This is a genomic window from Pseudomonas sp. M1 (genome assembly GCF_022760135.1).
Lineage (GTDB): Bacteria > Pseudomonadota > Gammaproteobacteria > Pseudomonadales > Pseudomonadaceae > Pseudomonas > Pseudomonas citronellolis.
On the sequence record NZ_CP094343.1, the window covers coordinates 4,369,824 to 4,483,798 of the forward strand.

Annotated in this window: 96 protein-coding genes and 1 pseudogene (1 of these 97 only partly in view); 39 read left to right on the forward strand and 58 right to left on the reverse strand. The window is 68.8% G+C overall.

Going from position 1 to position 113,975, the window contains the following annotated elements; all coding sequences use genetic code 11:
* The 5 genes from nudC to PM1_RS19125 all read right to left on the reverse strand — a co-directional run.
* Positions 1-231 carry the start of an NAD(+) diphosphatase gene (gene nudC / locus PM1_RS19105; protein ID WP_009619222.1) on the reverse strand. It extends 612 nt beyond the left edge of the window, so 231 of the gene's 843 nt are visible here — the first part of the coding sequence; it begins with the start codon at positions 229-231; its stop codon lies beyond the left edge, outside the window.
* Complete coding sequence (locus PM1_RS19110) at positions 231-1,910, reverse strand: hypothetical protein (protein ID WP_009619221.1); 1,680 nt, start codon at positions 1,908-1,910, stop codon at positions 231-233. Before PM1_RS19110 ends, nudC begins: the two co-directional genes overlap by 1 nt.
* 39 nt (positions 1,911-1,949) lie before the next feature.
* Positions 1,950-2,762 carry a crotonase/enoyl-CoA hydratase family protein gene (locus PM1_RS19115; RefSeq protein WP_009619220.1) on the reverse strand — a complete coding sequence of 271 codons (813 nt, stop codon included), beginning with the start codon at positions 2,760-2,762 and terminating at the stop codon, positions 1,950-1,952.
* A 137-nt stretch (positions 2,763-2,899) separates the two neighbouring features.
* A complete protein-coding gene (locus PM1_RS19120) occupies positions 2,900-4,252 on the reverse strand; it encodes an amino acid permease (protein ID WP_009619219.1) in 1,353 nt (450 codons plus the stop codon).
* 37 nt (positions 4,253-4,289) lie between these two features.
* Positions 4,290-6,557, reverse strand: coding sequence for an Orn/Lys/Arg family decarboxylase (locus PM1_RS19125; protein WP_009619217.1), 2,268 nt, complete (start codon positions 6,555-6,557; stop codon positions 4,290-4,292).
* A 397-nt stretch (positions 6,558-6,954) separates the two neighbouring features.
* Here PM1_RS19125 and PM1_RS19130 point away from each other — a divergent pair, with 397 nt between their 5' ends.
* Complete coding sequence (locus tag PM1_RS19130) at positions 6,955-7,710, forward strand: DeoR/GlpR family transcriptional regulator (RefSeq protein ID WP_009619214.1); 756 nt, start codon at positions 6,955-6,957, stop codon at positions 7,708-7,710.
* A 141-nt stretch (positions 7,711-7,851) separates the two neighbouring features.
* The gene (gene glpD, locus PM1_RS19135; protein ID WP_009619213.1) at positions 7,852-9,390 is read left to right on the forward strand and encodes a glycerol-3-phosphate dehydrogenase; all 1,539 of its coding nucleotides are present in this window, start codon (positions 7,852-7,854) and stop codon (positions 9,388-9,390) included.
* A 7-nt stretch (positions 9,391-9,397) separates the two neighbouring features.
* On the opposite strand, the gene PM1_RS19140 is transcribed toward glpD, so the two are convergent.
* Genes PM1_RS19140 through glnH form a run of 5 tightly spaced genes read right to left on the reverse strand, consistent with a single transcriptional unit; the run spans position 9,398 to position 13,502 of the window.
* A complete protein-coding gene (locus tag PM1_RS19140) occupies positions 9,398-10,300 on the reverse strand; it encodes a MurR/RpiR family transcriptional regulator (RefSeq protein ID WP_024128311.1) in 903 nt (300 codons plus the stop codon).
* Positions 10,300-11,355 (reverse strand): acyl-CoA--6-aminopenicillanic acid acyl-transferase, encoded by a 1,056-nt coding sequence (locus PM1_RS19145; RefSeq protein ID WP_043300065.1) that lies wholly within the window; start codon positions 11,353-11,355, stop codon positions 10,300-10,302. Before PM1_RS19145 ends, PM1_RS19140 begins: the two co-directional genes overlap by 1 nt.
* Before the next feature lie 10 nt (positions 11,356-11,365).
* A complete protein-coding gene (gene glnQ, locus PM1_RS19150) occupies positions 11,366-12,088 on the reverse strand; it encodes a glutamine ABC transporter ATP-binding protein GlnQ (protein ID WP_009619208.1) in 723 nt (240 codons plus the stop codon).
* Positions 12,085-12,741, reverse strand: coding sequence for a glutamine ABC transporter permease GlnP (glnP, locus tag PM1_RS19155; protein ID WP_009619207.1), 657 nt, complete (start codon positions 12,739-12,741; stop codon positions 12,085-12,087). The genes glnQ and glnP overlap by 4 nt, the downstream gene beginning before the upstream one ends.
* Before the next feature lie 17 nt (positions 12,742-12,758).
* A complete protein-coding gene (gene glnH / locus PM1_RS19160; RefSeq protein WP_009619206.1) occupies positions 12,759-13,502 on the reverse strand; it encodes a glutamine ABC transporter substrate-binding protein GlnH in 744 nt (247 codons plus the stop codon).
* 365 nt (positions 13,503-13,867) lie between these two features.
* On the opposite strand from glnH, the gene PM1_RS19165 reads away from it, so the two are divergent.
* Positions 13,868-15,196 carry an aspartate aminotransferase family protein gene (locus PM1_RS19165; RefSeq protein WP_009619205.1) on the forward strand — a complete coding sequence of 443 codons (1,329 nt, stop codon included), beginning with the start codon at positions 13,868-13,870 and terminating at the stop codon, positions 15,194-15,196.
* A gap of 9 nt (positions 15,197-15,205) precedes the next feature.
* Positions 15,206-15,769, forward strand: coding sequence for a carboxymuconolactone decarboxylase family protein (locus PM1_RS19170; RefSeq protein ID WP_009619204.1), 564 nt, complete (start codon positions 15,206-15,208; stop codon positions 15,767-15,769).
* 367 nt (positions 15,770-16,136) lie between these two features.
* Here PM1_RS19170 and PM1_RS19175 read toward each other — a convergent pair whose 3' ends face one another.
* From PM1_RS19175 to PM1_RS19205, 7 genes are all read right to left on the reverse strand, one after another.
* On the reverse strand, positions 16,137-17,216 hold the full coding sequence (locus PM1_RS19175; RefSeq protein ID WP_009619203.1) for a PAS domain-containing protein: 1,080 nt from the start codon (positions 17,214-17,216) through the stop codon (positions 16,137-16,139).
* 102 nt (positions 17,217-17,318) lie between these two features.
* Positions 17,319-18,023 carry a type 1 glutamine amidotransferase gene (locus PM1_RS19180; RefSeq protein WP_009619202.1) on the reverse strand — a complete coding sequence of 235 codons (705 nt, stop codon included), beginning with the start codon at positions 18,021-18,023 and terminating at the stop codon, positions 17,319-17,321.
* Positions 18,024-18,186: 163 nt separating this feature from the next.
* Positions 18,187-18,528 carry a ribonuclease E inhibitor RraB gene (locus PM1_RS19185; protein ID WP_009619201.1) on the reverse strand — a complete coding sequence of 114 codons (342 nt, stop codon included), beginning with the start codon at positions 18,526-18,528 and terminating at the stop codon, positions 18,187-18,189.
* A gap of 235 nt (positions 18,529-18,763) precedes the next feature.
* Positions 18,764-19,663, reverse strand: coding sequence for a DMT family transporter (locus PM1_RS19190; RefSeq protein WP_009619199.1), 900 nt, complete (start codon positions 19,661-19,663; stop codon positions 18,764-18,766).
* A gap of 106 nt (positions 19,664-19,769) precedes the next feature.
* The gene (locus tag PM1_RS19195) at positions 19,770-20,531 is read right to left on the reverse strand and encodes an SDR family oxidoreductase (RefSeq protein WP_009619197.1); all 762 of its coding nucleotides are present in this window, start codon (positions 20,529-20,531) and stop codon (positions 19,770-19,772) included.
* Positions 20,531-21,472 carry an alpha/beta hydrolase gene (locus tag PM1_RS19200; RefSeq protein WP_009619195.1) on the reverse strand — a complete coding sequence of 314 codons (942 nt, stop codon included), beginning with the start codon at positions 21,470-21,472 and terminating at the stop codon, positions 20,531-20,533. Before PM1_RS19200 ends, PM1_RS19195 begins: the two co-directional genes overlap by 1 nt.
* A complete protein-coding gene (locus tag PM1_RS19205; RefSeq protein ID WP_009619193.1) occupies positions 21,456-22,931 on the reverse strand; it encodes a flavin-containing monooxygenase in 1,476 nt (491 codons plus the stop codon). Before PM1_RS19205 ends, PM1_RS19200 begins: the two co-directional genes overlap by 17 nt.
* Positions 22,932-23,084: 153 nt before the next feature.
* Here PM1_RS19205 and PM1_RS19210 point away from each other — a divergent pair, with 153 nt between their 5' ends.
* Positions 23,085-24,092: an AraC family transcriptional regulator gene (locus PM1_RS19210; RefSeq protein ID WP_009619191.1), complete on the forward strand. Its 1,008-nt coding sequence runs from the start codon at positions 23,085-23,087 to the stop codon at positions 24,090-24,092.
* On the opposite strand, the gene PM1_RS19215 is transcribed toward PM1_RS19210, so the two are convergent.
* Positions 24,089-25,000: a LysR family transcriptional regulator gene (locus PM1_RS19215; protein ID WP_009619189.1), complete on the reverse strand. Its 912-nt coding sequence runs from the start codon at positions 24,998-25,000 to the stop codon at positions 24,089-24,091. The genes PM1_RS19210 and PM1_RS19215 overlap by 4 nt on opposite strands.
* A gap of 115 nt (positions 25,001-25,115) precedes the next feature.
* On the opposite strand from PM1_RS19215, the gene PM1_RS19220 reads away from it, so the two are divergent.
* Together PM1_RS19220 and PM1_RS19225 are read left to right on the forward strand one after the other, a co-directional pair.
* Complete coding sequence (locus PM1_RS19220) at positions 25,116-26,873, forward strand: amidohydrolase (RefSeq protein ID WP_009619180.1); 1,758 nt, start codon at positions 25,116-25,118, stop codon at positions 26,871-26,873.
* A 149-nt stretch (positions 26,874-27,022) separates the two neighbouring features.
* A complete protein-coding gene (locus PM1_RS19225; protein ID WP_009619178.1) occupies positions 27,023-27,766 on the forward strand; it encodes a TorF family putative porin in 744 nt (247 codons plus the stop codon).
* 391 nt (positions 27,767-28,157) lie between these two features.
* Here PM1_RS19225 and PM1_RS19230 read toward each other — a convergent pair whose 3' ends face one another.
* Together PM1_RS19230 and gstA are read right to left on the reverse strand one after the other, a co-directional pair.
* Complete coding sequence (locus PM1_RS19230) at positions 28,158-29,780, reverse strand: methyl-accepting chemotaxis protein (RefSeq protein ID WP_009619177.1); 1,623 nt, start codon at positions 29,778-29,780, stop codon at positions 28,158-28,160.
* 133 nt (positions 29,781-29,913) lie between these two features.
* Complete coding sequence (gstA, locus tag PM1_RS19235) at positions 29,914-30,534, reverse strand: glutathione transferase GstA (RefSeq protein ID WP_009619176.1); 621 nt, start codon at positions 30,532-30,534, stop codon at positions 29,914-29,916.
* Positions 30,535-30,657: 123 nt separating this feature from the next.
* On the opposite strand from gstA, the gene PM1_RS19240 reads away from it, so the two are divergent.
* Positions 30,658-30,996: a winged helix-turn-helix transcriptional regulator gene (locus tag PM1_RS19240; RefSeq protein ID WP_009619175.1), complete on the forward strand. Its 339-nt coding sequence runs from the start codon at positions 30,658-30,660 to the stop codon at positions 30,994-30,996.
* 34 nt (positions 30,997-31,030) lie between these two features.
* On the opposite strand, the gene PM1_RS19245 is transcribed toward PM1_RS19240, so the two are convergent.
* Positions 31,031-31,597 carry a DUF4124 domain-containing protein gene (locus PM1_RS19245; RefSeq protein ID WP_009619174.1) on the reverse strand — a complete coding sequence of 189 codons (567 nt, stop codon included), beginning with the start codon at positions 31,595-31,597 and terminating at the stop codon, positions 31,031-31,033.
* Positions 31,598-31,939: 342 nt separating this feature from the next.
* On the opposite strand from PM1_RS19245, the gene PM1_RS19250 reads away from it, so the two are divergent.
* On the forward strand, positions 31,940-32,476 hold the full coding sequence (locus PM1_RS19250; protein ID WP_009619173.1) for a C40 family peptidase: 537 nt from the start codon (positions 31,940-31,942) through the stop codon (positions 32,474-32,476).
* A gap of 349 nt (positions 32,477-32,825) precedes the next feature.
* Here the strand turns inward: PM1_RS19250 and PM1_RS19255 are convergent, their stop codons facing one another.
* Positions 32,826-33,881 (reverse strand): OmpA family protein, encoded by a 1,056-nt coding sequence (locus PM1_RS19255; RefSeq protein ID WP_009619172.1) that lies wholly within the window; start codon positions 33,879-33,881, stop codon positions 32,826-32,828.
* Positions 33,882-34,733: 852 nt separating this feature from the next.
* Here PM1_RS19255 and PM1_RS19260 point away from each other — a divergent pair.
* Positions 34,734-36,011: a response regulator transcription factor gene (locus PM1_RS19260; protein WP_009619170.1), complete on the forward strand. Its 1,278-nt coding sequence runs from the start codon at positions 34,734-34,736 to the stop codon at positions 36,009-36,011.
* Positions 36,012-36,038: 27 nt separating this feature from the next.
* Here PM1_RS19260 and PM1_RS19265 read toward each other — a convergent pair whose 3' ends face one another.
* The 6 genes from PM1_RS19265 to PM1_RS19290 all read right to left on the reverse strand — a co-directional run bounded on the left by PM1_RS19265 (position 36,039) and on the right by PM1_RS19290 (position 44,417).
* A complete protein-coding gene (locus PM1_RS19265) occupies positions 36,039-37,121 on the reverse strand; it encodes a M14 family metallopeptidase (protein WP_009619169.1) in 1,083 nt (360 codons plus the stop codon).
* A gap of 113 nt (positions 37,122-37,234) precedes the next feature.
* Positions 37,235-38,503 (reverse strand): MFS transporter, encoded by a 1,269-nt coding sequence (locus tag PM1_RS19270; RefSeq protein ID WP_009619168.1) that lies wholly within the window; start codon positions 38,501-38,503, stop codon positions 37,235-37,237.
* Positions 38,504-38,520: 17 nt separating this feature from the next.
* On the reverse strand, positions 38,521-39,708 hold the full coding sequence (locus PM1_RS19275; protein ID WP_009619167.1) for a M20 aminoacylase family protein: 1,188 nt from the start codon (positions 39,706-39,708) through the stop codon (positions 38,521-38,523).
* 98 nt (positions 39,709-39,806) lie between these two features.
* A complete protein-coding gene (locus PM1_RS19280) occupies positions 39,807-40,715 on the reverse strand; it encodes a LysR substrate-binding domain-containing protein (RefSeq protein ID WP_009619166.1) in 909 nt (302 codons plus the stop codon).
* A 460-nt stretch (positions 40,716-41,175) separates the two neighbouring features.
* Positions 41,176-42,534 (reverse strand): DUF1329 domain-containing protein, encoded by a 1,359-nt coding sequence (locus PM1_RS19285; RefSeq protein ID WP_009619165.1) that lies wholly within the window; start codon positions 42,532-42,534, stop codon positions 41,176-41,178.
* 20 nt (positions 42,535-42,554) lie between these two features.
* Positions 42,555-44,417, reverse strand: a complete 1,863-nt coding sequence (locus PM1_RS19290) for a DUF1302 domain-containing protein (RefSeq protein ID WP_009619164.1) — start codon at positions 44,415-44,417, stop codon at positions 42,555-42,557.
* Positions 44,418-44,689: 272 nt separating this feature from the next.
* Between PM1_RS19290 and PM1_RS19295 the strand changes: the two genes are divergently transcribed.
* From PM1_RS19295 to tal, 3 genes are all read left to right on the forward strand, one after another.
* Positions 44,690-46,012: a CapA family protein gene (locus PM1_RS19295; RefSeq protein WP_009619162.1), complete on the forward strand. Its 1,323-nt coding sequence runs from the start codon at positions 44,690-44,692 to the stop codon at positions 46,010-46,012.
* Positions 46,013-46,281: 269 nt separating this feature from the next.
* Positions 46,282-47,292, forward strand: coding sequence for a tRNA dihydrouridine(20/20a) synthase DusA (gene dusA / locus PM1_RS19300; protein WP_024128306.1), 1,011 nt, complete (start codon positions 46,282-46,284; stop codon positions 47,290-47,292).
* Positions 47,293-47,355: 63 nt separating this feature from the next.
* Positions 47,356-48,276 carry a transaldolase gene (gene tal, locus PM1_RS19305; RefSeq protein WP_009619159.1) on the forward strand — a complete coding sequence of 307 codons (921 nt, stop codon included), beginning with the start codon at positions 47,356-47,358 and terminating at the stop codon, positions 48,274-48,276.
* Between the two features lie 76 nt (positions 48,277-48,352).
* Here tal and rssC read toward each other — a convergent pair whose 3' ends face one another.
* From rssC to PM1_RS19320, 3 genes are all read right to left on the reverse strand, one after another.
* Positions 48,353-48,835: an anti-sigma factor antagonist RssC gene (gene rssC / locus PM1_RS19310; protein ID WP_009619158.1), complete on the reverse strand. Its 483-nt coding sequence runs from the start codon at positions 48,833-48,835 to the stop codon at positions 48,353-48,355.
* Entirely contained in the window at positions 48,832-50,016 is a 1,185-nt protein-coding gene (gene rssB, locus PM1_RS19315; protein WP_009619157.1) for a two-component system response regulator RssB, read from the reverse strand. The genes rssC and rssB overlap by 4 nt, the downstream gene beginning before the upstream one ends.
* 170 nt (positions 50,017-50,186) lie before the next feature.
* On the reverse strand, positions 50,187-50,891 hold the full coding sequence (locus PM1_RS19320) for an MlaA family lipoprotein (protein ID WP_009619156.1): 705 nt from the start codon (positions 50,889-50,891) through the stop codon (positions 50,187-50,189).
* 1,006 nt (positions 50,892-51,897) lie between these two features.
* Between PM1_RS19320 and PM1_RS19325 the strand changes: the two genes are divergently transcribed.
* The 3 genes from PM1_RS19325 to PM1_RS19335 all read left to right on the forward strand — a co-directional run bounded on the left by PM1_RS19325 (position 51,898) and on the right by PM1_RS19335 (position 53,566).
* A complete protein-coding gene (locus tag PM1_RS19325; protein ID WP_009619154.1) occupies positions 51,898-52,647 on the forward strand; it encodes a phosphatase in 750 nt (249 codons plus the stop codon).
* Positions 52,644-53,225, forward strand: a complete 582-nt coding sequence (locus PM1_RS19330) for a phosphonate degradation HD-domain oxygenase (protein WP_009619152.1) — start codon at positions 52,644-52,646, stop codon at positions 53,223-53,225. Before PM1_RS19325 ends, PM1_RS19330 begins: the two co-directional genes overlap by 4 nt.
* 77 nt (positions 53,226-53,302) lie before the next feature.
* A complete protein-coding gene (locus PM1_RS19335) occupies positions 53,303-53,566 on the forward strand; it encodes a DUF4404 family protein (protein WP_009619150.1) in 264 nt (87 codons plus the stop codon).
* A gap of 48 nt (positions 53,567-53,614) precedes the next feature.
* Here the strand turns inward: PM1_RS19335 and PM1_RS19340 are convergent, their stop codons facing one another.
* From PM1_RS19340 to PM1_RS19395, 12 genes are all read right to left on the reverse strand, one after another.
* Positions 53,615-54,865 (reverse strand): OprD family porin, encoded by a 1,251-nt coding sequence (locus PM1_RS19340; protein ID WP_009619148.1) that lies wholly within the window; start codon positions 54,863-54,865, stop codon positions 53,615-53,617.
* A 67-nt stretch (positions 54,866-54,932) separates the two neighbouring features.
* On the reverse strand, positions 54,933-55,916 hold the full coding sequence (locus PM1_RS19345; protein WP_009619146.1) for an NADH:ubiquinone reductase: 984 nt from the start codon (positions 55,914-55,916) through the stop codon (positions 54,933-54,935).
* Positions 55,917-55,929: 13 nt separating this feature from the next.
* On the reverse strand, positions 55,930-56,847 hold the full coding sequence (locus PM1_RS19350; RefSeq protein ID WP_009619144.1) for an SDR family NAD(P)-dependent oxidoreductase: 918 nt from the start codon (positions 56,845-56,847) through the stop codon (positions 55,930-55,932).
* A gap of 35 nt (positions 56,848-56,882) precedes the next feature.
* Complete coding sequence (locus tag PM1_RS19355; protein ID WP_009619142.1) at positions 56,883-58,028, reverse strand: acyl-CoA dehydrogenase family protein; 1,146 nt, start codon at positions 58,026-58,028, stop codon at positions 56,883-56,885.
* Positions 58,029-58,043: 15 nt separating this feature from the next.
* Positions 58,044-58,808, reverse strand: a complete 765-nt coding sequence (locus PM1_RS19360) for an enoyl-CoA hydratase/isomerase family protein (RefSeq protein ID WP_009619140.1) — start codon at positions 58,806-58,808, stop codon at positions 58,044-58,046.
* Positions 58,808-59,866, reverse strand: a complete 1,059-nt coding sequence (locus tag PM1_RS19365; protein WP_009619138.1) for an acyl-CoA dehydrogenase family protein — start codon at positions 59,864-59,866, stop codon at positions 58,808-58,810. The genes PM1_RS19360 and PM1_RS19365 overlap by 1 nt, the downstream gene beginning before the upstream one ends.
* Positions 59,863-60,306 (reverse strand): PaaI family thioesterase, encoded by a 444-nt coding sequence (locus tag PM1_RS19370; protein WP_024128305.1) that lies wholly within the window; start codon positions 60,304-60,306, stop codon positions 59,863-59,865. The genes PM1_RS19365 and PM1_RS19370 overlap by 4 nt, the downstream gene beginning before the upstream one ends.
* Before the next feature lie 37 nt (positions 60,307-60,343).
* Entirely contained in the window at positions 60,344-61,687 is a 1,344-nt protein-coding gene (locus PM1_RS19375; RefSeq protein ID WP_024128304.1) for an MFS transporter, read from the reverse strand.
* A gap of 51 nt (positions 61,688-61,738) precedes the next feature.
* Positions 61,739-62,605: a MaoC/PaaZ C-terminal domain-containing protein gene (locus tag PM1_RS19380; protein WP_009619133.1), complete on the reverse strand. Its 867-nt coding sequence runs from the start codon at positions 62,603-62,605 to the stop codon at positions 61,739-61,741.
* Entirely contained in the window at positions 62,589-64,736 is a 2,148-nt protein-coding gene (locus PM1_RS19385) for an acetate--CoA ligase family protein (RefSeq protein ID WP_009619132.1), read from the reverse strand. The genes PM1_RS19380 and PM1_RS19385 overlap by 17 nt, the downstream gene beginning before the upstream one ends.
* Positions 64,737-64,850: 114 nt before the next feature.
* A complete protein-coding gene (locus tag PM1_RS19390) occupies positions 64,851-66,002 on the reverse strand; it encodes a thiolase (protein ID WP_009619131.1) in 1,152 nt (383 codons plus the stop codon).
* Positions 65,999-66,385 carry a Zn-ribbon domain-containing OB-fold protein gene (locus PM1_RS19395; protein WP_009619130.1) on the reverse strand — a complete coding sequence of 129 codons (387 nt, stop codon included), beginning with the start codon at positions 66,383-66,385 and terminating at the stop codon, positions 65,999-66,001. The genes PM1_RS19390 and PM1_RS19395 overlap by 4 nt, the downstream gene beginning before the upstream one ends.
* Positions 66,386-66,529: 144 nt before the next feature.
* Here PM1_RS19395 and PM1_RS19400 point away from each other — a divergent pair, with 144 nt between their 5' ends.
* Complete coding sequence (locus PM1_RS19400; protein WP_009619128.1) at positions 66,530-67,339, forward strand: IclR family transcriptional regulator; 810 nt, start codon at positions 66,530-66,532, stop codon at positions 67,337-67,339.
* Positions 67,340-67,559: 220 nt separating this feature from the next.
* On the opposite strand, the gene queF is transcribed toward PM1_RS19400, so the two are convergent.
* Together queF and copI are read right to left on the reverse strand one after the other, a co-directional pair.
* Complete coding sequence (queF, locus tag PM1_RS19405; RefSeq protein WP_009619126.1) at positions 67,560-68,390, reverse strand: NADPH-dependent 7-cyano-7-deazaguanine reductase QueF; 831 nt, start codon at positions 68,388-68,390, stop codon at positions 67,560-67,562.
* Positions 68,391-68,928: 538 nt separating this feature from the next.
* Complete coding sequence (gene copI, locus PM1_RS19410; RefSeq protein ID WP_009619125.1) at positions 68,929-69,447, reverse strand: copper-resistant cuproprotein CopI; 519 nt, start codon at positions 69,445-69,447, stop codon at positions 68,929-68,931.
* Positions 69,448-69,597: 150 nt separating this feature from the next.
* Here copI and PM1_RS19415 point away from each other — a divergent pair, with 150 nt between their 5' ends.
* Positions 69,598-70,278, forward strand: coding sequence for a heavy metal response regulator transcription factor (locus PM1_RS19415; protein WP_009619123.1), 681 nt, complete (start codon positions 69,598-69,600; stop codon positions 70,276-70,278).
* Positions 70,275-71,612: a heavy metal sensor histidine kinase gene (locus PM1_RS19420; RefSeq protein ID WP_009619121.1), complete on the forward strand. Its 1,338-nt coding sequence runs from the start codon at positions 70,275-70,277 to the stop codon at positions 71,610-71,612. Before PM1_RS19415 ends, PM1_RS19420 begins: the two co-directional genes overlap by 4 nt.
* Before the next feature lie 187 nt (positions 71,613-71,799).
* On the opposite strand, the gene PM1_RS19425 is transcribed toward PM1_RS19420, so the two are convergent.
* Both PM1_RS19425 and ybaK read right to left on the reverse strand, forming a co-directional pair.
* Complete coding sequence (locus tag PM1_RS19425; RefSeq protein ID WP_009619120.1) at positions 71,800-72,585, reverse strand: PhzF family phenazine biosynthesis protein; 786 nt, start codon at positions 72,583-72,585, stop codon at positions 71,800-71,802.
* 93 nt (positions 72,586-72,678) lie between these two features.
* A complete protein-coding gene (gene ybaK, locus PM1_RS19430) occupies positions 72,679-73,149 on the reverse strand; it encodes a Cys-tRNA(Pro) deacylase (protein ID WP_009619119.1) in 471 nt (156 codons plus the stop codon).
* Positions 73,150-73,310: 161 nt separating this feature from the next.
* On the opposite strand from ybaK, the gene glpK reads away from it, so the two are divergent.
* Positions 73,311-74,822 (forward strand): glycerol kinase GlpK, encoded by a 1,512-nt coding sequence (gene glpK / locus PM1_RS19435; protein ID WP_024128303.1) that lies wholly within the window; start codon positions 73,311-73,313, stop codon positions 74,820-74,822.
* Positions 74,823-74,973: 151 nt separating this feature from the next.
* Here the strand turns inward: glpK and dnaQ are convergent, their stop codons facing one another.
* The 3 genes from dnaQ to PM1_RS19450 all read right to left on the reverse strand — a co-directional run bounded on the left by dnaQ (position 74,974) and on the right by PM1_RS19450 (position 77,048).
* Positions 74,974-75,717 carry a DNA polymerase III subunit epsilon gene (gene dnaQ, locus PM1_RS19440; RefSeq protein WP_009619117.1) on the reverse strand — a complete coding sequence of 248 codons (744 nt, stop codon included), beginning with the start codon at positions 75,715-75,717 and terminating at the stop codon, positions 74,974-74,976.
* Between the two features lie 56 nt (positions 75,718-75,773).
* Entirely contained in the window at positions 75,774-76,220 is a 447-nt protein-coding gene (gene rnhA, locus PM1_RS19445; protein WP_009619116.1) for a ribonuclease HI, read from the reverse strand.
* A 69-nt stretch (positions 76,221-76,289) separates the two neighbouring features.
* Positions 76,290-77,048 carry a class I SAM-dependent methyltransferase gene (locus PM1_RS19450; protein WP_009619115.1) on the reverse strand — a complete coding sequence of 253 codons (759 nt, stop codon included), beginning with the start codon at positions 77,046-77,048 and terminating at the stop codon, positions 76,290-76,292.
* A 125-nt stretch (positions 77,049-77,173) separates the two neighbouring features.
* Here PM1_RS19450 and gloB point away from each other — a divergent pair, with 125 nt between their 5' ends.
* From gloB to fabI, 7 genes are all read left to right on the forward strand, one after another.
* Positions 77,174-77,953: a hydroxyacylglutathione hydrolase gene (gene gloB / locus PM1_RS19455; protein WP_009619114.1), complete on the forward strand. Its 780-nt coding sequence runs from the start codon at positions 77,174-77,176 to the stop codon at positions 77,951-77,953.
* A gap of 79 nt (positions 77,954-78,032) precedes the next feature.
* Positions 78,033-79,637, forward strand: coding sequence for a LysM peptidoglycan-binding domain-containing protein (locus PM1_RS19460; protein WP_009619108.1), 1,605 nt, complete (start codon positions 78,033-78,035; stop codon positions 79,635-79,637).
* Positions 79,638-80,102: 465 nt separating this feature from the next.
* Positions 80,103-81,926, forward strand: coding sequence for an extracellular solute-binding protein (locus PM1_RS19465; protein WP_009619106.1), 1,824 nt, complete (start codon positions 80,103-80,105; stop codon positions 81,924-81,926).
* Entirely contained in the window at positions 81,926-83,011 is a 1,086-nt protein-coding gene (locus PM1_RS19470) for a microcin C ABC transporter permease YejB (RefSeq protein ID WP_009619104.1), read from the forward strand. Before PM1_RS19465 ends, PM1_RS19470 begins: the two co-directional genes overlap by 1 nt.
* A gap of 4 nt (positions 83,012-83,015) precedes the next feature.
* Positions 83,016-84,035 carry an ABC transporter permease gene (locus PM1_RS19475; RefSeq protein WP_009619102.1) on the forward strand — a complete coding sequence of 340 codons (1,020 nt, stop codon included), beginning with the start codon at positions 83,016-83,018 and terminating at the stop codon, positions 84,033-84,035.
* A 1-nt stretch (position 84,036) separates the two neighbouring features.
* Positions 84,037-85,662, forward strand: a complete 1,626-nt coding sequence (locus PM1_RS19480) for an ABC transporter ATP-binding protein (protein WP_009619100.1) — start codon at positions 84,037-84,039, stop codon at positions 85,660-85,662.
* Between the two features lie 20 nt (positions 85,663-85,682).
* Positions 85,683-86,480 (forward strand): enoyl-ACP reductase FabI, encoded by a 798-nt coding sequence (fabI, locus tag PM1_RS19485; protein WP_009619099.1) that lies wholly within the window; start codon positions 85,683-85,685, stop codon positions 86,478-86,480.
* 2,234 nt (positions 86,481-88,714) lie between these two features.
* Here the strand turns inward: fabI and PM1_RS19490 are convergent.
* Positions 88,715-90,438 (reverse strand): annotated as a pseudogene (locus PM1_RS19490) (DEAD/DEAH box helicase).
* A gap of 303 nt (positions 90,439-90,741) precedes the next feature.
* Here PM1_RS19490 and PM1_RS19495 point away from each other — a divergent pair.
* From PM1_RS19495 to PM1_RS19510, 3 genes are all read left to right on the forward strand, one after another.
* Complete coding sequence (locus PM1_RS19495) at positions 90,742-91,533, forward strand: crotonase/enoyl-CoA hydratase family protein (RefSeq protein WP_009619097.1); 792 nt, start codon at positions 90,742-90,744, stop codon at positions 91,531-91,533.
* 331 nt (positions 91,534-91,864) lie between these two features.
* Positions 91,865-93,220, forward strand: a complete 1,356-nt coding sequence (locus PM1_RS31140; protein ID WP_024128302.1) for a collagen-like triple helix repeat-containing protein — start codon at positions 91,865-91,867, stop codon at positions 93,218-93,220.
* A 79-nt stretch (positions 93,221-93,299) separates the two neighbouring features.
* Positions 93,300-94,958, forward strand: coding sequence for a ShlB/FhaC/HecB family hemolysin secretion/activation protein (locus PM1_RS19510; protein WP_009619095.1), 1,659 nt, complete (start codon positions 93,300-93,302; stop codon positions 94,956-94,958).
* A 15-nt stretch (positions 94,959-94,973) separates the two neighbouring features.
* On the opposite strand, the gene PM1_RS19515 is transcribed toward PM1_RS19510, so the two are convergent.
* Positions 94,974-95,720 (reverse strand): spermidine synthase, encoded by a 747-nt coding sequence (locus PM1_RS19515; protein ID WP_009619094.1) that lies wholly within the window; start codon positions 95,718-95,720, stop codon positions 94,974-94,976.
* 219 nt (positions 95,721-95,939) lie between these two features.
* Between PM1_RS19515 and PM1_RS19520 the strand changes: the two genes are divergently transcribed.
* Positions 95,940-97,286: a class II 3-deoxy-7-phosphoheptulonate synthase gene (locus PM1_RS19520; protein WP_009619093.1), complete on the forward strand. Its 1,347-nt coding sequence runs from the start codon at positions 95,940-95,942 to the stop codon at positions 97,284-97,286.
* A 36-nt stretch (positions 97,287-97,322) separates the two neighbouring features.
* Here PM1_RS19520 and PM1_RS19525 read toward each other — a convergent pair whose 3' ends face one another.
* On the reverse strand, positions 97,323-97,799 hold the full coding sequence (locus PM1_RS19525) for a DUF1289 domain-containing protein (protein WP_009619092.1): 477 nt from the start codon (positions 97,797-97,799) through the stop codon (positions 97,323-97,325).
* A 392-nt stretch (positions 97,800-98,191) separates the two neighbouring features.
* On the opposite strand from PM1_RS19525, the gene acnB reads away from it, so the two are divergent.
* From acnB to PM1_RS19550, 5 genes are all read left to right on the forward strand, one after another.
* Entirely contained in the window at positions 98,192-100,801 is a 2,610-nt protein-coding gene (gene acnB / locus PM1_RS19530) for a bifunctional aconitate hydratase 2/2-methylisocitrate dehydratase (RefSeq protein ID WP_009619091.1), read from the forward strand.
* Between the two features lie 371 nt (positions 100,802-101,172).
* On the forward strand, positions 101,173-101,388 hold the full coding sequence (locus tag PM1_RS19535; RefSeq protein WP_009619090.1) for a cysteine-rich CWC family protein: 216 nt from the start codon (positions 101,173-101,175) through the stop codon (positions 101,386-101,388).
* Positions 101,388-102,083 (forward strand): pseudouridine synthase, encoded by a 696-nt coding sequence (locus tag PM1_RS19540; RefSeq protein WP_009619089.1) that lies wholly within the window; start codon positions 101,388-101,390, stop codon positions 102,081-102,083. The genes PM1_RS19535 and PM1_RS19540 overlap by 1 nt, the downstream gene beginning before the upstream one ends.
* Before the next feature lie 83 nt (positions 102,084-102,166).
* The gene (locus PM1_RS19545) at positions 102,167-103,204 is read left to right on the forward strand and encodes a L,D-transpeptidase (protein ID WP_009619088.1); all 1,038 of its coding nucleotides are present in this window, start codon (positions 102,167-102,169) and stop codon (positions 103,202-103,204) included.
* 82 nt (positions 103,205-103,286) lie between these two features.
* Positions 103,287-104,027, forward strand: coding sequence for a murein L,D-transpeptidase catalytic domain family protein (locus tag PM1_RS19550; RefSeq protein WP_009619087.1), 741 nt, complete (start codon positions 103,287-103,289; stop codon positions 104,025-104,027).
* 614 nt (positions 104,028-104,641) lie between these two features.
* Here the strand turns inward: PM1_RS19550 and PM1_RS19555 are convergent.
* The 4 genes from PM1_RS19555 to PM1_RS19570 are packed head-to-tail and all read right to left on the reverse strand — an operon-like array spanning position 104,642 to position 109,433.
* Positions 104,642-105,523 (reverse strand): efflux RND transporter periplasmic adaptor subunit, encoded by an 882-nt coding sequence (locus PM1_RS19555; protein WP_009619086.1) that lies wholly within the window; start codon positions 105,521-105,523, stop codon positions 104,642-104,644.
* A 14-nt stretch (positions 105,524-105,537) separates the two neighbouring features.
* The gene (locus PM1_RS19560; RefSeq protein ID WP_024128300.1) at positions 105,538-105,738 is read right to left on the reverse strand and encodes a DUF1656 domain-containing protein; all 201 of its coding nucleotides are present in this window, start codon (positions 105,736-105,738) and stop codon (positions 105,538-105,540) included.
* A 4-nt stretch (positions 105,739-105,742) separates the two neighbouring features.
* On the reverse strand, positions 105,743-107,923 hold the full coding sequence (locus tag PM1_RS19565; protein WP_009619082.1) for an FUSC family protein: 2,181 nt from the start codon (positions 107,921-107,923) through the stop codon (positions 105,743-105,745).
* 1 nt (position 107,924) lies between these two features.
* Positions 107,925-109,433 (reverse strand): efflux transporter outer membrane subunit, encoded by a 1,509-nt coding sequence (locus PM1_RS19570; protein ID WP_009619080.1) that lies wholly within the window; start codon positions 109,431-109,433, stop codon positions 107,925-107,927.
* Between the two features lie 198 nt (positions 109,434-109,631).
* Between PM1_RS19570 and PM1_RS19575 the strand changes: the two genes are divergently transcribed.
* On the forward strand, positions 109,632-110,570 hold the full coding sequence (locus PM1_RS19575) for a LysR family transcriptional regulator (RefSeq protein WP_009619078.1): 939 nt from the start codon (positions 109,632-109,634) through the stop codon (positions 110,568-110,570).
* Between the two features lie 133 nt (positions 110,571-110,703).
* A complete protein-coding gene (locus PM1_RS19580; RefSeq protein WP_024128299.1) occupies positions 110,704-111,678 on the forward strand; it encodes a 2-hydroxyacid dehydrogenase in 975 nt (324 codons plus the stop codon).
* A 103-nt stretch (positions 111,679-111,781) separates the two neighbouring features.
* Here PM1_RS19580 and PM1_RS19585 read toward each other — a convergent pair whose 3' ends face one another.
* Positions 111,782-112,690 carry a DMT family transporter gene (locus tag PM1_RS19585; RefSeq protein WP_009619074.1) on the reverse strand — a complete coding sequence of 303 codons (909 nt, stop codon included), beginning with the start codon at positions 112,688-112,690 and terminating at the stop codon, positions 111,782-111,784.
* Positions 112,691-112,827: 137 nt separating this feature from the next.
* Between PM1_RS19585 and PM1_RS19590 the strand changes: the two genes are divergently transcribed.
* On the forward strand, positions 112,828-113,703 hold the full coding sequence (locus tag PM1_RS19590; RefSeq protein ID WP_009619073.1) for a helix-turn-helix domain-containing protein: 876 nt from the start codon (positions 112,828-112,830) through the stop codon (positions 113,701-113,703).
* Positions 113,704-113,975: the final 272 nt, after the last annotated feature.

The window sequence follows — 113,975 nt, forward strand, 5'->3', positions numbered from 1 at the left end:
GCAGCCCTCGACGCTGGCGGGAGACTCCAGCTCCAGCAGGTACACGGCATCGCCATCGAAGTGGCCGACGCCCTGCTCGGAGAGCACCGGCAGGTCCTGGCGCTTGAGCCAGTCACGGGGGAAGAGCACGCCATTGGCATCGCCGAGGAATTGCTGGCGATAGTGGGCCACGGCCCAACCACCCTTTTCCGCCGGGTCGAGCCAGGCGGACTCCCAACGTCCGGTACGCATCAGGCAGCCACCTCCAGGCCGAGGGCGCGCACGCTCTCGCTGGCCACGTCCAGCACGTCGGGCTGGCCTTCGGGACGCAGCACGGCGCCGCCCTCCAGGTAGTATTCGAGGCCGGTCAGGGCATCGGCCAGGGTTTCCAGCATCTGCTCGGACGGCATCTGCGTGGTTTCGATCATCTGCCGCTGGATGTAGTCGGCGCAAGCCCCGACCAGCCGGGCGGCGCGTTCCTGGCCGAGGAACCAGAGCCCGCCGCGCACGGCCTGCAGGCTGCCGGGGACGTTGGCCAGGTGCAGCTTGTCGCCGTTGGATTCCAGGTAGGCGGTGATCGCCCGCTTGGCCAGGGCCAGGCCGCCCTGGGCTTCATCGATGACCACGATGCGCGCCTCGGCCAGCTGGTGCACGGCGAAGGACTCGGCGGTGGGCTCGAGGTCGATGATGGCGGGGGCGGCCATGCGCTCGCCGCGTTCCAGGCTGCCGACCAGGCTTTCCACGTAGAGCAGCGCGTCGGCCAGGGCGTTCAGCGCCACCGGCGACTCCACCGCGCCCCTGACCACCCAGCCGGACACCACCGAGACCTGGCCCTGCAGCACGTTGGCCGCGGAGTTCAGGCCGACCATGCCGAGAGTCTTGGCCAGCTTGCCCAGCTGGGTGTGCAGGGTGCCCAGGGCATCGGCCGGGGACACGCCGCGCTCGATCAGGTCGAGCTGGTCCTTGACCGTGGTGAGTTCCTCGCGGATGGCCGCCGACAGCGAGCGCATCACCGCCTGGCCGGGACCGGACAGGCGCTGCGACTCGTCTTCCAGCAGGTGGTCGGTGAACGGCAGCGGCGCCAGGCCGAACACCTCGCGCAGCTCGCTGGCCCGCGGGCCGCGGGTGTCGGCCAGGGCTGTGAGGTAGAGCAGTTCCTTGAGCAGCTGGCGCGGCGCCTCGTAGTTGGCGTTGGCCAGCAGCTGCTTGAGTTCCCGATCCAGGCGCGAGAACAGCTGCTTGCGCGCCTTGCGCGGCAGCATCTGCGCATCCACCAGGGCTTCCAGGGCGCCCGCGCCTATCCAGCACAGGCGGCTGCGCTGGCCGTAGCCGAGCAGCGCGTCGAGGCGCGCCAGGGCGCGCCCCATCAGCTTGAGGCCGGAGTAATGGTCCTGTTCGCGCACCAGGGCGAGCAGGCCGACCTGGTACATGTGCCGCAGGCGGCGGACTTCCTGGGCGCGGTCGGCCACCGTGGGCACCGCGCGGGGCGCCGCCGGGCGCGGCAGGTCCAGGCGCGCGCTGAAGAAGAAGCTCTCCGGCAGCACCGGCTGGCCGGCGGCCAGGCGCACGTCGTTGATCGCCGGCAGCAGCAGCTCGGGGATTTCCTGGCGGTTGGCCTCCAGGTTCTCCAGGTAGCGGCGCAGCACGTACAGGGCATTGCCCAGAGCGGCCAGCTGGCCGTCGCGCTCCTCGCCGACACCGGTGGGGATGTCGGTGGCCAGCTGCAGGGCTTCCTGGGCCAGCAGCTCGGCGCCGGCCAGTTCGATCAGGTTGAGGGTGCCGCGGATCTGCGCCAGGCATTCGACCGCGTGTTGCAGCAGGCTGCCGTTCTGGCGCTCGGCGATGAATTGCTCGAGGTTCTGCTCGGCCTGCTCCATGGTGGCGAAGAGTTCATCGCGCACCAGACTGAGGGAGGTGGCTCCAGTGACCATCGGGCTAACGCGCCTCCTGCGCGAGGGAGTAATGGGGCATCAGTCGGCGAACTCCGGCTGCTGCTTGCTCATGTGGGCGGCCATGGCCTTCTGCAGGTCGGCCGATTGCAGCATGGCAGCGTTCCAGGTGGCGATGTATTCCAGGCCGTCCTCGACGCTGTGGTCGCGGGCGTAGCGGATCATCTCCTTGGTGCCGCGGATGGCGATCGGCGACTTGCCGGCGATCTGCCGCGCCAGCTCGAACACGCCGTCGAGCAGCGCCGCGCTGTCGGCGTAGCTGCGGTTGACCAGGCCGATGCGCATCGCCTCGGCGGCGTCGACCATGCGCCCGGTGTAGGCCAGCTCGCGCATGATGCCGTCGCCGATCAGCCGCGGCAGGCGCTGCAAGGTGCCGACGTCGGCGGCCATGCCCATGTCGATTTCCTTGATGGAGAACTGCGCGTCTTCGCTGCAGTAGCGCATGTCGCAGGCCGAGATCAGGTCGATGGCGCCGCCCAGGCAATAGCCCTGCACGGCGGCGAGCACCGGCTTGCTGCAGGCGTCGATGGCGTTGAACGAGGCCTGCAGTTCGAGAATCTTGCGGCGCAGGGCGCGGGCGTTGCGGCCGACGTCCTTGCCCAGCTGGCTGCCGGCCTGGGCCAGCAGCATCAGGTCGATGCCGGCGGAGAAATGCTTGCCGGCGCCGGAAATCACCACCACGCGGACTTCATCCGTTTCATCGGCCCAACGGAAGATATCGACGATCTCGCGCCAGAAATCGGCGTTCATCGCGTTGACTTTTTCCGGGCGATTGATGATCACATGCGCGATCTTGTCGGCCAGTTCGACGCGAAATGCTTTGTACTCGGTCACGGGGGAAACCCTCGGGAATGCCCTGCTCTGCTGTGCGCGGCAGTTCTTGTAGTGATGGCGTGCCACTATAACAAGGCAAGGGCAAAAGTCGATGCCGGCCTATGTGACACAGGGCACGCTCCAGCTGCGAACGGGCGCTAGTCGATTTCCGCCACCGGCAGGCCCTGCTGGCGGTTGCGCCATTGCCGCCAGGTGTACATCGGGATGCCCGCCATGAACACCAGGAAACCCCAGAAGATGGCCTGCTCACCGGTGCCGTAGAGGGCCCACAGCGAGTAGAGGAAGCCCAGCGAGCCGACGGCGATCAGCTGCGGCCGCGAGCGCGGCGAGAACTCGCTGGTGCGCACCGCCAGCAGTTGCAGCAGCGCCGCGGTGCAGAAGGCGTAGGGCACCACGCCGGTCATGGTGCCGAGCAGGATGATGACGTTGAACACGTCCACCAGGTCGCCCTGGCCGTCGATCAGCACCAGCACCGTCACCAGCAGCCCCGAGGCCCACAGGCCGTTGGCCGGGGCGCCGTGCTTGTTGAGCTTGCCGAGGGATTCGGGGAACAGCCCGTCGCGCGCCGGCGCCACCGGGATCTGCCCCTGCAGCAGCACCCAGCCGTTGAGCGCGCCGAGGCAGGCGATCACCGCGCCGGCGGCCACCAGGTAGTAGCCCCAGTCGCCCATCAGCACGCGCGCGGCGTCGGCGAAGGGCGAGGTCGACTTGGCCAGCACCTCCGGCGGCATCAAGCCCTGCACCGAGGTGATCGACAACACGTACACCCCGGCCGCGGCCAGGGTGCCGAACAGCGTGGCGCGCGGGATGGTGCGCTTGGGGTCGCGCACATCGTCGGCCGGCACCGTCGCCGACTCCAGGCCGATGAACGACCAGAGCGTCAGCGCCGCGGTGGTGGCGATGGCCTGGGCGTAGCCCATGTTCGGCAGTTGCTCGCGCGGCGGGATGGCCAGGTAGTCGGGGTTGAAGTGCAGCCAGCCGAGCACCCCGACCAGCAGCAGCGGGATCAGCTTGAGCGCGGTGAGCAGGTTCTGCACCACGGCGAAGGTGGCGATGCCGCGCAGGTTGATGAAAGTGCACAGCCAGATGGCGCCGATGGCGGTGGCCACCATCAGCAGCGGGTCGGCCAGCGCCGGGATGAACACCCGCAGGTAGCCCACCAGGGTCACGGCGATGGCGGCGTTGCCGATCCACGCGGCCTTCCAGTAGGTCCAGGCGCACAGGTAGCCGGCGAAGCTGCCGAAGCCCTCGCGGGTGTAGGCGTAGGGCCCGCCGGCGCCGGGGTTGAGCCGCGCCAGGCGGGCGAAGGTGAAGGCCAGCAGCACTGCGCCGGTGCTGGAGACCAGCCAGCCGAACAGGCTGAGCCCGCCATAGGCGGCGAGGCTGGAGGGCAGCAGGAAGACGCCCGAGCCGACCATGTTGCCGATCACCAGCGCGGTACAGCTCCAGAACCCCATGCTGCCTTTCTTGGCAGCCTCTCCCCCGCTCATCCTCGCTCCTTAGGTTCCGCCGCCCTGGACGACGGAATCAGCTGTCGGCATTTTCCACGATGCACTCAACTGTATAGCAGCGCCGGCCGTCCACGTCCTGCACCTGCAGGCCATGCACATCGGAATCGAAACCGGGGAAGTCGTGTTCGAAGGTCCGGGCGAAGGCCAGGTAGTCGAGGATCGAGCGCGTCGCCTCGGTGAAGCGCTCGCCCGGCATGATCAGCGGGATGCCCGGCGGGTAAGGCACCAGCATGACCGCGGCGATGCGCCCTTCGAGGCGCTCGATGGGCACCGCCTCGACCTCGCCGCGCACCAGTTGGGTGTAGGCATCGGCCGGGCGCAGCGCCAGTTCCGGCAGGATGGTGTACATGCGGCGCATGGCCTTGGCCGTGGCGTGCTCGCGGTAGCAGGCGTGCAACTGCTCGCAGAGGTCGCGCAGACCCATGCCGGCGTAGCGCGCCGGGGCGGCCTGGAGCACGCTGGGCAGGGCCTCGGATAGCGGCGCGTTGCCGTCGTAGCTGCGCTTGAACTCCAGCAGCTCGGTGACCAGGGTGCTCCACTTGCCCTTGGTCACGCCCATGGAGAACAGCACCAGGAAGGAGTACAGGCCGGTCTTCTCCACCACCAGGCCGCGCTCCCAGAGGAAGCGGCCGACCACCGCGGCGGGAATGCCGTGCTCTTCAAGGCGCCCGGCGGCGTTCAGGCCCGGGGTGGCCAGGGTGACCTTGATCGGGTCGAGCAGCACGTAGTCGTCTTCCACCTCGCCGAAGCCGTGCCACTCGGCGTCGGGCTCCAGCAGCCAGTCGCGGGTGCGCACCTCATCGGTGCCCTCCACCCCCGGCGGCTGCCACACGCAGAACCACCAGTCGCCGGCCGCCAGGTTCTGCTGCACGTTGGCCAGGGCGCGACGGAAGCTCAGGGCCTCGTCGAAGGTCTCCTGGATCAGCGAACGCCCGGCCGGGCCCTCCATCATCGCCGAGGCCACGTCCAGCGAGGCGATGATGCCGTACTGCGGCGAGGTGGAGATGTGCATCATGAAGGCTTCGTTGAAGCGCGCGCGGTCCAGGCGCCGCTTGCCGCCGTCCTGCACGTGGATCATCGAGGCCTGGCTGAAGGCCGCCAGCATCTTGTGGGTGGAATGCGTGGTGAACACCAGCGGGCCGTCCTCGCCGCGGCTGGTGGCCATGCCGTAGCGGCGGTCGTAGAACTCGTGGAAGGCGGCGTAGGCGTACCAGGCCTCGTCGAAGTGCAGCACCTCGACGCTGCCGTCCAGGGCCTGCTTGATCAGCTCGGCGTTGTAGCACAGGCCGTCGTAGGTGGAGTTGGTCACCACCGCCAGCCGCACCTTCGGCTCGCGGCCGCGGGCCAGGGGGTTGGCGGCGATCTTCGCGGCGATCGACTCGCGGCTGAACTCGGACAGCGGAATGGGCCCGATGATGCCCAGCTCGTTGCGCTCCGGGCACAGGTACAGCGGGATGGCGCCGGTCATGATGATCGAGTGCAGCACCGACTTGTGGCAGTTGCGGTCCACCAGCACCAGGTCGTCGCGGCTGACCATGGAGTGCCAGACGATCTTGTTCGCCGTGGAGGTGCCGTTGATCACGAAGAAGGTGTGGTCGGCGCCGAAATTGCGCGCGGCGCGGGCCTCGGCCTCAGCCAGCGGGCCGGTGTGGTCCAGCAGCGAGCCCAGTTCAGGCACCGATACCGAGAGGTCCGAGCGCAGGGTGTTCTCCCCGAAGAACTGGTGGAAGGCCTGCCCCACCGGGCTCTTGCGGTAGGCCACGCCGCCGCCGTGGCCGGGTGTGTGCCAGGAATAGTTGGACTGCGCGGTGTGCTCCACCAGGGCGCGGAAGAACGGCGGCAGCAGGCCCTCCAGGTACTTGCGCGCGGCCCGCGAGACCTGGCGGGCGAGGAAGGGCACGGTGTCTTCGAACAGGTAGAGGATGCCGCGCAGCTGGTGCAGGTCGGCCATGGACTCGGCCGGTGCGTTCTCGATGGTCATCTGCTCGCCGAGGGCGAAGATCGGCAACTGCGGCGCCCGCACCCGCGCCACGCGGATCAGCTCCACCACGTCCTGCAACAGGCGCTGGTTCTCCCCCGCCCCCTCGGCGGCGACCAGGATGCAGGCCAGGCCATGGTGGGTGGAGGCGACGATGCGCCCTTCGGTGGCGCTGGCGGTGGAAAGTATGCTGAAGCCGTCCAGCTCCAGTTCGCGGGCGATGCCGCGGACGCGGTCGCCGGCGACGGTGTCGGCCTTGATGTCGCGGTGGACGATGAGGATGGGGAATTTCAGATCTTTATACATTGTGAGCCCCGAATGCTGACGGAGGCTTTCCGTCGATCCCCTGCAGCGTATGGGCTTACATTCCGCAGGGGAATAGGGTCGGCTGTTGGCTATAAGAATAGGTCGCACGGGCGAAAGGCGGGGCTGGGGAGGTCGGCTTCAAGAGCGCCCTCTCGCCAGCGCGCGGAGGTCACCGACTGCGCCGAGGTGCTTTTCGTAGGATGGGTTGAGCCTGCGAAACCCATCGGGCCAGGGTGATGGGTATCGCTTCGCTCAACCCATCCTACGAGGAGACCTGCGCCCGCAGGAGCGGACTCCGTCCGCGATCGGATTCACCGGCGGCACGAACAGCCCCACATGACAGCCCCGCCCCACTCCGGCATCCTTGACCCTCCGCCCCGCCCCCACGAGAGCGCAGATGAACCTGCCCCCCCGACAGCAAGACATCCTCGACCTGGTCCGCGAACGCGGCTACCTTAGCATCGAGGAGCTGGCCCAGCAGTTCGCCGTCACCCCGCAGACCATCCGCCGCGACATCAACCAGCTCGCCGAGCGCAGCCTGCTGCGCCGCTACCATGGCGGCGCGGCCTGGGACTCGAGCATCGAGAACACCGCCTACAACACCCGCGCCGACCAGATGCGTGACGAGAAGCAGCGCATCGCCGAGGCGGTGGCGGCGCAGATTCCCGACGACGCCTCGCTGTTCATCAACATCGGCACCACCACCGAGGCCATCGCCCGCGCCCTGCTCGGGCATCGCCACCTGAAGATCATCACCAACAACCTGCACGTCGCCGCCACCCTCAGCGCCAAGGACGATTTCGAAGTGCTGGTGGCCGGCGGCACCGTGCGCGGCGACGGCGGCGTGGTCGGCCAGGCGGCGGTGGACTTCATCGAGCAGTTCCGCGCCGACTTCGCCCTGGTGGGCATCAGCGGCATCGACGACGACGGCAGCCTGCTGGACTTCGACTACCAGGAAGTGCGCGTCTCCCGCGCCATCATCGACAACGCCCGGCAGGTGTTCCTCGCCGCCGACTCCAGCAAGTTCGGGCGCAACGCCCTGGTGCGCCTGGGGCCGATCGGCCTGGTCGACCGCCTGTTCACCGACGCCGCGCCGCCGCCCGCCGTGGCGCGCCTGCTGGCCCAGCACAAGGTGCAGCTGGAGCTGGTCTGACGCGCTTTACGTTCGAATCCGAAAATCCCCGGTAAATCAGCCGAATGGCTGGACTTCAGCCTAGCCATTCGGCGCTCGCTCGCCTATTCTATTTTCGAATTCGAACGCATTCATGTTCATTTACAGCCAAGAGGACGCCCCATGAGCCATTCCCACAAGCGCTCCGCTCCCCTGGCTGAGGTCTACGACCTGGCGGTGGTCGGCGGCGGCATCAATGGCACGGGCATCGCGGCGGACGCCGCCGGGCGCGGCCTGCTCACCTTCCTTTGCGAACAGCACGACCTGGCCAGCCACACCTCCTCGGCCAGCAGCAAGCTGGTCCACGGCGGCCTGCGCTACCTGGAGCACGGCGAATTCCGCCTGGTGCGCGAGGCCCTGGCCGAGCGCGAAGTGCTGCTGGCCAAGGCGCCGCACATCGTTCACCCGCTGCGTTTCGTGCTGCCGCACCAGCCGCACCTGCGCCCGGCCTGGATGATCCGCACCGGGCTGTTCTTCTACGACCACCTGGGCCGGCGCGAGAAGCTGCCCGCCTCGCGCGCTCTGCGTTTCGGCGCCGACAGCCCGCTGCAGGAGCACCTGCGCCGCGGCTTCGAGTATGCCGACTGTTCCGTCGACGACGCCCGCCTGGTGGTGCTCAACGCCATGGCCGCCCGTGAGCGCGGCGCCCACGTGCACCCGCGCACCCGCTGCGTCAGCGCGCGGCGCAGCAAGGGCCTGTGGCACCTGCACCTGGAGCGCGACGACGGCAGCCTCTACTCGATCCGCGCCCGCGCCCTGGTCAACGCCGCCGGGCCCTGGGTGGCGCAGTTCCTCCGCGACGACCTGCGCCAGCGGCCGCCCTACGGCATCCGCCTGATCCAGGGCAGCCATCTGGTGGTGCCGCGGCTGTACGAGGGCGAGCAGGCGTACATCCTGCAGAACGAGGACCGCCGCATCGTCTTCGTCATCCCCTACCTGGAGCGCTTCACCCTGATCGGCACCACCGACCGCGAATACCTGGGCGACCCGGCGAAGGTGCAGATCAGCGACGAGGAAACCGGTTACCTGCTGGCGGTGGTCAACGCCCACTTCAAGCGCCAGCTGCATCGCGAAGACATCCTCTGGAGCTTCTCCGGGGTGCGCCCGCTGTGCGACGACGAGTCCGACGAGCCGTCCGCCGTCACCCGCGACTACACCCTGTCGCTGCAGGGCGCGCCGGGTGAGGCGCCGCTGCTGTCGGTGTTCGGCGGCAAACTGACCACCTACCGCAAGCTGGCCGAGGCCGCCCTGGCCGAGCTGGCACCGACCTTCCCGCGCCTGGGCCCGGCCTGGACCGCCGATGCCCCGCTGCCCGGCGGCGAAAACATGACCAGCCCCGAGGACCTGGCCGTCGAACTGCTGGCCAGGCACCCCTGGCTGTCGGCCGGCCTGGCGCGGCGCTGGGCCACCAGCTACGGCACGCGCAGCTGGCGCCTGCTCGACGGGGTGAAGGGCGAAACCGACCTGGGCGAACACCTGGGCGCCGGGCTCTACGCCCGCGAGGTGGACTACCTGTGCCGCGAGGAATGGGCCGAGAACGCCGATGACATCCTCTGGCGCCGCAGCAAGCTGGGGCTGTTCCTCGATGCCGCGCAGAAACTGCGCCTGGCCGAGTACCTGGCGCGAGAACATCCGCGCAAGGCCAGCGTGCAGGTAGCCTGAGGCGGGCTCAGAGCGAAGCGTTCAACTCGCTGATCAGCGCCTCGCGGTGCTTGAGCGAGGCCAGCGCACTCTCGCCCAGCCGTCCGGCCACTTCGCTGAGCAGCCCCTGGGCCAGGAGCATGAAGGCGCACATGCTGTTGCTGTAGAACAGGCTGTGGTTGGGCACGTAGAAGCTGTGCGCCGCCACCCGCGCCAACGGCGAACTCGAAGAATCGGTCAGGGCCACCACCTCGATGCCGTGGCGCGCCGCCACTTCGGCGGTGGCCAGCACGCTGGGCGTATAGGGGAAGCAACTGGCGACCACCAGCACGTCGCCGGCATCCAGTTGGGCGAGCGCATCGGCCACGCCCTGGCGGTTGGAGTCCAGCGCCGCCACATCGGGGCGCAGCATCCCCAGGCCGTAGGACATGAACAGCGCCAGCGAGGTGAACTGGCGCATGCCGTGGATGCGCACGCGGCGCGCGCCGGCCAGCAGTTCCACCACGCGGGCGAACGCTTCCGGCTCCACCTGCTCGATCAGGCTGGCGATGTTGGCGCTTTCCTGCCGGCCCAGGCGCGTCAGGCGCGACAGGGTGCTGTCGGCGGGGGTCAGCAGCAGGCGCGAGGCCTGGTCGCTGTAGAAGCTCTTGCCCTCGGTCAGCTCGCGGCGGAACACGTCCTGGAACTTGCTGAAGCCGCCATAGCCCAGGCGCTGGGCCAGCCGCGAGAGGGTCGAGGCATTGACCCCCAGCTGCTCGGCCAGCTCACTGATGGACGACACCGCGGTGCGCTGCGGCGCCTCGATCAGCGCCGTCAGCACGCGGCGCGAGCTGGCGCCCAGGGAGATGCCCGCCTCGCCGCGCTCGATGTCCTCCAGCAGTTGCTTGAGGGCTCCCAGGTTGTCGGGCAGGGCGGCGGGCGCTTGGCTCATCATGCAGGTCCAGGTTCGGGATCGGGGCGGACACTGCCCCGGGCCTCGACCTCGCGGGTGTCGGGCTGGCAGTGGACGCGCCATTCTACCGAGTTCGCCCCGATGCGGAACACGGCCGTGGCCAGGGTGTTCTCCTCGTCCGGGTCGTCCGCCGCGCGGCGGTACACCGGCAGTTCGGCATCCGCCGTGTCGCGCAGGATGGCCAGCGCTTGGCCCTCGTCCAGCAGCGCAGGCGCCCCGGCCAGCAAGGCACCGACGCGCTGCTGGCGGCTGCCGGAACTGCCGGTGATGCGCTGGCCGGCGGCGTCCAGGCCGGCATCCAGCAGGTGGTTGGAATGCCCCGCCGGGTGCTGGATTTCCCGCACCGCCACGCCGGTGGAACAGGCTTCGACGCTGAACAGCTGGCTCGCCCCCACCTGCCCCAGGGCATGGTGGAAGGCCCCGGCGCGCCCCGCCGTGGACAGCACGGCGACGGCCTGCGCCAGGCTGCCGGCATCCAGCACCGCCCGAGCCAGCACCTGGCGCGGCAGGCCCGCCGGGATGGCGCGCGGGCGGATGTTGTTGACCGTGCTGACCAGCCCGCGCTCGTTCACCGCGAAGGTATGGCCGGGGATCGAACCGGGGTAGACGAAGCTGGTGAAGCCCAGTCCCTGCTTGGGTTGCGCCTGGAGCAGGCCGCAGAAGCCGTCGAGCGAAGGCAGGCCGTCCTCGTTGTGAGCGATCAGCCAGCCGCCCTCGGCGGGGCCGAACACCGTGGTGCAGCCGTCGACGCTGGCATCCTGGACGAAATCGCCACGGCAGTTCCACAGGAAGACTTCTTCCAGCGGCAATTCCAGGCCGTCGGCCAGGCCGCGCAGCTCGTCCCAGATGCGCGGGAACTGCGCCTGGACCTGCGCCTGCATATGCTGCGCCGCGGCCGAGCCGGCCCGCGCCGCCAGGCTGCGCCACAGCGGCAGCGGGCGCAGGCGCTGATGCACCGCGTCGCGGCCGAAGCGGCCCAGGCCCAGGCCGATTTCGTAGGCGCTGCCGGCAAGGTTCAGGGGGCTCAGGCTCATGGGGCGACCTTCAGGCGACATGTTGCAGGAACTCCCGCAGGCGCGGGCTGGTGGGGTTGCCGATCAGGCTGGCGGGCTCGCCGTCCTCGGCGATGCGGCCCTTGTCGATGAAGATCAGCCGCGAGGCGACCTTGCGCGCGAAGTCGATCTCGTGGGTGACGATGACCATGGTCATGCCCTCCTCCGCCAGGTCCTTCATCACCTGCAGCACCTCGTGGCGCAGCTCCGGGTCCAGCGCCGAGGTCGGCTCGTCGAACAGCATCAGCTTGGGCTTCACCGCCAGGGCGCGGGCGATGGCCACACGCTGCTGCTGGCCGCCGGAGAGCTCCGAGGGGTAATGCCCGGCGCGCTCGGACAGGCCGACCTTGGCCAGCAGCTCGCGGGCCAGCGCCTCGGCCTCGGCCTTCTTCGCCCCGCGCACGCGGATCGGGCCGAAGGCCACGTTCTCCAGCGCGGTCATCTGCGGAAACAGGTGGAACTGCTGGAACACCATGCCCGCCTCCTGGCGGATCAGGCGCTCGTCCACCTTGGGGTCGTTGACCTCCATGCCGTCGACGAACAGCTCGCCGCCGGTGATCACCTCCAGCTTGTTGATGCAGCGCAGCAGTGTGGACTTGCCCGAGCCGGAGGGGCCGATGATCACCACCACCTCGCCGGAACCGATCTTCAGATTGATGTCGTGGAGCACCTCGGTCTGGCCGAAATGCTTGGAAACCCGCTTGAACTCGATCATAGGATCTTCAGCCTCGACTCCATGCGCCGCAGCACGTAACTCAATACCAGGGTGATGACCAGGTAGATCACCGCCACCGCCGACCAGATCTCCATCGCCCGGAAGTTGCCGGCGATCACCTCCTGGCCCTGGCGGGTCAGCTCGGCCACGCCGATGACGATGAACAGCGAGGTGTCCTTGATGCTGACGATCCACTGGTTGCCCAGCGCCGGGATCATCCGCCGGAAGGCCAGCGGGGCGATCACGTAGCGCAGGGTGTCGCGCCCGGACAGCCCCAGGGCCAGCCCCGCCTCGCGGAACCCGCGGTTCACCGAGAGCAGCGCGCCGCGGGTGATCTCGGCGATGTAGGCGCCGGAGTTGATCATGATGGTGACCACCGCCGCGCTGAACGGATCGATGCGCACCGGGACCATCAGCGGCAGGGCGAAGTAGATGAACATCACCTGGACCATGATCGGCGTGCCGCGGATCAGCTCGACGAACACCAGCGCCAGGCGGCTGGAGAAGAAGCCGCCGTAGGCGCGGGCAACGCCGGCCAACAGGCCGATCACGGCGCCGCCGGCAAGGCCGAGGATGGAAATCCACAGGGTCAGCCGGGCGCCCTCGAGCAGCACCGGCAGCGCGTCCCAGATGGCGGACCATTGGAAATGCATGGGGTTCTACCTCCGGCTCACTTGGGGTCGGTGCCGAACCACTTGCGGTAGATCTGCGCGTAGGTGCCGTCTTCGCGCAGCTTCTTCAGCGCCGCGTTGACCGGCTCGCGCAGCTCGCTGCCCTTGGGGAAGCCGATGCCGTACTGCTGCGCCATCATCTGCTCGCCGACCGCCTTCACCTGGCCGTCCCCGGCGGTCTTGATGTAGTAGAGGACGTTGGGCGTGTCGTGCATGGCGGCGTCGACGCGGCCGGTGCGCAGCTCCAGGTAGGCGTTGTCGATGTTGGGGAACTGGCGCAGGTCGGCGGCCTTGAGGTTGGCCTTGGCGTAGTCCGCCGCCGAGGTACCGCTCTTCACCGCCAGGCTCTTGCCGGCGATGTCGGCCTCGCCCTTGATGCTGTCGTTGTCGGCCTTGACCATCAGCAGGAAGCCGCTGTCGTAGTAGCCGTCGGAGAAGTCGATGACCTGCTTGCGGTCTTCCTTGATGGTGATGCCGGCCAGCGCGGCGTCGACGTTGCGCGTCTGCAGCGCGGGGATGATGCCGTTGAAGTCCATCGGCTTGAGCTGGTAGGCGACGCCCATCTCCTTGGCGATGGCCGCCCACAGGTCGATGTCGAAGCCGACGTACTTGTCGCCCTGCTTGAACTCGAAGGGCACGAAGGCGGTGTCGGTGGCGATCAGCAGTTCCTTGTCGGCGGCCATGGAGCTGGCGGCGGCGAACAGGGACAGCGCGGCGAAGGAGGCTTGAAGCAGCTTTTTCATGCAGGTCTTCCTCTTGCAGGTCAGTGGATGCGCCCCGCCTTGGCGGGGCGCGCATTAGCGGCAGTTCGATCGCAACGGGCCGGGGCCCGGACTTTATTGTTTTGAGCGGCTAACCCACGGAAGGGGCTGCATGCACAGAGTGCTTTTTCGCAAAATAAACATGCAATAAATTCGATTGCAAGTATTTTTCTCAAGCCTTGCCAGGGCTTTGCGGACGAGAGCCAGGCGGAATTTCGCCTGGAGCTTCTCTGTTTCGCCGCTTTCAGCCCATCGGGAACTGTCCGGGCTGCGCAACGGGCGCGCAACAAAAGATTGCCAAGATAAAAAATGCAATTAATATTTGCGCAATCACCCCGGAGGTCACCATGAGCCACGTCCTGCACCGCAGCCTCACCCAGTCCTACCCCACGGCCATCCGCGGCGACGGCGCCTACCTGGTCGACAGCGAAGGCCGCCGCTACCTGGACGCCAGCGGCGGCGCGGCGGTGTCCTGCCTGGGCCACAGCGACGCGGCGGTGATCGAGGCAGTGCGCCGGCAGGTCGGCACCCTGGCCTATGCCCACACTTCCTTCTTCACCACCGAGCCCATGGAGCAGTTGGCGGACTTCCTGGTCGCCCGCGCGCCGGTGGGCATGCGCTCGGTGTACTTCGTCAGCGGCGGCTCCGAGGCGGTGGAGGCGGCGCTCAAGCTGGCCCGCCAGTACTTCGTCGAGATCGGCCAGCCGCAACGCACGCACCTGATCGCCCGCCGCCAGAGCTACCACGGCAACACCCTCGGCGCCCTGGCCACCGGCGGCAACGCCTGGCGGCGCCAGCAGTTCCAGCCGCTGCTGATCGACGTCAGCCACGTCAGCCCCTGTTACGCCTACCGCGACCAGGCCGTCGGCGAGACGCCCGAAGCCTATGGCGAACGCCTGGCCCGGGAGCTGGAGGCGGAAATCCTCCGCCTGGGCGCGGACAAGGTCATGGCCTTCGTCGCCGAGCCGGTGGTGGGCGCCACCCTCGGCGCGGTGCCCGCGGTGCCCGGCTACTTCAAGCGCGTGCGGGAAATCTGCGACCGCCACGGGGTGCTGCTGATCCTCGACGAGGTGATGTGCGGCATGGGCCGCACCGGCAGCCTGTTCGCCGCCGAGCAGGAAGGCATCGGCGCCGACCTGATCACCATCGCCAAGGGCCTGGGCGCCGGCTACCAGCCGATCGGCGCCACCCTGGTGAGCGAGCGCATCCACAATGCCATCACCCAGGGCTCGGGCTTCTTCCAGCACGGCCACACCTACATCGGCCACGCCACCGCCTGCGCCGCGGCCCTGGCGGTGCAGAAGACCATCGAGGAACGCGACCTGCTGGCGCGCGTGCGCAGCCTCGGGCTCGACCTGCAGCAGCGACTGCAACAGACCTTCGGCGCCCACCCGCATATCGGCGACATCCGCGGCCGCGGGCTGTTCCAGGGCCTGGAACTGGTGGCCGAGCGCGACAGCAAGGCGCCCTTCCCCGCCGAGGCGAAGCTGCACGCGCGGATCAAGAAGGCCGCCATGCAGGAAGGCCTGCTGTGCTATCCCATGGGCGGCACCCTGGACGGCCGCAACGGCGACCATATCCTCCTGGCGCCGCCCTTCATCCTCGAAGAGGCGCAGCTGGACGAACTGGTGGACAAGCTGCAACGCGCCATCGACCAGGCCATCGGCAGCCTCTGAGGAAAGCCCATGAAGATCACCTCGCGCCTCACCCCGCTCACCGACGAGAACATGGACGACGAGCAGCGCCGTGTGCTGAGCGACATCCTCAGCGGCCCGCGCGGCAACCTCGACGGCCCCTTCCTGGCCTGGGTGCACAGCCCGCAGCTGGCCGACAGCGCACAGAAGCTGGGCGCCTTCTGCCGCTACGGCACGCGCCTGGAACTGCGCCTGAGCGAACTGGCGATCCTGCTTACCGCGGCCTGGTGGCAGTCCCAGGCGGAATGGCAGATCCACGAACCCATCGCGCGCCAGGCAGGTTTGGCCGAGGGCGTGATCGAAGCGCTGCGGCGTGGTGAGGAACCGCCTTTCGAGCGGGATGATGAACGCCTGGTCTATCGCCTGGGGCGTAGTCTCTATGCGAATAAACGCATCGAGCAGGCGCTCTATGACGAGGGGGTGGCTGTCTTTGGCGAGGCAGGGATGGTGGAACTGGTGGGCATCTTCGGTTACTACGCGCTGGTGGCCATGACCCTCAACGCCTTCGCGGTGCAGCGCGAGACGGAGGCGCCGCTGCCCTTCGCCGAGCCCTGAATTGCGGGCGGGCGCGGCTTCCCGTAGGAGCAACCGTCTTGCCAGCCGCGCCGAAGTGCTCTTCGTAGGAGCGGACCTTGTCCGCGATAGCCGGACATTCTGGCGCGATTCGCGGATGAGATCCGCTCCTACGCTGCCCCACCCACGCCATCCCCCCGTAGGAGCGCGCCCTGCGCGCGATTCGCGGGCAGGGCCCGCTCCTACAGGTCGCCGGGGGACACGGTATTCCTCCCCCGTAGGAGCGGACCTTGTCCGCGATGACCGGACGTATCGGCGCGGTTCGCGGATGAGATCCTACGCCGCCCCACCCATGCCACTCCCCTGTAGGAGCGCGCCCTGCGCGCGATATCGCGGGCGCAGCCCGCGCCTACACGGCCAACTGCGCCTCCAGCTCGGCGATGCGCGCCTGCAGGCGTTCGCGTTCGGCGCGGGCCGGGCCTATGTCTTCGTAGACGCTGATCAGGTGCTCCGGCAGGCCGTCCTGGCGGCGGCGCTGCAGCGAGGTGCGGGCGCGCACCCAGACGTAGCGGCCGTCCTTGCGCCGGCAGCGCTTCTCCACCACGTAGCGGTCGATCTCGCCGGCCAGCATGCTGCGCAGCAGCTGCAGGGTGCGCTCCAGGTCGTCGGGGTGGGTGAGTTGCTGGAAGGTCATGCCGTAGAGTTCCTCGGCGCTGTAGCCGAGCAGTTCGCAGAGGCTGCCGTTGACGCGCTGCCAGGTGCCGTCCAGGCCGATGTAGGCCAGCGCGCCCCAGGTCAGCTCGAAGATGGCGCGCAAGCGCTCCTCGCTGTTGCGCAGCTCTTCCTCGGCGGCCATGCGCGCGGTGTTGTCCATGCTGATGCCGACCATCTTCACCGAGCGCCCGGCGCTGTCCTTGATCACCCGGGCGCGGGAGGCGATCCAGCGCAGCTCGCCGTCCGGGCGGTAGATGCGGAAGTCACACTCGCAGCCGCTGCCCTCGGCGATGGCCTGGTCGTACATGGCGCGCATGGCGGCCACGTCCTCGGCCGGCAGGTGCGGCCAGAAGTCCTGGTTGTGGCTCACCGGCCAGCCGTAGACCTCCTCGACGTTGGGCGAGTAGGTCACCTCGTCGCTGATCAGGTTCCACTCCCAGGTGACGATGCGCGCGCTCTCCTGGGCCAGCTTCATGCGCGCCTCGCTCTCCATGATCTCGGCGGTGTAGCGGCGGCGCACGTCGGTCATCGGCAGTTCGATGGGCTCCAGCGCCTGCAGGTCGCGCACCGCCTCCTCGCCATAACGCAGCCAGATCCAGTTGACCTTGAGGAAGGCGGCCAGCTTGCGCAGGTTGTCGTAGTCGATCTCGCCGCCGCGCGTCCACTTGTGCACCGCGGTGCGCGAGATGCCCAGCGCTGTGGCCACGGCCTGCAGGGTCAGCTTGTTGAGCTCGAGCAATTCCTTGAGGCGGAAGGCGAAGCTGTTTTCCGTCATACGCGGTCCTGTGCTGGAAGAAGCCTGGAGCCGCAGTATACACAGCTGTAAACCGCCGGATTACAGCAAACCCCGGGGCGCACGGCCGTGCGCCCCGTTCGCTCACGCCAGGCCGGCCAGCTTCAGCCAATGGGCGTAGAAGCCCTCGGCCACGCGGTTCAGTTCGGCCACCTTGCGCGGCAGGTCGGCGAGCATCACCTCGGCGCTTTCCTGGCTCGGCTGGCTGGGGTCCAGGTACTGCGGCCAGCCGTTGATCCAGCCGCTGACCAGCTCCTCGGTCATCTCCGGGTGACCCTGCAGGCCGAGGACGAAGCCGCCCCAGGAGAAGCCCTGGTTGGCGCACCAGGGGCTGGACAGCAGGTGCTCGGCGCCCTCGGGCAGCTCGAAAGTGTCGCCGTGCCACTGGTAGATCGGGAATTCCTCGGGCAGGTGCGCCAGCCAGGGGCTCGCGGACTCCAGGCGGCGCATCGGCTGCCAGCCCATCTCGGTGTAGCCCTGCTGGCGGATGGATGCGCCCAGGGCCTTGGCCAGCAACTGGCCGCCCAGGCAGTGGCCGATCAGCGGCACCCGGCGCTCGATGAAGCGGCGCAGCGCCGCCACCTCGGTGCGCAGCCAGGGCAGGTCGTCGTTCACGCTCATGGGGCCGCCCATGATGGCCACGGCTTTCGGGCGCTCCAGGTCGTAGCCGTCCAGCTCGCCGTGGTCGGCGCGGCCCACTTCGAAGCCCAGGCCGGCGCGGTCGAGCACGCGGGCCAGGTGGCCCGGCGGGCAGAAGTCGGCGTGGGTCAGGATCAGGATATCGGTCATGCTTACCTCCGCGCGGCAGTCTGCCGCAAAAGGCGCGCGACCATAACCCCCAGCGCGCCCGCGGGCAGGCCCGCACCGCCTTCCGGCGGCGCGGGCGCATGGGGTTCATGGGAGTGGGAAGCCGCCGGCCGACGCGGCCTGGCGGCGAGACGAAGGTGTTGGATCAGGGACGCAGGCTGCTCACTTCCTGGGTAACCCCCCAGCCGTCGAGCACACCTCCGAGCGGCGCCACGACTTCCTCCAGGTCGTGTTCGAATGCGCCGATCGCCGCGTGGGTGGCGAACATCACCTTGCTGATCTGCAGGTTCCAGCCACCGTCGGAACGGGCTTCGACCTGGGCCCTCAGGGATTCGCCACGGAATTGCCGGGCGGCCTGGCGGGCGTTCTGTTCATCGGGAAAGATGGCGAAGAAGTCGATGGGATGAATGCGGGCGAAATCGAAGCCCCCTTCCTTCATCCGGCGCAGCACATTGACACTGATATCCTCCGAGAGGGGCTTTTCCATGGTACGCACCTCCTTTCGAGACGTTCAGGGTTTCACCTAGTTTCCCAGCCGATGCGGACCTGGCTTGCGACCGGGCCCGCGGCGGGCACTCGCTGTGCCACAGGAAACGCCAAAAATGCTTCAACGTCCCCCAATTGGTCGCCAAAGGTCTTGAACTGGCAGGCAGGAAGGCCCGTCTGCCGGCAACCAACAGTTTCAGAGTAGCGTCTATGCAGGCCGAATGCCGCCCTACCGGTCAGTCGGTACGTTCGGCGGCGACGGGCGGCAGCGCCGCGGGGCGCGTCGCCAGCAGCAGGGCCGTCAGCACCAGGGCCATGCCCAGGGCGTGGCCGGCGCCGAAACGCTCGCCCAGCAGGCTCACGCCAACCAGCGCCGAGCCCACCGGCATCAGCCCGGTGAACAGCCCGGCGGTGCTGGCCGGCACCCGGGAAATGCCGCGGTACCACAGCAGGAACGACAGCACGCTGGCGCTCAGGGCGTAGAACAGCGTCCAGCCCCAGGTCGCCGCCGGCACCGCGCGCCAGTCCAGCGCCCGCGCCTCGGGCAGCGCCAGCGGCAGGAACAGCAGCAGCCCGGCGAGGTTGACGCCCAGGGCCATGGTCCAGGGGTGCAGGTGCAGCGACAGGCGCCGCGAGTAGATGGCGAACAGCGCCTCGGCGAGCACCGCGCCCAGCACCAGGGCGTTGCCCAGCACGCCGCTGCGGCCGCCCGCCGGGCGCTCCAGCAGGTTCAGCGCGGCGATGCCCAGCACCGCCAGGGCAATGGCCAGCAGGCTGCGCGGCTCCAGGCGCTCGCGCAGCCACAGCCAGGCCAGCAGGGCGATGACGCTGGGCGTGGCGCTGGTGATGATGCCGGCGCTGGTCGCCGAGGTCAGCTGCACGCCGTGCAGCATGCACAGGCTGAACAGGAAGCAGCCGAAGAAGGCCTGCAGGAACAGCCCGCGGCAGGCGCCGCCATCCAGCCCCGCGCGCACCCGCGGCAGGGCCAGGCCGGGCAGCAGCACCAGGCTGGCGATAAGGAAGCGCAGCAGGGCGAACAGATAGACGGGCAGTTCTTCCAGCACCAGCTTGCCGATGGCGATGTTGCCGCCGACCAGCAGCATCGACAGGGCCAGGCAGAAATAGGCGAAAGGCATGGCGGCTTCCTTGCGACAGGCGAAGGGAAAGGCAGCCGACTTCCTACAGCTGCAGACCAGCCCTACAGCATCCGGGCTGCGCCCCATGGGTGCAAGCCCCTTTCCGTCAGTCGCGGCTGAGCCAACCCATCACCCAGCGGTTGAGTGCCGGCGGCGACAGCTGGCCGGACCAATACATCGCCCGGAACAGCGCGCCGATGGGCCGGTGCACCTTGTCGCTGTGGGCCTGGCGCCAGGCCGCCGCGGCGATGTCCTCGGCCGTCAGGCGCACGCCCAGGCGGCGCAGCACCGGCGGCTCGTAGCCCTGGCTGGCGACCATGGGCGTACGCACGAAGGGCGGCATCAGGTCGGCGACGCGGATGCCATGGCGCCGCCATTCCAGTTCCAGCGCCTCGGTGAAGCCGCGCACGGCGAACTTCGAGGCCGAGTAGGTGGCCATCTCCGGCACCCCGTACAGCCCCGAGGCCGAGCCCATGTTCAGCACCTGGGCGCCGGGCGTGGCCTTGAGGTGCTCGAAGGCGGCATGGCAGCAGTTGAGCAGGCCCTGGACGTTGATCGCCAGCAGGCGGGCGTGGTCCTGCGCGGGGATTTCCTCGAAGCGGCCGAAACGCAGGATGCCGGCGCAGTTGAACAGCAGGCGCAGGCGGCCGTCGCCGGCGCCGACGAAGTCCGCCACGGCCGCGCGCACCGCCGCCGCATCGGTCACGTCCAGCGCCCGCTGCCAGGCGCCGCCCAGTTCGGCGGCGAGCCCGGCCAATGCCTCGGCGTTCAGGTCCAGCAGGCCGACGCGCCAGCCGCGGGCATGGAACAGCCGCGCGCTGGCCGCGCCTATGCCCGAGGCCGCCCCGGTGATGAGGATGCCGTGCATCAGCGCCCTCCCCCGAGGTGCCGGCCAAGGAAGCCCGCCACCTCGCCCAGGGCCTGGTCGGCGATGCGCAGCACCCCGGCGTGGGCCTGGAACACGTGCCAGCAGTCGCGGTAGCGCTGCAGGGTGACGTCCACTCCCCGCTTACGCGCCGCGCCGGCCAGGCGCAGGCTGTCGTTGCGCAGCACTTCATCCTCGCCGACTTGGATCAGCAGCGGCGGCAACCCGGCCAGGTCGGCGAACAGCGGCGACAGCTGCGCCGAGTCGCGCGCCACGCCGGGCGGGCAGAACATCGCGATGGCGCTGTCCACCCAGGCGCGGCTGATCAGCGGGTCGCCGGCCTTTGGCTGGTGCCACTGGCTGCAGCTGACGTCGGTGACCGGCGAGAACACCACCAGCGCGCCGGGCAGCGGCAGGCCGCGTTCCTTCAGCGCCACGGCCAGCTGCAGGGTCAGGTGGCCGCCGGCCGAATCCCCGGCCACGGCCAGCCGCGCCGGGTCCTGGCCGCGCGCCAGCAGCGCCTGGTACACCGCCAGGGCATCTTCCAGCGGCGCCGGGAAGCGGTGCTCCGGGGCCAGGCGGTAGTCCGCCGCGCACACGTCGAGGCGGCCCAGGCGCGCCAGGTTGGCGGTGATCGCCCGGTGCGTGGCCGGCGAGCCCACCAGGTAGGCCCCGCCGTGCAGGTAGAGCAGCGTGCGGCCTTCGCCCTGGCCCGCGCGCTGCCATTCGCAGGGCACCCCGGCGATGACTTCCGCGCCGCGCTGCACACCGCGCGGGGTCAGGGTTACGGCAGTAAGCGCGCTCAGCACCCGGCGCTGCATCGACACCGGGATCGACGGGCGCATCAGCCCGCGGAACAGCAGGCGCAGGGTGCCGCGCAGCAGGCCGGCGAGCAGGCGCTGCGAGGTGGAAACGGATGGTGCGAACTCAACGGGCGCATTCATAGTCGGCGAACTCCGGCTGGCGGGTCTGTTGGCGGTAGCGGAAGGTGAAGCCCGGCCAATTGTTGGTGTTGCGGCCGGCGGCGGTCTTGTACCAGCTGTCGCAGCCGCTCTCCCATACGGTGTGCTGCAGGCCGTGCTGCAGGGCCTGGTTATAGGCGCGCTGCACCTCGGGCTTCACGTCCAGGTAGCGCAGGCCCTGGCGGTCCAGGTGGCGCAGGCAGGCCAGCACGTAGGGGAACTGGCTCTCCAGCATGTAGACGATGGAGTTGTGCCCCAGATTCGTGTTCGGCCCGTAGAGGATGAACAGGTTGGGGAAGCCGGCGACGCTGATGCCCTTGTAGGCCTCGGCGCCCCCGGCCCAGGCCTGCTCCAGCCAGCGCCCGCCCAGGCCCTGGACGCGCAGCGGGGCGAGGAACTCGGTGGCGGCGAAGCCGGTGCCGAAGACGATGGCGTCCACCGGGTGGCGCTGGCCGTCGCGGGTGACGACGGCGTCCCCGGTCACCCGCTCGATGCCGCTGTCGATCACCCGCACGTTGTCCCGCGCCAGCGCCGGGTAGTAGTCGTTGCTGATGAGGATGCGCTTGCAGCCCAGCGGGTAGTCCGGGATCAGCCGCCGGCGCAGCTGCGCGTCGGCGATGCCGCGGCGCAGGTTCAGGCGGAAGCTCAGCTGCATGAACTTCATCAGCGGCGGGAAGGTGGAAAAGGCCAGCACCCGCGCCTCGTGCTGCAGGTACTTGAGGCCGCGGTCCAGGCGCTGCAGCCAGGGCAGGCGCGCCTTCAGGCGGCGTTCCCAGGCGGCGTAGGGGCGATCCGGCTTGGCGATCACGTAGGGCGCGCTGCGCTGGAACAGCAGCAGCTCGGCCACCTGCGGGGCGATGCGCGGGACGAACTGGATGGCGCTGGCGCCGGTGCCGATCACCGCCACGCGCCTGCCGCGCAGGTCGGCGCGGTGGTCCCAGCGCGCCGAGTGGAAGGCCACGCCCTTGAAGTCGTCGAGCCCGGCGATGCGCGGGTACAGCGGCCGGCTCAGCTGGCCGGTGGCGCAGACCAGGGCGCGGGCACGCAGCGTCTGGCCGTCGGCGCAGCACACCTGCCATTCTCCGGCAGCCTCGTCGAAGCGGGCATCCACCGCCTCGCAGCCGAAGCGGATGCGTTCGCGCAGGCCGTACTTGTCGGCGCAGTGGCGCAGGTAGTCGAGGATTTCCCCCTGCGGGGCGAACTTGCGGCTCCAGTCGGCCTTGGGCTCGAAGGAAAAGGAATACAGGTGCGAAGGCACGTCGCAGGCGGCGCCGGGGTAGCCGTTCTCGCGCCACACGCCGCCGACGTCGGCGGCCTTTTCGAGGATCAGGTAGTCGTGGATGCCGGCCTGCTGCAAGCGAATGGCCAGGCCCAGGCCGCCGAAGCCGGCGCCGATGATCAGCACGCGCAAGGGTGCCGGATCACGGGAAGTATTGTGCATTGTTGTGCTCCCGGTTTGGCTGGACGGCGGCCGCGCGGGGCCTGCCGTCATCCGCCGCGCTGGCGGATGAGCATAGGCTAGTGCCGCCGGCGGCGCCGGTTTATGGCATAGTCGGACATTAAATTGTGATTTCCGGACAAGACGGAGCCCGCGATGCCCGACCAGCCCCGGCCCAGCCGCCGCAGCGCCCTGAGCGTGCAACTGCTCACCCAGTTCGGCCTCGACCATGGCCTGGCGCTGGAGGACTGCCTGCACGGCAGCGGCCTGGACCTGGCGGTGCTCGCCGACCCGGCCCGCGAGATCGACGCCGCCTGCGAGTTGCAGGTGCTGCGCAACCTGGCGCAGCGGCTGCCCGCCGGCAGCGGCCTGCAGGCCGGCCTGCGCTACCACCTGAACGCCTACGGCATCTGGGGCTTCGCCCTGCTCAGCAGCCCGACCTTCCGCAGCGCCGCCCTGCTCGGCCTGCGCTACCTGGGGCTGACCTACGTGTTCACCCGCCTGGAATTGCAGGAGGACGGCGCCGAGGCCCACCTGCTGCTGGACGACAGCGACGTGCCGGAGGACGTCCGCGCCTTCGCCTGCGAGCGCGACCTGGGCGGCGTGCTGCGCATCCAGCGCGACCTCACCGGGCGCCCGCTGCCGATCCTGTGCGCCGAATTCCGCCGCCCCCGGCCTGCCGACGGCAGCCTGTACCTGGCCGAACTGGGCGTGGAACCCGCGTTCGGCCAGCCCGCCAACCGCATCGTCTTCGCCAGCGCCGCCCTCGACCTGCCGCTGCCCGGCGCCAACCCGCAGGTGGCGCGGCACTGCGAGGAAGAGTGCCGCGCGCTGCTGGCCCGCCGCCAGGAACTGGGCGGCCTGGCCGGGCGCATCCGCGACCGCCTGCTGCGCACCCCCGGGCGCCTGCCGGACATGGAGCAGGTGGCGGCGGAACTGCACATGACCTCGCGCACCCTGCGCCGCCGCCTGCAGGACGAGGGCAGCAGCTACCGCGCCCTGCTCGACGAGGTGCGCCAGGCCCTGGCCGAGGAGCTGCTGGGCACCGGTGCCATCCGCCTGGAAGAGATCGCCGAGCGCCTGGGCTATGGCGAGGTGTCCAACTTCATCCACGCCTTCAAGCGCTGGAAGAGCGTGCCGCCGGGGCGTTTCCGCGGGCGCTAGGCCTCGATGCCCAGTTGGCGCAGGGCCTCTTCCAGGTGCTCGATGAAGGCGAGGATCTTGCGCGTGGCGCGCCTGTGGCTGGGGTAGACGGCGAGGATGCGCTGGCCGAAGGCGTCGGGGTCGAAGTGGTAGTCCTCCAGCACGCTGCGCAGGCGCCCGTCGCGCAGGTAGGGCTGGACGCTCCACAGCGGGCAGGGCATCAGGCCCCTGCCCTTCAGGCAGGCGGCCAGCAGCAGTTCGTGGTTGTCGCTGCTCAGGCGCCCCTCGCGCAGGATGGAGAAGCGCTCGCCGTCGCGCTCCAGCCACCAGCGGGTATCCAGCGCCGGGTGCCAGTAGGTCAGGCGGTCGTGCTCGGCCAGCTCCAGCGGGTGCCGGGGCTCGCCGCGGCGCGCCAGGTATTCGGGGCTGGCGCAGAGCACCAGGCGGTTCTCCACCAGCGGCCGCACGATCAGCCCCGGCAGGTTGCTGTGGCCCAGGCGCAGGGCCAGGTCGTAGCGGCCGTCGAGCAGGTCGACGTAGCTGTCGCTGAGGTCCACCTGCAGGCGCAGCTGCGGGTGCTGGTTGAGGAAGTCGGCGCAGACGTCATTGAGGAAGGCCGCGCCGAAGGCCAGCGGCGCAGTGATCCGCAGGCTGCCGCGCAGGCTGTGCTGCAGCTGGCCGATCTCCTCGGCGGTCTCGTGCATACGCGCCAGCACTTCGCGGGCGCTGTCCAGGTACAGCTGCCCGGCCTCGGTCAGGGCCATGCTGCGGGTGGTGCGCTCGAACAGGCGCGCGCCGAGGCTGGCCTCCAGCTGGCCGATGGCCTTGGTCACCGCCGAGGGCGTCTTGCCCAGTTGCTCGGCGGCGCGGCTGAAACTGCCGGTCTCGGCGCAGGCGACGAAAAGGGCGAGGCTACTGAACCTGTCCATATTCTTTCCAGATTTTCACAAGTCTTGTGCCAGCGACTGGCTTTCGGGAACTAGCTCCGGGCCATTAGCCTCTTGCCCAGACCAATAAAAATCAACCACCAAGCAAGGGGGAAGCATGCGAAGGCTCATCAAGGGCGCACTCGCTGTCGCAATCGCACTGGGCACTTTGGAAGCCCACGCACAAACCGCCGACCTGATCCTGTACAACGCCAAGGTCTTCACCGCCGAACCCGGGCAGCCGCTGCAACAGGCGCTGGCCATCGCCGGCGACAAGGTGCTGAAGGTCGGCAGCGACCAGGAAGTGCGCGCCCTCGCCGACGCCCACAGCCGCCAGGTCGACCTGGGCGGCAAGCTGCTGATGCCCGGCTTCATCGACAGCCACTCGCACGCCATCTTCGGCGGCCTGGAGCTGATCGCCGCGAGCATGGAGGACGAGCAGGTCGGCCTCGACGAGCTGGCGCAACGCCTGCGCGAGGCCCGCGACAACGGCAAGGCCCGGGTCGGCGACATCCTGGTGCTGAACGGCATGCACTCCAGCTACTGGTCCCAGGCCGAGGGGCTGGCGAAGATTTTCAATGCCGGCGAATGGGCGCAGGTGCCCATCGTGCTCATCGGCAGCGACCACCACACCGCCTGGGCCAACGCCGCCATGCTGCGCCGCGCCAGGCTGGACGCGGCGCTGGTGCGCTCGCTGCCGGCCACCGAGCAGCAGAACATCGGCCACGCGCCGGACTTCACCCCCAGTGGCTTCGTCGTCGACTCCGGCTTCGACCGCGTCGCCGCAGCCATGCCCGCCGCCGACCAGCAGACCCTCGACCGCGCCGGCCTGGCCGCCGTGCGGTACAATAACAGCCTGGGCATCACCGCCTGGATGGACCCGGCGGCCAACGGCAGCCCGGGCCAGGCGCTGTTCGACATCAAGCCCACGGAGCACACCGTCGGCGTGTTGCCGGTGTACCGCGACCTGGCGCAACAGGGCCGGCTCAGCGCCCACGTCGCCGCGCTGCTGGTGGTCAACCCGAAGAGCCGCCCGGCGGACCTGGCGGTGATCGACAAGGTGCGCCAGCAGTTCCAGGGCATCCCCAACCTGAGCCTGCCGGGCATCAAGGTATTCGCCGACGGCGTGCTGGAATACCCGGCGCAGTCCGCCGCGCTGCTGGAGAACTACAGCAACCTACACAAGCCCGGCGAGTTGCTGCTCGACCCGCGGCACTTCGGCGAGCTGGTCAGCGCCGCCGATGCCCGCGGCTGGCTGGTGCACATCCACGCCATCGGCGACCGCGCGGTACGCGAGTCGCTCAACGGCATCGCCCAGGCGCGCAAGGACCGGCAAAGCGGCGTCACCCATTCCATCACCCACCTGCAACTGGTCAACCCCGCAGACTTCCCGCGCTTCAGGCAGTTGGGCGTGATCGCCTCGATGCAGCTGGACTGGGCCACCGCCGAGGACTACACCCTCGACCTGGTCAAGCCCTACATCGCCGACGACGCCTTCCGCTACATGTACCCGGCCAAGTCGCTGCTGGACGCCGGCGCCACCATCGCCGGGGCCAGCGACTGGCCGGTGTCCACCCCCGACCCGCTGAAGGCCATGTACCAGGCGGTGACGCGCCAGGGCCCGAAGGGCGTGCTCAACCCGGAGCAGCGCATCGACCGCCAGGCCATGTTCTACGCGTACACCGCCAATGCCGCGAAGGCCATCGGCCTGGGCGAGAAGATCGGCAGCCTGGCCCCCGGCAAGCAGGCCGACCTGGTGGTGCTCGACCGCGACCTGTTCAGCGTCCCCGACGCCGAACTGGGCGAGGCCAAGGTGCTGCACACCCTGTTCGGCGGCCGCGAGGTCTACCGCGCCGACGGCCAGGAAGCGCTCTGACACCGTTCGCTCCACTGCCGGGCTGAAGCCCGGCCCTTCCCGCCGCCCCTTCCCTTTCGCTTCCCGGCTCGCCGGCGGGAGGGGGCTGCGCGGGCTTTTTTCCTGCCCACACAAGCACAGCCCACACAAGCACAACAAAGGGTAAGTCCATGAAGTACAAAGCACTCGTCCTCGGCGCGGCGCTCGCCTGCGCGCCTTTCGCCAGCAGCCATGCGCTGGAGCTGACCGAGGACCTCTCGGTCCAGCTGGAGGCCACCCTGGCCAGCGACTACCGCACCCGCGGCATCTCGCAGACGCAGAACGACCCGGCCATCCAGGCCGCCGCCACCCTGCAGCACAGCAGCGGCCTGTACCTGGGCGTGTGGAGCTCCAACGTCGACTTCGGCTACGGTCTGAAGACGCGCCAGGAGCTGGACTACTACGCCGGCTGGTACTGGCAGGCCACCGACGCGGTGAGCCTGGACCTGGGCTACATCCAGTACCGCTACCCGAAGGAAGGCCAGTTCAACCAGAGCGAGGTCTACGCCGTCCTCAACGCCTACGGCTTCGAGCTGGCCAGCTACTACTCGAAGGACATCACCACCTACGTCGGCAAGGACCAGAGCCAGCTCTACAGCTACGTCGGCTACGGCTTCGAACTGCCGGCCGGCTTCCAGGCCAAGCTGCGCTACGGCCGCAACGACGCCAAGGACCCGCTGTACCTCGCCGGCGACGGCGGCACGCGCAGCACCTACCACGAATGGGAGGCGCGCCTGGACAGGGAGTTCGCCGGCATCGACTGGTCGCTGAGCTACATCGACACCGACCTGTCGCAGAGCGAATGCTTCAACTGGCAGGGGTTCAAGGACATCTGCACGGCAACCGTGGTGGCGCGGGCGACGAAGCGGTTCTGAGGTCGCGGCGGGTCGCGCCCGGTGGCACGAGCGGTCCCCATTCGCGAGCCGTCGCAGGATGGCGTTGAGCGAAGCGATACCCATCACCCCCAACTACATGGGTTTCGCAAGCTCAACCCATCCTACGAAAAGCACCTCGGCGTAGCCGGCAAGGCAATTGCTCCTACAATATGTGGAGCGCATAACGCCGACGGCGGATAACCGCGAACGGTTATGCGCCCTACGGTGCCCCATTCCATTCCCCTGCGCGCGCCGAGCTGCTCTTCGTAGGACTCTGTCCGCGATAGCCGGACATCCCGGCGCGATTCGCGGATGAGATCCGCTCCGCCCTGACTCAAACGAAAAGGCCGCACATCCTCGGATGCACGGCCTTTTTTGCTTCCCCCGGTTCTCATCGGGCCGAGGCGGCCCCGCGCCGGCCTGGGCTGCGCAGCGCCGGCGTCTCGCTCAGCGGCATGCTCTCGGGCCGGTAGCCCAGGCGCAGGCCGCCCCAATGGCGGCCGTTGACGAAGATCGGCACCGACAGGTCGTGCATCTGCTCGCCGGTGTCACGGCAGTAGGTCTGCAACAGCAGCGCCTGCTGGTGGCTGCCGCAGCGGATCCCGGTGCGGTCGTCGAACAGGCGCTTGCTGCGGCTCTTCAGGCGGTCCACCTCGGGGTCGCCGGTGGGCGCCTGGGCGAAGGCGCGGTTGTGCGTCGGCACGTAGCCCTCGGCGGTGCAGGCGATGGCGAACACCAGGCCCTCGTGGCGCTGCAGCAGGTCTTCCTGGATCTTCGGCAGCACCTCGTCGGTGTAGCGGTCGAAGCGCGTGCTGTACTTCTGCGGCTCGGTGCCCGGGATCGGCTGGTAGTGGCGGTCGAACAGGTCCTCGGCGGAAATCCGCCCGTCCTCCAGGTCGGCGGCGAAGCGCGCGCCTATGCTCGATGCGCCTTCGCGGGCCAGGTCGTAGACGCGCTGGTGATAGTCGTCCAGACCCACTTCGGCCAGGCGCTCGCTGATGGCCTCGGCCTGGGCCTCCAGGTGCACGGCGGCGTCGGCCAGGCGGTGGGTCTGCTCGTCGCTGACGCGGATGTCGGCGCGCATGCGCTCCACCGCGGCGAACAGGTTGTCCAGTTGGTGGCGGTTGATCTCCGCGCCTTCGGCGATCTCGGTGATCTGCCGCTCGACGCCGGCGGCCAGCCCGGCGATGCCTTCCAGCTGCCCGCCGGTGCGCTCCACCTGGGCCACGCCTTCATCGAGGTCGGCGGCCAACTGGAGGATCTGCTCGGCGACCTGGGCGGTGCGCTGCTGGATGTCCTCGACCATCTGCCCCACCTCCTCGGTGGCCTCGGCGGTGCGCGCGGCCAGCCCGCGCACCTCGTCGGCGACCACCGCGAAACCGCGGCCGTGCTCGCCGGCGCGGGCCGCCTCGATGGCGGCGTTGAGGGCCAACAGGTTGGTCTGGCTGGCGATCGACTGGATCACCTGGGTGACGCGCTGGATGTCCTCGCTGCGCTGGCTCAGCGCCTCGATCAGCGCGCGGCTTTCGCCGGCGCGGCCGCTGAGCTGGTGCATGCGGGCGATGGCCTGCTGCAGCTCGCTGCGCCCGACATCGCTGCCGGCGCGGGCCTGGGTCGCGGCGTCCATGGCCTGGCGCGCCAGGGAAGAGGTGGCGCGCTCGGTGTGGATCATCACCTCGGCGCTGCCGACGATCTGCTCGGCCGCCGCCAGTTGCGACTCCAGGCGCTCCACCAGGCGCTGCACCGAGTAGGACACGCCGGCGGCGGACAGCGCATTGTGGCTGGTGCTGCGGGACAGATCGCGGGTCAGCGCGGCCAGCTCCGGCGCGGCGGCGGATACGCCGGGCAGGCTGCGCCGCTGGCCGACGAACCAGGGCAGCCAGAGCAGCGCGAAACCGAGCAGCAGGCACAGCGACAGCGGCCAGCCGCCCAGCGACTGGGCGATGAACAGCGCGAGAAGGCCGGTGGTCTGCAGGGAAAGAACGAGGAAGATACGCGAACGCGTCGGGTCCATGAGGGCACCTCTCCAGCCATCGCCCGCCCCGTGGAACACCCGGGTTGGCGCAGGCCCTGAATTATTGTTGTCAGGGCCATTAGGCGACCATTTGCCGGCCGCGGCTATCGTCCCTTAGTCGGTAGTGTGGCCGTCATTGCGGGGCGGTGCACTGTTGCGCTTCGGCCTGAAGCGCAGCGCGCACGCTGTCACGCGCCCCTACCCGCTCGACGAAGCGCGCCAGCGCCGGCCAACGCGCCAGGTCGATGCCCAGGCGCTGCGTCCAGCCCAGGACGGTGAACAGGTAGGCATCGGCCACGCTGAAGCCTTCGCCCAGCAGGTGACTGGAGTGCTCCAGGGCCGGCGCCGTCTGTGCCAGGCGCTTGCCGACCTGATTGCGGAAGCGCGTCTTCAGCGCCTCCGGCAGCTCGCCGTCGAACAGCGGGTTCATGCCGGCATGGATCTCGCTGCCGATGAAGTTCAGCCACTCCTGCAGCCGCGCCCGCGCCAGGCCGCCCGGCGCCGGCGCCAGACCCGCCTCGGGGCGCAGGTCGGCCAGGTACTGGAGGATGGCCGGCCCCTCGGTGAGTACCTGGCCGTCGTCCAGTTGCAGGGCGGCGACATAGCCCTTGGGGTTGATGGCGAGATAGTCGGCGCCGTGGGCGGTGCGCTTGCTGCGGTTGTCCACCCACACCAGTTCGAAGGGCAGGCCCAGCTCGCGCAGGGTGATGTGGGAGGCCAGGGAACAGGCGCCGGGGGCGTAGTACAGCTTCATGGAGAACTCCTTGCGTCGATGGTGCGCAGGAGTATCCGCAGAGCGGTATATCTTTTAAAGAAGGGAGAAAAATGGTGTATAGGTACAAAAAATATACCTTGCGCCCGCCATGAGGAGCCGGCCATGAAGAAGAACGTCTCCGGTTGTTCGGTGGAAGAAGCCATGCACCTGCTGGGCGGGCGCTGGCGCCTGCTGCTGGTGTCCTATCTGCTGGACGGCCCCAAGCGCTTCAACGAACTGCGCCGCGACATGCCGAACATCTCCCAGCGCATGCTGACCCTCGACCTGCGCGCCCTGGAGGACGCCGGCCTGGTGACGCGCACGGTTTACCCGCAAGTGCCGGTGAAGGTGGAATACCGCCTGAGCGAGGATGGCGAACGCCTGCGCAAGGTGGTGGAGGTGGTGAAGGAGTTCGGCCTGTGGCTGAAGGCCCGGGCGCCGGCCGACGCCGCCGCGGACTGAAAGCGCGCGGCCCGGGGGCCGCGCGGGATGGGGCTCAGTTGCTGGCGCCGGACTGGTAGCTGTTCACCACGCAGCCATTGGCGTCGTAGTTGATGCTGAAGAAGTTCAGGTACTTGTCGTTCCAGTAGGTGCTGCTGCCGGCGCCGTGGGCGCTGGCCTGCTTGCTCGGGGTGCCGAACATGCTCTCGATTTCCTTGCGGCTCATGCCCGGGACGATTTCCTTGCGCACCATGGCGGTCCGCAGGTCGCGCTCGGAAAGCCCGGTGGAGCAGCCCGGCCGCTCCTCCGAGCCGCCCACCACGGTCACCCGCGTACCACCGGCCGGCGCCGGGGCCGCCGGCTGCTGCGCCGGATAAGCCCCCGCCGGAGCGTAATCCGCAGTCGGCGCCTGAAGCGCCGGCTGCGCCATCACCGCCCCCTCGCCGCCGCCACTGGGCCGGCGGTTCTCCACGTTCAGCTCGACGCCGGCGTTGCCGCCGTTGGGGCAGGCCTGCTTGGTGAAAGTCACCTTGCCCTGCGCATCGACGCATTTGTAGATCGTATCCGCCTGCGCCCAGGCGGCGCAGAACAGCAGCGGAACAGCAACGAGAACACCCTTCATACAGCCTCCCTGGCTGATCAATGGCAGATTGACACCTCAGACCGCCGCGCCGGCGAAAGTTCCAAGGCCGATACATGAAATCCTAACCGCATCGCCAGGAATAACCCACGCCGGGGGCTCCGTGCTTTCTGCCAGCGTCCCTTCACCGAGCCCGCGCCTGCCCCGCCGCCAGGGCCTGCCCTGGCCGGCACGAATACTGGAGAGCCCCAGCAGCTACCAGGGAAGTAGCGGCCAACCCTGGATTACCCATGCCTCCCTCGTCCGTGCGGAACAGGGCCCGGTGCAGGCTTGCCAGCAGAAGGATTGCGCCACGACCCAACCTTCGCCCCGTAGTGTTCCGAAATGCGTGCTCTTCATTGGTTTATCGCTCTTTTACTTCTTGTGCTGATCGTTCCCCTCGCCCACGCCGATGACTTCGATGCCCGGCAGTGGCGCCGCTACTCGCCCGCATCGGCCCAACCAGTACCAGCGGACTGGTCTAGCGCCGTCAATCCGGACACGCGCCAGCTCATCGTCGCCCGCGCGCACCAACTCGTCGGCCAGCGCTACCGCCGGGGCGGCGAATCGGAGGAAACCGGGTTCGATTGCAGCGGCCTGCTGGTCTACCTGTATCGCAGCGTCGCCGACCAGCGCCTGCCACGCACCACCCGGTCGATGATTGCACGGCGCGACGCGACTATCGCCCGCCACGAACTGCAACCCGGCGACGCCGTGTTCTTCAGCCACAACGGCAGCGATAGAGTCAGCCACGTCGGCCTCTACATCGGCGACAACCGCTTCATTCACGCCCCCAGCACGGGCAAGAAGATCCGCATCGACTCCCTCGCCTCCCCCTACTGGAAGCGTGCCTACGTCACCGCGCGCAATTTCAGCGGCTGACGGAATCGGCGCCATCGGGAATATCACCGCCCAGGTGCGGGCGTAGACGCAGTGAAACCAACGGAATAGCGCCGGGAGCGCCCGTGGAGCCGAGGGCGCAGGCCTGGGTTGCCGACCTTCTGCGGAGGCCCAACCGAGCCCCAGCCGGCGTGGCGGGATGCGTTTGGCCGATGAAAAGGCGTTTGCCTGCGTTGAGGGCTGGTATCGGGGGTTTGCTGCTGGATCACCGCCCAGGGCCATCGAGGCCCTGGGCGGTGAAGGTTCCGATCCAGTGGACGGAAAGGCTGCTCCGCTCAAGTGAACTGCATTGCAGCCTCGATCGGGCTGACTCGTCAGCTCCGGCCGATCATCACTTGGCCTGTGCTTCCACTTCGGCTTCCACGCGACGGTTGACGGCGCGACCTTGGGCGGTGCCGTTGTCAGCGACCGGGCGGCTCTCACCATAACCCACGGCGTTCACGCGGCCGCCTTCCACGCCGTACTCGTTGACCAGCACGTCACGAACGGCGTTGGCGCGACGCTCGGACAGCCTCTGGTTGTAGGCGTCGGTGCCGACGGAGTCGGTGTGGCCTTCAACGGTGGTGGAGGTGGACGGGTACTGCTTCATGAAGTCGGCCAGGTTCTTGATGTCCGCGTAGCTGTTCTGCTTGACCTTGGACTTGTCGAAGTCGAACTTGACGTCCAGCTGGACGCGCACGGCCTCGGCCACGACCGGGCAGCCGCTGGCGTCGACGGTGACGTTGGCCGGAGTGTTCGGGCACTTGTCGACGTTGTCGCAGACGCCGTCGTGGTCTTCGTCGGAGCAGACTTCGGCGACCGGCTCGGTCGCCGGGGCCGGCTTGGAACCGCCGCCGAAGTTCAGGCCGACGCCGACGCCGGCCATCCACTCGCCCTGGTGGCCGTTGTCGCGCTTCTCCAGGCCGTACTGGCCGTCGAGGCCGGCCCTGGCATAGAAGTTCTCGGTGAAGTAGTACTTCAGGCCGGCGCCGATGTTGGCCATGGTCAGGTTCTGACGGCCGCCGTTCTCGCTGTTGACGTTGGTCAGGCTCTGGTGGCCGATGCCGGCGGACAGGTACGGGCGCAGGCCCGCGCCGGGAGCGCCGAAGTGGTAGATGGCGTCCAGCGAAGCCAGGCTGCCATGCACCTTGGCATTGCCGCTCGAGGAGGTGCCGCGCAGGTCGTGGTATTCACCGTAGGACAGCGCCAGCTCGACGTCGTCGGTCAGGAAGTAGCCGAGGGAGCCGCCGTACAGGTCGCCGTTCTGCATGTTGCGATTGCTGTCGGTGAAGTAGCGCTTGCCGAAAGCCTCGACCTCGACCGAATTCCGGCCTTGGGCGAAGCCATCCATGGCAGACAAGGCGACCACGGCACCCACAACGACGCCTAAGGTGTTTCTCGATTTCATTCACGCGATCCTTTCAATAAATACAGGGCACAGGTTCAAGCAACAGCCGAAGACCCACACCCGATGAACGAGTGTGAATCTTTCATCCACGACAGGGGCGAAGTTCCATTTCCTGGAGTCTTTTCTCGAAATATCCACGAGGCAAGACCGGCGCTATTCAACTCGTTTCAAGCCAAGCAAATGCTATCGGCAGGTCCCGAACCGGTTCCGGGCAGCCAGGATGGTATCCAGGTGAACTCCGGCAACACCATGCGACGCCGTCTGAATTCTTCGCTCCACGATTCCGCCAAGTACGGCCACCCCAGCGGCCAACCCTCCCTGCCACTACACACCGCGATCATCTTGAACCCGGCCCCCAACAGCCCTGACTGGAAGAACGCGGATTATCTTCCAGGCCTATCAGCGGACATTGACTTCAGAAAGCGCGCAGGAAGTGCATCGACCCAGTAGCGGCGGCCATCAAGCCGATCCCGATATCACCGCCAGCGGAGGCGCATGGAACGGCCCTTTCCGAGGCGGCCATCCCGCATGCTGCGCGATCCCGGCATATCGAATTGACGAAAAGTAAGGCGCCGATCCAGGGCATTTTAGAACTCGTCAGATACCCGCCCCGAAGGCCGCGCCCTACTCTTTTCAGCGCAAGACGACGCAACTTCTTCTAAACAGATCAGCGCTGAATTTCTCCTTCGGAAATCCACCGGAGAACTGTTTCTCAAGCGCCGAAAGCGACCCCGAAGACTCATGCCGCCCGCCCCGCGGGTATCGGCACTTTTCGAGACGCTTGTGGGTTCGCGCCTGCTGCAGGATGCGGGAAGAGGGTTGACCCTGTAACTATCAACTATCCGTACCTAAATGAAAAATCTGATCGATAGCAAAATAAATTTCTCGGTCGTGACCGAAGACTCCCTCATACAGGCATATACCCTGGATGCAAGCCAGGCCGCGCCTGAACAAGTCCTGATGAGCAAGCCTGGCAACCTGTACGTATTGCAGGAGCCCCAGCATGCCTCCCTGAGCGATGCGCTGGTTGCCGAACGCTCCGGAGAAGACCTGCTGCTGGCTTTCCGATCCCAGGAGCAAGCCCGCCCGGCGCTGAAGTTCGAGCAGTTCTTCAGCCACGACGCCCGCCTGCATGTCCTCAAGCATGACGGCGAACTCCTGCGCGCCGTGATGGGCCAGGACGACCCGCAGCAAGGCCCGGTCGCCTTCGACCTGCAGGCAGCGAGCGCCACTGAACAGCAGGTGGTCAGCCCGGTTCTGGGCCTGCTGCTGCCTTCCGCCGAAATCGCCCCCGCCGCGGAGCTGGAGCCCCAAACCGGCGACGCCGCGGCCCCCGTACAACTTGCGGCACTGAACGTCGCTCCGCTGTCCGCCGAGCCGCCGCAGATCACCCATGCCATCGACCAGATCGGCGCCCGCCAGGGCTCGCTCGCCTCCGGCAGCGTCACCGACGACAGCCGGCCGACCTTCAGCGGTCATGCCGAAGCCGGCACCGTGGTCACGATCTACGACAACGGCTACAAGCTGGGCGACGTCCGCGCCGACGCGAACGGCAACTGGTCCTTCCCCCCTGAAAATGCGCTGGCCAATGCCGGGCACAGCTTCACCGTGCGCGCCCAGGATGCCGCCGGCCACCTGATTTCCGCGGTGCACGCCGTGTATGCCGGAGCGACCTACATTTCCCCGCAGTTCCGCTCCAACGGCCAGGAACAGAACGGCATCCTCGCTTCGCGCACCGCCAACTCCAGCCTGACGCGGCGCGAGGCGGAAGTGATCCGGCTGTATGTATCCGGGCTCTCCGTGAACGGCATCGCCAACCAGCTCAAGCGCACCAAGCAGACCGTCAGTTCGCAGAAGTCCAGTGCCATGAGAAAGCTGGGCATTTCCCGGGACGTGGAACTGTTCCGGTTCGCCTATGAAACAGGCCTGGAGATAGCGGGGAAACCCATGGATTTCGAACTGTCGAGCCACAGGCAACAGACCGCTCCGGAAAGCCTGCCCGCTGAAGTTCAAACCCCGAGAATGGGCGCCCGGCAGAACGACAGGAAGCTCAGCGTCTACGTGCCTTACGAGATCATCCAGAAGGAGTGGCGATTCTTCATGGAAGGCCGCAACCGCAACGAGTCCTGAGCGATCGCCACACCGGCCTCTTCGAAGCTACGCCTCGCACAGGCCCCGGAGCGCCAGCCAGGCCGCTTCGCTGGCCTGCGCCAGCACCTGGCGCTTCCAGTCGTCAGCGTCCACGTAGAAGGCATCGCGTAACTGCTGCTTGATGCGCCCGGCCTTGTGCACCGGCGCCTGCGGCGAGCGGGCCAGCCACTGGTCGGCGCGCAGCGCGTCCAGCACCTGCGATCCCGGCAGGGTGCCGAACTCCAGGGTCATGGAGGTCAGCCGCGCCTGGGGGCATTCCTGCAGCGCGGCATGCACCATCTTGCCGTTGAGCCTCACCGACACACTGTTGCCCTCCTCCGCCGAACGCACCGACTCGCCCCACCAGGCGCGGGAGCGGGCCAGCGATTCCGCGGTGTTTTCACCGGAGTGGATACGCTCGCCGTGCCCGCGGGGGCCGAGGCCGGTATGCAGGTCGATCCAACCCAGCTCCTGGCAGCGGCGGCCATGCTGGCGCAGCACCTGGCGCACCTTGCCGTTGCTCCAGGTGGGTGCGGCGCCGACGTAGAAGAGCCCGTGCGGATGGCTGCTCTGGCCGCAGGAAACGGCCTGTTGCAGGTGCCGGCGGCCATGGCGCAGGATCTGCAGCAACAAGCGCGCACGGCTCAGCCGCGACGGCCAGCGGCGTGGCACCAGCAGCGGATCGAGACGGGCGTAGGCAGGGTTCTCAGGCAGGGGCGCGGAAAAGTCCAGGAAGTTGCGGTTGAGGTCGACGTTCTCGTGGGTCCAGCGCCGCCACCAGGAGAAGCCGTAGGGGTTGACCGCGTGCAGGTAGAGCACGGCACAGCCGCTTTCGTGCACACGCGCCCGCCAATGCGCGTCGCGCAGCATCGCGGTCTGCACGGCGGAACCGCAGAAGCCTTCGACGCCGTGACAGCCGCTGCTGACGATCAGCAATCGGCTGGCGTCCTCCGGGCCGTCGCGGGCCACGTCCAGGGCCAGCGGCTCGCCGTCGCGCCCGGGCAGCGGGTGGTCATGGGATTCGACGGCCAGGCCGGCGGCGGCACAGGCCTCGAGGAACTTGCCACGCGCCTCGGCGTAGCTCTGGGAGAAGCAGGCGGACGGGTTCATCGTCTCTCCGGGATGAGCGCAGCCGGAACGCGGGCCGCCGGGCCCGCGCCCGGAAGGCGCGAAAGGGATGGGATCAGGGGGCCGGCGGCCGGCTCATGGGCGGCCACCGCGGCTCATGCCGTGGCGGGCAGGTCCGTGGCGGCGCTGCCGTGCAGCGCCTGGCGGGTGCGCTCGGGGGCGATCAGGCGCAGGCCGAGCAGCGCGCAGAGGATCACCGCGGCGCCGATCAGGCCCAGGCCCAGCTCGAAGCCCTGGGCGATGTTGCCGCCCTTGTGCTCCACCAACTGGCCGATCAGCCAGGGCGCGAGCATGCCCGCGCTGGTCAGGCCGCCGATGTGGATGGCCAGCATGGAGCCGCGCTGCGCCGGCGGCGCGATGTGCGCCACTATGGTGTTGCAGAAGGTCGGCAGCAGGTTGATCAGCACGCAGCCGGCCAGGTACAGGCCGATCACCGCCGGCAGGTTGCCGTGGAAGCCGCCGAGGCCGACGAAGGCCGCGCCGGCGAGGATCGCGCAGACCACCGGCAGGCGCACCAGCGCGGTCTGCAGCGGCACGCCGCGCTTGAGCAGGCGCTGCGACCAGGCCGAAACGCCGAGGTTGAACACGATCACGCCGAGGGTCGCCGCCATCACCGTGTAGCCCGATTGCAGCGGCGTCATGCCCAGCCCCTTCTGCAGGTACACCGGCACCCAGCTGTAGACCAGCGCGTTGGGCAGGTAGCCGAGGAAGCCCAGCAGGGTGATCCAGAGGAAGGTGCGGTTGAGCAGCAGGCGCCGGTACGGCAGGCGCTGGCCGCTTTCTTTACCGTCCACTTCGGCGTGGCTACCCTCGCGGCCGAAGGCCAGCCAGGCGAGCATCCACAGCAGGCCGATGAGCGCCAGCGCCAGGTAGGCCATGCGCCAGCCCAGATGCTGGATGGCCAGCGGCAGGGTCAGCGCGCCGAGCACCGCGCCGAGCATGATCGACACCTGGATCAGCGACGCAGGCAGCACCCGCTCGCGCGGGCCGAACCACTTGAACACCGCGTGCTGGGTCACCGCCGTGCCCGGCCCGGTGCCGGCGCCCAGCAGCAGGCGGCTGGCCACCAGCGCGGCGAAGCCGCTGCTGAAGCTGACCAGCAGCTGCGCCAGCATCCACACCAGCGACATGCCGAAGAGGATCCAGCGGGTCGGAAAGCGGTTGGCGAGGAAGCCCACCAGCACCCCGGAAATCGAGTAGAGGAAGAAGAAGGCGCTGCCGATGAAACCGAACTCGCTCGGCGTCAGCTTCAACTCGTCGATGATCTGCGCCCCGGCGAAGGCGAAGATGGTCTTGTCCATCACGCTGATGACCATCACCAGCATCAGCAGGACCAGCACCAGGGTACGGCGTGCGTTGCGCATCGTTGCTCCATTGGCCATCAGGCGGCCAGGTAGGTCTCGACCAGGCGCACCCAGAGGCTGGCGCCGAAGGGGATGGCCGCGTCGTTGAAGTCGTAGCCGGGGTTGTGCACCATGCAGCCGCTCGGCCCGCTCTGGCCGTTGCCCAGGGCGATGTAGCAGCCCGGCCGGCGTTCGAGCATCCAGGCGAAGTCCTCGCTGCCGAGAAAGCCCGCCGGCGGCTCGGACAGCAGCCGCTGCGGGCCCACCAGCTCGCTCGCCACCTGGCGCAGCAGGCGCGTTTCGGCCGGGGTGTTGACCAGCACCGGCACCAGCTCCTCGTAGTCCAGCTGCGCTTCGATGCCATGTACCGCCGCCACCCCCTGGGTGACTTCGGCGATGCGCCGCTTAAGCAACTGGCGCACTTCCGGGCGGGTGGCGCGGACGCTCAGGCGCAGTTCGGCCCGCTCGGGAATCACGTTGGCCGCCTCGCCGGCGTGGATGGCGCCGACGGTGATCACCGCGACCTCGCTGGCGGGCACATTGCGCGAGACGATGCTCTGCAGCGCCAGCACCAGTTCGGCGGCGGCCACCACCGGGTCCTTCGCCGAATGCGGCATGGCGCCGTGGCCACCGACGCCGAGCAGGCGGATGGTGGCGCGGTCGCTGGAGGCGGTGAGCGGCCCCTCGCGGGTCAGGAAGCAGCCCACCGGCAGGCCCGGCGCGTTGTGCAGGGCGTATACGGCATCGCAGGGGAAGCGCTCGAAGAGGCCGTCCTCCATCATCGCCACGGCGCCGCCGAGGGTCTCCTCGGCGGGCTGGAAGATCAGGTTCAGGGTGCCGTCGAAGGCGCGCGTCTGCGCCAGGTAGCGCGCCGCGCAGAGCAGGATGGCGGTGTGCCCGTCATGCCCGCAGGCGTGCATCTTGCCCTGCTCCCGGCTGCGATGGGGCACGCCGCTGGCTTCCTCGATGGGCAGCGCGTCCATGTCGGCGCGGATGCCGATGCTGCGCGAGCCCTGGCCCTGGCGCAGCACGCCGACCACGCCGGTGCCGCCGACGCCCTCGTGCACCGCGTAGCCCCACTGGCGCAGGTAGCCGGCCACCAGTTCGGCGGTGCGCCGTTCCTCGAAGCCCAGTTCGGGGTGCTGGTGGATCTGCCGGCGGATGGCGGCGAACTCATCCTGCCAGTGCTGGATGCGCGCAAGCGGCTCGGGGCTGGCCTGGCTCATGGCCCTGGTCCTTGTTGTAATGACGACGGCCGGCAGCATGCCTCAGCCATGGCGGGCTGAATAATGACCTCTGCACATGCTTATCCAGGCTGGTTATGTCAGCCGGCGGGCTTTTGCAGGTGCGGGCCCTTGAAGGCGTAGACCAGCTCGTCGACCAGCGTCTGCGCCTCGCGGGTCATCAGCTCGGGCGGCCGCGAGACCAGCGAGATGTCGGTGCCCGGCACGCGCTCGGCGATGTTCAGCGGCTCCAGGGTGCTGGAGACCACCGGCAGGTCGAACACCCGCCGCGACCAGAAGCTCACCGCGTCGGTGTTGGCCGCCAGTTCCGCGTAGAGCACTACCGAGGCGCACTCGATGATGCGTTGCGGCGGTTCCACCCGATGCTCGCGGAACATCTCCCCGGCCAGGGAAACGTCGAGGGAATCTGGGATCAGCCACTCCTGGTCGAGCAGTTCGTGCAGCGACCCGGCCGCGCGCAGCGGATGGCCCTTGCGCACCGCCAGGGTGGTGGGCTGGGCGTAGAGCTCCTGCCAGAGGAAGCCGTCGATGTTGCGCGAGGCCGGCTGCGAGGTCAGCGCCAGGTCCAGTTGGCCTTCGCGCAGGCCCTCCAGCAACTTGGCCGGGCGCAGTTCGTTGATCTGCAATTGCACCTTGGGGAAACGCTTGCGGTAGCGCAGCAGGCAGTTGGCGAACTGCTGGCTGGGCGTGACCGGCGACACGCCAATGGCCACGCGGCCGTCCATGGCGCCCTTGAGCGTCTCGATCTCGTCACGCGCGCGGCGCACCTCCTCCACCACCAGCCGCGCGCGGCGCACCAGGCGCTCGCCATATTCGGTGGCGGTGATGCCACGGTTGGAGCGCAACAGCAGGGGCACGCCCAGTTCGGCTTCGAGTTCCTTGATGCTCTTGGACAGGGCCGGCTGCGAGATATGCAGCAGGCGCGAGGCCTCCTGGATGCTGCCACTCTCGCAGATGGCGACCAGGGCGCGCAGTTGATGCAACTTCATGATGGGGCTACGACCGCTCTATTCGACTTGTACCGCGCAAGGTAAAGCAAAAATAGCGTGGGAAGGCAGCGGCCAATTGTAAAAAGCGCTGGATTCCCGGGTGAGTGGTTGGTCGTGGCTGGTGGGGCATTGGGTTGGGCGTGGGGGTCTGCTGGTGGGGAAGGTGTAAGGGTCTAGTCCGTTCCCTCTCCCTAACCCTCTCCCTGAAGGGAGAGGGGACCGTTGGGCAGACGCTGGTGCTCTGGAGTCAGCCGGCAACACCGAAAGTTGCCGACTGAAGCCAACCGCCCTCTCGGCACGGACAAGCCCCCTCTCCCTTCAGGGAGAGGGCTGGGGAGAGGGTGCTCTTCCCCCCCAAAACACCCAATTCACCAGCAAACTCCCCCTGTAAATACCCCCGAAAAAAAGGCGGCCATCCGGCCGCCCACAAAGAGAACATCGATGGAGTTGCTCTGTCGACTCAACGAATCCCGGTAGCACGCAAGGCGCTGGGAGTGAAGTCATTGCTGGTGGACTCGAGGTCGAAGCGGTACGCGCCCTTCTCCTCGTTGCGCAGGCCCGACACCGTGTAGCGCCCGGACACCACGTCGTAGTGGGTCTCGGCGGTCAGCCAGGTGAACTGCTGGTCGTAGAACGGCCGCGCGTGGCCCTCGGAAACGCGCCAGAGGTTGCCGCGGCCGTCGTAGGCGTCGGCCTCGGCGATCTGCCAGCTGTCTTCGTCGATGTACAGGTCGCGCTTGCTGTAGACGTGGCGCTGGCCCGGCTTCAGGGTCGCCTCCACGTGCCACACGCGGTGCAGTTCGTAGCGGGTGTAGTCGGGGTTCAGGTGGCCCGGCTTGACGATGTCGGCGTACTTCGCCTTGGGCGAGTCCAGGGCGAAGCTGTTGTAGGGGATGTACAGCTCCTGCTTGCCCAGCAGCTTCCAGTCGTAGCGGTCGGGCGAGCCGTTGAACATGTCGAAATCGTCGTAGGTGCGCATGCCTTCGGCGCCGGGGCTGTCGTAGGCCACCTGCGGGGCGCGGCGCACGCGGCGCTGGCCGGCGTTGTACATCCAGGCCATGCGCGGTTCCTTGACCTGGTCGATGGTCTCCAGCACCAGCATCACGCTGCCGGCGCGGCGCGGCGGCGAGAGAATCTCCTGGCGGAAGTAGTAGAGGATGTTGTCCATCTTCGCCGGGTCGTAGTCCTTCAGCCCGAAGGGGAAGGCGAACTGCTCCTTCATGTAGCTGATGGTGTAGTCGCCGTTGCTCTGCGGGTTCATCTGCGCGGTGGTGCGCAGCATGGTCTTGCCGCGGTAGCGGGTGACGTGGTTCCAGATCGCCTCCAGGCCGTTCTGCGGGATCGGGAAGGGAATCGAGACCTTGAAGTTCTCCAGGCCGTTGCCGCCCTCGGCGAGATGGGTGGCGCCGGCGTTGGCCTTCACCGCGGCGAGCACTTCGGCCGGGTAGGCGGCGCTGCGGTGGCTGGGGTAGACCGGGATGCGGTAGCTGTCCGGGAAGCGCTTGAACATCGCCAGCTGGCCGGGGGTCAGCTTCGCCTTGTACTGCTCGGCGTTCTGCGCGGTGATGGTGAACAGCGGCTTCTCGCCGGCGTAGGGGTCGGCGAGGAAGCCTGCGGCATCCAGGGCGCCGGCGTTGGTGGCGAGGCCGCCGGTCCAGGCCGGGATGCTGCCATCGGCGTTGCCGGCCTTCTCGGCGCCCATGGGGGTCAGGTCGGCGCCCAGGCGCGCGACCTGGTCGGCGGAGACGGCGGCCATGACCTGGCCGGCGAGCAGACCGAGGCTGAGGCAGCCGGCCTTGAGCAGGAGCTTGTGCTGCATGGTGGGTCCTCCGGGGGGCGTCAGAAGCTGACGCCCAGGCTGACGGCGAGGAAGTCGCGGTCGGTGTTGGTGTTGTAGTCGCCGCCGAAGTAGTCGGTGTAGCTGATGCTGGCGGTGTATTTGCTCAGGTATTCGCCGTCCAGGCCGATGCTCAGGGCCTTCTCGCCTTCGCTGAAGGTCGGGCCGTAGCCCTGCACGTCGTGGGCGAACGACAGGTTCGGCTTGAGCGTCACGCCGCCGATCATGTCGTTGTATTCGAGCTGGCCGCGCAGGCGGTAGCCCCAGGAATTGCCGGTGTAGAAGCCGTGGCTGTTGCACTCGCCGGGGTTGGCGGTGTTGACCACCCCGGTGCACAGCGCGTTGCCCGCAAGGCCCAGCAGCGAGGAACTGCCCGCCGCGCCCAGCTCGCCGTTGCCATAGACGCTGCTGCGGCCGAAACGCAGGGCGCTGCCGTCGGTGGGGCCGAGATCGCTGACGTGGGTGAAGCCGACCTCGCCGACCAGGGTCAGGCGGTCGGCGCGCACCAGCGGCAGGTTGTCGAAGGTGTTGGTCAGGGTGACCTGCGCCTGGGTCACCGGCTTGCGCTGGTAGCCCTGGATCAGCGAACCGTAGGCCGAGTCGGCCCAGCCGCTGGCGAAGATCGGCAGGCCGGCGTTGACCGCCGGGTTGGTCGATGCCGCGCCGAGAGTGGCGGCGGCGGAAATGTCGGTGCCGTTGAGCCCCAGCGGCATGTTCGGCCGGTAGCTGATTTCGCCGGAGAGCGCCGCGGTGCCCACCGTGGTGTTGAAGCTCAGGCCGTACAGGCGGATGTCTTCGGGGTAGGTCAGGAAGTAGCGCGCGGTGCTGCGCCCGCCCTGGCCGAACAGCCCGCCGACCGGATCGGCCAGCGCGCCCTTGCCGACGATCCAGCTGCTGTAGGGCGTACGGCTGTGGTAGTTCATGGCGTAGAGGCCGAACTCGGTGTCGTTCAGCGACTCGGCCATCCAGTGCAGGGCCACGCCGAACTGGCCGCCGTCGCGGGCATCCTTGTCGCCCAGCCGCGGCACGTAGCCATAGCCGCCCCGCACGCCGGTGCCGTCGATGTCGCGGTCGAAGTCGCTGCCGTTGATCGCCATGCCCGTGTCGCAACCCTGGGCGACGATATCGCTGCCGAAGAAGGTGCCGCAGTTGTCCACCACGGTCTTTTCCCATTTCAGCTGGTAGAAGGCTTCCAGCGACAGGTTCTCGACGATGCCCTGGTTGAAATAGAACATCGGCACCGGGATCAGCGCTTCCTTGACCTCCGAGCCGGGCCGGCGCAGGGCCGAGACGTCCACCGGGTTGATGCTGTTGATGCCGTTCTGGATGAAGGTGCTCTCGCCCCAGCTCACCACCTGCTTGCCCAGGCGCACGCTGCCGGGCAGGTCGCGGACGCTGTAGTTGTGGTAGACGAAGGCGTCGAGCAGTTGGGCGCCGGAGGAGCGCGCGGCCTGGTCGCGGCCGCTGTCGTCGATGTCGTAGAGGTGCTGGTGGCCGTCCTTGAGCTCGAAGTCGTACCAGTACTTGCCGCGCAGGAACACGCCGGTGTCCTGGTACTTCAGCTCGAGGTCGTGCACGCCCTTGAACAGCTTGGAGAAGGCCTCGCCCTTCTTGAAGTTCAGCCGGTTGTCGTCGGAGGTGGCGCTGGAGGCGCTGCCGCCGTTGCGGCTGCCGATGAATTTCTTGTCCGGGTTGTCCATGGCCCAGCTGGCGCCGATGGACAGGCTGGAGTCGAAACGCCCCTCGATCTCCCCGATGTTGAAGGTTGCCGCGTGGGCCGGCAGCGCGCCGCCCAGGGCCATGCCGACCGCCAATGCCAGTTTCCGCGGCCGCAGGGACGCACCTTCGGTTCTTGTTCTTTTCATGCTGTTCTCCGCCAGGAACGTGCTTCAAGGGGGGAGCCCGGGGGCTTCCCGCACTGCCCGGCGCCATGAAGAACACGGCGACCCGGGAGGCGGTCGCATAGTAAGAGCCGCGTCACACGGCTGGCCTCTGAAAAAAACTTATGCCCATAGCCAAAAGCGCCCCCACGGCGCCGATAACCAGCGGCTATCGGGATAAGCAGGATTCAGCCGGTACGCGGCGCGCCTTGCCCTATAGTCCGCGCCATCCAACCTGGCAGCCCATGGGGACGAGCATGAAGATTGCGTTGACCGGCGACAGCATCCTGCAGCGCCGCCTGAACAGCCTCGAGGACGCGACCCTGCGCCCGCTGTTCGACCTGATCCGCAGCGCGGACGTCAGCTTCACCAACCTGGAAGTGCTGCCCAACGACTTCGCCGGCGACCCGGCCCTGGAAAGCGGCGGCTCGCACTTCGGCGCCCCGGCCTGGATTCTCGACGAGCTGGTGGCGGGCGGCTTCGACCTGTTCTCCACCGCCAACAACCACGCGCTGGACTACAGCATCTCCGGCCTGCACGCCATGCACCGGCAGTTGCGCCAGCGCGAACTGCTCTACGCCGGCACCGGGCGCAACCTGGAAGAGGCGCGGCGCCCGGTCTATTGCACGCGCCCGGCGGGCAGCGTGGCCCTGCTCGCCTGCAGCGCCACCTTCGGCAAGGGCCAGGAAGCCAGCGACCAGAGCCGCGACATGCCCGGCCGCCCGGGCCTGAACCCACTGCGCTTCGACACCGTGCACGAAGTGACCCCGGCGCAGATGGCCCAGGTGCGCGAGCTGATCGCCGGCCTCGGCCTGGACCGCCTGTACCAGGGCGCGGTGGACCTGGGTTTCGCCCACCCGCTGCCGCACCCGTCGCTGGCGGTGTTCGGCCCCTTCACCCCGGTGCTGTTCCGCGAGGGCCAGCAGACGCGCCTGCGCACCACGCCGCGCAAGAAGGACGTCGACGACATCCTGCGCTGGGTCGAGGAGGCGCGGGTGATGGCCGACGTGGTGGTGCTGAGCATCCACGCCCACGAGCTGGGCTACAACGCCGAGGGCGAGTGGGACCTGGAAACCCCGGCGGAATTCCTCCAGCCGGTGGCGCGGCGGATGATCGACGCCGGCGTCGACATCGTGGTCGGCCACGGCCCGCACCTGCTGCGCGGCATGGAGATCTACAACGGCAAGCCGATCTTCTACAGCCTGGGCAACTTCATCGGCCAGAACGAATTGGTGGAGCGCCTGCCGGTGGATAGCTACGAGCAGTTCCGCGTCGATCGCGAGCAGACGCCCTCCAAGGTCTTCCAGCAGCGCACCCGCAACGACACCCGCAGCTTCCCCGCGGACGCGCGCTTCTGGGAAACCCTGGTGCCGGTCTGCCGCTTCGACGGCGGCCGCCTGCAGGCCATCGAGCTGCACCCGGTCAGCCTGGGCCTGGGCGAGGCCATTCATCGCCGCGGGCGCCCGCGCCTGGCCGAAGGCGAACATGGCCGCGCCATCCTCGAACGCTTTGCACGGCTGTCGCAGCCCTATGGCACGCGGTTCAGCATCGAGGGCGGTATCGGCCTCCTGCGCCTGTAAGGCCGCAGTAGAACGACGACGCCGGACAGGTGGCCGGCGTCGGCGCGCGGGCCCAGGCTCCGGCCGCCTGCCGGCGATCGACGGCCAGGGATTCCTGATAGAATTACCGGCCGTCGCCCATGATCCTGATCCGTACCGCATGAGCGACGGTTCCATCCTTGCGTTTCCGCTTGCCAACGATCAGCCAGGCTGACCGGATACCCGGCACCGGCGAAGCGTCAGGCACAAGCGGAAACGCCCCGAAACGCAGCGGAACACGATCCACCGAGATGCCTCCAGAATCGCCCACCACGCCAGCAATCGCGCGCCCCGAGCCCTCCCGCCGTTTCTCCGTGGCGCCCATGATGGACTGGACCGACCGCCACTGCCGGTTCTTCCTGCGCCAGCTGTCGAGCCATGCCCTGCTCTACACCGAGATGGTCACCACCGGGGCCTTGCTGCATGGCGATGCCGCGCGCTTCCTGCGCCATGACGAGTGCGAGCACCCGCTGGCGCTGCAGCTGGGCGGCAGCGTGCCGGCCGAGCTGGCGGCGGCGGCGAAGCTGGCGGAGGCGGCGGGTTACGACGAGGTCAACCTGAACGTCGGCTGCCCCAGCGACCGGGTGCAGCACAATATGATCGGCGCCTGTCTGATGGCCCATCCGGCGCTGGTGGCCGAGTGCGTCCTGGCCATGCGCGAGGCGGTTTCCATTCCGGTCACGGTCAAGCACCGCATCGGCATCAACGGGCGCGACAGCTATGCCGAGCTGTGCGACTTCGTCGGCCAGGTGCGCGAGGCCGGCTGCCGCAGCTTCACCGTGCATGCGCGCATTGCCATCCTCGAAGGGCTTTCGCCCAAGGAGAACCGCGAGGTTCCGCCGCTGCGCTACGAGGTGGCGGCGCAGCTCAAGCGGGATTTTCCGGACCTGGAGATCGTCCTCAACGGCGGCATCAAGACCCTGGCCGAATGCCAGGAGCACCTGCGCACCTTCGACGGCGTGATGCTCGGCCGCGAGGCGTACCACAACCCCTACCTGCTGGCCCAGGTGGACGCCGCTCTGTACGGCGCCGATGCCCCGGCGATCAGCCGCGCCGAGGCCCTGGCGCGGATGCGCCCGTACATCCAGCGGCACATCGCCGAGGGCGGCGCCATGCACCATGTGACGCGTCACGTGCTCGGCCTTGGCCAGGGTTTCCCCGGTGCCCGGCGCTTCCGCCAACTGCTTTCGGTGGACGTGCACAAGGCCGCCGATCCGCTGCGGGTGCTCGACCAGGCCATCGAACTTCTCGCAGGCCGCTAGGTCCCGTTGAGCGCGGGGTTGCGCTCGGGTAAGGTCATGGGGATCGCACTCGGAAGACCTGCCATGACCTCCAAGCTGGAACAACTGAAGCAGTACACCACCGTCGTCGCCGATACTGGTGATTTCGACGCCATTGCCCGCCTGAAGCCGGTGGATGCCACCACCAACCCCTCGCTGCTGCTCAAGGCCGCCGCCCTGCCCCGCTACGCCGAGCACCTGGCCCGCGCCACCGCGGCCAGCGGCGGCGACGCCGGCCTTGCCTGCGACCGCTTCGCCGTGGCGGTGGGCAAGGACATCCTCGGGGTCATTCCCGGTCGCGTCTCCACCGAAGTGGACGCCCGCCTGTCCTTCGACACCGAGGACACCCTGGCCCGCGCCCGCCGGCTGGTCGAGCTGTACGACGAGCAAGGCGTCGGCAAGGATCGCGTGCTGATCAAGATCGCCTCCACCTGGGAAGGCATCCGCGCCGCCGAACAGCTGGAGCGCGACGGCATCCAGACCAACCTCACCCTGCTGTTCTCCTTCGCCCAGGCCGCGGCCTGCGCCGACGCCGGGGTGTTCCTCATCTCGCCCTTCGTCGGCCGCATCTACGACTGGTACAAGAAGGCCAACGCCCGCGACTACGTCGGCGCCGAGGACCCGGGCGTGCAGTCAGTGTCGCGCATCTACCGCTATTACAAGGCCAATGGCTACCGCACCGTGGTGATGGGCGCGAGCTTCCGCAACCTCGGGCAGATCGAGCAACTGGCCGGCTGCGACCGCCTGACCATCAGCCCCGACCTGCTGCAGCAGTTGGCCGACGCCCAGGGCGAACTGCCGCGCACCCTGCAACCCGGCGGCGGCGAGGCGCGCCAGGTGCTGGACGAGAGCGCCTTCCGCTGGCAGATGAACGAGGACGCCATGGCCACCGAGAAGCTGGCTGAGGGCATCCGCCTGTTCGCCCGCGACCAGGAGAAGCTGGAAGCCCTGCTCGGCGGCCGCTGAAACCCACGCGCAGCAAAACGAACCGGCGCCCCAGGGCGCCGGTTTGCGTTCTATCTATCGACGGGCTTCGCGCGGATCAGTGGTGCTCGAGGGCACTCACCAGGTCGTGGAAGGCTTCACGGTTGGACTCGTTCAGGCCCATGAGGATGCGGTGGGCCTCCAGCACCTTGCTGCGCACCACGTCCTCGGACTGGTCCTGGGGCGGCAGGTCGGTGAGGCAGTCCGTGCAGGGGATGGGCCGGTCGACGATGTTGAACACCTGGTCGAAGCCCATGGACTGCAGCAACCGGGTGATGTCCGGATTGGTGGTCACCAGGGTCGGCAACAGCCCCACCTTCTGCCGCGAGAGGATCGACAGCTTGGCCAGCAGGCCCAGGGTGGTGCTGTCGATGCTCTGGGTTTCCGTGAGATCGATGATGATCGCCGTGAAATTCAACGCGGCGAAGATTTTTTCAATGGTGGCATCCAGCGCCGAACACAGGGTCAGTCGGACTTCGCCCACGAACTTCAGGACGAATGAGCCATCCTGCTCGGCGAACTGGATTTTACCGGTACTCATGCAAGGTTCCTGCTCAACACCAGCAAGGCGATATCATCCGGCATCTCGGACAACTTGGCCAGTCCGAAGACCTGGCGCAGGCCGTCCAGCGTCCCGCCGGCGGCGACGACCTGCTCGGGCAGGGCCGTCTCCTTTTCTTTCAATGTAGCCCCGGGCAGCACATCCAGTATGCCGTCGGAGAACAACGACAGGCTGAAGGACCTGGGCAGGTCCATGGTCCGGTCGTCGTAGGTGGCGTCCTCGAACAGGCCCACGGGCAGGCCGCGGCCCTCGAGGTAGCGTGCTTCGCCGTCGACATAGAGTACCGGCAGCGGCAGGTGGCCACCGATGCTGTAGGTCAGGCGATCGGTTTCCAGGTCGATCACCCCGCCAAGCATGGTCACGTGCTTGCCCAGCTTGGTGTTGATCAACCCGCGGTTGATGTGCCCGAGCACCTCGGAGGGCTTGAACTCGGGCAGCGTGCCCGCGCGCCGCGACTCGTACAGCAGGCGGGTGGTCATGAACTTCAGCAGCACGGTCACGAACGCCGAGGAGGCGCCATGGCCGGAGACGTCGGCCAGGTAGAAGCCGATGCGCCGCTCGTCGACGCGGAAGTAGTCGACGAAGTCGCCGGACAGGTACAGCGACGGGATGATCTGGTGGGCGAACTTCAGCCCCTCGGCTTCCCAGGGCGTCACCGGCAGCATGTTCATCTGCACCTGGCGCCCGGCGTTCTGGTCTTCCTGCAGCAGGTTCAGGCTGGCCTGCAGTTCGCGGTTGGCGGCTTCCAGCTTCTCGCGGTAGCGGCGGTTCTCCGAACGCAGGTAGGCGCGGTCCAGGGCGCGGCGCACCGAGTGCTCCAGCACGGCCAGGTCTTCCAGGGGCTTGATCAGGTAGTCCGCGGCGCCCAGGCGCAGGGCCTCGACCACGTCGCTCATCACCCCGGCCCCGGAAAGCACGATGACCGGCGTTTCCACCGCCATCTCGCTGACCCGGCGGATCAGCTCCAGGCCGTCCATCTGCGGCATGCGCAGGTCACAGATGACCAGGTCGGGCAGTTCGTGCTGGAAGACCTGCAGGCCCTGCTGGCCGTTGGTCGCCTGCAGGACTTTGAAACCACTGTCTTCCAGGTAGGCCGCGAGGCTTTCGCGAACGGCCTCGTCGTCATCGATGATCAGCAGCGTGGCACTGGGTTTGTGCATGGGTTGTCCAGGCAAACGGCGCCGGAGGTGGTGGAGTGGGCGCGCATGGCAATGAAAACGGCGCGGGTCGGGTGCGACAAGGCGCAGACACTACTCCCATCCGCCCCCGGGTTCAAGACGGCGGCTCGGCGCGCTTGCGGCAGCCCCGGGGCGGATGGGTGGCGGGCGTGTCAGAAGTCGTCTTCGACCTGGCCGTCCTTGACCTTGAACTCGCGGTTCTGCAGGTAGGCGTTGCGGATGAAGGTGTACTTGTCGCCGGAAATCAGCTTCTCGGACCTGAGCAGGTCGGCGCGGGTGTCGACCACGTCCACGGCGCGGATGCTGTTGCGCACGGACACGTCGTCGATGTACGGGTACATGCCGGTATAGGCGTCCGGGATCTTCGACGGCGCGTCGCGCAGGGTGCTCGGGCCCAGCAGCGGCAGCATCACGTACGGGCCGCTGCCCACGCCCCAGTAGCCGAGGGTCTGGCCGAAGTCCTCGTCGTTGCGCTGCAGGCCCATGCGGGTGGCCACGTCGATGAAGCCGGCCAGGCCGAAGGTGGTGTTGAACAGCAGGCGGCTGGTGTCGACGCCGGCGTGCTCGAGCTTGCCTTGCAGCAGGTCGTTGGCCAGGTTGCGCACGTCGCCGATGTTGCTGAAGAAGTTGTGGATGCCGTCCTGCACGAAATTCGGCGTCACCTTCTGGTAGCCCTGCGCCAGGGGCTTCAGCGCATAGGTGTCGAGGGTGTCGTTGAACACGAAGATCGGGCGGTTGACGCTCTCCCAGGGGTCGTCCTCGCTCGCGGCCTGGGCCAGGAAGGGGAGCATGGCCAGGCTGGCTCCGGCCAGCAGGCGAGCGGTGCGCTGCATCCAGTTGACGCCGTGTGGGCGCATCGGGTTTCTCCTTTGAAAGTCTCATGAGGCCGCCGCCGCGGCCTCGAACCGCTGCGCAGTATATAGTTCCAAGTTCGATTTGCAGACATCGGATTGTTTCTAACGCCTTCGCACCCGGCGCGCGTCCGGAAGCGCCGCCCTCCCCCTCACGATAGCCAAGAGCCAGCTTTTGTGCCGATGCGACGCTCTTGCCGACTGCCTCGGAAGGCTCTTCGTAGGAGCGAGCTTGCTCGCGAACGGTGTTTGCCAGGGGCTGCGGTGCTGGGCCAGCACCCAAAGCTCCCTGGAAATCCGTAGGGCGCATAACGCCTACGGCGTTATCCGCCGTTTGACCTTGGTTACCGGCCCGCTCGGTGTCGAGCCTGGCGCTGGTCGCGCATTCCCCCGGACCGACCGAGGCAGGGTCGATGAGAAAGGTGAGGCGGCGGATAACCGCGAACGGTTATTCGCCCTACGCTACTGGAAGCACCGGCGTAGGAGCGGACTTCGTCCGCGATTGGTTCACCGGCCACGCCGGATGCCCCGGTGGCACGAATGGCCCCCTCTCCCTCCGGGAGAGGGCTGGGGTGAGGGCGCTCTTGAGCCCAGCCCCCAAAGTTCTCTGGAAATCCGTAGGGCGCATAACGCCTATGGCGTTATCCGCCGTTTGACCTTGGTTACCGGCCCGCTCGGTGTCGAGCCTGGCGCTGGTCACGCATTCCCCCGGATCGACCGAGGCAGGGTCGATGAGAAAGGTGAGGCGGCGGATAACCGCGAACGGTTATTCGCCCTACGCTACTGGAAGCCCGAATCGCGGGCAGAGTCCGCTCCTACGGTTACAGGGAGGCACGGGCGTTCGAGGAACTGCCCCGGCTCGCCCGGCAGCTTCGCGGCCAGGCCGCCATGGCGGGCTCTCCAGCGAAAGGCGCGACATTATAAAGGCAGCGGACCCGCGCGCAGACCGGCTTCACCGGATCGTCACAATGCGCGTCTAGTCTGGCCTAGACCATTGTCCAGACACCCCGCCATGCCCGCCTCGACTGCCGCCGACCTGCCCCGCTTCACTTCCCTGCTCTTCGGACTCGCCGGCGACCTGGTGGACTTCGGCGCCCGCACCCTGCCCCGCGCCCTGCAGCAGAGCTGCCCGGACTGCCCGCAGGAACGCCTCGCCGAGGCCGCCACCCTGGCTCCGCAGCAGGCCCTGGGCCATGTGCTCGGCCGCCTGCCCAGCGCCGATGAGGTCGCGCGCTTCCGCAAACGCCTGGCCGAAGCCGCCGACGCCCATGCCGAACCCATCGCCGAAGCCCTGCCCGCCCTGCACCAGCTGAACCGCCAGGGCGTGCCCTGCGCCTGGCTGGAGGAACTGCCGGAGCCGGCCAGCGAACGCCTGGCCGCCGCCCTCGACGGCGCCCTGGACAGCGGCATCGCCCACGCCGGGCGGCCCTGGCCGGCGCCGGACGCCTGCTGGCGCGCGCTGATGGAGCTGGGCACCCCGCAGCTGGACGGCTGCGTGCTGGTGAGCAGCCAGCCACGGCTGCTCCAGGCCGGCCTCAATGCCGGGCTGTGGACCATCGGCCTGGCCGCCAGCGGCCCGCTGTGCGGCCTGTCGATGCGCGACTGGGAGGCGCTGGACGGCCCCCAGCGCGACCTGCGCCGCGCCCAGGCGACCTTCGGCCTGTACCGCCTGGGCGTGCACTCGGTCATCGACCACCTGGGCGAGTTGGATTCCTGCCTGCTGGACATCGCCAGCCGCCGCGCCAAAGGAGAAAAACCATGAACCGCGCCCGCCACGCCTTCCTCGACGAGCTGGCCGAACGCTTCGCCAGCCACGGCGCCGAGCCCTACGGCGAATCGGTGAGCCAGGCCGAGCACGCCCTGCAATGCGCCACCCTGGCCGAGCGCGCCGGCTGCTCCGACGCCCTGGTGATCGCCGCGCTGCTGCACGACATCGGCCACCTCTACGAGAACCCCGACGAGATCGAGGCCCGCGACCTGCGCCACGAGGAAGTCGGCGCCAAGCTGCTGCGCGAGCTGCTGCCCGAATCGGTGTGGCAACCGGTCCGCCTGCACGTGGCCGCCAAGCGCTACCTGTGCGCGGTGGACGCCGCCTACCACGCCGGCCTGTCGCCGGCCTCGCGGCACAGCCTGGCGCTGCAGGGCGGGCCCTTCGACGAGCGCGGCGCCAGCGCCTTCCTCAGCGCCCCCTACGCCCAGGACGCCATCACCCTGCGGCGCCTGGACGACCTGGGCAAGGACCCGGCCATGCGCACCCCGGAGCTCGCGCACTTCTTCCCGCTGCTGGAGCGCCTGCTGCGCATTGACGGGCATCAGACACGGTTGCGTTCGGCGGGTTAAGCTGTGTGGCATGGAGATGGATTTTTCGCCGCCGCGCGGCGGTCCATCCTGGGTAGCCACCGCAGAAGGAAACCACCATGCCGACACGTCAACTGCGTGAAGAACTGCAGCGACTGCGCGACCAGTTGGAACAGCAGCCGCCGCTGAGCGAAGAGCAGCGCGGGGAGCTGGAGACGCTGATAGAAGACATCGAACTGCAACTGGCCAACGAGGAAGCCCTCGCCGACGACAGCCTGCTGGATGGCGTCAACCTGGCGGTGGAGCGCTTCGAGGTCAGCCACCCGACCCTCGCCGGCACCCTGCGCTCGATCATGCAGAGCCTGGCCAACATGGGCATCTGAACCCTTCCCCCGGCGGCCCGCCCCCTCTTGGCGCGGGCCGCATCGCCTTTACCAGAGCGGCAATGTGTAACTAATGATGACGCGGGTTTCGTCCACGTCGTTGCCGAAGTCGCTGCGGAAACTGCCGTTGCGCACCTTCAGGCCCAGGTTCTTCAGCGCCCCGCTCTGCACCACGTAGCCGATGTCGGTGTCGCGTTCCCATTCCTTGCCGTTGCCCCGGCCATCGAGCAGGTCGATGTTGTCGCCGCGCAGGTAGCGCGTCATGAAGGTCAGCCCGGGCAGGCCGACGGCGGCGAAGTCGAAGTCGTAGCGCAGCTGCCAGGAGCGCTCGTCCTTGTTGGCGAAGTCGCCGATCTGCACGAAGTTGGTCAGGTACGGGTCGGTGCCGGCCAGGTAGGCGTAGCCGGTGTCGCCGGACATGCGCTGGTAGCCCAGGCCGAAGCCATGGCCGCCCAGGCGGTAGGTGAACAGGGCGTTGAGCGCGCGGTTGTCGACGTTGCTGCCGCCCTCGTCGGTGGAGCGCGCCCAGCGGATGTCGGACTTCAGCGACTGGTCCTTGGCGATCGGTAGCAGGTGCACCAGGCCCAGGTAGTGCTGGCGGTAGAAGTCCTCCAGGTTGCCGTAGTGGTAGCTGGTGCTCAGGTTCTCGTTCCAGCGGTAAGTGCCGCCGGCCAGGTTGAAGCGGTCGCTGGCGCTGTGCCGCCCGGGCAGGATGTTGCGCTTGTTGCCGCGGGTGATGCTCAGGTCCTCGGCGTTGGTGGAGTCGCGCTGCTTCACCTGGCGCAACTGGCCGAGTTGCACGGCCAGGCCGTCGATCTCGTTGATTTCTGCCAAGCCGCCCTGGAAGGTCTGCGGGTGCAGGCGGGTGTCGTTGTACTGCACCACCGGCAGCTTGGGCGTCAGGGTGCCGATCTTCAGCGTGCTGTTGGAGGCGCGCAGCTTGGCGGTCAGGCCCAGGTCGGAATAGTCGTCGGCGGCGCGGCGCTCGCCGGCCGAGTACGGCAGCAGGCCGGAGCCGGAGCGGTCCGGGCTGGAGTCGAGCTTGAGCCCGAGCAGGCCCAGGGCGTCCAGGCCCACGCCAATGCTGCCCTCGGTGTAGCCGGACTCGTAGCGCAGCAGGAAGCCCTGGGCCCACTCCTCCGAGTAGGACTGGCTGGCGCCGGCCTGGCGATAATCGCGGTTGAAGTAGAAGTTGCGCAGTTCCAGGCTGGCCTTGCTGTCGCCGATGAAGTCGGCCTGGGCGCAGAACGGCAGGCAGGCGGCGACCGAGGCCAACGCCCGTGCGGGAAGATTTTTCATTGTTGTTGTCTCTTCGTTCGGTGAGGTGAGGCGGCGCCCTCCTGCGGCGCCGCGTGGGGGATGGCGGTCAGTCGGCGAGCATGCCCTCCAGGCGCTGGCGCACCAGGGTGCGGGCCTGTTCGACGATGCCGCGCAGCAGCTCGGCGCAACTTGGCTCGTCATCGATCAGGCCCTGGACCATGCCGGCCGACCAGATGCCCAGGTCGGTGTCGCCCTGCTCGTAGACGCCGCGCCCGCGCTGGCCGCTGACCAGCGCGGCGATGTCGGCGTAGGTGGCGCCGCCGCGCGCCTCGATCGCCCGCACTTCCTGGCTCACCGCGTTGCGCGCCACCCGCGCGGTGTTGCGCAGACTGCGCATGATGAGGTCGGTGGAACGCTCGTCGGCGGCGCGGATGGCCGCCTTCACCTGCGGATGGATCGGGCATTCGCGGGTGCTGAGGAAGCGCGTGCCCATGTTGATCGCGTCCGCCCCCAGCGCCAGCGCCGCCACCAGCCCGCGGCCGTCGGCGAAACCGCCGGAAGCGATGATCGGCACCCGCAGGCGGTTGGCCGCGACCGGGATCAGCACCAGCCCGGGGATGTCATCCTCGCCTGGGTGGCCGGCGCACTCGAAGCCGTCGATGGACACCGCGTCCACGCCCAGTTGCTCGGCCTTGAGCGCATGGCGCAGCGAGGTGCACTTGTGGATCACCTTGACGCCATGCCGGCGCAGCTCGGCGATGTGCTCGCCGGGGTTGTTGCCGGCGGTCTCGACGACGCCGATGCCGGCCTCGATGATCGCCGCGCGGTATTCGGCGTAGGGCACCGGCTTCTGCGTCGGCAGCAGCGTCAGGTTGACGCCGAAGGGCTTGTCGGTCAGCTCGCGGCAGCGCGCGATCTCCCCGGCCAGCGCCTCCGGGCTCGGCTGCGTCAGCGCCGACAGCGTCGCCAGGCCGCCGGCGTTGGCCACCGCCGCGGCCAGCTCGGCGCGCCCCACCCACTGCATGCCGCCCTGCATGATCGGGTGCTCGACGCCGAAGGTCTCGGTGAAACGGGTGTTGAAGATGCCCATGACGCCTCCGTGGTCAGATCGGGTCCCAGGAGAACACGTCCGGGCTGCGCGCCAGGTCCATGAAGCTGCCGCGCAGCGCCGGCATGCCGTGCTCGGCGATGCTCTGCGGGGTCCAGCCGTGCTCGCTGTGCACGCTACGCAGCGGGCGGCTCTGGCTCATCAGGAACAGCTCGTGGTTGCGCGCGGCGAACACCTGGCCGTTGACCTCGCGGGCGGCATCGGAGGCCAGGTACACGGCCAGCGGCGCGTTCTTGTCGGGGGTCATGCGCTGCAGCTTCTCCACCCGCGCCTTCTGTTCCGGGGTATCGGCCGGGATGGAGTCGGTCATGCGGCTCCAGGCGAAGGGCGCGATGCAGTTGGAACGCACCTTGTAGCGCTGCATGTCGAGGGCGATGGACTTGGACAGCGCCACTATGCCCAGCTTGGCCGCCGAGTAGTTGGCCTGGCCGAAGTTGCCGATCAGCCCCGAGGTGCTGGTCATGTGCACGAAGGCGCCGCTGCCCTGTTCGCGGAAGCGCTCGGCGGCGGCGCGGCTGACGAAGAAGCTGCCGTTGAGGTGCACGTTGATCACCGACAGCCAGTCCTCGGCGCTCATCTTGTGGAAGATGGCGTCGCGCAGGATGCCGGCGTTGTTGACTACTATGTCCAGCTGGCCGAAGGCGTCCAGGGCGCTGGCGACGATGCGCCGGGCGCTGTCCCAGTCCGACACGCTGTCGGTGTTGATCGCCCCCTCGCCGCCGCGCTGGCGGATCAGCCCGAGGGTTTCCTCGGCCGGCGAGGCCGAGCCGCCCTCGCCACCCAGCGACACGCCGATGTCGTTGATCAGCACCTTCGCCCCGCTGTCGGCCAGGGCCAGGGCGATCTCGCGGCCGATGCCGCCACCGGCGCCGGTGACGATCGCTACCTTGCCTTCGTTCAGTCGTTCGGTCATCGCTCTTTCCTCTCGTATGGATTCAGGTGCGGCCTTCAACCCGGCAGGCCGAGCAGGCTCTTGGCCAGGATGTTGCGCTGGATTTCGTTGGTGCCGCCGTAGATGGTGGTGGGCCGCGACTGGATGAAGATGCCCGCCGGGTGCAGCTCGGGGTCGTCGGCCAAGGGCTGCAGCAGCGCCGAATCGGGGCCGGCGATCTCCAGGCCCAGCTCGCTGATGCGCTGGTACAGCTCGGACTGGTGGATTTTCAGCATCGACACCTCCGGCCCCAGGTTCTCGCCGCACCGCAGGCGCTCGGCGAAGTGCCCGTACAGCGCCTTGTGGCAGTCCAGGTCCATGCTCAGCGCGGCGAAGCGCTGGGCGAACGCCGGGTCGTCCCACAGGCCCTGGCGCCGGGCCAGGCGCGCCAGGCGCTCGAAGGCGAAGGTGGCCTGCTTGGGCGAGCCGAGGAAGATGCGCTCGAAGCCCAGCAGCGCCTTGGCCATGCTCCAGCCCTGGTTGACCTCGCCCACCAGGTGGTCGGCCGGCACCCGCACGTCGTTGAAGAACACCTCGCAGAACTCGCCCTGCAGCTCCAGGTTGAGGATCGGCCGCACCTCCACGCCGGGGCTGTCCATCGGCACCAGCAGGAAGCTGATGCCCTGCTGCGGCTTGCCGCCGCGCTCGGTGCGCGCCAGCACGAAGATCCAGTTGGCCTCGCTGCCCATGGTGGTCCAGGTCTTCTGGCCGTTGATCACCCACTGGCCGCCCTCCAGCACCGCCTCGGTGCGCAGGCTGGCCAGGTCGGAGCCGGCGTTGGGCTCGCTGTAGCCCTGGCACCAGATGTCCTCGCCGCTGAGGATGCGCGGCAGGAAGCGCTCGCGCTGGGCGTCGCTGCCGTAGCGGATCAGCAGCGGGCCGAGCATGGTGATGCCGCTGTCGGGCAGGCGCGCGCAGCCGTAGCCTTCCATTTCCTCGATCATGATCAGTTGCTTGCCGGCGGAAAGGCCCATGCCGCCGTAGCGCACCGGCCAGCCGGGGCACAGCCAGCCCTGGCGCGACAGCGCCTGGTACCACTCCCAGGTGTCGTCGCGGCCCAGGCGGTGGGCCGGGTTGCGGATGCGTTGCGGGTAGTTGGCGGCGATCCACTCGCGCACCATCAGGCGGAACTCGCCGTCGCCCATGGCGTTGTAGTCGGTCATTTCAGTGCCCTCGGCTCATTGTCCGGTGAATGCGGGGGTGCGCTTGGCCAGGAAGGCCGCCTTGCCTTCGGCATGGTCGGCGCTGAGGAACAACTGGCTCTGCAGCTCGCCCTCGCGCTCCAGCAGCAGGTCGAGGCCGTCGGCGAGCAGGGCCTTGGTCATGGCCAGCGGCAACGGCGCCTGCTGCTCGACCAGGGCGGCGCGGGCCATGGCCGCGTCCAGTGCCGCGCCGGGTGCGCAAAGCTGGTCCACCAGGCCGATGCGCAGCGCTTCCTCGGCCTCCACCACCTGGCCGAACATCAGGATCTGCCGGGCCTGGCCGTGCCCCACCCGCGCCGGCAGGGTATGCAGCAGGCCGAGGTCGGCGAGCAGGCCGACCTTGCCGAAGCCGGCGGCGAAGCGCGCCGTGCCGCCGCACACCAGGCTGTCGCAGGCCAGCGCCACGGACAGTCCGGCGCCCACCGCCCAACCTTCTATAGCGGCGATCAGCGGCTTGCCCATGCGCACTATCTGCCGCACCAGGGCAGCGTTGTCGTGCATGCGCGCGCGGCCGGCGCCGAGCCCGGCGACGTTCATGTCGCTGAGGTCGCCGCCGGCGCAGAACACCTCCGCGCTGCCGGTGATCACCACGCTGCGCACCTGCGCGTCGGCGTCGGCCTCGCGCAGGGCCAGCAGCAGTTCCTGGCGCAGCGCCGGGGCCAGCGCGTTGCGCCGCGCCGGGTTGTTGAAGCGCAGCAGGCGCACGCTGCCGTGGGTCTCTTGCAGCAGCATCCCGCTCATCAGGCCACCTCGCGTTGCAGCAGCGCGATGTAGCGCGCCTTGTGGAAGGCCAGCGAACCCTGGGCGTTGAGCAGCACCATGGCGCGGCGCAGGAACAGGCCGATGTCGGCCTCGTCGGTGAAGCCGATGCCGCCGTGCAGCTGGATCGCCTGGCGGGTGACCAGCAGCGCGGCCTCGGCGGCGCGCACCTTGGCGGTGGACACCAGGCGCCGGACCTCGGCCAGCGGCGACCGGGCGTCGATGGCGTCGGCGGCCTGGGCGACCACGGCGCGCGCCAGTTCGATCTGGATCTTCAGGTCGACCATGCGGTGCTGCAGGGCCTGGAAGCTGCCGATGGCGCGGCCGAACTGGCTGCGCACGCCGAGGTAATCGCGGGTGCGCTCGAAGGCGGCATCCATCAGCCCCACCAGGTAGGCGGCGCAGGCCAGCGCGGCTTCGTCCAGCGCGGCGGGCGGTGCCGCCAGAGCGCGGGCCGGCGTGGCGTCGAAACGCAGGCGCGCCAGATGGCCGCCGTCCTGGGTCGGCTCCTGGCTCAGGCGCAGCGCTTGGGCATCGCGCTCCACCAGGGCCAGGCCGCCGTCGCAAGCCACCAGCCAGGCATCGGCGGCGGCGCCCAGGGCGACATGGCCGACCTCGCCGTGCAGCTTGCCGTCACGCAGTTGCGGCAGCGCGGCGCCTTCGTCGTAGGCGATGCCTGCCGGCAGCACCAGCTTTTCACCGGCCAGCAGCGCTTCGCGCTCCGCGTCCGGCAGCAGCGGCGCCACCAGGCTCGCTTCGATCAGCGGCTCCGGCAGCAGGCCGCGCCCCAGTTCTTCCAGCAGCGCGGCGTATTCGGCCATGCCCAGGCCGCTGCCGCCCAACTCTTCTCCCAGGCGCAAGCCCGGCCAGCCCATGGCGCAGACTTCGGCCCAGGCTGCGCGGTCCACGCCCGGCGCGCTGAAGCGCAGGCGGCGCACCCGGCCCAGGTCGCCGTCGGGCGGGACCAGGGAGGCGGCGCTGTCACGGATCATGCGCAAGCGCTCCTCGCGCTCGCGGGCCAGTTCGGCGGTGTCGGTCATGTCGTCGTACTCGTGTCGGTGGAACGGCTCCCGGCCTCGGCGGCCCGGTACTTGAAGCTGCCCGAGGCGCTGGCGACCAGTTCGCCGTCCTCGTTGTGGATCTCGGCTGTGCAGAAGCACAGGTTGCGCGTGCGCCGCAGCACCCGGCCGACGGCGTTGAGCTCGCCGCGGGCGGTGCCCATGAAGTGCGTGGCCATGTCGATGGTGACCATCGAGCAGCCCGGCGAGCAGATGCGGATGGCTCCGGCCATGGCGGCGTCGAGCACGGTCATCAGCACCCCGCCGTGGAAGTGGCCGAGGTAGTTCATCAGCTCCGCGCGGTGCTTCAGGCGGATGCGCGCCAGCTCGCCCTCGGCCCAGCGTTCCAGGCCGATGAACTCCTGGAAGGTGAAGCGGCCGGTGGGAAACACCGTCGCGGGCTCGGCCAGGCTGGCCGCCATGGGTGAATCGTTCATCGCAAGGGGCTCCGTCATGGGCTCAGGCCTTCAGCGGCCGAGGTTCGGCGATGTCGGCGCGCGCCGGGGCGGCGGGCTCGACGCTGGCATCGGCGTCGCTCGATGCGCGGTTCGGGTCGTACAGGCGGTCGGGGATGAACAGCGCCGGGATCAGGCCGGTGATCACGTAGGTGATGCCCATCACCAGGAAGCCGGCGCCGATGGAGATGTGCGAGGCCAAGAGGCCGATGGCCGCCGGCGCCACCGCCGCGCCGACGCGGCCGAGGTTGTAGGCGGTGCCCACAGCGGCGCCACGCACCCGGGTGGAGAAGCTTTCGGTCATGTAGGTGGCCAGCACGCCCACCGGCACGCCGTAGATGAAGCCGAACAGGGTGAGGATCCAGACGATGTTGTCCGGCGTGTGCCAGAACACGATCAGCGGCATGAAGATGGCGCTGCCGATGGCGCCGGCGGCGAAGGTGGCGCGGCGGCCGAAGTAGTCCGAGGCGACCCCGGCGGCCACCTTGCCGAGGATCATCGCGGTGTAGGTGCCGACCATGTAGCCGGTCATGGACTTGAAGTTCATGCCCAGCTCGCTTTCCAGGTACGAGGGCATCCAGTTGTTGGTGCCGTAGTAGCCGAACAGCAGGAAGCACGAGGTCAGCGTCCACAGCAGGAACATGCGCCGCGTGCCCGCATCGGCCAGCAGGCCCTGCACGCCGCCACGGGCGGCGGGTGCGGCGCGCACGCCGGCCGGCTGCTGGCGGCGCTGGGCGCGGGCCGCCAGCCACGACGGCGACTCCGGCACCCAGGGGCGCAGCGCCAGGCAGATCAGCGCCGGCGCCAGTGCGGTGAAGAACAGCGTGCGCCAGCCGAATTCGGGGATGATCTGCCCGGCGAGGATGGTCGCCACCAGGTAGCCCACGGTCCAGCCGGCCTGCATGGTCGCCAGGATGGTGGTGCGGTACTTGGTGGTAACGAACTCGGACATCAGGATGTTGCAGGCGACGAACAGCGAACCCAGGCCCAGCGAGGACAGGAAGCGGATCAGCGCGAACTGCCAGTAGTTGTGGGTGAGCCCCAGCAGCGCGGTGCCGAGCGAGAAGATCACGATGGTCCAGGTCACCACCCGCACCCGGCCGAAGCGGTCGCAGCACCAGCCGCCGTAGATGCCGCCGATGGCCATGCCGGCCAGGGTGATGCTGCCCAGCGAGCCGGCCTCGAAGTTGCTCAGGCCGAACTCGGCCTTGAGGCTGTTCAGGCTGTAGGCGAGGAACATCAGGTCGACGCCGTCGGCGAGCAGCCCGAGGAAGCAGAAGAAGAAGGCGATGACCAGGGTCCGCCGGGGGAACCCGGCGTCCTGGGGAGGACTCATGGATGCGCTCATTGTTCTTGTTCTCGCAGGTTGGTTGAGGGGGTTGTCGCCATGCCGCCCGGCTCAGCTGTTCGCCTCCGGCGTCAGGCGCACGCGGCCGTTGTCCAGCACCACCACATCACGCTCGACCACGCGGGTGCGGAAGGAGCCGTCGTTCCAGATTTCCGTGCGCAGGGTTTCGCCGGGAAACACCGGCGCGGAGAAGCGCACCTGCAACTGCCCGAAGCGTTCCGCGCGGTAGTCGGCGAAGCCGCGCAGCAGCGCGTGGAAGGCCACGCCGAGGGTGCACAGGCCATGCAGGATCGGCCGGGGGAAGCCGCCGCGGGCCGCGGCCGCCGGGCTGGCGTGGATCGGGTTGTCGTCGCCGTTGAGGCGGTAGTACAGGGCCTGCTCCGGACGCGTCGGCAGGTCGATGGCCAGGTCCGGCGCGCGCTCGGGCAGGCGGTGCGGCTGACTAAGCGACTGGCTGTCGCCGCCGAAGCCGCCGTCGCCGCGCAGGAAGGTGGTGCCGCGGGCGATGGCCAGCACCTCGCCGCTGGCGGCGTCGCTGAGCACCTTCTCGCTGTACAGCAGCGCGCCCTTGCCGGCGCCCTTGTCCACCAGGCCGGTGACGCGGGTGCGGCCGATCACCTCGCCTTCCGGCGGCAGCGGCTTGAGCCACTCCACGCTCTGCTCGCCATGCACCAGGCGCAGGGCGTCGACGCCGGTGTCCGGGTTGCCCAGCCAGAAGCCCGGGTGGCCCAGCACCACGGCCATGCACGGCAGCGCCTGGATATCGCGGTTGGCATCGACGAAGGCCAGTTGGTGCTCGTCCAGGGGGTCGGCGCCGAGGCCCACCGACAGTGCGTAGAAGGCGCTGTCCTCGCGGCTGTAGCGCTGGCGCACCTCGGGGATGCGGTAGTTCAGCAGGTGCTCAGGATTCAGCGCCATCGGCCACCTCCTGCACCTCCAGCACCGCGTCGGCGGCCCAGGCGCCCTGCCCCTCGGGCATGGCGAACACCGGGTTGAGGTCCACCGAGCGCAGCCGCGGGCCGGCCTGGGCGGCGAACTGCGAGAGCCGCGAGAGCACCTGCGCCAGCGCCTTCACGTCGGTCACCGGGCGGCCGCGTGCGCCGAGCAACAACGGCGCGCCCTTGATGCTGCGGATCATCGCCTCGGCCTCCTCCGCGCCGAACGGGCAGCGGCGGAACACCACGTCCTTCAGCACTTCGACGAAGATGCCGCCGAGGCCGAATAGAGCCACCGGGCCGAACAGCGGGTCGCGCTGGATGCCCATGAAGCACTCCACGCCGCCCTGCAGCTGGCGCGCCACCAGCACGCCGTCGATGCGCGCCTGCGGGGCATGCTCGGCGGCACGTTGCAGCAGCAGGTCGAAGCCTTCGCGCACCGCCGCCGCGCTGTCCACGCCCAGCAACACGCCGCCGATCTCCGACTTGTGCAGGATGTCCGCCGAGGCGATCTTCAGCACCACCGGGAAACCGATCTGCTCGGCGAAGGCGGCGGCCTCCGCGGCGCTGACCAGCACCCGCTCCGGCGCCGACTCGATACCGGCACGGGCCAGCAGTTGCTTGGCCTCGGCCTCCCCCGGCGTGCGCGGCGGCAACTCCACGCCACCGACCGCCGGCACCTGCCGCAACGGCCGGGCGAAGGCTTCGCCGAGCCGGCCCATGGCCTGGATGGCGTGCACCGCGCGGGTCGGGTCCTCGAACAGGGCGAAGCCGGCCTTGCGGTAGGGTTCCAGCTCGTCGCCCTCGCCCATCACCGAGACCACGAACAGGCGGTCCGGGTGGTCGGCCTTGATCCGGCCGAACTGCTCGGCCAGCTTCGGGCCGATGGAGGCGACGGTGCCGGCCTGGGTGAAGAAGGCGATCAGCGACTTGTAGCCGCCGTCCACCACCATGGATTCGGTGAAGTCGTGCACCAGGCTCAGGTCGTTCAGGGCCTGGGCGGTGCAGTCCACCGGGTTGATCGGCGAGGCGAACGACAGCCGCTGCTTCAGCCGCGCCTGGGCCGCCTCGGGCATGGGCGGCATCGGCAGGCCGACATCCTCGGCGGCGTCGCTGACGATGATCCCGGCGCCGCCGCTGACGGTGATCATGCCCAGGCTGTTGGCCACCGGGTAGATGCGCTGGGTGGCGAGGTAGGCGATGTCGATCAGTTCTTCGGTATTGCGCGCGCGGACCACCGCGTAGTCGGCCAGCACCGCGTCCAGCACCTTGTCGTCGCCGGCCAGGGAAGCGGTGTGGGACATGGCCGCGCGGCCGCCCAGCTCGCTGCGCCCGACCTTGTGCAGGATCACCGGCTTGCCGGCGCGGTGGGCGGCCGCCAGGGCGGCGAGGAAGCTGTCGACGTTGCGGATGGATTCGGCGTAGGCCATGACCACGTCGACTTCCGGCGACTCCACCAGCCAGCCGATGGCATCGCCCAGGGTGACGTCGGCCTCGTTGCCGGTGGCCACGCAGATCGGCGTGCCCAGCCCGCGCTGCCGCGCCAGGCCCAGCAGGTGCGCGCCGTAGGCGCCGGACTGGGTGGCGATGCCGACGCGCCCGGCCAGCGGAATGCCGCGCTCCAGGCTGGTGGAGAAGAAGGCGTAGTAGCCCAGGTTGGCGTTGAACACGCCCAGGGCGTTGGGGCCCAGCAGGCGCATGTTCGCCGCGCGGGCGGCCTCGACCATGGCTTCCTGCATCAGCACGCCCTCGCCGCCCACCTCGCTGAAGCCGGAGGAGAACACGATGGCGCTGCGCGCGCCCTTGCGGCCCAGCGCCTGGATGGTCTCCAGCACCTGCGGCGCCGGCAGCGCGACTATGGCCACGTCGGGCGCCTCGGGCAGCGCCTCGACGCTGGCGAAGGCCGGCAGGCCCTGGATTTCGCTGCGGTTGGGGTTCACCGGCAGGATGCGGCCGCCGAAGCCGTTGCGCAGCATGTAGGCGATGGGCCGGCCGCCGATACGGTGCGGGTCGCTGGAGGCGCCGACCACGGCCACGGAACGCGGTTGCAGCAGGGGCGTGAGGCTGGCGAAGCGCGAGGCGTTGCCAGGGTGTTGCGAGTGACTCACTGACATGGCTTTCCACCTGAACTGTTGACGGTTGCCGGAGCGTGCGTCCCGGCGCGAGGGCGAGCGCATCCACGGCGGGCCGCCGAAGCGGCCACCGCTGGGGCGCCGAACCCGGGGGTTTCAGAGCACCGACTGGGTGCCGAGCAGGGCCGTGACCTGGCTGGACAGGGTGCCGCCGTTGCCGTGCAGCAGGGCGACGTCGGCCTTGCGCAACTGCCGCTCACCGGCCTGGCGGCGCAACTGCGTCACCGCCTCGATGATCAGGAACATGCCGTACATGCCAGGATGCACGCAGGACAGCCCGCCGCCGTTGGTATTCACCGCCAGCTCGCCGCCGGGGGCGATGCGCCCGCCCTCGACGAAGCGCCCGCCCTCGCCCTTCGGGCAGAAGCCGAGGTCTTCGAGGAACAGCAGGGTGTTGATGGTGAAGGCGTCGTAGAGCATCACCAGGTCGATGTCGGCGTGCGTCACCCCGGCCATCTGCATGGCGCGCGGGCCGCTTTCGCTGGCGGCGGTGACGGTGAGGTCGGGCATCGCCACGATGGAGCGGTGCCACTGCGCGCCGGCGGCGCCGAGGAAGTACACCGGCGCATTCGGCAGGTCGCGGGCGCGCTCGGCGCGCACCAGCACGCAGGCGCCGCCGCCGTCGGTGACCAGGCAGCAGTCGGCCTTGCTCAGCGGGTCGCTGACCATGCGCGCGGCGAGCACCTCTTCGATGCTCAGCGGGCCGCGGGCGAAGGCCTCGGGGTTGAGGTTGGCCCAGCCCCGCGCGGCCACCGCCACCTCCGCCAGCTGCGCGCGGGTGGTGCCGTACTGGTGCATGTGGCGGCTGGCGGCCAGGGCGTAGGCGGTGATCGGGTGACGCGGCTTGTAGGGCGTCTCGTGCCACTGCGGCTCGCTCATCGACACCAGCTTGCCGCCGGCGGTGCGCTGGTTGGAGCCGTAGCAGATCAGCGCCGCGTCGCACAGCCCGGCTTCCAGGGCCAGGGTGGCCTGCAGCAGGTGCAGTTCGAAGCTGGAGCCGCCGATATTGGTGCCGTCGACGAACTTCGGGCGGATGCCCAGGTATTCGCAGACCGACAGCGTCGGGAAGGCGTGGGAACTGGTGGCGGCGAACACCGCGTCGATGTCGGACAGCTTCAGCCCGGCGTCGGCGATGGCCTTCACCGAGGCCTGGCCGAGCAGTTCGATGGCGCTGTGGCCGGGGGCCTCGCCGATGCCGGCGCTGCCGATGCCGACGATGGCGGTCTTGCCGCGCAGGACCTGGCTCATGGCTGCACCTGCGCAAGCGCGTCGAACACCACCACGGGGGTGCCTTCCTGCTCGACGATGCGCGCCTTCAGGCGGGCGCCGATGGGCAGTTCGAGATGGCCTTCTATGCGCGACATCATGCGCACGCCCTCGTCCAGGTCGACCAGGGCGACGTTGTAGTCGCCACCGCGGGCGCGGTTCACGGTGATCGCATAGAGGGTGCCCAGGCCGCTGGCCGGCACCCATTCCAGGTCCGTCTCGCCGCTGCCCGGCACCAGGTTGCGCGGGTAGAAGACGTAGCGCCCGGTGGAACGGCTGCGCTGCAGCATGAAGCGGCCCTGGGCCAGGAAGGCGAGGTACTGGGCCTCGGGGCCCGGAACGACGCACTCGGGGAGATCTGCCACGTAGGTCCTCCTTTATTCTTGTTCGACCTTTGCTGCAAAGTGCAGTGACGTGGACGCACCAACCGGCGACTTCAGGGCAGCGGTTGTGCGCTCCGTGAAGCCAGCATATATTCACTCTGCTGAATGTCAACCCGAATACTGAATATGAAAAACAAAGAAACCGCACCGGAAGCCAGTACCAAGAGCGCCAGCACCAAGGATGTAGGGGCCGTGGTGAACGCCATTCAGATCCTCCGCCACCTGGCCCACGCCGAAGCCCCCGAAGGCGTGGCCGCCATCGCCCGCGCCACCGGCATCAGCCCGAGCAGCGCCTTCAATATCCTGCGCACGCTACACAACGAGCAGTTGGCGTCGTTCGACAACGAGACCAAGACCTACCAGTTGGGCCTGGGCCTGTCGGAACTGGCAGTGAGCTTCATCGGCCGCAGCTACGCCGACCTGATCCAGCCGGAACTGGAGCGCCTGAGCCTGGCCCACCGGATACTCGTCGCCCTCTGGCAGGTCACCGACGACGCGCACATCCGCGTGATCGCCCGCTCCGAGCCGCAGATCGCCCACGTCAACGTGGCCATGGGCACGCGCCTGCCGGAACTGGTGGGCGCCGCCGGGCGCTGCATCGCCGGCCTGCGCCAACTGCCGGAGGACGAACTGCGCCGGCGCCTGTCGCGGGTGCGCTGGGAGAACCCGCCGGCCTTCGAGCAGTACCAGACCGACGCCCACGAAGCCCTGGAACGCGGCTGGGCCATGGATCAGGACCACCTGTACCGCGGCGTGAGCATGGTCGCCAGCGCGGTCACCGACCGCGACCGGCAGCCGCGCTTCATCATTTCCGCCATCGGCATCAGCGCCCAGCACCGCCGCGATGAACTGGAAAGTATCGGCAGCAGCTTGCGCGATACCGCCAGCTTCATTGGCCGTGCGCTCTTTCCCCAGGGCGGCGGCCGCAAGGCGTAGAATCAGAATGCCATTCAGTATCGGGAAAGGCATTCGGCGGGAATAACGAGAGGGATTACGATCGCGCGGCCGGAGTCCGCTCCTACGAGGAAACTCCATGCCTCACGACAACTGTAGGAGCGGGCCCTGCCCGCGATATCGCGCGCAGGGCGCGCTCCTACAGGGGAATGGCGCGGGTGGCGCAGCGTAGGCGGATCTCATCCGCGATGAAACCGTATCGTTACTGCCGCACCAACCGACGGTTGTCCGGCGCAATCTCACCGCTGCTGCGGTAGGGATTGATATCCAGCCCGCCACGACGCACATAGCGCGCATAAACGGTCAGCCGGCTGGGCTGCAGCAGACGCTGCAGGTCGAGGTAGATGCGCTCCACGCACTGCTCGTGGAAATCCTGATGCTGGCGGAAGGAAACCACATAGGCCAGCAGGCTGGCGGGGTCGAGCGCCGGACCGGCGTAGTCCACCACCAGAGTGCCCCAGTCCGGCTGGCCGGTGACCGGGCAGTTGGATTTCAGCAGGTGGCTGTAGAGCACCTCGTCCACCCGCCGGGCGTCGTCGCAGCGCAGCAGCTCCGGGCGCGGGTGGTCGTAGCTGTCCACGGCGATGTCGAGGTCGTCGATGCAGCGGCCAGGCAGCTTCGCCACGCCCTCCTCGGCCACTTCATCGAGACTGCGCAGGCGCACGCCCACCGGCGCGCCGGCGGCGGCGGACAGGTCGCGCTCCAGCACCGCCCGCAGCGCCTCGCGGCTGTCGAACGGGCTCTGGTTCAGCGAGTTGAGGTAGAGCTTGAAGGACTTCGACTCGATGATGTTCGGCGACTGCGCCGGGATGGCGAATTCGCCGATGGCCACCACCGGCTTGCCACCGGGGGTCAGCCAGGACAGTTCGTAGCAGTTCCAGATGTCCACGCCGCGGTACGGCAGGTTGGCGCCGTCCAGGCCCAGCTCGGCCCACTTGGTGGCGCGGCTGATGGGGAACAGCAGCCCGGGCGCGTAGGTGGAGACGTATTCGCTGGATTTGCCCAGCGGCGAATGTTCGGCGGGATGCTGCATGCAATGGACCTGCGGGAATCGTGTCGGCGCCCGCCAGGGTGACGGGCCGGGCAAGTGTATACAAATGCCCCGGTGGTTTCAGCAGGCGCGGGAGGCCCGGGTGACGGTTGGTGGCCTCGGAGCGGATCGCGGACGGAGCCCTCCTGCACGTAGGGCGTATAACCGTTCGCGGTTATACGCCGCTGGCCGGGGCACCGATGCCCTACGAACCCGGGCTTGAGAGCGCCCTCTCCCCAACCCTCTCCCGCAAGCGGGAGAGGGGGCTGTCCTGAGCGGCGTCGAGACCAGGCACCATCCTCATACCCCATCGTTCCCGCAAACGCGGAAAGCCAATAGACAGTTGCTCCTACGTCGCAGGCAAGCACAGCTTTTCGTAGGAGCGAGCTTGCTCGCGAATGAGCCCCGCAGCGGAGTCTGTTCGCGAGCAAGAGAGCATCCCGGCGCAGCGCTCGCCTACCTGTAGGAGCGGGCCCTGCCCGCGATTCGCGCGCAGGGCGCGCTCCTACGAGGGCAGATTTATCTCCGATCGCGCCGTCGCTCAGGGCTCGACGGTCAGGCGGCCGACCATGCCGGCCTGGTAGTGGCCGGGGATGTTGCAGGCGAACTCCAGTTCGGTGGCCCTGGTGAAGGTCCAGGTCAGCTCGGCGGTCTTGCCCGGCTCCACCAGCACGCTGTTGGGGTCGTCGTGCTTCATCATCTTCGAATGGTCCATGCCGTGCCCCATGCCGGTGGGCGTGAGCATGCCCATCGCCTGCATCTGCTGCATTTCCTTCTGGTGCTCGGCGTGCATGGCGGCGTTGCCGAGGTTGAATTCGTGCAGCAGGCTGCCCTTGTTGTGGATGACGAAGCGCACCGTTTCGCCGGCCTTCACCTGCAGCGACTTGGGCTCGAAGTACATCTCGCCCAGGGTGACCTCGACGCTGCGGGTGGCCTGGGCGGCCGCGGCCGGCTTGCCGAAGTCGTACCCATGGCCGTGGCCGGCGTCGGCCAGGGCCGGCAGGGCGAAGGCGGCGGCGAGGCCGAGGATGGCGGCGTTGAACAGTTGGCTTGTACGCATGATGCGGACCTCTTGCAGATGATTGCCCCCATGTTGCCGCCGGCCACCTGCCGGTTGGCTGTCGGGAAGATTACAGTTGTGTCAGCTTGGCGGCGCCACCGGCAGCGCTGGATACAATGACCGGCATTCCCGCCACGGAGGCCATCCACCTTGAAACTGCTGATCGTCGAAGACGAACCCCGCATCGGCCAGTACCTGCGCCAGGGCCTGAGCGAGGCCGGCTATGCCGTGGACCTCTGCGGCGACGGCGCCGAGGGCGAACAGCTGGCGCTGTCCGGCGGCTACGACCTGGCAATCCTCGACGTCATGCTGCCCGGCCGCGATGGCTGGCAGATCCTCCAGGCCGTGCGCCAGGCCGGCCTGACCCTGCCGGTGCTGTTCCTCACCGCGCGCGACGCCGTGGAGGACCGCGTGCGCGGCCTGGAACAGGGCGCCGACGACTACCTGGTCAAGCCCTTCGCCTTCGTCGAGCTGCTGGCCCGCGTGCGCACCCTGCTGCGCCGCGGCGGCCAACAGTTGCAGGAGACCGTGCTGCAACTGGCCGACCTGGAGCTGGACCTGCTGCGCCGCCGGGTGCAGCGCGGCGGCCGGCGCATCGAGCTGACCGCCAAGGAGTTCGCCCTGCTGGAGCTGCTGCTGCGCCGCCACGGCGAGGTGCTGCCCAAGTCGCTGATCGCCTCCCAGGTGTGGGACATGAACTTCGACAGCGACACCAACGTCATCGAGGTGGCCATCCGCCGCCTGCGCGCCAAGGTCGACGACGACTTCCCGCAGCGCCTGATCCACACCGTGCGCGGCATGGGCTACGTGCTCGAAGAGCGCGCGCCGTGAGCGCCGCCGCACGGGTTTCGCTGGGCGTCCGCCTGAGCCTGCTGTTCGCCGCCTGCACCGCGGCCGTGTCGCTGATCGCCGGGGTGGTGTTCAGCCGTGCCAGCGAGGCGCACTTCGTCGAGCTGGACCGCCAGGTGATGGCCGGCCGCCTGCCCTTCTTCCGCGAACTGCTCGGCCCGGTGCGCGATCCTGCCGGCCTGGCCACGCAACGCGGGACGCTGGAGCACGAACTGACGCGCCACCCGGACCTGGGCCTGCGCCTGGAAGGCGCCGACGGCCAGCGCTGGCTGGACGAGCCGCCGCGCATGAGCAGCGGCATGGAGGGCATGGGCGAGCCGCCCGCCTACCGCGAGATGCCCGTGCCGCTGGACCCGGCCGAGCCCGCCGGGCGCCAGCTGACCCTGGTGCTGGACATCACCCACCACCAGCACTTCCTTGGCCGCATGCAACAGCTCATCTGGCTGACCATGGGCCTCTCCGCCCTGGCCACCGCGCTGCTCGGCGCCTGGGCCACCCGCGCCAGCCTGCGCCCGCTGCGGCGCATGCGCGAGGTGGCGGCGCAGGTCTCGGCGCAGTCGCTGACCACCCGCCTGGACTCCAGCCGCCTGCCCGCCGAGCTGCGCGGCCTGGCCAGCGAGCTGAACGCCATGCTGGCGCGCCTGGAGGAGGCCTTCCAGCGCCTGTCGGCGTTCTCCGCGGACATCGCCCACGAACTGCGCACGCCGCTCACCGCGCTGCTGACGCAGACCCAGGTGGTGCTGTCGCGCCCGCGCGGCGAGGACGACTACCGCGAGGCGCTGCACGGCAACCTGGAGGAGCTGCAGCGGCTGACCGCCATGGTCAATGACATGTTGCTGCTGGCCAAGGCCGACCACGGCCTGCTGGCTCCCGGACGCGACAGCCTGGACCTGGCCGCGGAAGTGGACGCCCTGCTGGAGTTCTACGCGCCGCTGGCCGAGGACCAGGGCGTCCACCTGGCGCGCGAGGGCCAGGCGCAGGTGCGCGGCGACCGCGGCATGCTGCGCCGGACGCTGGCCAACCTGCTGGACAACGCCCTGCGCTTCACTCCCGCAGGCGGCGCCATCCGCGTGCGCCTGCGGCCCGGCCAGGTCAGCGTGGAGAACCAGGGCCCGGCGATACCCGCCGAGCAACTGCCAAGGCTGTTCGACCGCTTCCACCACCGCGAGGCGGCCCAGCGCGAGGGCCAGGGCGTGCACGCCGGCCTCGGTCTGGCGATCTGCCGCTCCATCGTCCAGGCCCACGGCGGCCGCATCCGCGCCGAATCCGCAGACGGCTGGACACGTTTCATCATCGAATTACCGCCGAAAACGTAGGGCGTATAACCGTTCGCGGTTATCCGCCGCCTCACCCCCCCCCCAGCCGGGCCCAGGTCAGCCCCGGAGCCGCCTGGAACCAAGGCCAAACGGCGGATAACGCCGTAGGCGTTATGCGCCCTACGCCAAGCCCACCGTAGGGCGTATAACCGTTCGCGGTTATACGCCGCCACACCCAAGCCCACCGTCAAATCACCAACCGCCCACTCGCCACCAGCCGCGCCTGGCCGGCGATGCGCACGCGGTCGCCTTCCAGCCGGCACCAGAGTTCGCCGCCGCGGGCCGAGCACTGCAAGGCGCGCAGCTGCAGCTTGCTCAGGCGCTGCGACCAATACGGGATCAGGCAGCAGTGGGCGGCGCCGGTCACCGGGTCTTCGTTGATGCCGATGGCCGGGGCGAAGAAGCGCGAGACGAAGTCGTGGTCGCCCTCCCCGCGCGCGGTGACGATCACGCCCAGGTACGGCAGCTTCGCCAGGGCGACGAAGTCCGGCTTGCAGGCGCGCACCGCCTCTTTCGATTCCAGCAACACCATCAGGTGCGCCGTGGTGCTCAGCGCATCGACCACCGGCAGGCCCAGGGCCTGCTCCAGCTCCACGGTGCTGCCCGCCTCGTGGGGCGGCTGCGCCGGGAAGTCCAGGGCCAGGCGCTGGTCCTCGCGGTACACCCGCAGCGGGCCGGACAGCGAGTTCAGCTCCAGGCGCTCGCCCGGCTCGCCGAACACCTCGAACAGCACATGGGCGCTGGCCAGGGTGGCGTGGCCGCACAGCGGCACCTCGGCGGTCGGGGTGAACCAGCGGATGCGCCAGCCATCGGCCTCGCGGACCAGGAAGGCGGTCTCCGACAGGTTGTGCTCGGCGGCGATGTTCTGCATCAGCTCGTCGGCCAGCCAGGCGTCCAGGCGATAGACCATGGCCGGGTTGCCGGCGAACGGACGGTGGGTGAAGGCATCGACCTGGTGGAATTCGAGCTGCATGGCGTTCTCCTCTGAATGTGGCTCCAGCATGCCGTCCCGCGCGTTCGGCGCTGCTATACAGTGTGCGACTTTCGCATCGGCACAGTCGTGCCCTCAGGCCCGGCCGATGGCGGCGAAACTGGCCGAGGTCAGCCCGGCCAGGGTCTCGGCGCTCAGCTCCACCTCCAGGCCGCGGCGCCCGGCGCTGACGTGGATGCTCGGGTACTGCCGGGCGGAGTCGTCGATGAAGGTGCGCAGGCGCTTCTTCTGCCCCAGCGGGCTGATGCCGCCGACCAGGTAGCCGGTGGCGCGCTGCGCGGCGGCAGGGTCGGCCATGTCGGCCTTCTTCGCCCCGGCGGCGTGGGCCAGGGCCTTCAGGTCGAGGCTGCCGGCCACCGGCACCACGGCCACCAGCAGCTCGCCCTTCTCGGTGGCGGCGAGCAGCGTCTTGAACACCCGCGCCGGCTCCAGGCCGAGCTTCTCGGCGGCCTCCAGGCCGTAGGACGGCGCCTTGGGATCGTGTTCGTAGCTCAGCACGCGGTGCTCGGCGCGGGCCTTCTTCAGCAGGTCGATGGCGGGGGTCATGGCGGTCCGGGGTCTGTCCGTGAACGATGCCCAAGCATAGCAAGGGCCGGCGGCCGAATCCGCCACCGCCGCCTGCGCGCGCGGCCCTTCACCCGGCGCGCGGAATGGCCTAAGGTCGCAGACGACCCGGGCTCTGCCGGATGCAGCACAAGGCCAACGTCATGACCGACAGCCAGCACAAGAAATACATCGTCGCCCTCGACCAGGGCACCACCAGTTCCCGCGCCATCATCTTCGACCGCGACGCCAACGTAGTCAGCGTGGCCCAGCGCGAGTTCGCGCAGATCTACCCCCAGGCCGGCTGGGTCGAGCACGACCCCATGGAAATCTGGGCCACCCAGAGTTCGACCCTGGTCGAGGCCCTGGCCCAGGCCAGCATCGGCTTCGGCGAGGTGGCGGCCATCGGCATCACCAACCAGCGCGAGACCACGGTGGTATGGGACAAGGCCAGCGGCCGGCCGATCCACAACGCCATCGTCTGGCAATGCCGGCGCAGCGCGGGCATCTGCGAGCAACTGCGCGCCGACGGCCTGGAGCCCTACATCCGCGACACCACCGGGCTGGTCATCGACCCCTATTTCTCCGGCACCAAGCTGAAGTGGATCCTCGACAACGTCGACGGCGCCCGCGAGCGCGCCCGCCGCGGCGAGCTGCTGTTCGGCACCGTGGACAGCTGGCTGGTGTGGAAGCTCACCGAGGGCGAGGTGCACGTCACCGACTACAGCAACGCCTCGCGCACGCTGCTGTTCGACATCCACAAGCTCGACTGGGACGACCGCCTGCTGGCGGCCCTGGACATTCCCCGGGCCATGCTGCCGAAGGTGCAGGCCTCTTCCGGGGTGTTCGGCCAGGCGCGGGTCGGCGGCCTGGGCGTGCACCGCACACCCATCGCCGGGATCGCCGGCGACCAGCAGGCCGCGCTGTTCGGCCAGCTCTGCGTGGAGCCCGGCCAGGCGAAGAACACCTACGGCACCGGCTGCTTCCTGCTGATGCACACCGGCGCCAAGGCGGTGAAGTCCACCCACGGCCTGCTCACCACCATTGCCTGCGGGCCCCGCGGCGAGCCGCAGTACGCCCTGGAAGGCGCGGTGTTCAACGGCGGCTCCACGGTGCAGTGGCTGCGCGACGAGCTGAAGGTGATCAACGACGCCCACGACTCCGAGTACTTCGCCAGCAAGGTCAAGGACAGTAACGGCGTCTACCTGGTGCCGGCCTTCACCGGCCTGGGCGCGCCCTACTGGGACCCGTACGCCCGCGGCGCGCTGTTCGGCCTGACCCGCGGGGTGAAGGCCGACCACCTGATCCGCGCCACCCTGGAATCCATCGCCTACCAGACCCGCGACGTGCTCGACGCCATGCAGCAGGACGCCGGCGAGTCCTTGCGCGCCCTGCGCGTGGACGGCGGCGCGGTGGCCAACAACTTCCTCATGCAGTTCCAGGCCGACATCCTCGGCACGCCGGTGGAACGCCCGCAGATGCGCGAGACCACAGCGCTGGGCGCCGCCGTGCTGGCGGGGCTGGCCAGCGGCTTCTGGCAGGGCCTGGACGAACTGAAGGGCAAGGCGGTGATCGAGCGAGTGTTCCAGCCCAACTGCGAGGCGGCCGAGCGGGAGCGGCTGTATGCGGGCTGGAAGAAGGCGGTGGAGCGGACCAGGGGCTGGGCGGAGCCGTAGGGCGTATAACCGCGAACGGTTGTACGCCGATGTGCCCGAGCCCATGCCCGGGAGCGGCCGGGACAGGGGCTTCGGGTTTGGCTCCGCAGTGGCCTGGGGCCAAGGTGAAACGGCGGATAACCGCGAACGGTTATCCGCCCTACGCCGATGGCTATTCCTGTGCGGCGGGGGCTTCCAGTTGCGCCCATAGCGAGGGGCCGCCGGCGGATTTTTCCACCGCGGCCAGGCGTGCGGCGTGGGCCGCCAGTTCCTCGTCGCTGGCGCGGATCACCCGGGTCAGCGCGCGGCCGGCCGCCAGGCGGCGGATCGCGCTGGGCTGCGGGCGGCCGCTGCCGTCGCCCTCGGCGCCCTGGCCGGCCAGCGACAGGCTGGTCTGGCCACCGGTCATCGCCAGGTAGACGTCGGCGAGGATCTCGGCGTCGAGCAGTGCGCCGTGCAGGTCGCGGCCGGAGTTGTCGACGCCGTAGCGCTTGCACAGGGCGTCGAGGTTGTTGCGCTGCCCCGGGTGGCGCTCGCGGGCCATCATCAGGGTGTCGAGCACCGAGCAGTAGTCGCTGACCTCGGCACGCTCGCTCTGCCCCAGCAGGGCGAACTCGTTGTTGATGAAGCCGATGTCGAACGCCGCGTTGTGGATGATCAGCTGGGCGCCGTGGATGAACTCGTAGAACTCGTCGGCCACCTCGCGGAAGCGCGGCTTGTCCTTGACGAACTCGTTGGTGATGCCGTGGACGGCGATGGCGCCCTCGTCGATCTCGCGATCGGGCTGCAGGTAGACGTGGAAGTGGCGGCCGGTGAGGCGGCGGCCTTCCAGCTCGACGCAGCCGATCTCGATGATCCGGTGGCCATCGGTGACCGGCATGCCGGTGGTTTCGGTATCCAGTACGACGCTGCGCATTTCGGGACCTTGTTGCTTTGACCAGGGAGGGCGCCCGCGGGCGCCCGTTGCATTATTCAGCGTGGCAGTTCGGCGACGCCGCGGTTGGCGAGCATGTCGGCGCGCTCGTTGCCGGGGTGCCCGGTGTGGCCGCGCACCCACTGCCATTCGACATTATGCCGGTTGACCTGCTCGTCCAGCGCCTGCCACAGGTCGGCATTCTTCACCGGCTGCTTGGCAGCGGTCTTCCAGCCGCGCTTCTTCCAGTTAGGCAGCCATTCCTTGATGCCTTTCATCACGTACTCGGAGTCGGTGACCAGGCGGATCTCGCAGGACCGCTTGAGCGCCGCCAGGGCCATGATGGCCGCCGTCAGCTCCATGCGGTTGTTGGTGGTCTCCAGCTCGCCGCCCCAGAGTTCGCGCTCGGCGCCCTTGTAGAACAGCACCGCGCCCCAGCCACCGCGGCCGGGGTTGCCCTTGCAGGCGCCGTCGGTATAGATGACGACCTTCTCTTCTTCGCTCATATCACCTTCAGTACGGCCCGCGGCGTCCCGCCCCGGGATGGTGGCACGAGGGACTGGCGAGGGTCGTCGCTAGATTTCGGAATCCCGCCGGCTGACCTTGGCCACCGGCAGCGGCACCAGTTGGCCACGGGCCTCGCGGCGGGCCTGGCGCAATGGCCGCAGGCCGACCACCAGCTTGCGCGCCACCAGCAGGTAGAAGCCGGCGCCGGTGCCCTTGAGGCCCGCGCCCCAGCCTTCCATGCGTGCCAGGCGCGTCTGCCAGGCAGCCGAGGCAAGCGGCGGACGATAGCACCCGAAGCGGCGTTTCTCCAGCGCGAAGCCCAGCAGGTTGAGCCAGTCGCAGACGCGCCCGGGGGAAATGCAGCGCGCCCGACCCAGGCCGTCGGAGGCGAAATAATGCCGCAGGCCCCAGGCGCTGCGCGGGTTGACGCCGATCACCAGCAGGTGCCCGCCGGGGCGCACGCTGCGCGCGGCTTCGCGCAGCAGGCGGTGCGGCGACAGGCAGAAGTCCAGGCCGTGCTGCAGCAGCACCACGTCGGCGGCGTGCTCGCCCAGCGGCCAGGCGCATTCGTCGCAGGCGATCTCCACGCCCGGCAACGGCGGCCCCAGGCGCACGCCGCGCTGGATGTTGCCGGTGCTCTCCGGCAGCTCGGCGTGCGGGCCGTAGTGCACCAGGTAGCCGCCGAAGTAGCGCTGCAGCTCGTCGCAGAGCAGGCGCTGCTCCTCGGCCAGCATCATGGCGCCCAGCGGCCCGGCGAACCAGTCGCGCGCCTCGGCGATCAGCTCCAGCCAGTCGGCATCGGCCTGGGCGAAGGGTTCTCGTTCCATTCTCACCACCCCCTGAAACAGGTTGGCTGTCGCCGCCGGGAGGGCGGTCGACGCCGTTCGGCGAACACAGGACGGCACATTCGCACTACTATGCGCCAACCTATTCCGCTTAGCGACATCCGGCCATGATACAGATCGACGCGCTACCCGCCTTTTCCGACAACTACATCTGGCTGTTGCAGGATGTGACCACCCGGACCTGCGCGGTGGTCGACCCGGGCGACGCCGCGCCAGTGGAGGCCTGGCTGGCCGCGCACCCGGGCTGGCGCCTGGCCGACATCCTGGTCACCCACCACCACCAGGACCACGTCGGCGGCGCGGCGCGCCTGAAACAGACCAGCGGCGCCCGCGTGCTGGGCCCGGCAGGCGAGCGCATCCCGGCCATCGACCTGGCGCTGCGCGACGGCGAGCATGTCGAAGTGCTGGGCCTGGGCTTCGAGGTCATCGAAGTGCCCGGCCACACCCTCGGGCACATCGCCTACTACCATGCGGACGCCGACGCGCCCCTGCTGTTCTGCGGCGACACCCTGTTCGCCGGCGGCTGCGGCCGCCTGTTCGAGGGCACCCCGGCGCAGATGCACGCCTCCCTGGGCCGCCTCGCCGCGCTGCCGGGCGCCACCGGCGTGTACTGCGCCCACGAATACACCCTGAGCAACCTGCGCTTCGCCCGCGCGGTGGAGCCCGGCAACGCCGAGCTGGCCGCGCGCTTCGACGAGGTCAGCGCCTGGCGCGAGCAGGGCCGCATCAGCCTGCCCTCCAGCATTGCCCTGGAACGGGCCACCAACCCCTTTTTGCGCACCTCGGAAAACAGCGTTAAAAAAGCCGCCGACGAGCGGAACGGCGGGCCGACTGCCAGCCCCGCAGAGGTTTTTGCGGTCATTCGGCAATGGAAAGATAAATTCTGAGGTCTGGCGAAATCTTGACCACGTCCGGCGCGGTTTCTAGAATCCCCGAAATTTTTACCCTGGACAAAGTCATCCGCCAATGCCGCCAAAGACCAGTAAGACCAGCGATCTAGACGCATTGGCTCGTGCCATACGAGTCTCCGTCCTGCTCGGCGCCGGCGCCCTCGCCGGCTGCCAGACCAGCCAGCACAGCGGCACCGACCAGGACACCCTGACCTACCGCCCCGCCAGCCGCGCGGTGGACGTACAGTTCAACCCGGCCTACGCCGACAGCGACATCTGGCAGCGCATGCGCCACGGCTTCCAGCTGCAGGCCGACGCCACCGACACCAACCCGCGCATCGAACGCCAGCGCCTGTGGTTCGTCAGCAACCAGGCCTTCATCGAGCAGGCTTCCGAGCGCGGCAGCCCCTACATGCACTACGTGGTGGAGCGCCTGGAAGAGCGGCAGATGCCGCTGGAACTGGCGCTGCTGCCGATGATCGAGAGCGCCTACAACCCCCTGGCCGTGTCCCGCGCCCAGGCGGTGGGCCTGTGGCAGTTCATCCCCACCACCGGCACCCATTTCAACCTGCGCCAGACCAGCTGGTACGACGGCCGCCGCGACATCAAGGCCTCGACCAACGCGGCGCTGACCTACCTGAACCGCCTGCACGACATGTTCAACGGCGACTGGCTGCTCGCCCTGGCCGCCTACAACGCCGGCGAAGGCACCGTCAGCCGCGCCATCGAGCGCAACCAGAAGCTCGGCCTGCCGACCGACTACTGGAACCTGCCGCTGCCCCAGGAAACCCAGGACTACGTGCCCAAGCTGCTGGCCCTGTCGCAGCTGGTGATGTCGCCGGAAGCCTACGGCATCAACCTCAACCCCATCGCCAACGAATCCTACTTCGCCGCGGTGAAGGTCAAGCCCGGCCTGGACCTGTCGCGCGTTGCGGCGCTGGCCGAACTCGACGAGGACGAGCTGTACCTGCTCAACCCGGCCTTCAAGCGCCGCATCACCATGGACGGCCCGCAGCAGCTGCTGGTGCCCAAGGAGAAGGTGGAGCGGCTCAAGGCCGGCCTCGCCTCCCTGCAGCCCCAGGACCTGGTGAGCTGGAAGCAGTACAAGGTGCGCCGCGGCGACAGCCTGCGCAGCATCGCGGCCAAGCACGGCATCAGCGTGGCCGAGCTCAAGAGCAGCAACCGCCTGAGCTCCAACCGCGTGCGCAACGGCCAGGCGCTGCTGATCCCGGCCAGGGGCAGCCGCCTGCCGGAACTGGAGCCCGCGCGCCAGGTGGCCAAGGCCGGCGCGACCAAGGCGCCCAGCCTGGCCAACGCCACCCGCAGCTACAAGGTCAAGAGCGGCGACAACCTCTGGCAGATCGCCCGCGCCACCGGCGTCGGCGTCGACGACCTGAAGCGCTGGAACGGCCTGGACAGCCACGGCGTCAAGCCCGGCCAGGTGCTCAAGCTGCAAGGCGCCACCCAGCTGGCATCGCGCAGCGGCGCCAGCGGCAAGGCCAAGCAGCAGCAGGAAGCGGCGACCTACTACAAGGTCAAGCAGGGCGATTCCATGTACCTGATCGCCAAGCGCTTCAACGTCGAGATGCAGCACATCAAGCGCTGGAACCCGCGCAGCAGCGCCCATGCGCTCAAGCCCGGGCAGACGCTGACGCTTTATCTCGATACCGCGAGCCGTTGATTTTCCGTCCGGCCCAGCCACGGCGTTGGCGGGAATCGCGGTGTAACGGCGGATAACCGCGAACGGTTATTCGCCCTACGCCCAGGGTGGGCCTGGCGTAAGGCGCATAACGCCTACGGCGTTATCCGCCGTTTGACCTTGGCCCCACCTCCCTCGGCGCCGAGCACGGAGCCGCCCGCCCCCGGCAACTTTTTCCCCGAAAGCACGGCCTAAGCATCCGGCCCGAGCTTTTTCCCCGCAATACAAGCTGTTACCGTGGCCCTCTCGGGACGCCCGTGCAAACGCCGGCGCGCCGTCGCCCGCCGCGTCGTGCGTCCGCTGCCACCCCTTGCACGGGAGCGGCCCCAACCAGTACAAACGATGCCAGCCCGAACGCACCTACGAGCAGACCATGCCCAGAATGCCGACCAGCGCCCCTCGCCCCGCACCCGCGCCCACCAACGGATCGGCGGCGGAGCGCCGTCGATGAAGCTCCGCGCCCTCCTCCTGCTCGGCCTGCTCGGCCTGGGCGCCGGCCTGCAGGCCGCGCCGCAACATGCCATCACCCTCTACGACGAGGCGCCGAAATACCCGGCCGGCTACCGCCACTTCGACTTCGTCAACCCCGACGCGCCCAAGGGCGGCACCCTGCGGCTCTCCGACACCGGCGGCTTCGACAGCCTCAACCCGTTCATCCCCAAGGGCAACCCGGCCTCGCAGATCAGCCTCATCTACGACACCCTGACCTTCCACTCCCTCGACGAGCCCTTCACCGAATACGGCCTGCTCGCCGAGAAGATCGAGAAGGACCCCGAGCAGCGCTTCGTGCGCTTCTACCTGCGCCCCCAGGCGCGCTTCAACGACGGCACCCCGGTCACCGCCGACGACGTGGTCTTCACCTTCGAAACGCTGATCAAGCAGGGCGACCCCATGTACCGCAACTACTACGCGGACGTCGACAAGGTGGTGGCCGAGGACAAGCTGCGCGTGCGCTTCGACTTCAAGCGCCCGGGCAACCGCGAGCTGCCGCTGATCCTCGGCCAGTTGCAGATACTGCCCAAGCACTGGTGGGCCAGCCGCGACTTCGCCAAGACCAGCCTGGAGCCGCCGCTGGGCAGCGGCCCCTACCGCGTCGCCAAGGTCGACCCGGGCCGCTCGATCCGCTACGAGCGGGTCAAGGACTACTGGGCCAAAGACCTGCCGGTGAACCGCGGCTTCAACAACTTCGACGCCGTGGTGGTGGACTCCTACCGCGACCTGACCGTGGCCCTGGAAGCCTTCAAGGCCGGGCAGTTCGACTTCAACGAGGAGCGCATCGCGAAGAACTGGGCCACCGCCTACGACTCGCCGGCGATACGCGACGGCCGCATCGTCCGCCAGGAACTGCACAACGACAATCCCTGGGGCATGCAGGGCTTCGCCTTCAACCTCCGCCGCCCGGTGTTCCAGGACGCGCGGGTGCGCGAGGCCATCAGCCTGCTGTTCGACTTCGAGTGGACCAACAAGCAGCTGTTCTTCGGCTCCTACAAGCGCGACCGCAGCTACTTCGAGAACTCCGAGATGGCCGCCCACGAGCTGCCCGACGCGCAGGAGCTGGCGATCCTCGAACCGCTGCGCGGCAAGTTGCCGCCGCAGGTTTTCGACAGCGTCTACGAGCCGCCGGTCAGCGACGGCAGCGGCATCATCCGCGAGCAGAAGCGCAAGGCCTACAAGCTGCTGCTGGAGGCCGGCTACAGGATCGTCGACGACCGCATGGTCGGCCCCGACGGCAAGCCGCTGAGCTTCGAGTTCATGCTGGTGCAGGCCGACTTCCTGCGCGTGCTGCTGCCCTACAAGCGCAACCTCGCCGAGCTGGGCATCGACATGCAGATCCGCGTGGTGGACATCTCCCAGTACATCAACCGCCTGCGCTCGCGGGACTTCGACATGATGGTCGCCAGTTGGCCGCAGTCCAACTCGCCGGGCAACGAGCAGCGCGAGTTCTGGCATTCGGCCAGCGCCGACAACCCCGGCAGCCGCAACTTCATCGGCCTGCGCGACGCGGCCATCGACGAGCTGGTGGACGGCCTGATCAAGGCCGACTCGCGCGAATCCCTGGTGCGCCACGCCCGCGCCCTGGACCGCGCCCTGCAGTGGGGCCACTACGTGGTGCCCAACTGGTACCTGGACACCTGGCGCCTGGCCTACTGGAACCGCATCGCCCACCCCGACAAGCTGCCGCCCTACAGCTACGCGCTGATGACCTGGTGGCAGGCCCGCGACAAGGCCGAGCCGACCCAGGCCGTGACCCAGGCGCAGGAGACCCGCTGATGCTCGCCTACATCCTGCGCCGCCTGCTGCTGATAGTGCCGACGCTGTTCGGCATCCTGCTGATCAACTTCATCATCATCCAGGCCGCCCCCGGCGGGCCGGTGGACCAGATGATCGCCAAGCTCGAAGGCGTCAACGCCGCCGCCGGCGGGGCCACCGGGCGCATCGCCGGCTCCGGCGGCGAGCTGGCCTCCTCCGGCGGCTCGCACTACCGCGGCGGCCAGGGCCTGGACCCGGAGCTGGTGAAGGAGATCGAGCGCATGTACGGCTTCGACAAGCCGGCGCCCGAGCGCTTCTGGATCATGCTCAAGAACTACGTGCACCTGGACTTCGGCAGCAGCTTCTTCCGCGACGCCAAGGTCACCGACCTGATCATCGAGAAGCTGCCGGTGTCCATCTCCCTGGGGCTGTGGAGCACCCTGATCATGTACCTGGTGTCCATCCCCCTGGGCATCGCCAAGGCGGTGCGCAACGGCAGCCAGTTCGACATCTGGACCAGCTCGGCGATCATCATCGGCTACGCCATCCCCGCCTTCCTCTTCGCCATCCTGCTGGTGGTGCTGTTCGCCGGCGGCAGCTACTGGGACTGGTTCCCCCTGCGCGGGCTGACCTCCAACGACTTCGACGAACTCAGCACCTTCGGCAAGGTCAAGGACTACTTCTGGCACCTGGCCCTGCCGATCACCGCCCTGGTCATCGGCAACTTCGCCACCATCACCCTGCTGACCAAGAACAGCTTCCTCGACGAGATCGGCAAGCAGTACGTGGTCACCGCCCGCGCCAAGGGCCTGACCGAGCGCCAGGTGCTCTACGGCCACGTGTTCCGCAACGCCATGCTGCTGATCATCGCCGGCCTGCCCTCGGCGCTGCTGGGGGTGTTCTTCACCGGCTCGCTGCTGATCGAGGTGATCTTCTCCCTCGACGGCCTGGGCCTGCTCAGCTTCGAGTCGGCGCTCAACCGCGACTACCCGGTGGTGTTCGGCACCCTGTTCATCTTCACCCTGTTCGGTCTGATCATGAAGCTGGTCAGCGACGTCCTCTACACCCTCGTCGATCCGCGCATCGACTTCGAGAACCGGGAGTGATCCGATGCGCCTGTCCCCGATGAACCAGCGCCGCTGGGCGCGCTTCAAGGCCAACAAGCGCGGCTGGTGGTCGCTGTGGCTGTTCCTCGCGCTGTTCGGGCTGAGCCTGGGCGCCGAGCTGATCGCCAACGACAAGCCGCTGGCGGTGCGCTACGACGGCCAGTGGTACTTCCCGGTGCTCAAGCGCTACCCGGAGACCGTGTTCGGCGGCGAGTTCCCCCTGGAGGGCAACTACAAGGCGCCCTACATGCGCCAGCTGCTGGCCGACAAGGACGCCTGGGTGCTCTGGCCGCCGATCGCCTACAGCTACGACAGCATCAACTACGACCTGCGCGTGCCGGTGCCCTCGGCACCCAGCGCGGAGAACCTGCTGGGCACCGACGACCAGGCCCGCGACGTGCTGGCCCGGGTGATCTACGGCTTCCGCATCTCGGTGCTGTTCGCCCTGGTGCTGACCCTGCTCAGCTCGCTGATCGGCGTGCTGGTCGGCGCCCTGCAGGGCTTCTACGGCGGCTGGGTCGACCTGCTCGGCCAGCGCTTCCTGGAAATCTGGTCGGGCCTGCCGGTGCTCTACCTGCTGATCATCCTCGCCAGCTTCGTGCAGCCGAACTTCTGGTGGCTGCTGGGCATCATGCTGCTGTTCTCCTGGATGAGCCTGGTGGACGTGGTGCGCGCCGAGTTCCTCCGCGGCCGCAACCTGGAATACGTGCGCGCGGCCCGCGCCCTGGGCATGAAGAACGGCAAGATCATGTTCCGCCACATCCTGCCCAACGCGATGATCTCCACCCTGACCTTCATGCCCTTCATCCTCACCGGCGCCATCGCCACCCTGACCTCCCTGGACTTCCTCGGCTTCGGCCTGCCGGCCGGCTCGCCGTCCCTCGGCGAGCTGGTCGCCCAGGGCAAGTCCAACCTGCAGGCGCCATGGCTGGGGATCAGCGCCTTCGTGGTGCTGGCGCTGATGCTCAGCCTGCTGGTGTTCATCGGCGAGGCCGCCCGCGATGCCTTCGACCCGAGGAAGTGAGATGAGCCAGAGCGCCCAAGACAACCTGGTGGAAATCCGCGACCTTTGCGTCGACTTCGCCTGCGGCGAGGAATGCGTCCACGCCGTGGACCAGGTCAGCTTCGACATCCGCCGCGGCGAGACCCTGGCCCTGGTCGGCGAAAGCGGCTCGGGCAAGTCGGTCACCGCCCTTTCCCTCCTGCGCCTGCTGCCCTACCCCACGGCCAGCCACCCCAGCGGCAGCGTCCGCTACGCCGGGCTGGACCTGCTCAAGGCGCCGGAACGCAAGCTGCGCGGCATCCGCGGCAACCGCATCGCCATGGTCTTCCAGGAGCCCATGACCTCGCTGAACCCGCTGCACACCGTGGAGAAGCAGATCGGCGAAGTGCTCGCTCTGCACAAGGGCCTGCAGGGCCAGGCGGCGCGCGCGCGCATCCTCGAACTGCTCGACCTGGTCGGCATCCCCGACCCGGCCACGCGGCTGAAGTCCTACCCCCACGAGCTGTCCGGCGGCCAACGGCAGCGGGTGATGATCGCCATGGCCCTGGCCAACGAGCCGGAGCTGCTGATCGCCGACGAGCCGACCACGGCGCTGGACGTCACCGTGCAGCTGAAAATCCTCGACCTGCTGGCCGAGCTGCAGACGCGCCTGGGCATGGCTTTGCTGCTGATCACCCACGACCTCAACCTGGTGCGGCGCATCGCCCACCGCGTGTGCGTGATGCAGCAGGGCAAGATCGTCGAGCAGGCCGATTGCGAGCAGTTGTTCGAAGCCCCGCAGCACCCCTACACCCGCGAGCTGCTCGGCGCCGAACCCAGCGGCGCGCCGGCGGCCAACCCGCCGGGCGAGGAACTGCTGAGCGTGCAGGACCTGCGCGTGTGGTTCCCGATCAAGAAGGGCGTGTTCCGCCGCACCGTCGACCACATCAAGGCGGTGGACGGTATCGACTTCAGCCTGCCCCGCGGGCAGACCCTGGGCATTGTCGGCGAAAGCGGCTCAGGCAAGTCCACCCTGGGCCTGGCCATCCTGCGGCTGATCGACAGCCGCGGCGGCATTCGCTTCGAGGGCAACGCCCTGGACACCATGAACCAGGCCGAGGTGCGCCCGCTGCGCCGCGAGATGCAGGTGGTCTTCCAGGACCCGTACGGCAGCCTCAGCCCGCGCCTGTCGGTGGGCCAGATCGTCGGCGAGGGCCTGGAAGTCCACGGCATCTGCGACGAGAAGGAACAGCAGCAGCGGATCATCGACGCGCTGCTGGAAGTCGGCCTGGACCCGCAGGCGCGGCACCGCTACCCCCACGAATTCTCCGGCGGCCAGCGCCAGCGCATCGCCATCGCCCGCGCCCTGGTGCTCAAGCCGGCGCTGATCCTGCTGGACGAGCCGACCTCGGCGCTGGACCGCTCGGTGCAGCGCCAGGTGGTCGACCTGCTGCGCCAGTTGCAGGCCAAGTACAACCTCACCTACCTGTTCATCAGCCACGACCTCGCGGTGGTCAAGGCCCTGAGCCACCAGTTGCTGGTGATCCGCCAGGGCAAGGTGGTCGAAGGCGGCCCGGCGCAGGAAATCTTCAGCGCGCCGCAGCATCCCTACACGCAGCAACTGCTGGAAGCCGCCTTCATGGCCCCGGCGGCGGCGCTTGAAGACTGACCTGCAAGGAAGGGACGAACATGGGTTTTCTAGCCGGTAAACGCGCGCTGATCGTCGGCGTGGCCAGCAAGCTGTCCATCGCCTCGGGCATCGCTGAGGCGATGCACCGCGAAGGCGCGCAACTCGCCTTCACCTACCAGAACGACAAGCTCAAGGGCCGCGTCGAGGAATTCGCCGCCGGCTGGGGCTCCAGCGCCGAGCTGTGCTTCCCCTGCGACGTCGCCAACGACGCCGACATCGAGGCGGTGTTCCACGAACTGGGCAAGCAGTGGGACGGCCTGGACATCATCGTCCACTCGGTGGGCTTCGCCCCGGGCGACCAGTTGGACGGCGACTTCACCAGCGTCACCAGCCGCGACGGCTTCCGCATCGCCCACGACATCAGCGCCTACAGCTTCGTCGCCCTGGCCAAGGCCGGCCGCGAAATGATGAAAGGCCGCAACGGCAGCCTGCTGACCCTCACCTACCTGGGCGCCGAGCGCACCATGCCCAACTACAACGTGATGGGCATGGCCAAGGCCAGCCTGGAAGCCGGCGTGCGCTACCTGGCCGGCAGCCTGGGCCCGGAAGGCACGCGGGTGAACGCGGTGTCCGCCGGCCCGATCCGCACCCTGGCCGCCTCCGGCATCAAGAGCTTCCGCAAGATGCTCGCCGCCAACGAACGCCAGACCCCGCTGCGGCGCAACGTGACCATCGAAGAAGTCGGCAACGCCGCGGCCTTCCTCTGCTCCGACCTGGCCAGCGGCATCAGCGGCGAAATCCTCTACGTCGACGGCGGCTTCAACACCACCGCGATGGGGCCGCTGGAAGACAGCTGAGCAGACGGGCGGGGCGCTGTATTTGCTGGACGGCGTAGGAGCGGATCTCATCCGCGAATCGCGCCGCAGCCGCCGGCCATCGCGGACAAGGTCCGCTCCTACGGGCGAGAACGCCATGCCTCCCAGCAAACTGTAGGAGCGGGCCCTGCCCGCGATTTCGCGCGCAGGGCGCGCTCCTACAGGGGAATGGCGCGGGTGAAGCGGCGTAGCGGATCTCATCCGCGAATCGCGCCGCAGCCGCCGGCCATCGCGGACAAGGTCCGCTCCTACGGGCGAGAACGCCATGCCTCTCAGCAAACTGTAGGAGCGGGCCCTGCCCGCGATTTCGCGCGCAGGGCGCGCTCCTACAGGGGAATGGCGCGGGTGAAGCGGCGTAGCGGATCTCATCCGCGAATCGCACCGGAACCTCCGGCCATCGCGGACAAGGTCCGCTCCTACGGGCGAGAACGCCATGCCTCCCAGCAAACTGTAGGAGCGGGCCCTGCCCGCGATTTCGCGCGCAGGGCGCGCTCCTACAGGGGAATGGCGCGGGTGAAGCGGCGTAGCGGATCTCATCCGCGAATCGCACCGGAACCTCCGGCTATCGCGGACAAGGTCCGCTCCTACGGGCGAGAACGCCATGCCTCCCAGCAAACTGTAGGAGCGGGCCCTGCCCGCGATTCGCGCGCAGGGCGCGCTCCTACAGGGGAATGGCGCGGGTGAAGCGGCGTAGCGGATCTCATCCGCGAATCGCGCCGGAACCGCCGGCTATCGCGGACAAGGTCCGCTCCTACGGGTGGGAACACCATGCCTCCCAGCAAACTGTAGGAGCGGGCCCTGCCCGCGATTTCGCGCGCAGGGCGCGCTCCTACAGGGGAATGGCACGGGTGAAGCGGCGTAGCGGATCTCATCCGCGAATCGCGCCGCAGCCGCCGGCCATCGCGGACAAGGTCCGCTCCTACAGGTGGGAACGCCATGCCTCCCAGCAAACTGTAGGAGCGGACCCTGCCCGCGATTTCGCGCGCAGGGCGCGCTCCTACAGGGGAATGGCGCGGGTGAAGCGGCGTAGCGGATCTCATCCGCGAATCGCGCCGGAACCTCCGGCCATCGCGGACAAGGTCCTACGGGTGGGAACGCCATGCCTCCCAGCAAACTGTAGGAGCGGGCCCTGCCCGCGATTCGCGCGCAGGGCGCGCTCCTACAGGGGAATGGCGCGGGTGAAGCGGCGTAGCGGATCTCATCCGCGAATCGCGCCGGAACCTCCGGCCATCGCGGACAAGGTCCGCTCCTACGGGCGAGAATGCCATGCCTCCCTGCAAACTGTAGGAGCGGGCCCTGCCCGCGATTCGCGCGCAGGGCGCGCTCCTACAGGGGAATGGCGCGGGTGAAGCGGCGTAGCGGATCTCATCCGCGAATCGCGCCGGAACCGCCGGCTATCGCGGACAAGGTCCGCTCCTACGGGTGGGAACACCATGCCTCCCAGCAAACTGTAGGAGCGGGCCCTGCCCGCGATTTCGCGCGCAGGGCGCGCTCCTACAGGGGAATGGCACGGGTGAAGCGGCGTAGCGGATCTCATCCGCGAATCGCGCCGCAGCCGCCGGCCATCGCGGACAAGGTCCGCTCCTACAGGTGGGAACGCCATGCCTCCCAGCAAACTGTAGGAGCGGACCCTGCCCGCGATTTCGCGCGCAGGGCGCGCTCCTACAGGGGAATGGCGCGGGTGAAGCGGCGTAGCGGATCTCATCCGCGAATCGCGCCGGAACCTCCGGCCATCGCGGACAAGGTCCTACGGGTGGGAACGCCATGCCTCCCAGCAAACTGTAGGAGCGGGCCCTGCCCGCGATTCGCGCGCAGGGCGCGCTCCTACAGGGGAATGGCGCGGGTGAAGCGGCGTAGCGGATCTTATCCGCGAATCGCGCCGGAACCTCCGGCCATCGCGGACAAGGTCCGCTCCTACGGGCGAGAACGCCATGCCTCCCAGCAAACTGGGAGCGGGCCCTGCCCGCGATTTCGCGCGCAGGGCGCGCTCCTACAGGGGAATGGCGCGGGTGGAAATGCCATGCCTCCTACAGCCTTCGTAGGATGGGTTGAGCGAAGCGATACCCATCACCAATGGCAGCATGGGTTTCGCAAGCTCAACCCATCCTACGAAAAGCACCTCGCGCGGCCGGCAAGAGAATTGCTCCAAACAAAAACGCCGCACCCGGTCACCCGGATGCGGCGTTTTCATTCGATCGCGGCGCGTGGCGCGCGGATCAATCCTCGCGGTAGCGGCGCAGGCGCAGGGCCTTGCCGGCGACGCGGGTGTCCTTGAGCTTGCCGAGCAGGCGCTCCAGGCCGTCTTCGGGCAGTTCGATCAGGCTGAAGGTCTCGCGGATCTGGATGCGGCCGATGGCCTCGCGGGACAGGCCGCCCTCGTTGAGGATGGCGCCCAGCAGGTTCTTCGCCGCCACGCCGTCGCGCGCGCCCAGGGCGGTGCGGCAGCGGGCCTTGCCTTCGGCCGGGGCGACCATCGGGCGGCGCTCGCCGGAGCGTTCGCCACGGTCACTGCGCTCACCGCGTTCGCCACGCTCGTAGCGGTCGCTGCGCTCGCGCGGGGCGGCCGGGGTCAGCGGTTGTTCGCGGCGCACCGATTCCAGGTCCAGGGCCTTGCCTTCGGTGAGCTTGGCCAGCAGCACCGCGGACAGGGTTTCGGCATCGGTGCCCAGGCGGCGGCACAGCTCGTCGCGCACGGCGCCACGGGTGGCGACGGCGGTTTCCAGCAGCGGCTGCAGGCCGGCGGCCAGGCGCGCCAGGCGTGCTTCCAGCACGGTGTCGGCGTCGGGCAGGCGCACTTCGCCGACCTTCTGCCCGGTGACGCGCTCGATCACCTGCAACATGCGGCGCTCGCGCGGGGTCACCAGCAGCAGCGCGCGGCCTTCGCGGCCGGCGCGGCCGGTACGGCCGATGCGGTGCACGTAGGACTCGGGGTCGTACGGCATGTCGATGTTCAGCACGTGGGTGATGCGCGCCACGTCCAGGCCACGGGCGGCCACGTCGGTGGCGATGACGATGTCCAGCGAGCCGTCCTTGAGCGACTCGATGACGCGCTCGCGCTGGGCCTGCGGGATATCGCCGTTCAGCGCGGCGGCGCGGTAGCCCTGGCGCTCGAGCAGCTCGGCGATGTCCAGGGTGGCCTGCTTGGTGCGCACGAAGCCGATCAGCGCGTCGAACTGCTCGACTTCCAGCAGGCGCAGGATGGAGGCGGCCTTCTGGTCGGCATGGACCATCAGGTGGACCTGCTCGATGCGCGCCACGGTCTGGGTCTTGGCGGCGATGCGGACGTGCTTGGGTTCTTTCAGGTGGCGTTCGGCGATGCTGCGGATCGAGGCCGGCAGGGTCGCGGAGAACAGCACGGTCTGGCGGCTGGCCGGCATGGCCTCGAAGATCACTTCCAGGTCGTCCATGAAGCCGAGCTTGAGCATCTCGTCGGCCTCGTCGAGGACCAGGCGCTCGACGGTGCCCAGCAGGTTCTCGTCGCGGCGCAGGTGGTCGCACAGGCGGCCGGGGGTGGCCACCAGCACCTGGGCGCCCTGGCGCAGGGCCTTGAGTTGCGGGCCCATGGGCGCGCCGCCGTAGACGGCGACCACGCCGACGCCGGGCATCTGCTTGGAGTAGGTTTCGCAGGCGGTGGCCACCTGCAGGGCCAGTTCGCGGGTCGGCACCAGGATCAGCATCTGGGGCTCGCGGCGGGTCGGTTCGATCTTCGACAGCAGCGGCAGGGCGAAGGCGGCGGTCTTGCCGGTGCCGGTCTGGGCCTGGCCGATCATGTCGTGGCCTTCGAGGATCACCGGGATCGACTGGGCCTGGATGGGCGATGGCTCTTCGTAGCCGACCGCGGCGATGGCAGCGAGGATATTGGAATGAATGCCGAGCGCGGCGAAGCCGCCGGTTTCCTGGGTCATGGGTTTTGCCTCTAAATACATCCGCAAAGACCCAATGGCCGAGCTGCGCATGCCCTGTACGACACTGAAGTCACCCAGGCAGCTGGAAGCGGGGATTTGCGAACTGAACTGTTGGAAGAATACGTCAAGGAAGTCCGCGGATGCGGATGCACAGCCAGAGCGTGCAGGCTCCGAAAGATGCGGTCCCGAACAGGGCCGTGACAGGCCGGCGCGTATCATACCGGAAAAATGCCGTCGATGTGCGGCTTTTCCGCTGTCGCTGGCCGAACGGTCAAGACTTGCACAATCGGCCACCCGCCGTCTATACCGAGCAGGGCCACCTGCCAGGAGCACGCGCCGTGAACCCTACCAGCGAACCCCGCGTCACCGTCACGCGCCGCGGCCACCTCCTGCTGCTGGGCCTGAACCGGCCGCAGAAGCGCAACGCCTTCGACCAGCGCATGCTCGACGAACTGATGCTGGCCCTGGGCGACTACGAACGCGACGACGACCTGCGCTGCGCGCTGATCGTCGCCCACGGCGAGCACTTCAGCGCCGGCCTCGACCTGGCCGACGTCAGCCAGCGCCTGCACGACGGCTGGCAACTGCCGGCCGGCGCGGTCGACCCCTGGGGCACCCTCGGCGGGCCGCGGCTGAGCAAGCCGCTGGTGGTCGCCGTGCAGGGCTACTGCTACACCATCGGCATCGAGCTGATGCTGGCGGCGGACATCTGCCTGTGCGCCAGCACCGCCCGCTTCGCCCAGATGGAGGTGCGCCGCGGCCTGCTGCCCCTGGGCGGCGCCACCCTGCGCCTGCCGCAGGTGGCCGGCTGGGGCAACGCCATGCGCTGGCTGCTCAGCGGCGACGAGTTCGATGCCCACGAAGCCTGGCGCCTGGGCCTGGTGCAGGAAATCCACCCGCCCGAAGAGCTGCTGCCCGAAGCCCTGAAGCTGGCCGCGCGCATTGCCCGCCGCGCCCCGCTGGCCGTGCGCGCCACCCTGGCCTCGGCGCGGCGCGCCCAGGAACAGGGAACGGCGCAGGCCATCCGCGAGTTGCCGCAGCAACTCAAGGCCCTGCTGGCCAGCGAGGATGCCCGCGAAGGCCTGCAGTCGCTGCTGGAAAGACGCGAAGGCAACTTCTCCGGCAACTAGCCCCGGCGCCCCGCCCTTCGCGACGACGCCCGCGCGCCTTCGCCGCACCCCGGCAAAGCGCTATATCGAAAGTATTAAATCGCCCCGCGAAGGCCGCCAATCGCCTTGAAAGCACCGGTGAATCGCCAGGGCGAAAACGACCAAACGACTATCTACAAGAGGCAATTTCGCCCTCCCGACAAAGCACGAAGACTGTGCCGGAAATCAGGAGAGGCGCTCTTCCCGCTGGCGGATCGAGGCTTCCCCTGAAACACCAGAGCCCGTCAGGGAGGAGCCCAACAAGATGTCTGGTCCCATTCGTGTATTCGCATTGTCTCTTCTGGTCGTTGCCATGTCGCTGCAAGGGTGCAGCAGCAAGGGCGGCCATCACAGCAGTGTCGCCAGTTCCGGGAGCGGTTCCGGCCAGGGCGCCGGCGACGGCGGCTCGGGTAGCGGTGGCGATGGCAGCGGTTCCGGCGGTACTGGCGGCAACGGCAGCGGTGGCGACGGCGGGACCGGCGGCAACAACGGTGGCGGCGACGGCGGCAACAATGGCGGCGGAACCGGCGGTACCACTCCCAGCACCACCAGCACCATCCTCAGCAATACCGGCGAAGCGGTCAGCGCCCTGGGCAACACCGTCAACGGCGTCGGCGGCGTGGTCAAGGGCATTGACCTGCCGGTGGTCGGCAGTGGCGTGAGCGAAGGCGCCGGCAACGTCATCCAGGACGTCGGCCAGGGCGTGAACAGCCTGGGCAGCGGTATCACCAACGGCATCGGCCAGCTCGGCAGCAATCCCAATGCCCTGGGCACCACGGTCGCCGGCGCCACCGGCACGGTGAGCAGCGTCGGCAACGCGGTCAGCGACCTGGGCGGAACCGTCGCCGCGGTGGGCGCCAACACCCCGCTGAAACCGGTGACCGCCACCCTGGGCGGCGTGGTCGATGGCGTCGGCGGGCAGATCAGCATGCTCGGCGACTCCCTCAGCGGCGCCGTCACCAGCGGCCCGCTCAGCCCGCTGACCAAGCAGCTCAGCGCCACCACCGCCGGCCTGGTCGGCCAGGTCGAGGGCGTGACCCAGCAGGTCGGCGCCACCACCGGCCTGGGCGCGCCGGTGAACAACCTGATGACCACGGTCGGCGGCCTGGTGGGCCAGGTCGGCACCCAGCTCGGCAGCGCCACGCCGGTCCTCGCGCCGGTGGGCAGCATCGTGACCAACGTCGGCGAAGCCGTGAGCGCGACGGGCGGCCTGGTCAACGCACCGGCCGGCAGCAGCCCCGGCAACCCGATCGGCGGGCTGCTCTCGGGCGTCACCGGCGCCCTGGGCGGCGCCACCGGCAGCAGCAATCCGGTCGGCGGCCTGCTCTCCGGCGTCACCGGCACCCTGGGCGGCGTCACCGGCGGCAGCAACCCGGTCGGCGGCCTGCTCTCCGGCGTCACCGGCACCCTGGGCGGCGTCACCGGCGGCAGCAGCCCGGTCAGCGGCCTGCTCTCCGGCGTCACCGGCACCCTGGGCGGCGTCACCGGCGGCAGCAGCCCGGTCGGCGGCCTGCTCTCCGGCGTCACTGGCACCCTCGGCGGCGTCACCAGCAGCGTCGGCAGCAACGGCCTGGCCAGCAACGGCGGCCTGCTCGGCGGCACCCTGGGCACCGTGGGCGGCCTGCTGGGCGGCGTGACCGGCAGCCTGGGCGGCAAGTCCGGAAACTGACGGCAAGGCCGCCAAAGCGAACGGCGAAGGGTCGGCAACGGCCCTTCGCCCTTTCATTTAACGGCTTCAGGGAGAAGCCATGCGCAAGCTGACCGTAGTAACGCTGTTGTTAGCCAGCCCCCTCGCCTGGGCCGACCGCCCCATCCAACTGCCCGGTTCCGACATCGAACAGAGCCTGCCCAGGCCCAACCTGCCCGGCGGCGACGTGCGCCCCCAGGCGCCGCGGGTCAGCACCCCGGCGGCCGCGCAGCCGCAGCAGTTGCTCGAACGGCGCATCCGCCTGCGGCGCATCGAAGTCGCCGGCGGCGGCCACTACCCCATCGCCACCTGGAAGCCCCTGCTGGAGCCGCTGACCCGCCGCGAGATCAAGATCGGCGAACTGGTGGCGGCGGCCAAGGCCATCACCCGGCGCTACCAGGACGACGGCTACCTCATTTCCTTCGCCTACGTGCCCAACCAGGATTTCCGCGGCGGCGTCGGGCGCATCATGCTGATCGAAGGCCACCTGCGCGAAGTGCGCAGCGCCGGCGACCTGGGCGTGCACCAGGCCCGCGTGGAGCGCTGGATCGAGCGCCTGAAGGCCGAGCAGCCGCTGACCCGCGCCAGCTTCGAGCGCTTCAGCGTGCTGATGAGCCGCATCCCCGGCCTGAAGATGGACATGGTCCTCAACCCGCCGACCACCACCGATGGCGGCGCCGTGCTGGAGATGCTCGGCAGGCACGAGATGGTCACCACCGGCGCCGACTTCGACTCGCGCCACGGCAACCCGCGCGGGCTGTTCAACGCCACCCTGGCCTCGCTGCTGGGCCATGGCGAACAGCTGCAGTTCAGCTACCTCTACCCGCCCGGCGACGACAAGGAGCACTACCGCGCCTGGAACTACAGCCAGTTGCTGGGCGACAACGGCCTGCAACTGATGGCCGGCTACAGCCACTACAACGCCAGCCTGGAAGACCGCGTGGTGATCGGCCCGCTGCAGTACGCGCGCAAGCGCGAGAACGAAAGGGTAAGCGCCGGCCTGGGCATCCCCGTGCTGCTGCGCCGCGACCTGACCTGGGACGTCAACCTACGCGCCTACACGGTCGACGACAGCAGCCGCTACGACCTGCTGGCGCCAGCCACGCCCTACAGCGTGAAGCTGCGCAGCAAGTTGCGCGTGGTGGGCGTCGATACCCTGGTCCAGCAGTTCGCCGAGAAGCAGGCGCGCGCCGGCAGCCTGGCCGTCTACAAGGGCCTGAACGCCTTCGACGCGCAGAGCACCGCGCCGGCGAAGAAGGACTTCACCCGCGTGCTCGGCTTCGGCGCCCAGCAGAACCAGTTCGGCGAACGCATGCAGGGCGTGGCCAACGTCAGCTTCCAGTGGGCCCACGACAGCCTGCCGGACTCCGAGCAGATCACCTACGGCGGCGCCAACTTCGGCCGCGGCTACCCGGACGACCAGGCCACCGGCGACAAGGGCTGGGGCGCCTCCTACGAGGTGAACTACTCGTTCCTCTGGCAGAACAAGTGGATGAACCAGTTGCAGCCCTACCTGGTGGTGGATGGCGCGCGCACCCACTACAACGCCAACGGCCAGCCCGGCGCCAAGCTCGGTTCCGGCGCCGTCGGGGTGCGCTTCTCCAACCGCAAGCAGTACGTGCTGGGGGTGGAAGTGGCCAAGCCGTTCGCCGACCGCGCCATCGACAACGACGAGCGCAGCCCGCGGCTGAACCTGACGCTCAGCTACCAGCTCCCCTGAAAGGACGCCCCGCCGCTACTGCGCGGGGCGCAGCGCGTCGATGTAGACGCCCAGGTCGTAGCCCAGGTCGCCCTGCAGGGCCTTGGCGCGCTTTTTCAGCCCGCGTGGCTCCAGGCTCTGCTCGACGTCGGCGGGCACGAAGACGATCACGTTGCCCTCCGGCACCGGGCATTCCAGGTAGTGGCGGTGGAAGCGCCCGCGCAGCAGGGCCGCGCCCAACGGGCGGCCGTCGTCGGTGCTCCACTGGTTGATGATCAGCCAGCCGCCGGGGCGCAGCTTGTCGCGGCAGGCGCCGAGGAAGTCCCAGCCCAGGTGCGCCGGCGCGGGGCCGGTGTCGGTGTAGAGGTCGAGGAAGATCAGGTCGGCCGGCGCGCAGTTGCCCAGCTCCTCCACGGCATCGCCGATGCGCAGCCGCAGGCGCGGCTCGTCCACCAGGCCCAGGTGCTCGCGGGCCAGGCGCGGGATCGCCGGGCGCAGCTCGACGGCCTCCGCCTCGTCCAGCGCCAGGTGCTTCAGGCAGGCCTGGGTCAGGCTGCCGGCGCCGAAGCCGAGGAACAGCGCGCGGCGCGGCGCGGGATGGCACAGTGCGCCCAGCAGCATGGCGCGGGAATAGTCGTACTCCAGCCAGGCCGGGTCGCCGATGCGCACGCAGCTCTGCTCCACTTCCTCGCCGAACTCCAGGTAGCGGTAGCCGCCCTGCTCCACCACGCGGATCACCCCGTAGGCGTCGCGCTCCTCGGCTATCAGCAGGTCCTCGCTCATGCCCGGAGCCCCCGGCCACGGCAACGGGCGCCAGCGCGCGGCCGGCGATGCGGAAGGGTATTGGAAGGCAGGCTCTGGTACACGCGGGCTCTCCGCAGGGCAAGGACGGCGACGGCCGCGGGCTCATGGAAGGCGAAGGATACCAGCCCCGCCGCGCTGAAGGTGGCCGCGCCCGGTGTTACCATGGGCGACTACCCGCCATTGCCCCGCGAGCCCCCGATGAGCCAGACCTGGAGCCCCGACAGCTGGAGAAGCCGCCCCATCCAGCAGCAACCCGCCTACCCCGACGCCGCGCGCCTGCAGCAGGTCGAGCAGACGCTCGCCAGCTACCCGCCGCTGGTGTTCGCCGGCGAGGCCCGCGAGTTGCGCCGACAGTTCGCCGAGGTCACCGCCGGGCGTGCCTTCCTGCTGCAGGGCGGCGACTGCGCCGAGAGCTTCGCCGAGTTCTCCGCGGCGAAGATCCGCGACACCTTCAAGGTGCTGCTGCAGATGGCGGTGGTCATGACCTTCGCCGCCGGCTGCCCGGTGGTGAAGGTCGGGCGCATGGCCGGGCAGTTCGCCAAGCCGCGCTCCTGCGGCGAGGAAACCGTGGGCGACCTGACCCTGCCGGCCTACCGCGGCGACATCGTCAACGGCATCGGCTTCGACGAGGCCAACCGCGTGCCGGACCCGCAGCGCCTGCTGCAGGCCTACCACCAGTCCACCGCCACCCTCAACCTGCTGCGCGCCTTCGCCCAGGGCGGCTTCGCCGACCTCCACGAAGTGCACCAGTGGAACCTCGACTTCATCGCCAACTCGGCGCTGGCGGAGAAGTACAGCCAGCTCGCCGGGCGCATCGACGAAACCCTCGCCTTCATGCGCGCCTGCGGCCTGGACACGGCCCCGCAACTGCGCGAGGTGAGCTTCTTCACCGCCCACGAGGCGCTGCTGCTGAACTACGAGGAAGCCTTCATCCGCCGCGACAGCCTGACCGGCGGCTGGTACGACTGCTCGGCGCACATGCTCTGGATCGGCGACCGCACCCGCCAGCTGGACGGCGCCCACGTCGAGATGCTGCGCGGGGTGGGCAACCCCATCGGCGTCAAGGTCGGGCCGAGCATGGGCGACGAGGAGCTGCTGCGGCTGATCGACATCCTCAACCCGGACAACGACCCCGGCCGCCTCAACCTGATCGTGCGCATGGGCGCCGACAAGGTCGGCGACGGCCTGCCGCGGCTGATCCGCACCGTGCAGCGCGAAGGCCGCCAGGTGCTGTGGAGCTGCGACCCGATGCACGGCAACACCATCAAGGCCTCCAGCGGCTACAAGACCCGCGACTTCGCGCGCATCCTCGCCGAGGTGCGGCAGTTCTTCGAGGTGCACAAGGCCGAGGGCAGCCACGCCGGCGGCATCCACATCGAGATGACCGGGCAGAACGTCACCGAATGCATCGGCGGCGCGCGGCCGATCACCGAAGCCGGGCTCAGCGACCGCTACCACACCCACTGCGACCCGCGGCTGAACGCCGACCAGTCGCTGGAGCTGGCCTTCCTCATCGCCGAGACGCTGAAGCAGGCGCGGCGCTGAGCCGACGAACGGCGCCCGCGCTTGGCGGGCGCCGGTTCAGACGCGCAGGTCCATGCCCTCGCGGAGGAAGCGCGGGGCGATGTAGCGGTCGTAATGGGCCTCGGAAAGCAGGAAGAACTCGCGGTCGATGGCGTCGCGCAGCTCCGGCAGCGGCCGTTCGCGGAACTCCGGCAGCAGGGCCACGCCGTAGGCATCGAGGTTCTGGATCAGCCGCGAGCCGCGGGCGATCAGCTGATAGGCCCAGCAGTACGGCGACTGCTCGGGGACGAAGCGGATCTGCCGCTGCTCCAGCTGGGCGCGCAGGCGCGGCGCGTCGAACACCTCCAGCTTGGCCACCATCACCTGCACCAGCAGCACCTCCAGGCGCTTCCACACCGCGCGCTTCTCCTCCTCGCCGTACAGGTTCCAGTTCACCACCTCATGGTGGAAACGCTTGCAGCCACGGCACACGAGGTCGCCGTAGACGGTGGAACAGAGGCCGACACAGGGGGTCTTGATGCGCTGGGAGGACATGGGCGGAACAGCTTCTTGAGGCATAAGGCAGTGCGGCATCTTAGCCCTTTGTCTAGGCAATATCACCCTTGCCCGCCCAGCATTGCCGCTTACTTTCGGCAATGAATTCCAGTAGAATCGGCCCGCCTTTCACAAGGCGCAATGCCCGTTCGAAGCTGTTTTCAAAGCGTCACGAAGCACAGATTCCGGCAGCCGCGCGGTCTGGGCGCCCCCCTCAAGCGCCCAGTCCCCCTCGTCCCAGGCCCTCCGGCGTAAAACTTTGAAAACAGCTTCTGTCTGGAGGCTGCCGGTGCCGTCGTAGGTCCGTGGATTACCGTCCACCATGCCTGACGAATGGATCGGCGAGGTCTCCTGGATACGCGTCCCACGGGACCACTGATGAGGGAAATACTGTGCTTGAAGCCTACCGCAAACACGTAGAAGAGCGTGCCGCCCAGGGTGTCGTGCCCCAGCCGCTGAACGCCGAACAGACCGCCGGTCTGGTCGAACTCCTGAAGAACCCGCCGGCCGGCGAAGAAGAATTCCTCCTCGACCTGATCACCAACCGCGTCCCGCCGGGCGTGGACGAGGCCGCCTACGTCAAGGCCGGCTTCCTCTCCGCCGTCGCCAAGGGCGAAGCCACCTCCCCGCTGATCAGCAAGGCCCGCGCCGTCGAGCTGCTGGGCACCATGCAGGGCGGCTACAACATCGCCACCCTGGTCGAACTGCTGGACAGCGCCGAGCTGGCCGAAGTCGCCGCCGCGCAACTGAAGCACACCCTGCTGATGTTCGACGCCTTCCACGACGTTTCCGAACGCGCCAAGAAAGGCAACGCCGCCGCCAAGGCCGTGCTGCAGTCCTGGGCCGACGGCGAGTGGTTCCAGGCCCGCCCGGCGGTCGCCGAGAAGATCACCCTGACCGTGTTCAAGGTGCCCGGCGAAACCAACACCGACGACCTGTCCCCGGCCCCCGACGCCTGGTCGCGCCCGGACATCCCGCTGCACGCCCTGGCCATGCTGAAGATGGCCCGCGACGGCATCGAGCCGGTACAACCCGGCGCCGTCGGCCCGCTGAAGCAGATCGAAGCGGTCAAGGCCAAAGGCTTCCCGGTCGCCTACGTCGGCGACGTGGTCGGCACCGGTTCGTCCCGCAAGTCCGCCACCAACTCGGTGCTGTGGTTCTTCGGCGACGACATCCCCTACGTGCCGAACAAGCGCGCAGGCGGCTTCTGCTTCGGCACCAAGATCGCCCCGATCTTCTACAACACCATGGAAGACGCCGGCGCCCTGCCGATCGAGTTCGACTGCACCAACCTGGCCATGGGCGACGTCATCGACGTGTACCCCTACGAAGGCAAGGTCGTGCGTCACGACAGCGGCGAACTGGTCACCACCTTCGAGCTGAAGACCCCGGTTCTGCTCGACGAAGTCCGCGCCGGCGGCCGTATCCCGCTGATCGTCGGCCGCGGCCTGACCGAGAAGGCCCGCGCCGAACTGGGCCTGGCCCCGTCCGAGCTGTTCAAGAAGCCCGAAGCCCCCGCCGACAGCGGCAAGGGCTACACCCTGGCGCAGAAGATGGTCGGTCGCGCCTGCGGCCTGCCGGAAGGCAAAGGCGTGCGTCCGGGCACCTACTGCGAACCGAAGATGACCACCGTCGGTTCCCAGGACACCACCGGCCCGATGACCCGCGACGAGCTGAAGGACCTGGCCTGCCTGGGCTTTTCCGCCGACCTGGTGATGCAGTCCTTCTGCCACACCGCGGCCTATCCGAAGCCGATCGACGTCAAGACCCACCACACCCTGCCGGACTTCATCATGACCCGCGGCGGCGTGTCCCTGCGTCCGGGCGACGGCATCATCCACAGCTGGCTGAACCGCATGCTGCTGCCCGACACCGTCGGCACCGGCGGCGACTCGCACACCCGCTTCCCGATCGGCATCAGCTTCCCGGCCGGCTCGGGCCTTGTGGCCTTCGCCGCCGCCACCGGCGTAATGCCGCTGGACATGCCCGAATCGGTCCTGGTGCGCTTCAAGGGCAAGCTGCAACCGGGCATCACCCTGCGTGACCTGGTCCACGCCATCCCCTACTACGCCATCCAGCAGGGCCTGCTGACCGTCGAGAAGAAAGGCAAGAAGAACATCTTCTCCGGCCGCATCCTCGAAATCGAAGGCCTGAACGATCTGACCGTCGAGCAAGCCTTCGAGCTGTCCGACGCCTCGGCCGAACGCTCCGCCGCCGGTTGCACCATCAAGCTGCCGGAACAGGCCATCGCCGAATACCTGAAGTCGAACATCACCCTGCTGCGCTGGATGATCGGCGAAGGCTACGGCGACGCCCGCACCCTGGAGCGCCGCGCGCAAGCGATGGAAGCCTGGCTGGCCAACCCGCAACTGCTGGAAGCCGACAAGGACGCCGAATACGCCGCGGTCATCGAGATCGACCTGGCCGACGTCAAGGAGCCGGTGCTCTGCGCCCCGAACGACCCGGACGACGCCCGCCTGCTGTCCAGCGTGCAAGGCCGCAAGATCGACGAGGTGTTCATCGGTTCGTGCATGACCAACATCGGTCACTTCCGCGCCGCCGGCAAGCTGCTGGACAAGGTCAAGGGTGGCATTCCGACCCGTCTGTGGCTGGCCCCGCCGACCAAGATGGACGCCCACCAGCTGACCGAGGAAGGCTACTACGGCATCTACGGCAAGGCTGGCGCGCGCATGGAAATGCCGGGCTGCTCGCTGTGCATGGGTAACCAGGCCCGCGTCCAGACCGGTTCCACCGTGGTCTCCACCTCCACCCGTAACTTCCCGAACCGCCTGGGCGATTCCACCGACGTGTTCCTGGCGTCGGCGGAGCTGGCCGCCGTGGCTTCGATCATCGGCAAGCTGCCGACCGTCGAGGAGTACATGGCCTACGCGAAGGACATCGACAGCATGTCTGCCGATATCTACCGCTACCTGAGCTTCGACCAGATCGCCGAGTTCAAGGAAGCTGCTGCCAACGCCAAGATTCCGGTCGTTCAAGCCTAAGCCTTTCGGCGTGAGGAAAGCCCTGGCCGGTACGGTGGGGCTTTGAAAGGAATGCCGTTTCTTCCCCTGGGAGAAACGGCATTTTTTATTTGGGCTCCAGGCGCCTATGGCGTTATCTGCCGAATCGCGGGCGTAGGGGCAACTGTCTTGCAAGCCGCGCCAGGGGGCTCTTCGTAGGATGGGTTGAGCTTGCGATACCCATGCGGTGGCGCTGATGGGTATCGCTTCGCTCAACACCATCCTACGGGTCTCGTGCTTGCCGGCCACGCCGGACATCCCGGTGGCATGAACACCCCCAGGCATCCGATTCCCCTTGCACCCCGGCGCCGCCCGCTGCACCCTGTGCCCCCGGCAAAGCACCGACCCGCACCATGACCGACACGCCCGACCCCACCCGTTGCCCCCTCTGCGGCCAGCGCAACAGCTGCAGCCAGGCCGACCCGGACGCCGACGGGACGCTCTGCTGGTGCTTCCAGACGCGCATCGACCCCGCCGCCCTGGCCCGTGTCCCGCCACAACTGCTCGACCGCGCCTGCCTGTGCCCGCGCTGCGCGCAGAGCCTGCCGCCCGACGACGAACCCGCCTGATGCGCCTGGACCGCTTCCTCACCAACCTGCCCCGCTTCAGCCGCCAGGACGCGCGCCTGCTGCTGGCCGCCGGGCGCCTGAAGGTGGACGGCGCAGTGGTCCGCGACGGCCGCCACGAGGTGCGCGAGTTCAGCCGCGTGGAGCTGGACGGCGAGGTGCTGCAGGCCGGCCGCCCGGCGCGCTACTTCATGCTGCACAAGCCCGCCGGCTGCGTCAGCGCCACTCGGGACCCAGAGCACCGCACCGTGCTCGACCTGCTCGACGAACCGGACAAGCACGAACTGCACATCGGCGGGCGGCTGGACTTCAACACCACCGGCCTGCTGCTGATCACCAACGACGGCCAGTGGTCGCGGCGCATGACCCTGCCCGGGCGCAAACTGCCCAAGGTCTACTACGTGGAGACCGAGCAGCCGATCGAGGCGCACTACGCCGAAGTCTTCGCCCGCGGCCTGTACTTCCGCTACGAGGACCTCACCACCCTCCCCGCACAGCTGGAGATCCTCGCCCCGCGCGCGGCGCGCCTGACTCTCCACGAAGGCCGCTACCACCAGGTCAAGCGTATGTTCGGGCACTTCCAGAACAAGGTCACCCGCCTGCACCGCGAACGCATGGGCGGCCTGGCCCTGGACCCGCAGCTGGCGCCAGGCCAGTACCGAGCCCTGAGCGCCGCCGAGCTGGTCGCGCTGGGCTGAGGCCTGCCGTCCGGCATCGCGAATTGCAGGGGCGGCTCGGCCCCGACTAAGCTGCGAGGACGCCCGCGCATCGAAGGAATACGATGAAGATCCTGTCTTTCGCCCTGCTGCTGTTCAGCCTGGTCGCCCTCCCCGTCGAGGCCAACTCCAGCCACGCCTCGCCGCTCAACGACCTGCAGGCGGCGCTGAAGAAGCTCAAGCCCGGGCAGTTCCTCTGGTACCCGGAGATTTCCCCGCAGGGCCCGGTCACGGTGGTGGTCAGCCTCACCGAACAGCGCGCCTACGTGTACCGCAACGGCATCGCCATCGGCGTGGCCACGGTCAGCACCGGCAAGCGCGGCAAGGAAACCCCCACCGGCGTGTTCACCATCCTGCAGAAGAAGGTGGAATACCACTCCGACCTGTACGACAGCGCGCCCATGCCCTACATGCAGCGCCTGACCTGGGACGGCATCGCCCTGCACGCCGGCAACCTGCCCGGCTACCCCGCCTCCCACGGCTGCATCCGCCTGCCCATGGCCTTCGCCAAGAAGCTCTACGAGGTCACCGGCTTCAGCAACACCACGGTGATCATCTCCGACGCCAGGAGCTCGCCGGTGGAGGTCTACCACCCCGGCCTGCTCGCCCCGCAGGTGAGCGAAGGCAAGGCCAGCGGCCCGGCCAGCCCGGCGGTGGAACCTTACTGGAGCGACCCGGGCGAAAGCCTCGGGCCGATCTCGGTGCTGATCAGCCGCGCCGACCGCCGCGCCTACGTGTACCGCGGCGGCACCCAGATCGGCAGCGCCCCGGTGGCCCTCGACAACCCCGGCGCGCGCACCGGCGTGGCGGCCTTCTCGCTGCTGGAGCGGCCCACCCCGGAACAGCTGGCCAGCGCCAGCCCCAACCTGCGCTGGAGCGCGGTGCAGGTGAGCAACCCGCAGGCCGGCCTGACCCCCGCCGAACAGCTCGGCCAGTTCAGCATGGACGCGCACTTCCTGCACTCGCTGCTGCTGGCCATGGACGTCGGCAGCACCCTGGTCATTACCGACCTGCCGTCCAGCCGCGAAACGCGCAGCAACCCCGACTTCACGGTGATCACCACCAACGACCGACAAGCGGTACCGGCACCGGTCAAAAAATGAGCGAGAATCCCCCCTAATTTCGCGCACTTGCATGCGCAATCGAAAACAGACCTTAGGAAGTGACAAAGGGGGGAACGGCGCCATGCCGTCCATATCCACCGTCTGGGGGAAACTCCGGCCGCTGCTCGCCGTGGGCGCGCTCTACGCGCTCGGCAGCAGCCTCGCCCAAGCGGCGCTGCCCAGCGCCGAGGAACTCCACCGCCTGGCCCCGGCCACCAACCTGCAGGCCCTGCGCCTGGCGCTCAGCGCCTACCAGTGCGCCAACGCCGCGCAACTGGGCGGGCGCGACGAACTGCTGACCGTCATCGACTACTCCAAGGCCTCGCGCGACAAGCGCCTGTGGGTGTTCGACCTGCAGCGGCGCAAGCTGCTGTTTGAGGAGTGGGTGGCCCACGGCAAGAACAGCGGCGACGACCTCGCCACCTCGTTCTCCAACCGCCCGAACAGCTACCAGTCGTCCATCGGCCTGTACCAGACCGGCCAGACCTACCGCGGCAAGCACGGCCGCTCGCTGCGCCTGCTGGGCCTGGAACCGGGCTTCAACGACAACAGCGAAGAGCGCGCCATCGTCATGCACGCGGCAGCCTACGCCGATCCCAGGGTGGTCCCCGGCCTCGGCCGCCTGGGCCGCAGCCAGGGCTGCCCGGCGGTGCGCCCGCAGGTGGCGCAGAAGCTGATCGACACCCTGCAGAAAGGCAGCTACGTATTCGCCTATTACCCGCAGCAGGAATGGCTGAGCAACTCGCAATTCCTCGCCGGCGCCAGCTGCAGCGTGGCCAAGGCACAGAACCTGGGGCGCAGCGCCACCCTGGCCAAGCGCTGAAGCGCTTTTCGTAGGATGGGTTGAGCTTGCGATACCCATGCGGTCATGGTGATGGGTATCGCTTCGCTCAACCCATCCTACGGGCTTCTCCGCGATGGCCGGAGGTTCCGGCGCGGTTCGCGGATGAGATCCGCTTACACGCTGCCCCACCTACGCCATTCCATGTAGGAGCGCGCCCTGCGCGCGAATCGCGGGCAGGGCCCGCTCCTACAGGTTGCCGGGAAGCACGGTATTCCTCCCCCCGTAGGAGCGGACCTTGTCCGCGATAGCCGGACGTCCCGGCGCGGTTCGCGGATAAGATCCGCTCCTACGCGGCCCCACCCACGCCATTCCCATTGTAGGAGCGCGCCCTGCGCGCGAAATCGCGGGCAGGGCCCGCTACAGGTTGCCGGGAAACACGGTATTCCTCCCCCGTAGGAGCGGACCTTGTCCGCGATAGCCGGAATTCCCGGCGCGGTTCGCGGGTGAGATCCGCTCCTACGCTGCCCCCACCCACGCCATTCCATGTAGGAGCGCGCCCTGCGCGCGATTCGCGGGCAGGGCCCTACAGGGCCTGCACCGGGAAAAACGAACGGGGGCCGAAGCCCCCGTTTTTTACCTGACGCGCATTGCGCTCACTGCGCCGTCGCGTCCTGGCTGCCCGGGTTGACGATCACCGTGGTGGTGATGCCCGCCGCCAGCAGCACGCCTTCCGGCACTTCGTCGATGTGGATGCGCACCGGCACGCGCTGGGCCAGGCGCACCCAGTTGAAGGTCGGGTTGACGTCGGCGACCAGCTCGCGGCTTTCCGGGTTGTCGCGGTCGTAGATGGCGCGGGCGATGCTTTCCACGTGGCCCTTCAGGCGCTGGCCGCTCATCAGCTGCAGCTCGGCCGGGTCGCCCACGGCGATGTGCGGCAGCTTGGTTTCCTCGAAGTAGCCGTAGACCCAGTAGGAATTCTCGTCGACCACCGCCATCTTCGCCTCGCCAGCGCGGGCGTAGTCGCCGCGGTGCACGTTGAGGTTGGTCACGTAACCGTCCACCGAGGCGCGCACCTGGGTGCGCTCCAGGTTCAGCTTGGCGGCGTCCAGCGCGGCCAGGGCCTGCTGGTAGTCGGCCTCGGCGGCGGCGGCGGTGTTGCTGGCATCGTCCAGGCTCTCGCGGGACACCACTTCGTTGTCCATGGCGGCGCGGCGCCTGGCGTTGAGCTGGCGCATCTTCAGCGTGGCCAGGCGCGAGGCGACCTGGGCCTCGGCCTGCTTCACGGCGATGCGGTAGTGGTCGGGGTCGATCTGCATCAGCAGGTCGCCCTTCTTCACCTGCTGGTTGTCGCGCACCGGCACCTCGACCACCACGCCGGACACGTCCGGGGCGACGTTGATGATGTCGGCGCGCACGCGGCCATCGCGGGTCCAGGGGGTGTCCATGTAGTTCACCCAGAGGGTGCGGCCGATGAACACGGCGACCACCAGGATGATCAGGGTCGCCAGCAGGCTGAAGACGGATTTCAAGGTCATGGGTAACTGGCTCGTTATCGGTAGACGGTCAGGGACAGGCCGCCGAACAGGCAGGCGAACAGGCACACGCGGAACAGCGCCGGGTGCCAGGTGAAGCGGTACAGGCCGATGGAGGCGAAGACGCGGTCGATGCCCCAGCAGATCACCGCCGCGACCACGAAGAGCACGGTGAGGGTCGGCATGTAGACGCCGTGGAAGGCGATTTCCCGCGGCAGGTCGTCAAGCAGCATGGCTGGCGGTTCCTTGGCTGGCATCACGCAGCGGCGACTGCGGGTCGAGCAGCGTGGTGCGGATGAAGTGCAGGTAGCTGACCACCCGGCGCAGGGGCGAACTCTCGAAGTCCGGCGCGCACGGCTCCTCGGTGGCCTTGGTGGTGAGGATGGCATGTTCCACGGCGGCCAGGGCGCGCTCGCGGTTGGCCTCGCCCGGCTGCACGAACAGGCGGATCAGCGCGCGGCCCATGCTGCGGATGGCCTGGCGCCAGGGCATGTCCTCGGCGTAGCAGGGCTCGTCGGGCAGCCGCTCCTGCTCTTCGCGCAGCTCGATGATCGAGTGGCCCACTTCCAGCACCAGGAACATCCAGCGCAGCAGGCTGCGCTGCACGTCCGGGCGGCGCGCGGCGAGGCCGTAGGCCTGGTTCATCAGGTCGCGGGTGGCGCTCTCGAAGGTCGCGCCCAGGCCGGCGAGCCTGCCGCTGATGGCTTGCACCACGCGCATCCGCAGGTCCTTTTCCAGGCGCCGCCAGAGCCAGGCCGCGGTGGGTGGCAGGAGCACGCCGACCAGCACCGCCGCGGCGCCCTGCGAGAGCACCAGGGCGATGTACTCGTTGAGGGTGCGGCCGGCGTCGTAGACGGTCATGTTGGCCGGAATGGCGCCGAAGCAGAAGAAGATCAGCAGGCCCATGCCGTAGCCGGCGTAGGCCGGTTTCACCGAGAGGTAGGCGCCGATCACGAACACCGGGGCGATGGCCACGCACAACAGCGGAAAGCCGTCCAGGTGGGGGAACACGAAGTAGGTCTCGGCGAAACCCAGGATGGCGGCGAAGAAGGTGCCCACGGCCATCTGCGCGGCCATCTTCGAGGGGTCCGGCGCGGCCGAGACCAGCGCCGCGACGGCGGCGGCGTTGAGCACGAAGGTGCTGCCGCTGGGCCAGGCGGTCTCGATCCAGAACACCCCGAACAGCAGCACCATCACCGCGGTGCGGCCGCCGGCCACCAGCGCGCCGACCAGGTTGGCCTTGGGCGAGAAACCGAACTTCCAGTTCTCCCGCTCGTGGCGGTGCTCGGCCAGCGAGGCATGCGTCAGGGTGTAGTCGTGCAGGTCGGCGACCAGCCGGTAGAGCAGCTCGCCGGCGGTGTTGAAGTCCAGCCGCTCGGAAACGTCCTCGACCTTCTCGCGCAGCCCGGCGCGGGCCTCGCGGATGCGCTGCATCATGTCCTGGCGCTGCGCCGCGATCTGCTCGGCGAGCACCGCCGCGTCGCTGTCGGTGAGCGGCTTGCCCTTCCACGGCTGGAGCATTTCCCGCAGCAGTTCCAGGCACGGCTCCAGGGCCTCCAGCACGCGCTGGCTGTCCTGGCCGCGCAGGCGTTCGAGCAACTGGTGCAGGGCGTGGTAGCGCGTGGTCAGCACCATGAACTCATTGTTCAGCCGCGCCAGGCGGCCGCCGCGCAGGCGCATGTGCGGGTCTTCGAACATGGTCGCGGTGCGCAGCGTCTCCAGGCCCACGGCCTGGGACACGAAGTTGACGTTGGCCGCCTCGAAGCGCTGGCGCTGGCCGCCGCCGAGGTTGTCGAGGACGAACCAGGCGAAGGCGCCGAAGCGCTGGTAGAGGGCGTTGCGCATGGCCGCGGCGGAGGTCTGCGGCAGCACCACGGCGCTGACCACGGTCGAGCAGAGGATGCCCAGGCTGATCTCCAGCACCCGCCACACCGCCGACATGAAGGCGGCTTCGGGGTGCTGTGTGGCGGGCAGGCCGATCAGCGTCGCGGTGTAGCCGGCCAGCACGCAGGCGTAGGAACGGAAGTCGCGGTAGCGCGCGGCGCCGGCGGTGCAGGCGCCGACCCACAGCGCCACCACCAGCAGGAACAGCACCCGCTCCTGGGCGAACACGGCGATCAGCGCCACCATCACCGTCAGCCCCACCAGGGAGCCGAGGATGCGGTAGAAGCTCTTGGCGAACACCTGGCCGCTCTGCGGCTGCATCACGATGAACACGGTGATGGTCGCGGTGCTCGGCTGCGGCAGCTCCAGGCGCATGGCCAGCCACAGGGTGAGCATGGCGGCGGTCAACACCTTGGCGACGTAGACCCAGGTCACGCCGTCGCTGCGCGCCCACTCGAAGAAGGCGCGGCGCACCTCCTCCAGCGGCGAGCGACTCGGCAAGGCTTGGCTGCTGGCCATCTCAGCGCTCGCTCAGCGGCCGCACGGAGACGGTCTCGGGGACCATCCTGTGCTCGCCCGGCGCGTCCTTGGCCGCCATCAGGCCGCCACCCAGGGCCACCACCAGGCCGGCGTGGGTTTCCAGGCGCGCGGCCTGCACCTGCTGCAGCGTCAGCTGCTGCTGGAACAGGCGGGTCTGGGCGTTGAGCACGTTGAGGTAGTCGGTCAGGCCGCCGCGGTAGGCCTTGGTGGCGATGTCGTAGGTTTTCTGCGCGGAGGCCACCGCCTGCTCGGCGAGGCTCTGCTGCTTCTCCATCGAGTGGGTGCGGATCAGTTGGTCGGAAACGCCCTTGAGCGCCCGCACCAGGGTCTGGTTGTACTGCGCCACGGCGGCGTCGTAGCCGGCCGACTCCTGGCCCAGCTGGGCGCGGCGGCGGCCGCCGTCGAAGATCGGCAGGGAAATCGCCGGGCCCGCGCTGTAGGTGAACTTGCGCGCGGTGATGAACTCCAGCATGCCGCCACCGACGGCGCTGTAGCCCAGACTGGCGATCAGGTCGACGTTGGGATAGAACTCGGCGCGGGCCACATCCACGCCCTTGGCCTGCGCGGCGACCTTCCAGCGCATGGCGACCACGTCCGGACGGCGGCCGACCAGTTCCAGCGGCAGCGCGCTGGGCAGCCCCGGCTGCTTCGCCAGGGCCAGCTTCGGCCGTACCAGCGCGGCGCCGGCGCCCGGGCCCTTGCCGGCCAGGGCGGCGATCTGGTTGCGCGACAGGGCGATGGCTTCCTCGATGGCGTCGATCTTGCGCTTGGTCTCCGGCAGCGGCACCTCGGCCTCGCTGACCTCGAACTGGGTGCCCAGGCCCCCGGCCAGGCGGCGCTGGGCCAGGGAGAGAATCTGTTGCTGCTGTTCGAGCATGGCCTCGGCGATGTCCAGCTCGGCGTATTGCAGCGACATCTGGATGTAGGCGCGGACGAGGTTGCTCTCCAGCTCCAGCTGGGCCATGCGCGCCTCGGCGGCGGTCATGTAGGCCACGTTCATGTAGCGCTCGGTGTTGCTGCGCTCGCGGCCCCAGAGGTCTAGGTTGTAGGAGAAGCCCAGGGAAGCGTTGTTGTTCCAGCTGGTGGTGTCGGCCAGGTCGCCCGGGCCGTAGAAGTAGTCGGTGGGCCACTTGTGACGGGTCAGCGAGGCATCCGCGCCGACCTGCGGCGACTCGGCGGACTCGGCCACCCCGGCCATGGACAGCGCCATGCGCACCCGCGCCTCGGCTTCGGCCAGGCTCGGGCTGTTGTCCAGGGCGGTTTGCACCCAGGTGTTCAACTGCGGGTCGCCAAAAGCGCGCCACCACTGCTCGGCCGGCCACTTCGCATCGCGGTTGGCGGACTGGATGGCGGCATCGGTGGCCAGTTGGTCATTGCCCAGGCGCTGTTCCTGCGGGGCGATGCCATGGGTACTGATGCAACCGGCAATTGTTGAGAAAACGACAAAGGAGCCGACGAACGCCAGTCCTTTCACGAGGTGACGCGACACGATTGAGGATCCTGGAGGGTGAGCTTGCTGTTTCAGCGTAGAGGATGCCGAAGAAACCATTCGGGCGAGTAAATTCTAGGGAGACGCGGCGAAACGGATAAGACGGCCAATTTGTGAATCTTTATTACCGATAATGAAATAATGTGGCCGGATGTCTCATGTGACAATAAGCCACCCTGTCGTTCCCGAGGGCTCCGAATGGACACTCTGCAAACCATGCGCGCGTTCGTCTGCGTGGCCGAGACCGGCAGCTTCACCGCCGCGGCCCAGCAGCTGGGCACCACCACCGCCTACGTCTCGCGCGCCGTGGCCAACCTGGAAACCCACCTGCGCGCGCGCCTGCTCAACCGCACCACCCGGCGCATCGCGCTGACCGAGGCGGGCCAGCGCTACCTGCTGCGCTGCGAGCAGATCCTCGCCTACGTCGAGGAAGCCGAAGCCGAGGCCGGCGACGCCCACGCCCGCCCCGCCGGGCGCCTGCGCGTGCATTCGATGACCGGCATCGGCCAGCACTATGTGATCCGCGCCATCGCCGGCTACCGCCAGCAGCACCCGGAAGTCAGCTTCGAACTGACCATGGCCAACCGCGTGCCCGACCTGCTCGACGAAGGCTTCGACGTGGCCATCGTGGTCGCCACCGAGCTACCCGACTCCGGCCTGGTGTCGCAGCGCATCGGCGAGACCTACAGCATCCTCTGCGCCTCGCCCTCCTACATAGAGGCCCGCGGCGCGCCACGCACCCCCAGCGACCTGGTCAACCACGACTGCCTGCGCCTGGTCAGCCCGGTGCTGGCCCTGGACAAGTGGCTGTTCGACGGCCCCAACGGCCAGGAAATGATCACCGTCGGCCCGCCGACCTTCCAGGTCAACGTCGGCGACGCCATGACCGAGGCCATCCGCTGCGGCATGGGCATAGGCGCGCTGCCGGTCTACTCGGCGCTGGAAGGCCTGGAGGACGGCTCGCTGGTGCGCGTGCTGCCGCACCACAAGCTACAGCTGCTCAACGTCTACGCCCTGTACCCGTCGCGGCAGTACCTGGACGCCAAGATCAAGACCTGGGTCGGCTACCTGCGCGAGAACCTGCCCGGCGTGCTGCAGGCCGACGAGGCCGGCATGGCCCGCCCGCACCTGGCCTAGCCCGAGCCCGCGCGGCTTTTGGCCGCGCGATAACCGCCCCGCATCCTCGCCGCCTGGGCCGCCGGGCTTGCCAAGGGCGGTGGCGGGGATGCTAGGGTTGCTCTCCCGTCTGTCAGTCGTTGCCTTCCCCACCATGAAAAAGAACGTCTTCGTCTTCAGCCGCCTGGCGCCCGAACACCTCGACCGCCTGCACGCGCAATTCAACGTCACCGTGCTCGACCCGAAACTGGGTGACGTCGACGCCCAGTTCGCCGCCGCCCTGCCCCAGGCCCACGGCATGATCGGCGTCGGCCGACCGCTGGGCGAGAAGCAGCTGGCCCAGGCCGGGCAGCTGGAAGTCATTTCCAGCGTCTCGGTGGGCTACGACAACTACGACCTGGCCTACCTGAACCAGCGCGGTATCGCCCTGACCAACACCCCGGACGTGCTCACCGAAACCACCGCCGACCTCGGCTTCGCCCTGATCATGGCCGCCGCCCGGCGCACCACCGAGCTGGACGCCTGGACCAAGGCCGGGCAGTGGAAGCGCACCGTGGACGCGCCGCTGTTCGGCGTCGACGTGCACGGCAAGAAGCTCGGCATCCTCGGCCTGGGCCGCATCGGCGCGGCCATCGCCCGCCGCGGCCGCTTCGGCTTCAACATGGACGTGCTCTACCACGGCAACAACCGCAAGCCGGAGCTGGAGCAGGAACTGGGCGCGCGCTACTGCGGCTTCGACGAACTGCTTGGCGAGGCCGACTTCGTCTGCGTGGTGGTGCCGCTGTCCGACGCCACCCGCAAGCTGATCGGCAAGCGCGAGCTGGAGCTGATGAAGCCCAGCGCGATCCTGGTCAACATCGCCCGCGGCCAGGTGATCGACGAAGCGGCGCTGGTCGAGGCGCTGCAGGAAAAACGCATCCTCGCCGCCGGCCTGGACGTGTACGAGAAGGAACCCCTGGCCGAATCGCCGCTGTTCGCCCTGCCCAACGCGGTGACCCTGCCGCACATCGGCTCGGCCACCCACGAAACGCGCCTGGCCATGGCCGAATGCGCCCTGGAGAATTTCGAGACGGCGCTGCGCGGCGAGCGGCCGAAGAACCTGGTCAACCCGCAGGTGTGGAAGGGCTGATCGCGAACGAAGTCCGCTCCTACAGGCCACACCGGGGTGCTCTTCGTAGGATGGTGTTGAGCGAAGCGATACCCATCGCCGCGACCGCATGGGTTTCGCAAGCTCAACCCATCCTACGAAGAGCCACCTGCCCCGCCGCAACCGGCTTCGGCTTGCGGAACACCAGCACGTTGCCGGCCATCACCAGCGCCAGCCCGGCCAGGGCCGGCGCGCTCCACTGGTAGCCCTCCATGAACGCCGAGACGTTCAGCGCCACCACCGGGAACAGCACGGTGCAGTAGGCCGCGCGCTCCGGCCCCATGCGCCCGACCAGGGTCAGGTAGGCGGTGAAGCCGATCACCGAGCCGGGAATCGCCAGGTACAACAGCGAACCGACGTAGCGCGCGCTGCCGTCGAAGGTGAAGGGCACGCCCTGCACCAGGCAGATCGCCAGCAGGATCAGCGCGCCGTAGAGCATGCCCCAGGCATTGGTGCTCAGCGGGCGCAGCCCGGCCTTCTGCTGCAGGCTGGAGAGCAGGTTGCCGGCGGAGAAGCACAGCGTGCCCAGCAGGGCCAGGCCCAGGCCGTAGAAGGTCTCGCGGCTGGCGGCATGGCCGGTCAGCTCCGGCCAGAACAGCAGGGCCAGGCCGAGCAGCCCCAGGGCGCCGCCGCCGGCGACGTTCGGCGCGATACGCTGGCCGAAGAAGATGCGCGCATTCAGCGCGTTCCACAGGGTGGCGGTGGAGAACACCACGGCGATCAGCCCGCTGGGGATCCACTGGCTGGCGGTGTAGAAGCACAGGAAGTTCACGCAGAACAGGCACAGGCCCTGGGCCAGGCACAGCGCCTGGCCACGCCGGCCCAGCGGCTGCAGGCGGCGGCTGAGCAGGAGAATGGCGAACAGCACCAGCGCCGCCAGGGCGAAGCGGTAGGCGATGGACAGCGCGATAGCGACCTCGCCGACCTGCAATTTGATGGCGATCCAGGTGGTGCCCCAGATGAGCACCGTGAGCAGGTAGAGCGACAGGTTCATGGCTGGCCTCCGGTCATGGGAGGCCAGTGTCCGCCCGCGCGCCCGGGCGCCGCTTGCAGATTCTTGCGCTTATTGCGACAACCGGGCTGGCAACGCGCGCGGGCGCGGGTAGAGTGGAGGCCTGAAGGAGTCGCCCCATGTCCGCCATCGAACAGCTGCAGGTCTTCCAGTCCATGAACAGTTCGCCCAACGCCCGCCTGGAGCGTTGCGCCGAACTGGGCGACGGCCTGTCCGCGGCCATGTGGAGCAACCGCCACGACGCCCGCGACTACCTCAGCCCCGACCACCACACGCTGTCCTGCTACCTGGCCGGCGGCACCGGCACCTTCCGCCGCGGCGCCCCCGGCGCCAAGGGCGCGCCGGACAAGCTGTGCATCATGCCGGCCGGCGAGGAAGCCTCGTGGATCGTCAACGGCGACATCCGCCTGGCGCACCTGTACTTCAGCCCGGAACGCTTCGCCCTGGGCTGCGTGCAACTGCTCGACCGCGAACCGCGCGAGCTGCGGCTGCGCGAACACACCTTCCTCGACGACCCGCAGCAGGCCGCGCGCTTCCGCCAACTGGTGCAACTGGACTGGAACGAGCCGGGCGAACGCCTGCACACCAGCAGCCTGGCCCAGGCCATCGTCGACCATGCCCTGCTGACCCAGGTCGGCCGCCGCGACGGCCTGCGCCTGAAGGGCGGCCTGGCCCCTGCCCTGCGCCGGCGGCTGTGCGACTACATCGAGCAGAACCTCGCCGAACCGCTCAGCCTGGGCGAGCTGGCGGTGCTGGCAGCGCTTTCGGAATACCACTTCGCGCGCATGTTCCGCGAAAGCTTCGGCATGCCGCCGCACCAGTACGTGCTGGCCAGGCGCCTGGCCCGCGCCTGCGAACTGCTGCGCCAGGGCAGCCTGGCGCTGAGCGAGATAGCCCTGGCCTGCGGCTTCTCCAGCGCCAGCCACTTCGCCAACCGCTTCCGCGCGGCGCTGGGGGCTACGCCGGGGGAATACCGCGCGGCGTTCAACGGCTGAACGACGGGGCTTTTCGTAGGAGCGAGGGGGACGCCTAGTTCTTGCTCGCGAATGGGGCTTATCCTGGCGTTATTGGTGTTTGGATGAACTCCGTCCCCTCTCCCCAGCCCTCTCCCTGAAGGGAGAGGGGGCTGTCCGTGCCGAGAGAAGGCTAGGTTTCAGCCGGTAGCTTTCGATGCTGCCGGCTAACGCCATAACATCAAACCCTGCCCAACGGTCCCCTCTCCCTTCAGGGAGAGGGTTAGGGAGAGGGAGCGGAGCCAAGCCCAGGC

Bases quoted from the DNA above. Each gene is read 5' to 3' on its own strand.
- PM1_RS19165 (WP_009619205.1), top strand. From the start codon at position 13,868: ATGAGCCACGTCCTGCACCGCAGCCTCACCCAGTCCTACCCCACGGCC.
- PM1_RS19215 (WP_009619189.1), bottom strand. From the start codon at position 25,000: ATGGACAGGTTCAGTAGCCTCGCCCTTTTCGTCGCCTGCGCCGAGACC.
- glnQ (WP_009619208.1), bottom strand. From the start codon at position 12,088: ATGATCGAGTTCAAGCGGGTTTCCAAGCATTTCGGCCAGACCGAGGTG.
- ybaK (WP_009619119.1), bottom strand. From the start codon at position 73,149: ATGACCCCCGCCATCGACCTGCTGAAGAAGGCCCGCGCCGAGCACCGC.
- PM1_RS19245 (WP_009619174.1), bottom strand. From the start codon at position 31,597: ATGAAGGGTGTTCTCGTTGCTGTTCCGCTGCTGTTCTGCGCCGCCTGG.
- PM1_RS19515 (WP_009619094.1), bottom strand. From the start codon at position 95,720: ATGAGCGAGGACCTGCTGATAGCCGAGGAGCGCGACGCCTACGGGGTG.
- rssC (WP_009619158.1), bottom strand. From the start codon at position 48,835: ATGAGTACCGGTAAAATCCAGTTCGCCGAGCAGGATGGCTCATTCGTC.
- PM1_RS19520 (WP_009619093.1), top strand. From the start codon at position 95,940: ATGAGCCAGACCTGGAGCCCCGACAGCTGGAGAAGCCGCCCCATCCAG.
- PM1_RS19195 (WP_009619197.1), bottom strand. From the start codon at position 20,531: ATGCACGGCATCCTCATCACCGGGGCGGCCTCGGGCATAGGCGCGGCC.
- PM1_RS19200 (WP_009619195.1), bottom strand. From the start codon at position 21,472: ATGAATGCGCCCGTTGAGTTCGCACCATCCGTTTCCACCTCGCAGCGC.
- PM1_RS19240 (WP_009619175.1), top strand. From the start codon at position 30,658: ATGAAGAAGAACGTCTCCGGTTGTTCGGTGGAAGAAGCCATGCACCTG.
- PM1_RS19225 (WP_009619178.1), top strand. From the start codon at position 27,023: ATGAAGTACAAAGCACTCGTCCTCGGCGCGGCGCTCGCCTGCGCGCCT.
- PM1_RS19120 (WP_009619219.1), bottom strand. From the start codon at position 4,252: ATGAGCGGGGGAGAGGCTGCCAAGAAAGGCAGCATGGGGTTCTGGAGC.
- PM1_RS19355 (WP_009619142.1), bottom strand. From the start codon at position 58,028: ATGACCGACTACAACGCCATGGGCGACGGCGAGTTCCGCCTGATGGTG.
- copI (WP_009619125.1), bottom strand. From the start codon at position 69,447: ATGCGTACAAGCCAACTGTTCAACGCCGCCATCCTCGGCCTCGCCGCC.
- PM1_RS31140 (WP_024128302.1), top strand. From the start codon at position 91,865: ATGTCGCTGCAAGGGTGCAGCAGCAAGGGCGGCCATCACAGCAGTGTC.
- PM1_RS19270 (WP_009619168.1), bottom strand. From the start codon at position 38,503: ATGCGCAACGCACGCCGTACCCTGGTGCTGGTCCTGCTGATGCTGGTG.
- glpD (WP_009619213.1), top strand. From the start codon at position 7,852: ATGAGCCATTCCCACAAGCGCTCCGCTCCCCTGGCTGAGGTCTACGAC.
- PM1_RS19285 (WP_009619165.1), bottom strand. From the start codon at position 42,534: ATGCAGCACAAGCTCCTGCTCAAGGCCGGCTGCCTCAGCCTCGGTCTG.
- PM1_RS19565 (WP_009619082.1), bottom strand. From the start codon at position 107,923: ATGGCCAGCAGCCAAGCCTTGCCGAGTCGCTCGCCGCTGGAGGAGGTG.
- glnP (WP_009619207.1), bottom strand. From the start codon at position 12,741: ATGCATTTCCAATGGTCCGCCATCTGGGACGCGCTGCCGGTGCTGCTC.
- PM1_RS19180 (WP_009619202.1), bottom strand. From the start codon at position 18,023: ATGACCGATATCCTGATCCTGACCCACGCCGACTTCTGCCCGCCGGGC.
- PM1_RS19185 (WP_009619201.1), bottom strand. From the start codon at position 18,528: ATGGAAAAGCCCCTCTCGGAGGATATCAGTGTCAATGTGCTGCGCCGG.
- PM1_RS19280 (WP_009619166.1), bottom strand. From the start codon at position 40,715: ATGAAGTTGCATCAACTGCGCGCCCTGGTCGCCATCTGCGAGAGTGGC.
- PM1_RS19145 (WP_043300065.1), bottom strand. From the start codon at position 11,355: ATGAGCCTGAGCCCCCTGAACCTTGCCGGCAGCGCCTACGAAATCGGC.
- queF (WP_009619126.1), bottom strand. From the start codon at position 68,390: ATGCAGCATCCCGCCGAACATTCGCCGCTGGGCAAATCCAGCGAATAC.
- PM1_RS19275 (WP_009619167.1), bottom strand. From the start codon at position 39,708: ATGAGCCAGGCCAGCCCCGAGCCGCTTGCGCGCATCCAGCACTGGCAG.
- PM1_RS19400 (WP_009619128.1), top strand. From the start codon at position 66,530: ATGAAAAACAAAGAAACCGCACCGGAAGCCAGTACCAAGAGCGCCAGC.
- PM1_RS19375 (WP_024128304.1), bottom strand. From the start codon at position 61,687: ATGAGCGCATCCATGAGTCCTCCCCAGGACGCCGGGTTCCCCCGGCGG.
- PM1_RS19205 (WP_009619193.1), bottom strand. From the start codon at position 22,931: ATGCACAATACTTCCCGTGATCCGGCACCCTTGCGCGTGCTGATCATC.
- PM1_RS19230 (WP_009619177.1), bottom strand. From the start codon at position 29,780: ATGGACCCGACGCGTTCGCGTATCTTCCTCGTTCTTTCCCTGCAGACC.
- PM1_RS19585 (WP_009619074.1), bottom strand. From the start codon at position 112,690: ATGAACCTGTCGCTCTACCTGCTCACGGTGCTCATCTGGGGCACCACC.
- gloB (WP_009619114.1), top strand. From the start codon at position 77,174: ATGATACAGATCGACGCGCTACCCGCCTTTTCCGACAACTACATCTGG.
- PM1_RS19290 (WP_009619164.1), bottom strand. From the start codon at position 44,417: ATGAAAAGAACAAGAACCGAAGGTGCGTCCCTGCGGCCGCGGAAACTG.
- gstA (WP_009619176.1), bottom strand. From the start codon at position 30,534: ATGAAGCTGTACTACGCCCCCGGCGCCTGTTCCCTGGCCTCCCACATC.
- fabI (WP_009619099.1), top strand. From the start codon at position 85,683: ATGGGTTTTCTAGCCGGTAAACGCGCGCTGATCGTCGGCGTGGCCAGC.
- PM1_RS19475 (WP_009619102.1), top strand. From the start codon at position 83,016: ATGCGCCTGTCCCCGATGAACCAGCGCCGCTGGGCGCGCTTCAAGGCC.
- PM1_RS19260 (WP_009619170.1), top strand. From the start codon at position 34,734: ATGAAAAATCTGATCGATAGCAAAATAAATTTCTCGGTCGTGACCGAA.
- PM1_RS19250 (WP_009619173.1), top strand. From the start codon at position 31,940: ATGCGTGCTCTTCATTGGTTTATCGCTCTTTTACTTCTTGTGCTGATC.
- PM1_RS19555 (WP_009619086.1), bottom strand. From the start codon at position 105,523: ATGACCTTGAAATCCGTCTTCAGCCTGCTGGCGACCCTGATCATCCTG.
- PM1_RS19125 (WP_009619217.1), bottom strand. From the start codon at position 6,557: ATGTATAAAGATCTGAAATTCCCCATCCTCATCGTCCACCGCGACATC.
- glpK (WP_024128303.1), top strand. From the start codon at position 73,311: ATGACCGACAGCCAGCACAAGAAATACATCGTCGCCCTCGACCAGGGC.
- PM1_RS19255 (WP_009619172.1), bottom strand. From the start codon at position 33,881: ATGAAATCGAGAAACACCTTAGGCGTCGTTGTGGGTGCCGTGGTCGCC.
- PM1_RS19220 (WP_009619180.1), top strand. From the start codon at position 25,116: ATGCGAAGGCTCATCAAGGGCGCACTCGCTGTCGCAATCGCACTGGGC.
- PM1_RS19325 (WP_009619154.1), top strand. From the start codon at position 51,898: ATGCCCGCCTCGACTGCCGCCGACCTGCCCCGCTTCACTTCCCTGCTC.
- dusA (WP_024128306.1), top strand. From the start codon at position 46,282: ATGCCTCCAGAATCGCCCACCACGCCAGCAATCGCGCGCCCCGAGCCC.
- PM1_RS19525 (WP_009619092.1), bottom strand. From the start codon at position 97,799: ATGTCCTCCCAGCGCATCAAGACCCCCTGTGTCGGCCTCTGTTCCACC.
- PM1_RS19550 (WP_009619087.1), top strand. From the start codon at position 103,287: ATGCCGTCCATATCCACCGTCTGGGGGAAACTCCGGCCGCTGCTCGCC.
- PM1_RS19580 (WP_024128299.1), top strand. From the start codon at position 110,704: ATGAAAAAGAACGTCTTCGTCTTCAGCCGCCTGGCGCCCGAACACCTC.
- PM1_RS19575 (WP_009619078.1), top strand. From the start codon at position 109,632: ATGGACACTCTGCAAACCATGCGCGCGTTCGTCTGCGTGGCCGAGACC.
- PM1_RS19295 (WP_009619162.1), top strand. From the start codon at position 44,690: ATGAAGATTGCGTTGACCGGCGACAGCATCCTGCAGCGCCGCCTGAAC.
- PM1_RS19345 (WP_009619146.1), bottom strand. From the start codon at position 55,916: ATGGGCATCTTCAACACCCGTTTCACCGAGACCTTCGGCGTCGAGCAC.
- PM1_RS19335 (WP_009619150.1), top strand. From the start codon at position 53,303: ATGCCGACACGTCAACTGCGTGAAGAACTGCAGCGACTGCGCGACCAG.
- PM1_RS19210 (WP_009619191.1), top strand. From the start codon at position 23,085: ATGCCCGACCAGCCCCGGCCCAGCCGCCGCAGCGCCCTGAGCGTGCAA.
- dnaQ (WP_009619117.1), bottom strand. From the start codon at position 75,717: ATGCGCAGCGTCGTACTGGATACCGAAACCACCGGCATGCCGGTCACC.
- PM1_RS19190 (WP_009619199.1), bottom strand. From the start codon at position 19,663: ATGCCTTTCGCCTATTTCTGCCTGGCCCTGTCGATGCTGCTGGTCGGC.
- PM1_RS19465 (WP_009619106.1), top strand. From the start codon at position 80,103: ATGAAGCTCCGCGCCCTCCTCCTGCTCGGCCTGCTCGGCCTGGGCGCC.
- PM1_RS19340 (WP_009619148.1), bottom strand. From the start codon at position 54,865: ATGAAAAATCTTCCCGCACGGGCGTTGGCCTCGGTCGCCGCCTGCCTG.
- PM1_RS19380 (WP_009619133.1), bottom strand. From the start codon at position 62,605: ATGGCGCTGAATCCTGAGCACCTGCTGAACTACCGCATCCCCGAGGTG.
- PM1_RS19385 (WP_009619132.1), bottom strand. From the start codon at position 64,736: ATGTCAGTGAGTCACTCGCAACACCCTGGCAACGCCTCGCGCTTCGCC.
- PM1_RS19425 (WP_009619120.1), bottom strand. From the start codon at position 72,585: ATGCAGCTCGAATTCCACCAGGTCGATGCCTTCACCCACCGTCCGTTC.
- PM1_RS19590 (WP_009619073.1), top strand. From the start codon at position 112,828: ATGTCCGCCATCGAACAGCTGCAGGTCTTCCAGTCCATGAACAGTTCG.
- PM1_RS19480 (WP_009619100.1), top strand. From the start codon at position 84,037: ATGAGCCAGAGCGCCCAAGACAACCTGGTGGAAATCCGCGACCTTTGC.
- PM1_RS19540 (WP_009619089.1), top strand. From the start codon at position 101,388: ATGCGCCTGGACCGCTTCCTCACCAACCTGCCCCGCTTCAGCCGCCAG.
- rnhA (WP_009619116.1), bottom strand. From the start codon at position 76,220: ATGAGCGAAGAAGAGAAGGTCGTCATCTATACCGACGGCGCCTGCAAG.
- glnH (WP_009619206.1), bottom strand. From the start codon at position 13,502: ATGAAAAAGCTGCTTCAAGCCTCCTTCGCCGCGCTGTCCCTGTTCGCC.
- PM1_RS19320 (WP_009619156.1), bottom strand. From the start codon at position 50,891: ATGCGCCCACACGGCGTCAACTGGATGCAGCGCACCGCTCGCCTGCTG.
- PM1_RS19450 (WP_009619115.1), bottom strand. From the start codon at position 77,048: ATGGAACGAGAACCCTTCGCCCAGGCCGATGCCGACTGGCTGGAGCTG.
- PM1_RS19265 (WP_009619169.1), bottom strand. From the start codon at position 37,121: ATGAACCCGTCCGCCTGCTTCTCCCAGAGCTACGCCGAGGCGCGTGGC.
- PM1_RS19470 (WP_009619104.1), top strand. From the start codon at position 81,926: ATGCTCGCCTACATCCTGCGCCGCCTGCTGCTGATAGTGCCGACGCTG.
- PM1_RS19510 (WP_009619095.1), top strand. From the start codon at position 93,300: ATGCGCAAGCTGACCGTAGTAACGCTGTTGTTAGCCAGCCCCCTCGCC.
- PM1_RS19390 (WP_009619131.1), bottom strand. From the start codon at position 66,002: ATGAGCCAGGTCCTGCGCGGCAAGACCGCCATCGTCGGCATCGGCAGC.
- rssB (WP_009619157.1), bottom strand. From the start codon at position 50,016: ATGCACAAACCCAGTGCCACGCTGCTGATCATCGATGACGACGAGGCC.
- PM1_RS19170 (WP_009619204.1), top strand. From the start codon at position 15,206: ATGAAGATCACCTCGCGCCTCACCCCGCTCACCGACGAGAACATGGAC.
- PM1_RS19545 (WP_009619088.1), top strand. From the start codon at position 102,167: ATGAAGATCCTGTCTTTCGCCCTGCTGCTGTTCAGCCTGGTCGCCCTC.
- PM1_RS19365 (WP_009619138.1), bottom strand. From the start codon at position 59,866: ATGACCGACACCGCCGAACTGGCCCGCGAGCGCGAGGAGCGCTTGCGC.
- PM1_RS19130 (WP_009619214.1), top strand. From the start codon at position 6,955: ATGAACCTGCCCCCCCGACAGCAAGACATCCTCGACCTGGTCCGCGAA.
- PM1_RS19350 (WP_009619144.1), bottom strand. From the start codon at position 56,847: ATGACCGAACGACTGAACGAAGGCAAGGTAGCGATCGTCACCGGCGCC.
- tal (WP_009619159.1), top strand. From the start codon at position 47,356: ATGACCTCCAAGCTGGAACAACTGAAGCAGTACACCACCGTCGTCGCC.
- PM1_RS19175 (WP_009619203.1), bottom strand. From the start codon at position 17,216: ATGACGGAAAACAGCTTCGCCTTCCGCCTCAAGGAATTGCTCGAGCTC.
- PM1_RS19330 (WP_009619152.1), top strand. From the start codon at position 52,644: ATGAACCGCGCCCGCCACGCCTTCCTCGACGAGCTGGCCGAACGCTTC.
- PM1_RS19360 (WP_009619140.1), bottom strand. From the start codon at position 58,808: ATGAGCGGGATGCTGCTGCAAGAGACCCACGGCAGCGTGCGCCTGCTG.
- PM1_RS19535 (WP_009619090.1), top strand. From the start codon at position 101,173: ATGACCGACACGCCCGACCCCACCCGTTGCCCCCTCTGCGGCCAGCGC.
- PM1_RS19140 (WP_024128311.1), bottom strand. From the start codon at position 10,300: ATGAGCCAAGCGCCCGCCGCCCTGCCCGACAACCTGGGAGCCCTCAAG.
- PM1_RS19110 (WP_009619221.1), bottom strand. From the start codon at position 1,910: ATGGTCACTGGAGCCACCTCCCTCAGTCTGGTGCGCGATGAACTCTTC.
- PM1_RS19460 (WP_009619108.1), top strand. From the start codon at position 78,033: ATGCCGCCAAAGACCAGTAAGACCAGCGATCTAGACGCATTGGCTCGT.
- PM1_RS19370 (WP_024128305.1), bottom strand. From the start codon at position 60,306: ATGGCGGCCAGCCTGGCCGAGCCCGCGACGGTGTTTCCCACCGGCCGC.